General features: G+C 70.6%; 101 protein-coding genes and 3 pseudogenes (2 of these 104 cut by a window edge). 58 read left to right on the top strand and 46 right to left on the bottom strand.

Annotation, left to right across the window (positions count from 1 at the left end; all coding sequences use genetic code 11):
- Together NGB36_RS09055 and NGB36_RS09050 are read left to right on the top strand one after the other, a co-directional pair.
- Positions 1-202 carry the 3' portion of an alpha/beta fold hydrolase gene (locus NGB36_RS09055; protein WP_255919628.1) on the top strand. It extends 422 nt beyond the left edge of the window, so 202 of the gene's 624 nt are visible here — the last part of the coding sequence; its start codon lies off the left edge, out of view; the stop codon is at positions 200-202.
- Entirely contained in the window at positions 202-510 is a 309-nt protein-coding gene (locus NGB36_RS09050) for an alpha/beta fold hydrolase (RefSeq protein ID WP_255919627.1), read from the top strand. Before NGB36_RS09055 ends, NGB36_RS09050 begins: the two co-directional genes overlap by 1 nt.
- Here NGB36_RS09050 and NGB36_RS09045 read toward each other — a convergent pair.
- Positions 491-2,428: pseudogene (locus NGB36_RS09045) on the bottom strand (FtsK/SpoIIIE domain-containing protein); the annotation flags it as partial. The gene NGB36_RS09050 and the pseudogene NGB36_RS09045 overlap by 20 nt on opposite strands.
- A gap of 44 nt (positions 2,429-2,472) precedes the next feature.
- On the opposite strand from NGB36_RS09045, the gene NGB36_RS09040 reads away from it, so the two are divergent.
- Both NGB36_RS09040 and NGB36_RS09035 read left to right on the top strand, forming a co-directional pair.
- Positions 2,473-2,817 carry a hypothetical protein gene (locus NGB36_RS09040; RefSeq protein WP_255919658.1) on the top strand — a complete coding sequence of 115 codons (345 nt, stop codon included), beginning with the start codon at positions 2,473-2,475 and terminating at the stop codon, positions 2,815-2,817.
- Positions 2,818-3,189: 372 nt separating this feature from the next.
- Positions 3,190-5,349, top strand: coding sequence for a protein kinase domain-containing protein (locus tag NGB36_RS09035; protein WP_255919626.1), 2,160 nt, complete (start codon positions 3,190-3,192; stop codon positions 5,347-5,349).
- Between the two features lie 195 nt (positions 5,350-5,544).
- Here the strand turns inward: NGB36_RS09035 and NGB36_RS09030 are convergent, their stop codons facing one another.
- The 3 genes from NGB36_RS09030 to NGB36_RS09020 all read right to left on the bottom strand — a co-directional run bounded on the left by NGB36_RS09030 (position 5,545) and on the right by NGB36_RS09020 (position 7,756).
- Positions 5,545-6,507, bottom strand: a complete 963-nt coding sequence (locus NGB36_RS09030; protein ID WP_308288822.1) for a hypothetical protein — start codon at positions 6,505-6,507, stop codon at positions 5,545-5,547.
- Between the two features lie 59 nt (positions 6,508-6,566).
- Positions 6,567-7,214 (bottom strand): hypothetical protein, encoded by a 648-nt coding sequence (locus NGB36_RS09025; RefSeq protein WP_255919624.1) that lies wholly within the window; start codon positions 7,212-7,214, stop codon positions 6,567-6,569.
- 218 nt (positions 7,215-7,432) lie between these two features.
- Positions 7,433-7,756, bottom strand: a complete 324-nt coding sequence (locus NGB36_RS09020) for a hypothetical protein (protein WP_255919623.1) — start codon at positions 7,754-7,756, stop codon at positions 7,433-7,435.
- Between the two features lie 410 nt (positions 7,757-8,166).
- Here NGB36_RS09020 and NGB36_RS09015 point away from each other — a divergent pair, with 410 nt between their 5' ends.
- Genes NGB36_RS09015 through NGB36_RS08970 form a run of 10 tightly spaced genes read left to right on the top strand, consistent with a single transcriptional unit; the run spans position 8,167 to position 17,779 of the window.
- Complete coding sequence (locus NGB36_RS09015; protein WP_255919622.1) at positions 8,167-8,955, top strand: hypothetical protein; 789 nt, start codon at positions 8,167-8,169, stop codon at positions 8,953-8,955.
- Position 8,956: 1 nt separating this feature from the next.
- Complete coding sequence (locus NGB36_RS09010; protein WP_255919621.1) at positions 8,957-9,844, top strand: hypothetical protein; 888 nt, start codon at positions 8,957-8,959, stop codon at positions 9,842-9,844.
- Complete coding sequence (locus NGB36_RS09005) at positions 9,841-11,145, top strand: TadA family conjugal transfer-associated ATPase (RefSeq protein ID WP_255919620.1); 1,305 nt, start codon at positions 9,841-9,843, stop codon at positions 11,143-11,145. Before NGB36_RS09010 ends, NGB36_RS09005 begins: the two co-directional genes overlap by 4 nt.
- Before the next feature lie 2 nt (positions 11,146-11,147).
- The gene (locus NGB36_RS09000) at positions 11,148-12,095 is read left to right on the top strand and encodes a type II secretion system F family protein (RefSeq protein ID WP_255919655.1); all 948 of its coding nucleotides are present in this window, start codon (positions 11,148-11,150) and stop codon (positions 12,093-12,095) included.
- Positions 12,092-13,000, top strand: a complete 909-nt coding sequence (locus NGB36_RS08995) for a type II secretion system F family protein (protein WP_255919619.1) — start codon at positions 12,092-12,094, stop codon at positions 12,998-13,000. The genes NGB36_RS09000 and NGB36_RS08995 overlap by 4 nt, the downstream gene beginning before the upstream one ends.
- 39 nt (positions 13,001-13,039) lie before the next feature.
- Positions 13,040-13,315 (top strand): hypothetical protein, encoded by a 276-nt coding sequence (locus NGB36_RS08990; protein ID WP_255919618.1) that lies wholly within the window; start codon positions 13,040-13,042, stop codon positions 13,313-13,315.
- A 16-nt stretch (positions 13,316-13,331) separates the two neighbouring features.
- On the top strand, positions 13,332-13,790 hold the full coding sequence (locus tag NGB36_RS08985; protein ID WP_255919617.1) for a TadE family protein: 459 nt from the start codon (positions 13,332-13,334) through the stop codon (positions 13,788-13,790).
- 7 nt (positions 13,791-13,797) lie between these two features.
- Positions 13,798-14,223, top strand: coding sequence for a TadE/TadG family type IV pilus assembly protein (locus tag NGB36_RS08980; RefSeq protein WP_255919616.1), 426 nt, complete (start codon positions 13,798-13,800; stop codon positions 14,221-14,223).
- Positions 14,220-14,678 (top strand): TadE/TadG family type IV pilus assembly protein, encoded by a 459-nt coding sequence (locus tag NGB36_RS08975; protein ID WP_255919615.1) that lies wholly within the window; start codon positions 14,220-14,222, stop codon positions 14,676-14,678. Before NGB36_RS08980 ends, NGB36_RS08975 begins: the two co-directional genes overlap by 4 nt.
- Positions 14,679-14,710: 32 nt before the next feature.
- Complete coding sequence (locus tag NGB36_RS08970) at positions 14,711-17,779, top strand: BTAD domain-containing putative transcriptional regulator (protein WP_255919614.1); 3,069 nt, start codon at positions 14,711-14,713, stop codon at positions 17,777-17,779.
- A gap of 59 nt (positions 17,780-17,838) precedes the next feature.
- Here the strand turns inward: NGB36_RS08970 and mptB are convergent, their stop codons facing one another.
- Both mptB and NGB36_RS08960 read right to left on the bottom strand, forming a co-directional pair.
- Positions 17,839-19,368: a polyprenol phosphomannose-dependent alpha 1,6 mannosyltransferase MptB gene (mptB, locus tag NGB36_RS08965; protein ID WP_255919613.1), complete on the bottom strand. Its 1,530-nt coding sequence runs from the start codon at positions 19,366-19,368 to the stop codon at positions 17,839-17,841.
- A 225-nt stretch (positions 19,369-19,593) separates the two neighbouring features.
- Complete coding sequence (locus NGB36_RS08960; protein ID WP_372509394.1) at positions 19,594-20,313, bottom strand: bifunctional DNA primase/polymerase; 720 nt, start codon at positions 20,311-20,313, stop codon at positions 19,594-19,596.
- A gap of 287 nt (positions 20,314-20,600) precedes the next feature.
- Here NGB36_RS08960 and NGB36_RS08955 point away from each other — a divergent pair, with 287 nt between their 5' ends.
- Positions 20,601-21,983, top strand: a complete 1,383-nt coding sequence (locus NGB36_RS08955) for an NsdA family TPR-like regulatory protein (RefSeq protein WP_255919612.1) — start codon at positions 20,601-20,603, stop codon at positions 21,981-21,983.
- A 265-nt stretch (positions 21,984-22,248) separates the two neighbouring features.
- Positions 22,249-23,736 carry a hypothetical protein gene (locus NGB36_RS08950; RefSeq protein ID WP_255919611.1) on the top strand — a complete coding sequence of 496 codons (1,488 nt, stop codon included), beginning with the start codon at positions 22,249-22,251 and terminating at the stop codon, positions 23,734-23,736.
- Positions 23,737-23,775: 39 nt separating this feature from the next.
- Here NGB36_RS08950 and NGB36_RS08945 read toward each other — a convergent pair whose 3' ends face one another.
- Complete coding sequence (locus tag NGB36_RS08945) at positions 23,776-25,020, bottom strand: ABC transporter substrate-binding protein (RefSeq protein WP_255919610.1); 1,245 nt, start codon at positions 25,018-25,020, stop codon at positions 23,776-23,778.
- A 169-nt stretch (positions 25,021-25,189) separates the two neighbouring features.
- On the opposite strand from NGB36_RS08945, the gene NGB36_RS08940 reads away from it, so the two are divergent.
- Together NGB36_RS08940 and purU are read left to right on the top strand one after the other, a co-directional pair.
- Positions 25,190-25,690 carry an SCO4402 family protein gene (locus tag NGB36_RS08940; RefSeq protein WP_255919609.1) on the top strand — a complete coding sequence of 167 codons (501 nt, stop codon included), beginning with the start codon at positions 25,190-25,192 and terminating at the stop codon, positions 25,688-25,690.
- Positions 25,691-25,798: 108 nt separating this feature from the next.
- The gene (gene purU / locus NGB36_RS08935; protein ID WP_255919608.1) at positions 25,799-26,686 is read left to right on the top strand and encodes a formyltetrahydrofolate deformylase; all 888 of its coding nucleotides are present in this window, start codon (positions 25,799-25,801) and stop codon (positions 26,684-26,686) included.
- 119 nt (positions 26,687-26,805) lie between these two features.
- Here purU and NGB36_RS08930 read toward each other — a convergent pair whose 3' ends face one another.
- Together NGB36_RS08930 and NGB36_RS08925 are read right to left on the bottom strand one after the other, a co-directional pair.
- Entirely contained in the window at positions 26,806-28,077 is a 1,272-nt protein-coding gene (locus NGB36_RS08930) for a maleylpyruvate isomerase N-terminal domain-containing protein (protein WP_255919607.1), read from the bottom strand.
- A gap of 8 nt (positions 28,078-28,085) precedes the next feature.
- Positions 28,086-28,673 (bottom strand): sigma-70 family RNA polymerase sigma factor, encoded by a 588-nt coding sequence (locus NGB36_RS08925; RefSeq protein WP_255919606.1) that lies wholly within the window; start codon positions 28,671-28,673, stop codon positions 28,086-28,088.
- Between the two features lie 291 nt (positions 28,674-28,964).
- Here NGB36_RS08925 and NGB36_RS08920 point away from each other — a divergent pair, with 291 nt between their 5' ends.
- The 3 genes from NGB36_RS08920 (at position 28,965) to NGB36_RS08910 (ending at position 31,269) form a co-directional block, all read left to right on the top strand.
- Positions 28,965-29,339, top strand: coding sequence for an STAS domain-containing protein (locus NGB36_RS08920; protein WP_255919605.1), 375 nt, complete (start codon positions 28,965-28,967; stop codon positions 29,337-29,339).
- A 120-nt stretch (positions 29,340-29,459) separates the two neighbouring features.
- Positions 29,460-30,653, top strand: a complete 1,194-nt coding sequence (gene tuf / locus NGB36_RS08915) for an elongation factor Tu (RefSeq protein ID WP_255919604.1) — start codon at positions 29,460-29,462, stop codon at positions 30,651-30,653.
- 100 nt (positions 30,654-30,753) lie between these two features.
- Positions 30,754-31,269, top strand: a complete 516-nt coding sequence (locus NGB36_RS08910) for an O-acetyl-ADP-ribose deacetylase (RefSeq protein WP_255919603.1) — start codon at positions 30,754-30,756, stop codon at positions 31,267-31,269.
- Here the strand turns inward: NGB36_RS08910 and NGB36_RS08905 are convergent.
- Positions 31,233-32,840: a class I adenylate-forming enzyme family protein gene (locus NGB36_RS08905; protein ID WP_255919602.1), complete on the bottom strand. Its 1,608-nt coding sequence runs from the start codon at positions 32,838-32,840 to the stop codon at positions 31,233-31,235. The two genes, NGB36_RS08910 and NGB36_RS08905, sit on opposite strands and share 37 nt — an antisense overlap.
- A gap of 100 nt (positions 32,841-32,940) precedes the next feature.
- Here NGB36_RS08905 and NGB36_RS08900 point away from each other — a divergent pair, with 100 nt between their 5' ends.
- From NGB36_RS08900 to NGB36_RS08880, 5 genes are all read left to right on the top strand, one after another.
- Positions 32,941-34,131 carry an amidohydrolase family protein gene (locus NGB36_RS08900; protein WP_255919601.1) on the top strand — a complete coding sequence of 397 codons (1,191 nt, stop codon included), beginning with the start codon at positions 32,941-32,943 and terminating at the stop codon, positions 34,129-34,131.
- The gene (locus NGB36_RS08895) at positions 34,121-35,053 is read left to right on the top strand and encodes an SDR family oxidoreductase (RefSeq protein ID WP_255919600.1); all 933 of its coding nucleotides are present in this window, start codon (positions 34,121-34,123) and stop codon (positions 35,051-35,053) included. Before NGB36_RS08900 ends, NGB36_RS08895 begins: the two co-directional genes overlap by 11 nt.
- A 3-nt stretch (positions 35,054-35,056) precedes the next feature.
- A complete protein-coding gene (locus tag NGB36_RS08890; RefSeq protein WP_255919599.1) occupies positions 35,057-36,217 on the top strand; it encodes an acyl-CoA dehydrogenase family protein in 1,161 nt (386 codons plus the stop codon).
- 3 nt (positions 36,218-36,220) lie between these two features.
- Positions 36,221-37,237, top strand: coding sequence for an acyl-CoA dehydrogenase family protein (locus NGB36_RS08885; protein WP_255919598.1), 1,017 nt, complete (start codon positions 36,221-36,223; stop codon positions 37,235-37,237).
- Positions 37,238-37,683: 446 nt separating this feature from the next.
- Positions 37,684-38,175 carry an ATP-binding protein gene (locus NGB36_RS08880; protein ID WP_255919597.1) on the top strand — a complete coding sequence of 164 codons (492 nt, stop codon included), beginning with the start codon at positions 37,684-37,686 and terminating at the stop codon, positions 38,173-38,175.
- A 216-nt stretch (positions 38,176-38,391) separates the two neighbouring features.
- Here the strand turns inward: NGB36_RS08880 and NGB36_RS08875 are convergent, their stop codons facing one another.
- On the bottom strand, positions 38,392-39,318 hold the full coding sequence (locus NGB36_RS08875; RefSeq protein WP_255919596.1) for a cyclase family protein: 927 nt from the start codon (positions 39,316-39,318) through the stop codon (positions 38,392-38,394).
- Positions 39,319-39,395: 77 nt separating this feature from the next.
- Between NGB36_RS08875 and NGB36_RS08870 the strand changes: the two genes are divergently transcribed.
- From NGB36_RS08870 to NGB36_RS08850, 5 genes are read left to right on the top strand one after another with little or no spacing between them, the layout of a single operon-like run.
- Positions 39,396-40,319: an SDR family oxidoreductase gene (locus NGB36_RS08870; RefSeq protein ID WP_255919595.1), complete on the top strand. Its 924-nt coding sequence runs from the start codon at positions 39,396-39,398 to the stop codon at positions 40,317-40,319.
- A gap of 14 nt (positions 40,320-40,333) precedes the next feature.
- Positions 40,334-41,470, top strand: a complete 1,137-nt coding sequence (locus tag NGB36_RS08865) for an acyl-CoA dehydrogenase family protein (protein ID WP_255919594.1) — start codon at positions 40,334-40,336, stop codon at positions 41,468-41,470.
- Positions 41,471-41,511: 41 nt separating this feature from the next.
- The gene (locus NGB36_RS08860) at positions 41,512-42,300 is read left to right on the top strand and encodes an SDR family oxidoreductase (RefSeq protein WP_255919653.1); all 789 of its coding nucleotides are present in this window, start codon (positions 41,512-41,514) and stop codon (positions 42,298-42,300) included.
- A gap of 13 nt (positions 42,301-42,313) precedes the next feature.
- Complete coding sequence (locus NGB36_RS08855; protein ID WP_255919593.1) at positions 42,314-43,777, top strand: aldehyde dehydrogenase family protein; 1,464 nt, start codon at positions 42,314-42,316, stop codon at positions 43,775-43,777.
- A gap of 14 nt (positions 43,778-43,791) precedes the next feature.
- Entirely contained in the window at positions 43,792-44,859 is a 1,068-nt protein-coding gene (locus NGB36_RS08850; protein ID WP_255919592.1) for a Zn-dependent alcohol dehydrogenase, read from the top strand.
- Between the two features lie 44 nt (positions 44,860-44,903).
- Here the strand turns inward: NGB36_RS08850 and NGB36_RS33715 are convergent, their stop codons facing one another.
- Positions 44,904-45,185, bottom strand: coding sequence for a hypothetical protein (locus NGB36_RS33715; RefSeq protein ID WP_372509396.1), 282 nt, complete (start codon positions 45,183-45,185; stop codon positions 44,904-44,906).
- On the opposite strand from NGB36_RS33715, the pseudogene NGB36_RS08845 reads away from it, so the two are divergent.
- Positions 45,076-46,312, top strand: a pseudogene (locus NGB36_RS08845) (MFS transporter). The gene NGB36_RS33715 and the pseudogene NGB36_RS08845 overlap by 110 nt on opposite strands.
- Positions 46,313-46,328: 16 nt before the next feature.
- Here the strand turns inward: NGB36_RS08845 and NGB36_RS08840 are convergent.
- The 3 genes from NGB36_RS08840 to NGB36_RS08830 all read right to left on the bottom strand — a co-directional run bounded on the left by NGB36_RS08840 (position 46,329) and on the right by NGB36_RS08830 (position 50,143).
- Positions 46,329-46,970, bottom strand: coding sequence for a flavin reductase family protein (locus NGB36_RS08840; protein WP_255919591.1), 642 nt, complete (start codon positions 46,968-46,970; stop codon positions 46,329-46,331).
- A 64-nt stretch (positions 46,971-47,034) separates the two neighbouring features.
- Entirely contained in the window at positions 47,035-47,883 is an 849-nt protein-coding gene (locus NGB36_RS08835) for an enoyl-CoA hydratase/isomerase family protein (protein WP_255919590.1), read from the bottom strand.
- A 46-nt stretch (positions 47,884-47,929) separates the two neighbouring features.
- Positions 47,930-50,143 carry an acetate--CoA ligase family protein gene (locus NGB36_RS08830; RefSeq protein ID WP_255919589.1) on the bottom strand — a complete coding sequence of 738 codons (2,214 nt, stop codon included), beginning with the start codon at positions 50,141-50,143 and terminating at the stop codon, positions 47,930-47,932.
- A 426-nt stretch (positions 50,144-50,569) separates the two neighbouring features.
- Here NGB36_RS08830 and NGB36_RS08825 point away from each other — a divergent pair, with 426 nt between their 5' ends.
- On the top strand, positions 50,570-51,019 hold the full coding sequence (locus NGB36_RS08825) for a DoxX family membrane protein (RefSeq protein ID WP_255919588.1): 450 nt from the start codon (positions 50,570-50,572) through the stop codon (positions 51,017-51,019).
- Between the two features lie 36 nt (positions 51,020-51,055).
- Entirely contained in the window at positions 51,056-51,466 is a 411-nt protein-coding gene (locus NGB36_RS08820; protein WP_255919587.1) for a Zn-ribbon domain-containing OB-fold protein, read from the top strand.
- Positions 51,467-51,472: 6 nt separating this feature from the next.
- On the opposite strand, the gene NGB36_RS08815 is transcribed toward NGB36_RS08820, so the two are convergent.
- Positions 51,473-52,654, bottom strand: coding sequence for a thiolase C-terminal domain-containing protein (locus NGB36_RS08815; protein ID WP_255919586.1), 1,182 nt, complete (start codon positions 52,652-52,654; stop codon positions 51,473-51,475).
- 32 nt (positions 52,655-52,686) lie between these two features.
- Positions 52,687-52,944 (bottom strand): hypothetical protein, encoded by a 258-nt coding sequence (locus NGB36_RS08810; protein WP_255919585.1) that lies wholly within the window; start codon positions 52,942-52,944, stop codon positions 52,687-52,689.
- Between the two features lie 132 nt (positions 52,945-53,076).
- Between NGB36_RS08810 and NGB36_RS08805 the strand changes: the two genes are divergently transcribed.
- Both NGB36_RS08805 and NGB36_RS08800 read left to right on the top strand, forming a co-directional pair.
- Positions 53,077-54,462, top strand: a complete 1,386-nt coding sequence (locus NGB36_RS08805; RefSeq protein ID WP_255919584.1) for an acyl-CoA dehydrogenase family protein — start codon at positions 53,077-53,079, stop codon at positions 54,460-54,462.
- The gene (locus NGB36_RS08800) at positions 54,459-54,941 is read left to right on the top strand and encodes a nitroreductase/quinone reductase family protein (RefSeq protein WP_255919583.1); all 483 of its coding nucleotides are present in this window, start codon (positions 54,459-54,461) and stop codon (positions 54,939-54,941) included. Before NGB36_RS08805 ends, NGB36_RS08800 begins: the two co-directional genes overlap by 4 nt.
- 238 nt (positions 54,942-55,179) lie before the next feature.
- On the opposite strand, the gene NGB36_RS08795 is transcribed toward NGB36_RS08800, so the two are convergent.
- Positions 55,180-55,827 carry a TetR family transcriptional regulator gene (locus tag NGB36_RS08795; protein ID WP_255919582.1) on the bottom strand — a complete coding sequence of 216 codons (648 nt, stop codon included), beginning with the start codon at positions 55,825-55,827 and terminating at the stop codon, positions 55,180-55,182.
- 4 nt (positions 55,828-55,831) lie between these two features.
- Positions 55,832-56,731: an SDR family oxidoreductase gene (locus NGB36_RS08790; protein WP_308288821.1), complete on the bottom strand. Its 900-nt coding sequence runs from the start codon at positions 56,729-56,731 to the stop codon at positions 55,832-55,834.
- A gap of 67 nt (positions 56,732-56,798) precedes the next feature.
- Here NGB36_RS08790 and NGB36_RS08785 point away from each other — a divergent pair, with 67 nt between their 5' ends.
- Genes NGB36_RS08785 through kbpA form a run of 5 tightly spaced genes read left to right on the top strand, consistent with a single transcriptional unit; the run spans position 56,799 to position 61,261 of the window.
- A complete protein-coding gene (locus NGB36_RS08785) occupies positions 56,799-57,548 on the top strand; it encodes an enoyl-CoA hydratase family protein (RefSeq protein ID WP_255919581.1) in 750 nt (249 codons plus the stop codon).
- 49 nt (positions 57,549-57,597) lie between these two features.
- Positions 57,598-58,455 (top strand): CoA transferase subunit A, encoded by an 858-nt coding sequence (locus NGB36_RS08780; RefSeq protein ID WP_255919651.1) that lies wholly within the window; start codon positions 57,598-57,600, stop codon positions 58,453-58,455.
- Complete coding sequence (locus NGB36_RS08775; protein WP_255919650.1) at positions 58,455-59,267, top strand: CoA-transferase subunit beta; 813 nt, start codon at positions 58,455-58,457, stop codon at positions 59,265-59,267. Before NGB36_RS08780 ends, NGB36_RS08775 begins: the two co-directional genes overlap by 1 nt.
- Positions 59,268-59,269: 2 nt before the next feature.
- Positions 59,270-60,406 carry an NAD(P)H-dependent flavin oxidoreductase gene (locus NGB36_RS08770; RefSeq protein ID WP_255919649.1) on the top strand — a complete coding sequence of 379 codons (1,137 nt, stop codon included), beginning with the start codon at positions 59,270-59,272 and terminating at the stop codon, positions 60,404-60,406.
- A gap of 60 nt (positions 60,407-60,466) precedes the next feature.
- A complete protein-coding gene (gene kbpA / locus NGB36_RS08765; RefSeq protein WP_255919580.1) occupies positions 60,467-61,261 on the top strand; it encodes an AfsK-binding protein KbpA in 795 nt (264 codons plus the stop codon).
- Positions 61,262-61,291: 30 nt separating this feature from the next.
- Here kbpA and NGB36_RS08760 read toward each other — a convergent pair whose 3' ends face one another.
- Positions 61,292-62,443: an acetyl-CoA C-acetyltransferase gene (locus tag NGB36_RS08760; RefSeq protein WP_255919579.1), complete on the bottom strand. Its 1,152-nt coding sequence runs from the start codon at positions 62,441-62,443 to the stop codon at positions 61,292-61,294.
- Positions 62,444-62,510: 67 nt separating this feature from the next.
- Here NGB36_RS08760 and NGB36_RS08755 point away from each other — a divergent pair, with 67 nt between their 5' ends.
- The 3 genes from NGB36_RS08755 to afsK all read left to right on the top strand — a co-directional run bounded on the left by NGB36_RS08755 (position 62,511) and on the right by afsK (position 67,264).
- On the top strand, positions 62,511-63,692 hold the full coding sequence (locus NGB36_RS08755; RefSeq protein ID WP_255919578.1) for an acyl-CoA dehydrogenase family protein: 1,182 nt from the start codon (positions 62,511-62,513) through the stop codon (positions 63,690-63,692).
- Complete coding sequence (locus NGB36_RS08750; protein ID WP_255919577.1) at positions 63,689-64,726, top strand: acyl-CoA dehydrogenase family protein; 1,038 nt, start codon at positions 63,689-63,691, stop codon at positions 64,724-64,726. The genes NGB36_RS08755 and NGB36_RS08750 overlap by 4 nt, the downstream gene beginning before the upstream one ends.
- A gap of 147 nt (positions 64,727-64,873) precedes the next feature.
- Positions 64,874-67,264 (top strand): serine/threonine-protein kinase, encoded by a 2,391-nt coding sequence (gene afsK / locus NGB36_RS08745; RefSeq protein ID WP_255919576.1) that lies wholly within the window; start codon positions 64,874-64,876, stop codon positions 67,262-67,264.
- 65 nt (positions 67,265-67,329) lie between these two features.
- Here afsK and NGB36_RS08740 read toward each other — a convergent pair whose 3' ends face one another.
- Genes NGB36_RS08740 through NGB36_RS08730 form a run of 3 tightly spaced genes read right to left on the bottom strand, consistent with a single transcriptional unit; the run spans position 67,330 to position 69,714 of the window.
- Positions 67,330-68,106 (bottom strand): enoyl-CoA hydratase/isomerase family protein, encoded by a 777-nt coding sequence (locus NGB36_RS08740; RefSeq protein ID WP_255919575.1) that lies wholly within the window; start codon positions 68,104-68,106, stop codon positions 67,330-67,332.
- On the bottom strand, positions 68,103-68,561 hold the full coding sequence (locus NGB36_RS08735) for a Zn-ribbon domain-containing OB-fold protein (RefSeq protein ID WP_255919574.1): 459 nt from the start codon (positions 68,559-68,561) through the stop codon (positions 68,103-68,105). The genes NGB36_RS08740 and NGB36_RS08735 overlap by 4 nt, the downstream gene beginning before the upstream one ends.
- A 1-nt stretch (position 68,562) precedes the next feature.
- Positions 68,563-69,714 (bottom strand): lipid-transfer protein, encoded by a 1,152-nt coding sequence (locus tag NGB36_RS08730; RefSeq protein ID WP_255919573.1) that lies wholly within the window; start codon positions 69,712-69,714, stop codon positions 68,563-68,565.
- Positions 69,715-69,815: 101 nt separating this feature from the next.
- Between NGB36_RS08730 and NGB36_RS08725 the strand changes: the two genes are divergently transcribed.
- Positions 69,816-71,429, top strand: coding sequence for a FadD3 family acyl-CoA ligase (locus NGB36_RS08725; protein ID WP_255919572.1), 1,614 nt, complete (start codon positions 69,816-69,818; stop codon positions 71,427-71,429).
- A gap of 76 nt (positions 71,430-71,505) precedes the next feature.
- Here the strand turns inward: NGB36_RS08725 and NGB36_RS08720 are convergent, their stop codons facing one another.
- From NGB36_RS08720 to afsR, 3 genes are all read right to left on the bottom strand, one after another.
- The gene (locus tag NGB36_RS08720) at positions 71,506-71,655 is read right to left on the bottom strand and encodes a hypothetical protein (RefSeq protein ID WP_255919571.1); all 150 of its coding nucleotides are present in this window, start codon (positions 71,653-71,655) and stop codon (positions 71,506-71,508) included.
- A 132-nt stretch (positions 71,656-71,787) separates the two neighbouring features.
- On the bottom strand, positions 71,788-71,982 hold the full coding sequence (locus tag NGB36_RS08715; protein WP_255919570.1) for a hypothetical protein: 195 nt from the start codon (positions 71,980-71,982) through the stop codon (positions 71,788-71,790).
- 156 nt (positions 71,983-72,138) lie between these two features.
- The gene (afsR, locus tag NGB36_RS08710; RefSeq protein WP_255919569.1) at positions 72,139-75,075 is read right to left on the bottom strand and encodes an SARP-family global regulator AfsR; all 2,937 of its coding nucleotides are present in this window, start codon (positions 75,073-75,075) and stop codon (positions 72,139-72,141) included.
- A gap of 332 nt (positions 75,076-75,407) precedes the next feature.
- Here afsR and NGB36_RS08705 point away from each other — a divergent pair, with 332 nt between their 5' ends.
- The 8 genes from NGB36_RS08705 to NGB36_RS08670 all read left to right on the top strand — a co-directional run bounded on the left by NGB36_RS08705 (position 75,408) and on the right by NGB36_RS08670 (position 86,349).
- Positions 75,408-76,148: an AMP-binding protein gene (locus NGB36_RS08705; RefSeq protein WP_255919568.1), complete on the top strand. Its 741-nt coding sequence runs from the start codon at positions 75,408-75,410 to the stop codon at positions 76,146-76,148.
- A gap of 88 nt (positions 76,149-76,236) precedes the next feature.
- Complete coding sequence (locus tag NGB36_RS08700; protein WP_255919567.1) at positions 76,237-77,460, top strand: amidohydrolase family protein; 1,224 nt, start codon at positions 76,237-76,239, stop codon at positions 77,458-77,460.
- 13 nt (positions 77,461-77,473) lie between these two features.
- On the top strand, positions 77,474-78,409 hold the full coding sequence (locus tag NGB36_RS08695) for a TIGR03619 family F420-dependent LLM class oxidoreductase (RefSeq protein ID WP_255919566.1): 936 nt from the start codon (positions 77,474-77,476) through the stop codon (positions 78,407-78,409).
- 29 nt (positions 78,410-78,438) lie between these two features.
- Positions 78,439-79,236, top strand: coding sequence for an SDR family NAD(P)-dependent oxidoreductase (locus NGB36_RS08690; protein ID WP_255919565.1), 798 nt, complete (start codon positions 78,439-78,441; stop codon positions 79,234-79,236).
- Between the two features lie 114 nt (positions 79,237-79,350).
- The gene (locus tag NGB36_RS08685) at positions 79,351-80,478 is read left to right on the top strand and encodes an LLM class flavin-dependent oxidoreductase (protein WP_255919564.1); all 1,128 of its coding nucleotides are present in this window, start codon (positions 79,351-79,353) and stop codon (positions 80,476-80,478) included.
- Positions 80,479-80,627: 149 nt separating this feature from the next.
- Positions 80,628-82,358, top strand: a complete 1,731-nt coding sequence (locus NGB36_RS08680) for an N-acyl-D-amino-acid deacylase family protein (RefSeq protein ID WP_255919563.1) — start codon at positions 80,628-80,630, stop codon at positions 82,356-82,358.
- A gap of 149 nt (positions 82,359-82,507) precedes the next feature.
- Positions 82,508-85,129, top strand: coding sequence for a bifunctional FO biosynthesis protein CofGH (locus NGB36_RS08675; RefSeq protein WP_255919562.1), 2,622 nt, complete (start codon positions 82,508-82,510; stop codon positions 85,127-85,129).
- Between the two features lie 116 nt (positions 85,130-85,245).
- Positions 85,246-86,349: an ADP-ribosylglycohydrolase family protein gene (locus tag NGB36_RS08670; protein WP_255919561.1), complete on the top strand. Its 1,104-nt coding sequence runs from the start codon at positions 85,246-85,248 to the stop codon at positions 86,347-86,349.
- A 204-nt stretch (positions 86,350-86,553) separates the two neighbouring features.
- Here NGB36_RS08670 and NGB36_RS08665 read toward each other — a convergent pair whose 3' ends face one another.
- The 5 genes from NGB36_RS08665 to NGB36_RS08645 all read right to left on the bottom strand — a co-directional run bounded on the left by NGB36_RS08665 (position 86,554) and on the right by NGB36_RS08645 (position 91,838).
- The gene (locus NGB36_RS08665) at positions 86,554-87,975 is read right to left on the bottom strand and encodes a sugar porter family MFS transporter (protein WP_255919560.1); all 1,422 of its coding nucleotides are present in this window, start codon (positions 87,973-87,975) and stop codon (positions 86,554-86,556) included.
- 185 nt (positions 87,976-88,160) lie between these two features.
- A complete protein-coding gene (locus NGB36_RS08660; RefSeq protein WP_255919559.1) occupies positions 88,161-89,363 on the bottom strand; it encodes an aminotransferase-like domain-containing protein in 1,203 nt (400 codons plus the stop codon).
- A gap of 187 nt (positions 89,364-89,550) precedes the next feature.
- Entirely contained in the window at positions 89,551-89,760 is a 210-nt protein-coding gene (locus NGB36_RS08655; RefSeq protein ID WP_255919558.1) for a DUF397 domain-containing protein, read from the bottom strand.
- Positions 89,761-89,972: 212 nt separating this feature from the next.
- Positions 89,973-90,830: a helix-turn-helix domain-containing protein gene (locus NGB36_RS08650; RefSeq protein WP_255919557.1), complete on the bottom strand. Its 858-nt coding sequence runs from the start codon at positions 90,828-90,830 to the stop codon at positions 89,973-89,975.
- Positions 90,831-91,127: 297 nt separating this feature from the next.
- Positions 91,128-91,838: a GOLPH3/VPS74 family protein gene (locus NGB36_RS08645; protein WP_255919556.1), complete on the bottom strand. Its 711-nt coding sequence runs from the start codon at positions 91,836-91,838 to the stop codon at positions 91,128-91,130.
- 242 nt (positions 91,839-92,080) lie between these two features.
- Here NGB36_RS08645 and NGB36_RS33375 point away from each other — a divergent pair, with 242 nt between their 5' ends.
- On the top strand, positions 92,081-94,519 hold the full coding sequence (locus tag NGB36_RS33375) for a D-alanyl-D-alanine carboxypeptidase (protein WP_255919555.1): 2,439 nt from the start codon (positions 92,081-92,083) through the stop codon (positions 94,517-94,519).
- A 67-nt stretch (positions 94,520-94,586) separates the two neighbouring features.
- Here the strand turns inward: NGB36_RS33375 and pgi are convergent, their stop codons facing one another.
- From pgi to NGB36_RS08620, 4 genes are all read right to left on the bottom strand, one after another.
- Positions 94,587-96,227 (bottom strand): glucose-6-phosphate isomerase, encoded by a 1,641-nt coding sequence (gene pgi, locus NGB36_RS08635; RefSeq protein ID WP_255919554.1) that lies wholly within the window; start codon positions 96,225-96,227, stop codon positions 94,587-94,589.
- 91 nt (positions 96,228-96,318) lie between these two features.
- A complete protein-coding gene (locus NGB36_RS08630; protein ID WP_255919553.1) occupies positions 96,319-98,607 on the bottom strand; it encodes a heavy metal translocating P-type ATPase in 2,289 nt (762 codons plus the stop codon).
- A gap of 47 nt (positions 98,608-98,654) precedes the next feature.
- Positions 98,655-99,716 carry a lysylphosphatidylglycerol synthase transmembrane domain-containing protein gene (locus NGB36_RS08625; RefSeq protein ID WP_255919552.1) on the bottom strand — a complete coding sequence of 354 codons (1,062 nt, stop codon included), beginning with the start codon at positions 99,714-99,716 and terminating at the stop codon, positions 98,655-98,657.
- Positions 99,717-99,718: 2 nt separating this feature from the next.
- Positions 99,719-100,729: a zinc-binding alcohol dehydrogenase family protein gene (locus tag NGB36_RS08620; protein WP_255919648.1), complete on the bottom strand. Its 1,011-nt coding sequence runs from the start codon at positions 100,727-100,729 to the stop codon at positions 99,719-99,721.
- Positions 100,730-100,975: 246 nt separating this feature from the next.
- Between NGB36_RS08620 and NGB36_RS08615 the strand changes: the two genes are divergently transcribed.
- On the top strand, positions 100,976-103,462 hold the full coding sequence (locus NGB36_RS08615; RefSeq protein ID WP_372509395.1) for a SpoIIE family protein phosphatase: 2,487 nt from the start codon (positions 100,976-100,978) through the stop codon (positions 103,460-103,462).
- A 19-nt stretch (positions 103,463-103,481) separates the two neighbouring features.
- Here NGB36_RS08615 and NGB36_RS08610 read toward each other — a convergent pair whose 3' ends face one another.
- The gene (locus tag NGB36_RS08610) at positions 103,482-104,225 is read right to left on the bottom strand and encodes a type 1 glutamine amidotransferase domain-containing protein (protein WP_255919550.1); all 744 of its coding nucleotides are present in this window, start codon (positions 104,223-104,225) and stop codon (positions 103,482-103,484) included.
- A 407-nt stretch (positions 104,226-104,632) separates the two neighbouring features.
- On the opposite strand from NGB36_RS08610, the gene NGB36_RS08605 reads away from it, so the two are divergent.
- Positions 104,633-104,950 (top strand): DUF8825 domain-containing protein, encoded by a 318-nt coding sequence (locus tag NGB36_RS08605; protein WP_255919549.1) that lies wholly within the window; start codon positions 104,633-104,635, stop codon positions 104,948-104,950.
- A gap of 33 nt (positions 104,951-104,983) precedes the next feature.
- Here the strand turns inward: NGB36_RS08605 and NGB36_RS08600 are convergent, their stop codons facing one another.
- From NGB36_RS08600 to NGB36_RS08575, 6 genes are all read right to left on the bottom strand, one after another.
- Complete coding sequence (locus NGB36_RS08600; RefSeq protein ID WP_255919548.1) at positions 104,984-105,229, bottom strand: SRPBCC domain-containing protein; 246 nt, start codon at positions 105,227-105,229, stop codon at positions 104,984-104,986.
- Between the two features lie 76 nt (positions 105,230-105,305).
- Positions 105,306-105,848 carry a DUF1990 domain-containing protein gene (locus NGB36_RS08595; protein ID WP_255919547.1) on the bottom strand — a complete coding sequence of 181 codons (543 nt, stop codon included), beginning with the start codon at positions 105,846-105,848 and terminating at the stop codon, positions 105,306-105,308.
- Between the two features lie 130 nt (positions 105,849-105,978).
- Positions 105,979-106,899 carry an NADP-dependent oxidoreductase gene (locus NGB36_RS08590; protein ID WP_255919546.1) on the bottom strand — a complete coding sequence of 307 codons (921 nt, stop codon included), beginning with the start codon at positions 106,897-106,899 and terminating at the stop codon, positions 105,979-105,981.
- Positions 106,900-106,989: 90 nt separating this feature from the next.
- On the bottom strand, positions 106,990-107,541 hold the full coding sequence (locus NGB36_RS08585; RefSeq protein ID WP_255919545.1) for a GNAT family N-acetyltransferase: 552 nt from the start codon (positions 107,539-107,541) through the stop codon (positions 106,990-106,992).
- 125 nt (positions 107,542-107,666) lie between these two features.
- A complete protein-coding gene (locus NGB36_RS08580) occupies positions 107,667-108,764 on the bottom strand; it encodes an alpha/beta hydrolase (RefSeq protein ID WP_255919544.1) in 1,098 nt (365 codons plus the stop codon).
- 158 nt (positions 108,765-108,922) lie between these two features.
- Positions 108,923-109,582 (bottom strand): TetR/AcrR family transcriptional regulator, encoded by a 660-nt coding sequence (locus NGB36_RS08575; protein ID WP_255919543.1) that lies wholly within the window; start codon positions 109,580-109,582, stop codon positions 108,923-108,925.
- Between the two features lie 115 nt (positions 109,583-109,697).
- On the opposite strand from NGB36_RS08575, the gene NGB36_RS33710 reads away from it, so the two are divergent.
- Positions 109,698-110,234, top strand: coding sequence for an ATP-binding protein (locus tag NGB36_RS33710; RefSeq protein ID WP_372509393.1), 537 nt, complete (start codon positions 109,698-109,700; stop codon positions 110,232-110,234).
- 248 nt (positions 110,235-110,482) lie between these two features.
- Positions 110,483-112,285 carry a carbohydrate binding domain-containing protein gene (locus tag NGB36_RS08565; protein WP_255919541.1) on the top strand — a complete coding sequence of 601 codons (1,803 nt, stop codon included), beginning with the start codon at positions 110,483-110,485 and terminating at the stop codon, positions 112,283-112,285.
- A gap of 46 nt (positions 112,286-112,331) precedes the next feature.
- Here the strand turns inward: NGB36_RS08565 and NGB36_RS08560 are convergent.
- The 4 genes and pseudogenes from NGB36_RS08560 to NGB36_RS08545 form a co-directional block, all read right to left on the bottom strand.
- Positions 112,332-112,750, bottom strand: a pseudogene (locus NGB36_RS08560) (MFS transporter); the annotation flags it as partial.
- Positions 112,751-112,802: 52 nt separating this feature from the next.
- On the bottom strand, positions 112,803-112,958 hold the full coding sequence (locus tag NGB36_RS08555) for a hypothetical protein (RefSeq protein WP_255919657.1): 156 nt from the start codon (positions 112,956-112,958) through the stop codon (positions 112,803-112,805).
- 215 nt (positions 112,959-113,173) lie between these two features.
- Complete coding sequence (locus NGB36_RS08550) at positions 113,174-113,890, bottom strand: maltokinase N-terminal cap-like domain-containing protein (RefSeq protein WP_255919540.1); 717 nt, start codon at positions 113,888-113,890, stop codon at positions 113,174-113,176.
- A 29-nt stretch (positions 113,891-113,919) separates the two neighbouring features.
- Positions 113,920-114,322 carry the 3' portion of an MBL fold metallo-hydrolase gene (locus NGB36_RS08545; RefSeq protein WP_255919539.1) on the bottom strand. 383 nt of this gene lie beyond the right edge of the window, so only the last 403 of its 786 coding nucleotides appear in the window; the start codon falls outside the window, past its right edge — the gene reads right to left on this strand; it ends in the stop codon at positions 113,920-113,922.

Genomic DNA, 114,322 nt, shown 5'->3' with positions numbered 1-114,322 from the left:
GCTCGCCGCCCGCCGCCCCGATCTCGTGCGCGCCCTCGTCATCTGCGACATGCGTGCCTCCGCACTCGGCGAGGCGAGGAGTGGTTCGCATCCTGGCCGCTGCCGTTCGCGACCCTCGCCGACGTCGGCAAGTGGTTCGGGTCCGACGATCCGACGCTGGAGCGCCCGCGTCCCGCCCGTGGCGCATTCTTCGCCGAGGTGATGGAGGAGCGCGACGACGGCTGGTGGCCGTTGTTCTCCTTCGCCCACATGCTCAGCTCCCGTGAGCCGTGGATCCCGGACGCGCATTGGGAGGAGTTGGCGCACGTCCGCTGCCCGACGCTGGTCGTCAGGGGCTGGGACGGCGAACTCGGCCGCGCCGAGGCCCAGGAGATGGTCCGCGTCCTGCCGCACGGCAGCTACGCCGAGATCGCGGACGCAGGCCATCACGTCCCCTGGGACCAGCCGGCCGCCTGGCAGTCCGCGGTGGACTCCTTCCTGGCGGAGGTCCTCACGCCATCGGCACCGTGACCGTGAGCAGTTCGCCGTCGCCGAGGTGAAGCAGCGCGCGGCCCGGCGTGGGACCGCTGCCCACCGCGCTGCGCGGCAGCCGCACGCCGATCAGGTCGCCGCTCATCGTCGATTGAGGAGACAGCACCATCCCGCGCCGCGCCCGCTTGGCGTCGACCTGCCAGCCGGCGAAGCCGGAGCAGATGTCCTCCTCGTCCCCGGCGAACACCAGCGCATGCGCCGATTCGCTGCCGCGCGCGATGATCTCGCGCAGTACGGGCGAGGCATCGCAGTCGCGCAGCAGCTCCGCGTCGTCGACGATGACGGCCACGGGCTCGCCGCCCGCCCTCTCCAGCGCCTCGGTCAGCCCGTCGGCCGGGATGTCCTCGCCGGTGAACAGCCGCAGCACGTCGTGGTGTTCGGCGAGCCTCCGCAGCGGTGACGGCCTCGGCGCGGCCACCACCAGGCGCGTGCCCTGGGCGAAAAGGGAGCGGGCGAGCGTCAGCAGGGCCGTCGAGCGCCCGGACTTCGACGGTCCGCCGATCACGAAGGCGGGCAGCCCGTCCGCCAGGTCCGGCCCGTACGCGGTGAGTTCGTCGCCACCGACGCCGGCAAGGCCCCACAGCCGCGACGCTCCCGCCGGCCCCTGCGGATCGCGCATCCGCCACGCATCCTCGAAGCTCAGCCGTGACGGCAGCACATCGACGCGGAACGGCCGTTGTTCGCGCGACAGCGACGCGTCCCGCTCTCTTGCCCGCTCCCCGATCGAGGTGAGGGCGGCGGCCTGCGCCTGCCCGCCCGGATCCGTGTCCAGCAGTGCGATCTGCACCTCGATGCCGGTCTCGTTGCGGTACGCCCGCCCGGCCGGGATCTCATCCGGCAACTTGCGCGGATTGATCCCGATCATCGAGGCGTCCGAACGGTCGGCCAGTCGAAAGGCGATCTTGTCCTCCGTCAGCGCGGAGATCCGGCCCGTCAGCAGGGTGCGGTCCCCTGTGATCACCAGGTGCACGCCGACGCTCGCGCCCTCCCGCACCATCGCGAACAGATTGTCCGTCAGCTGCCCGCCGTCCACCTCGCCGAGCCCCGCCAGCCAGCTCTCCCACCGGTCGAGCACCACCACGATGTGCGGCAGTCGGTCGCCGGGCGCAGCTGATGCCCGCTGCTCCCCGATGTCCGCACACCCGTCGGCCGCAAGCAGTTCGTGACGCCGTGTCATCTCTTGTGTCAGGCGCGCGATCAACCGGACCGCGCGCTCCGTCTGCGCCCGGGAGACCACCGCGCCGCAATGCGGCAGCCGCGTCAGCGCGGCCAGCGCGCCGTTACCGCAGTCGATCCCGTACAGGTGCACATCAGCGGTGCTGTGCGTGAGCGCGAGTGAGCCGGCGATGGTGCGTAGCAACTGCGAGCGGCCCGAACGCGGTGCGCCCGCGGCCAGCAGATGACCGAAGGCCGCGAAATCGATCGCCGCGGTGCGCCGTGCCTGCTGTGCCGGCAGGTCCTCGACACCGTACGGCGCCACGGGCATCCCGCCCGGCTCCGCCGGCTGCTCCAGCTCCTCCAGCTCCTCCAGCTCGTCCAGCACCAGCGTCTCGGGCAGCGGCGGCAGCCACGGGCTGTGCTGTGCGGGCACGGCGAGCCGGTCGTTCGCTGCCCGCACGGCCTCCACTAGCACCATCAAGTCGGTGATCTCGTCGTCGCCCTGGGACGCCTGCGCGTTCGCCGGGCGGCGCGCCTGTGGGCGCCCGAGCCCCTGCCAGTCGACCGGTGCGGACCACGGCGGGCGCGGGGGGCCGGCCGTGGCCGTCCCGGGATGCCGCCCGCCGACGCGCCCCGCCTGGAACGGTACGAGGGAGGCGTGCCCGAGCCGTACATACGCCCGGCCGGGTGTGGACTTGGCGATGCGCCCGGCGTCGGGTGCGTCGATCACGTCCGAGGAGCGCGGCGTTCGGCGGCGCGTAACGGCAGAGTTCGAGCAGCGAGTTGCCCAGCGCCAGCTGGGTTCCGAGCCGCCAGTCCGTGGTCCGGGTGCCGATGGTGACCCGGCAGCTCCCGTCCATCCCGATGGCGACGGCGGCGGCCCGCTCGGCCATCTCCGGGTCGTCGATGCGGATCCGTACCGTCGCACCGCGGCCGATCTCCACCCGTCCGACGCCGAGCCGGTGCACCGCCCCGGCATCCGGCCCGCCGACGACCCTGATCTCCACCGCCCCCGTGGGCTCTCCGCCCAGGCAGCCGGCCGGATCGTGGAGACTGACGACGGCGCCCTCGCGCAGCGGCGAGTCGGTGACGGTACGGGACGGATCGACGGCGAACCCGTCGACGTAGACGGTCGGCGTCCTCGGTGCGCCCTGCTGCTGCGCGCCGTGCTCCCGCAGCGCGATGACCCGCCCGTCGTCGCCCCCGACCTGCCGTTCGAGCTCCTTTGCGAGCTCCCCGACAGCCGTCTCCGCCTCCGCCTCGACCACCACATCGGCCCGGTCACCGCCGAACGGGTCGACGACGGTCAAGGTCAGGCGCACGATCGTCCTCCGTGGTCAGGGAAGGGGTCCATACGGACGGCGCTACGGACGATATCCGCCACGCCCGGCAGGAGGACACCGCGTTCGAGCGGCCCGTTAAGCTTCGGGTTCGACCGGCGCCGAACGGGCGCGAACGGGCGTATGCCGTACGTCGAACGCTGGACGGGGGTGGCTGCGGGTGCAGCCTTTGGGGTCGGGCGATCCGCAGGTCCTCGGTGGTTACCGGATGCTCGGACGGCTCGGGGCGGGCGGCATGGGCCGCGTCTATCTCGCGCGCAGCCCGGGCGGTCGTACGGTCGCGGTGAAGGTGGTACGCGCGGAGCTCGCCGAGGACGCGGAGTTCCGGCGGCGTTTCCGCCACGAGGTGGAGATCGCGCGAGCGGTCTCGGGCCCGTACACCGCACCGGTCGTCGACGCCGACACGGAGGGTCCGCTGCCGTGGCTGGCCACGGCGTACGTACTCGGGCCCGGCCTCGACGACGTCATCGCGCAGCATGGCCCGCTGCCGGAGGAGAGCGTGTGGGCGCTGGCCGGCGGCCTGGCGGAGGCGCTGCGGGGAATTCACGGAGCGGGCCTTGTGCACCGCGACCTGAAGCCGTCGAACGTGCTGCTCACGGCGGACGGGCCGCGCGTCATCGACTTCGGCATCGCGCGGGCCATCGACGGCGAACGGCTCACCAGCACGGGCGTCGTCGTCGGCTCGCCCGGCTTCATGTCGCCGGAACAGGCGATGGGACGGGTCGTCGGACCGGAGGGTGACGTCTTCTCGCTCGGCGTGGTGCTGGCGTACTCGTCGTCCGGCGAGATGCCCTTCGGTGCGGGCGCCCCTGCCGCGTTGCTCTACCAAGTCGTTCACGAGGAACCGGACTTGAGCGCCGTCCCCGCGGCGCTTCAGGCACCGATCGCCGAATGCCTCGCCAAGGACCCGGGCAAGCGGCCCACACCGCAGCAGATCGCCGAGGGCGTCGCCGGCCGCGGGCTGTCGGTGCTGCGGGGCGGCTGGCTGCCGGGACCGGTCGCCTCCACCATCGCCCAGCACGCCTCGCGCATCCTCGACCTGGACACGGCCCCGCTGATGGCGGCGCCCCCGTCCCCGTCGGTACCGCCGGTCCACGCGCGCGTGCCCACGCCTGCGCCGGTGCCTGCGCCCGAGCCCGTAACGGCGCCGCGCACCGTGGCACCCACGGCCCCCTCCCGCCGCCGCTTCCTCACCATCGCCGCAGCGGCCGGTGTGGTGACGCTCGGCGGCGCGGGAGCGGCCGTGGCGTTCGTCCAGGGCGATGGGCACGGCGACAAGCCATCGCATCAGCCCACGCCCCTGTGGACCTACGACGGCGAGGACACGGACAACCAGATCGTCTGGGCCGCCGGGCAGTCGGTGATCCTGCCGACCCGTGACGTGACCGCGCTGTCGCTGACGACCGGCAAGCAGGTGTGGACCGGTCAGGGACGAATCGGCGGTCCGCAGAACGGCCGACGGAAGGCATACCCGATGTTCGCGGGTGCGAACACGCTGGTAGGAACAGGAACAACCGGGAACGTCATCGCTCTCGACCCCACATCGGGTGCCCAACAATGGCAGTGGCCGCGCCCTTCGCCTCTGACCAGCATCGACGCGTTCGTCGCTGTCGACACCGACGCCGTCTACGCCTTCGCAACGGCCAACCGCCGCCCCGTCCTGCTGAGCATCGACACCACGCGCCAGCGCGAGCGCTGGCGCATCCCGGTCAGCGGAAAGACCCCGGTGGGGGGCGCGTTCGGCACGGTGAGCGGCCGCTACCTCGCCTCCACGGACGATGCGACCAACGCCCTGACCGTCCGCGACACGGCTGACGGCCGGGAGTTGTGGTCCGTTCCCTTCGCGAGCAAGGGCAACACCATCCTCCCGGCGATCGCCGACGGCACGGTCTTCGTCACGGACGAGGCGATCACGGCCTACGACCTCGCCACGGGCCACCAGAAATGGTCGTCGCCGGGCGGCGGTTCCTTCCTCTCTGCCCCGTCGGTCCGCGACGGCGTGGTCTACGTCGGCGACAACACCACGGGCGTGCGCGCCCTGTCCGCCTCCGACGGCCGCCAGCTGTGGACCACCCATCTCGCAGGCGCCGGCAACGGCAACGACCTCGTGGTCACGGACAACGCCGTGTACGCGGCAAGCAACACAGTCACGGACGGCATCTACGCCCTGAACCGGTCGACCGGCACGGTGACGTGGAACTTCCGCCCGCCGAAGCCGGCCGCTCCGCCGACGGACGTCTGGCAACTGACGAACGCCACCGGCCGCATCATCGCAACCCTGGGCGGCCATGTCTTTGCGCTGCCGGCCGTGTCAGCGTGAGCAAAGAAAAGAGAGGCATGCCGTGCCTGGCATCCTGTCCGAGAACGCCACGCGACGCCGGCACTCTGCCACGCGGTATGAGCAAGGAGGCCTGGCAGCGTGCGCGGGCCACTCGATCAAGCGGAGAAACCCCGTGGACTCCGGTGGACATCCGAGGGCTCGATATGCCCCATCGGCATGCGCCGGACTGAAGGATCACCGCACGACGGTCTGAACCTCCTGAACACTGACGGGCGTTGTCGTGCCGAAGGTCCCATCAGGCAGAGTGCCGCCGGCATTGCCCGTTCCGGTCCAGCGGATCCTCCAGGTGATGGTGGCCCTCAGCTGATACGGCCCGGAGCTCGTCGTCGCCCGCAGGTACGTGAGCCCGCACGGCGGAACGTTGTTCCCGTCGGAGGAGGTGTACGGGGTGCCGATGCTCCCGTCCGCGTTGATCGGGCAGTCGCCGGAGGCGGGGTAAACATTGGCGTCCTGCGTGCCGGGATCGATGTGCAGCGCGACGGGAGTCGCGGTGGTCGTGGCAGAGATGTTGAGCGCGGGCAGTGACGCGGTCACGGAGACGGGCTTGAAGGTGGCCTTGTCTAGCCAGGCCCAGGTGTTGAGGTTGACGGTCTGTATGCCAGCCGGATTCATGTCGATCGCGCGGTTGGGCACAAGTACTTTCGCGTAGGCAAGCTCCGCAAGAACCTGAGGGCTGATGACGTTCTGGATCGGGGGCGGCGATTGACCGTTGTCAACCCAGAAGGGCTGTTCTGTACATGAGAAGGCATTCGGATCGGTCAGCCGGTCGGGATTGGGGATGGCCGTCCACCAGTAGCCATGCCCCGCCTTGTCCAGGTTGAAGTTCGTGTACGGATGGCCGTTCACGTAGCGGTCACGTTGCTGGTTGACCCATTGGTACCCGACGGACGGCTCGCTCCAGATGGCTTCACTCTCCTGCTGGAACTGTTGCGGCGTATAGGTCGGGGCGTACCAGCACGCAGGGGGCGTCCAGGTGGTCGTCGGGGACAGGCCCCCGACGGCGGGTCCGCTGCCGTTCTTGGACGTGTCGTACCGAATGCCTGCGGCGGTCGCGGATATCTGGCCACTGCTCGCATTGCCAGAAGGCCCGCTCGGGAACTGTGTCTGACCACCCGGAGGCCAGTCCGCGTAGGCCAACGAAGGCTGCACCGCCAGGGCGATCGCGCTGGCGGTGAGTGCAATGGCACGTATCCGCATCATGGCTGGCACTTTGCGGCCCCCCGCTGTGACGTCATCTGTTCGGCAACCCAGATGCCTTCGCTGTTCCTCTTCACGGAACCGGCGTAGTACACGTAGCTATTCTTCGTCACCGGCGTGACGTCGACTTTGCCAGTCTTGAGGTCTTTGCCGTACGCCTTGCTCTCGTCCTCGCAGTAGCTGATCGTCGCCCAGCCGCCGCTGCCGATCGTCACTTCACGATCGTAGTAGCGCGCGGTGCCGGTGGAGCGCATGCCTGCGTCGACGAAGGTCTTGATCCAGTTGTACGTGTCCGCACCTGCTGTCCCCTCCGAGTAGAACTGATATGCCTTGTCGTTGGGGTTGCTGCGTGCGATGGCTTGGTGGGTGGCTTCGATGAACTGCTCGTTGTCATAGAGCACGGCGTCCTTGGTGGGATCGCCGGTCTTGTCGCCTTCGAAGCGAAGATGGAGATCGCTCGGCAGCGTGATCTGCGGCCGCGGAACAGAGCTCGACGCCGACGGTGCCGCTGACGACGGAGCAGCGCTCTGCGCTCCCTTGATCGGCCCGGAACTCTGGTTGCTGCCGCTGCCGCTGCCACATCCGGTCAGCAGCAGGCCGGCCGCCGTGACGAGCGTTGCCGCAGTGGTCAGGGTGCGGGTGGTCACGTGCGTATCTCCCGTTGTCTGTGAGGCACAAGCGCCCATACGCTACGGGTTCTTGGGCGAGTTGAGGTCGATCGTGACCACATTGCAAAGATCGCACACACCGGCAGTGAGCGTGCCGATTCAGGTATGCGGCGAATCGAGCAGGCACTCTACGGTCATTCAGAGGTGAACAATCTGAGTCGGTGCTTGTCTCTAACCGTGCCGGAGGGGTCCACGCGTCAGCATCGCTGGGGGTCATTCGTCCGCGATGGAGTTGCATCGGTGGGGAGTCCCGGATGGACCAGCCACGCCAAGGGGCACGGCGCCGCTGCCGGGAAGAGCGACTCCAGCTCCGGCGACTTCTTCTCCGTGACCGGGTTTGCGTTGTGGCTGGGCGCCGTGACGCTGCCGTTGCGGCGGGCGACGGAGTGCGGGCCGTTGGCCGGGCGTGCGGAGGGTGAGGAGAGCGATGGCGTGATCGGGCGGTCGGTCGGGGAGCTGGTGTGGGTGAGGGGCTGGCGTATTCCGTCGATCGCCGATGCGTTCGTCAGGCGCCGTGGCAACGGGCCGCATCTCGTGCTTCTCGACGCGGACGGATGCCGGGTCGGAGTCGTCAGCCAGGTCGGGAGAATTAGAAGGATTTGGCGGAGTTCTGTCGTTGGATGTTGGATCGGGATTCCGTTCGCCGCGTACGACATTGGGTACGGCTACATCCGCGGCCGACGGCCACGCGTTCTCGATTCTTCGCTTTTCCCGCGGCGCGGGCGTGAGATCCGATGGCCTGCCAAGTGATCACGGCTGCGTGCGCCGGGCGCGTCAGTCGTGAGGCTGCTGTTATCGGATGCGCCTTGAGGGGCTTTCTGCGCCGCTGATACCGTCGGATGGCTTGACGGTCGGGGAGGGGCTGTCAGGGGGACCTGTGACGTCAGTGAGCCAGTGAGCGACCAGCTTCGGGGATCTTCGGGGATATTGCGTGAGGACCAAGGAACGCACCGGTGCCGGCGGAGGTGCCAACCGGCCTGTCGCCACGGCGGGTCAGGGGCAGGGCTATGGTCAGGGCGTCGGTGAGCGGCTTCCGGTCGCTCCGCGGGAGCGCAAGCCCGCGTTGGCCGCACTCGCCGTGCTGCTGATTCTCGTGGGGGCGCTCGGTTCGACGGTGCTGGTGCTGCGCGCCGGCAACAAGATTCAGGCCATCAAGATCATCGCGCCGGTCGCCCAGGGGCAGTCCATTCCCTCCTCCGCGATCACCGAGGTCGACGTCGCATCCGGTACGGGAATCAACTATGTGCCGTGGTCGCAGCGGAACGAGCTCTCCGGTTTTCGTGCGGCCACCACTCTCGTGCCCGGTACGGCGCTTGTCGGCGAGATGCTGACGCAGCAGAGCGGGCTCGCCTCCGGGAAGGTGCTGGTCGGGCTGTCACTCAAGGACGGGCAGTATCCGCCGGGGTTGAAGGCGGGGGACACGGTGGCGGCCTATCTGGTGAGCACGAGCGGAAGCACAGACTCCGGCGCCGCCTCGGGCTCCTCTTCCGGGCCTGGTTCAGGGAAGACGTCCTCATCGAGCACCGCCGGCGGCGGGAATCTACTGGCCGCGAGCGCGACCGTGCAGTCCGCGACCCCCAGCACCGACAGCAACGGCGTGAGCAGCGGAAATCTGCCGGTGACGCTTGTGGTCGACCAGAGCGATGCGCCGGCGCTCGCTCAAGCGGCCTCCGCCGGGCAGGTGGCGCTCGTCGTGGTCCCGAGCGGCAGCGGCAGCTGACATGGCGCTGATCGCTTTTGCCGCCGACAAGGGCTCGCCGGGTGTGACCACTGCGGCCGTGGCGTTGGCCGCGGTGTGGCCGCGCCGCGCGCTGTTCGCAGAGGTGGACCCAGCCGGCGGAGACCTGGTCTATCGCAGTGCTGCCGCGCACGGTGGTGCGCTCGACCCCAACACCGGCATGCTCTCGCTCGCCGCGACGGCCCGGCGCGGGCTGGTCGCCGAGCAGGTCTGGGACCACGCGCAGCCCATCGCGGGCGGACTGGATGTGCTGGTGGGGCTGGGGGGTGCCGAACAGGCCGCCGGCCTTGGCGGGTTGTGGCCGACGCTGGGGCGGGCCTTCGCCGCGCTTGCCGACTCGCCGCAGGGCGGCGCCGACGTGATCGCGGACTGCGGGCGGATCGGGGCGGACGGTCCCGTGCAAGAACTGCTGCCGCACGCCTCGCTGGTGCTGTTGCTGGCGCGGACGGAGCCGGAGCATCTCGCCCGGGTACGGGACCGGGCGGCGGCCCTGTCCGCGAAGCTGCACGGCGCGCACCGGGGCGCCGCCCAGCTCGGCTTTCCGCCGATCGGTGTGCTGCTCGTCGCCGAGCCGGGGCGCGGCGAGAAGATCGCGGGGCAGGTCAACACGATGCTCATCGCGGCGCAGATCGGCGCGCAGGTGGTGGGGACGCTCGCCTACGACCCGGCCGGGGCCGAGCAGTTGGCGGGGCGGCGGCGCGGTCATGTCGGCAAGTCGCTTCTCGTGCGCTCGGCGCGCCAGGTCGCCGGTGACGTCTTCCACCGGTTCAACCTTGCCACGTCGTACCAGGCCACGGCGGGTCAGGCCACGGCGGGTCAGTCCGCGTCGCACCCGTCCACGTCGTACCCGTATGGACAGGGCCCGGCATGAGCGCGGTCGACCATCAGCTCGTCAAGCGGTTCCGGCAGGAGGCGGGCGACCGCATCGCCGAGCAGCGGCGCCTGGATCAGGTGTCCGGTCTGCCGCCGATGTCCGCTGAGGACGAGCGGCAGTTCGCGCGCGCCGTGATCGCGCAGATCCTGGAGGAGTACGCGCGCACCGAGATCACGGTGGGCCGCACGCCGCCGAGCGCGGAGGCGGAGGAGGCGTATGCGGCGGCCGTGCACGCCGCGTTGTTCGGGGTGGGGCGGTTGCAGCCGCTGCTGGACGACGCCGAGGTCGAGAACATCGACATCAACGGCTGTGACCAGGTCTTCGTGGGGTACGCGGACGGGCGTGAGGTGCGCGGGGAGCCGGTCGCGGAGAGCGATGAGGAGCTCGTCGAGCTGATACAGGTGCTCGGCGCGTATTCGGGGCTGTCGTCGCGGCCGTTCGACTCCGCCAATCCGCAGCTCGACCTGCGGCTGCCGGACGGTTCGCGTCTGTCGGCGGTGATGGACGTGACGAGGCGTCCTGCGCTGTCGATCCGCCGTGCCCGGCTCGGCAAGGTCTTCCTCGCCGATCTGATCGGCAACGCGACGCTGACGCAGGAGCTGGGGAGTTTCCTGGCCGCGGCGGTGGCGGCACGTAAGAACATCATGATCGCGGGGGCGACCAATGCGGGGAAGACGACGCTGCTGCGGGCGCTGGCCAACGAGATCGGGCCGTCGGAGCGGCTGATCACGGTGGAGCGGGCGCTGGAGCTCGGGCTGGACCAGTTCCCCGAACTTCACCCGAACGTGGTGGCGTTCGAGGAGCGGCTGCCCAACTCCGAGGGACACGGCGCGATCACTATGGCGGAGCTGGTGCGCCGATCGCTGCGCATGAACCCGTCACGGGTGATCGTGGGTGAGGTGCTCGGCGACGAGATCGTCACCATGCTCAATGCGATGTCGCAGGGCAACGACGGTTCGCTGTCGACGATCCACGCCAACAGCTCCTCCGAGGTCTTCAACCGCATCTCCACCTATGCGCTGCAGGCGGCCGAGCGGCTGCCGATCGAGGCCTCCCAGATGCTGGTGGCGGGCGCGATCGACTTCGTCGTGTTCATCGAGCGGCGCAACGACTTCGCCCGCGGCGGCACGCTGCGCCGCGTGGTCACCTCCGTGCGGGAGGTCAACGGCGTGGACGGGCGGGTGCTGTCGTCCGAGGTGTTCGCGGAGGGCCCGGACGGGCGGCCGCATGCGCATGCGCCGGTCGCGTGCCTGGATGAGCTCCTCGCGCACGGCTATCAGCCACCAGGGGCGTGGTGAGCATGGGCTCGATGGGCTCGTTGAATATGGGCGGGGTGTTCTCGCTTCCCGTGCTGTACGGGCTTGTGTGCGGCGCTGTCGCGGGCGGCGGGATCGCGCTGCTCGTGGTGGCGGTGCGCGGCCTGCCGGCCAAGGCGAACGGCGACCGCCCGGGCGGATCGCGGCGGGATCCGGCCGAGCTGCTGCGCTTTCTGACGCGGCGCGGGTCGCTCGCCGTGGGTGCGGGCCTGCTCGTGCTGCTGCTGACCCGGTGGCCGATCGCCGGGATCGCGGCGGGGGTGCTGGTCTTCGCATGGGACCGGCTCTTCGGCGGCGCGGCCGAGGAGCGGGCAGCGATGCGGCGGGTGGAGGCGCTGGCGGCGTGGACGGAGTCGCTGCGGGACACGATCGCGGGGGCGGTCGGCTTGGAGCAGGCGATTCCGGCGTCCGCGCGCGCCGCGGCCCCGGCGCTGCGCCCGCACCTGGACGGCCTCGTCGACCGGCTGCGCTCCCGTACCCCGCTGCCGGATGCGCTGCACCAGCTCGCCGACGACCTGGACGACCCGTCCGCGGACATCGTCGTCGCGGCGCTCATCCTCAACGCCCGGCTGCGGGGGCCGGGGCTGCGGGAGGTGCTGGGCGCGCTGGCGAAGTCGGCGCGCGAGGAGGTCGACATGCGGCAGCGGGTGATGGCGCAGCGCGCGAGCACACGGCGCAGTGTGCAGATCGTGATCGGGGTGTCGGTGGCGTTCGTGCTGGGGCTGGCCGTCTTCAACCGCGACTTCGTCGCCCCGTACGGGACGGCCATCGGGCAGCTGGTACTGGCGTGCGTGTGCGCGCTGTTCGCGGCCGGGTTCTGGTGGCTGCGGAAGCTGTCGCGGATCGAGACGCCGGACCGGTTCCTGCGGCGGGACGAGATGCCCGGCGCGGGGGCGCCCGGGCAGCAGCAGTGGGGGGTGCCGGTGCGATGACGCTGGCCGTACTGGCCGGGGCCGCATTCGGCCTCGGGCTCTTCGTCCTGGTACGCGCGCTGATGCCGAGCCGGCGCGGCGCGGTGGCGCAGGTGGCGCGCATCGACGCGCTGCGCGCCGCCCGGCCCGCGGGCGGCATCGGCGGGACGCCTGTACAGCGTGAGCCCGGTGTACGGTCCCGCATCGGGCAGCGCGTCGCCGAGTTCTATGTGCAGCAGGGATGGCAGCAGCGGTCGCTGCGTGCGGATCTGGCGGTGCTGCAGCGCAGTTGGGAGGGGTTCCTCGCAACGAAGGTGCTGCTGGCTGCGGTCGGGGTCTTCTTCGGGCCGTTCGTCTTCGCCGTCGCGTGGACGATCGGCATGGGCAGCAGTCCCGTCATCCCCGTCTGGCTCGCGGTGCTGTGCGCCGTCGTCTTCTTCCTTCTGCCCGATGTCGAGGTGCGCAGGGACGCCGCGGCGAAGCGGCGCGACCTGCGACGCGTCGTCGGCGCGTACCTCGACCTGGTGGCGATGAACCTCGCGGGAGGCCGAGGGCTGCCCGAGGCGCTGATGGCGGCGGCCGAGGTGAGCGACGGATGGGCGCTGCGGCGGATCCGCACCTGCCTGGCCGACGCCCGCATCACCGGGACCAGCCAGTGGGAGGCGCTCGGGCAGCTCGGCGAGGAGCTGGGCATCGAGGAGCTGAAGGATCTGTCGGCTTCGCTGGCGCTCGTCGCGGATGACGGAGCGAAGGTACGGGAATCGCTCGGATCGCGAGCGGAGACGATGCGGCACCGCGAACTCGCCGAGATCGAGGGCAGCGCGGGCGAGAAATCGCAGTCGATGCTCGTTGCCCAGTTGTTGCTCTGCGCGGGCTTTCTGGTCTTCCTGATCTTCCCGGCCGCGATGCGCGTCTTTTCGGTCTGAGACCCGGACAACCATTACTTCGAGAGGACTTGCCACATCATGCAGACGCTGAACAGGCTGAAGGGTCTGAAGAGCCGCAACGACTTCGCCGACCCGGCCGTCACCTTCCTGGTGACGTTTCTGCAGGGTCGTGTGCAGCGGGCGCGCAGCAGGGAGTTGGACCGCGGCGCGTCCGCGGTCGAGTGGGTGATCATCTCTGCGGTGGTGGTGGCGATCGTCGGCGTGGTCGCCGCGATCATCAACTCCGCGTTGAGCCAGGGCGCGAACAAGGTCGGCAACTGCATCAAGGGTGCCACCGCAAGCAGCACCTGCTGATTGCCCGAACCTGTCCGTGATTCGACGCCTCGCCGCTCTGATCCGCCGCCGGCTGAACGCCGCCCGCGGCGACTCCGGTGTGTCCGATTCCGGCATGACCGCGATCGAGTTCGTGTTCCTGACGCCCGTCCTGTTCTTCATGATCTTCGCGACGGTGCAGTTCGCCCTGTACTTCTTCGCCGACCATGTGGCCCAGGCCGCGGCGCAGGCCGGCGCGCGCAAGGCACGCGCCGAGGCGGACGCGAACCCCGCGGGTTGGCAGGGTGAGGCGAGCTCCACCGCCGACAGCTACATTCAGCAGCTCGGACCGCAACTGCTCGAAGGAGTGAACGTCCAGCCCGTGTCACCGGCCGCGCACCAGGTCGGCATACGCATCACCGCGCGCGTCCCGTCGGTGTTCCCGGGGCTCGACTTGACCGTCGACACGCTGTCGCAGGGGCCGGTCGAACGCTTCGTACCGGACGGGGGCGGGTGAGGTGCCGATGAGGCTCACGACGCTTACGACCATGGTGCGCGAGGGTGACGAGGGCTTGTCGACGATCGAGGTCGTCGTCCTCGCGCCTGTGCTGATGCTCTTCGTCCTCGTGCTCGTCGGCTTCGGGCTGATCGTCGACGCGCGTGGCGCGATCGACGGCGCGGCGCGCGACGCGGCCCGCGCGGGTTCGTTGGAACGTGACGAGGCGAGCGCGATGGGGCAGGCCCAGGCCGCGGCCGATGCAGATCTGGCCAGCACATGCAGCGGACCGGTCAGCGTACGGCAGATGAGCGCCGGATTCCAGGCGGGCGGGCTGTTCACGGTCGAGGTCAGCTGCCAGGTGCGCGGCCTCGCCATGCTTGGACTCGACATCGGCACGCAGATCACCGGCCGCTCGACGGCGCCCCTCGACCCGTACCGGAGAGTGTCATGAGGGCAGTGAGGGCGTGGTGCGCGCAGGTGGTGGTGCGGCTGCGCCACGACGAGCGGGGTTCCGGCGCCGCTGCCGTGATCATTTTCGCCGTGGTGTTCATGGGGCTTGCAGCGTTCGTCATCGACGGAGGACTGTCGATCTCGCAGCGTGAGCGCGCAGCCGACATCGCCGAGCAGGCAGCCCGTTACGCCGCAGAGGACGTACAGCAAGGCGCCCTGCGCGACAACGGCACCGTCGTCATCAACGCCGCCGACTGCACCGCCCGCGTACGGCAGTTCGCGCAGCAGTCGGGGCTTTCGGGTGCCGATGTCGCCGCCTCCGGATGCACGGCCGCCACCGCACAGCAGGTCCAGGTCGAGGTCCAGCTCACCTACCGTCCTGTCCTCACCGGCCTGTTCTACGACGCCCCCATCCAGGTCCACGGCAGCGCGAACGCCGAACCCCTCACCGGCTGAACCACGTACCGAGAGAAGGCAGAGGCACGACCATGGCACGCACCACCGCCAGTGGGCGACCCGGACACGGACCCGGACACGGACCCGGACAACCGATCGGACCGGCCGGGTCCGCCGGCGCCCGTCCGCGGCGTACCACGGGCGACTTCCTGCGTGCCGCAGCTGCGTTCCTTGCCCTCGTCGTGCTCGTCGTCGGCGTGCCCGGCGCGCTCGTCTACTTCATTGGCTGGCCGCTGCCGCACTCCGTACCCTCGCTCGACACCCTCAAGGATCCGATCACCTCCACAACGTTCGTCGATGTGCTGGCGGTGGTGGTGTGGCTTGCCTGGGCGCAGTTCACCGCCTGCGTGCTGGTCGAGGCCAAGGCCGCGGTCTCGGGCGTCGGGGTTCCGTCCCGTATCCCCGGCGCGGGACCGAGCCAGCTGCTCGCACGTCAACTCGTCGCAGCACTGCTGCTCGTGGGAGCGACCGCGGCGAGCCTCACGCCCGGTCTGTCCTCCCTCGGGGGCGGTTTGGAGCATCAGGGCCCGGCCCGGCCCGGTTCCGTTGCCGCCGCCCAGCAACTCCCCGGTCAGCAGCAGCACATGCGACAGCGGGCCCCGGCATCGCCTGCAGCCGATGTGCAGCAGCACCACACTGATCACAACGTAACAGGCACCACCGACATCGCGGCTGACTCCGCACAGGCCGGGCAGTCCACGAAGTTCTACCGGATCCAGCCGCCCGAGGGCCGTCACCACGACTCGCTCTGGGAGATCGCCCAGCGGCACCTCGGCGACGGACGCCGCTACAAGGAGATCTTCGAGCTCAACAAGGACCGCGTACAGCCGGACGGTTCACGGTTGTCGCAGGCGAGTCTGATCCGGCCCGGCTGGATCCTGGAGATGCCGGGCGACGCACGCGGCGGCGACCTCGTCGAGGCATCGGCGCCTGTCCCGGTCCCCGCGCCGACGCCGGCTCCAACGCCGGCGCCGGCGCCGCAGCACGATGTCCAGCACGGCACGCAGCAGACGCCGGACGCGCAGGAACAGCAGCAGGCCGGGACGCCTCAGGCGGGGACGCCTCAGACCCAGACGCCTCAGACCCAGACGTCGCAAGGCGAGACGTCCCAAGGCCAGACACACGAGGCGCAGGAACAGGCGACGCAGGGGGCCCCGGCCGCGACGACTGCCGCACCCGACAGCGGCGGTGCCGCCTCCCACAGCGTTCAGGACGCTGGCCTGCCCGACGCCCTCGTCGCCGCGCCGCTGCTCGCCGCGGGTCTGCTCGCCGCCCTCGGCCGTCGCCGCCGCACCGCGCTGCTGCAGGCGGCCGCGGCCGGCCTGCGTATGCCGTCGGTGCGCGCTCCGCGTCCCGGCGCCGAGGCCGACACCCAGGACGCGCTGCTCGTCGGCGCCGACCCGCGTGCCGTCGCCTTCCTCGACCGCGCGTTGCGATCGCTGTCCGCCCGACTGGCCGCCCTGGGCCGCAGGTTGCCCACCGTCTATGCGGCCTGGCTCGCCGAGGACGCCCTCCACCTGCAACTCGCCTGGCCGGACGGCGAACCGCCCGCGCCCTGGCGCATCGGCCAGGACCAGACGTTCTGGCGGCTCGACCGCACCGCGCTGCCCGTGGACGCCGAGCTGAGCCCGGTCGCCCCCTACCCCGGGCTCGCCACACTCGGCACGCTCGACGGCTCGCGGCTGCTGCTCAACCTGGAGGCGGTTCCCGGCCTCGTCACGCTCTCCGGCGGGCCCGCCGACCGTGAGACGGTGCTCGCCTCCCTTGCCGCAGAACTCGCCACCAACGGCTGGTCGGACCGGATGACCGTCACCCTCGTCGGTTTCGGCGAACCGCTCGGCGCGCTCGCGCCCACACGGGTACGGATCCTCCCCGATCTCGGCGAACTCCTCGAAGCCATGGAGGACGAGACCACTCAGCGGCGCGGAGCCCTTGGCACGGCCGGGCACAACAGTGTGCTGACCGGGCGCGCGGGCCAGGCGCAGCACACCCAGTGGGCCCCGCACCTCGTGCTCCTCGCCGCCGACCCGACGCCCGAGCAGGCCGAACGGCTTGCCGCGCTCGCCGCCGACTCGGGCCTGCTGGGCATCGGCTACCTCATCGCCACTTCGCGCCCCGAACTCCCGGGTGCAGCATGGCAGTTGGAGGCCACGCCGGACGGGCGGCTGCTCGCCCCGCTGCTCGGCCTCGACCTGGAAGCACAGCGCCTTCCCCAAACGCAGTACGAGGCCGTACTGCGGCTCTTCGCCGACGCCGGCGGTCCCGATGGCGCTCCCGAGCCCGGCTCGACGGCGCCGCCGTTCCTCGTCGACCTCAGCGATCAGGGACGCCCGGCGGTCTACGCACGCCTGATGGGACCGTTCGAGGTCATGGGCGTGGATGCGCTCGACGCCGACCGCAGCGTCCTCGCGCACGAGGCCCTCGCCCTGCTGCTCCTGCACCGCGACGGCGTGCATCCGCGCGTGCTCGCCTCCGCGCTGTGGCCGCGCGGCGCCACCGACGACGTGCGCGACGCGGTGATCGAGCGGGTCGGGAGCTGGCTCGGCACGGACCCCGACGGCACCCCGCGGCTGCGGACGGGTGAGGACGGCCGCCTGTCGCTGTCCACTTCCGTCGTCTCCGACTGGGACGTCCTGCAGACCCTCCGCCACGACGCCGAGGACGGCCGCGGCCGCCGCGACGCCGCCGCCCGACGCCGCCTGCTGGGCGACGCCCTCGCGCTGGCCCGCGGGCCGCTGCTCGCGGACCGCCCGGCGGGCCGATACGGATGGCTGGCCCACGAGATCGTCGAGGCCCAACTCCCGCTGCTGGTCAGCGAAGTCGCCATCGCGCTCTGCGACGAGCACCGTGCGACGGGCAACGCCGAGGCTGCGGTGAACGCCATCCAGGCCGCAATGCGGGTCACCCCCGGCGACGAACGGCTGTGGGTCGCCTTGCTGCGCGCCGTGCACGCCACCGGTGACGAGGCCCGGCTCCGGTCGACGGCAGCGGAACTGGCGGACCGCGCCAGAACCCACCACGGACCGCGCGGCCTCCCACCCCGCACGCGGGCGCTGCTGGACGAACTCCTCCCGAGCTGGCGCGCCCAGACCGGTGCCTAGCCCGGCGGCGGCCGGCGGGCGTGGCGGACGCCGAGGGGTGGGGTTACGAGCCCGAGGGTTCAGGAACGGAGTTGTGCGGTCGTACGCCGCAGTCGCAGCGCGGCGGCCACCAACGCGATGCCGGCCAGCGCGTACTGGACGATCTCGGGGTCGAGTCCGTTGCCCGAGGGAAGGACGAGAAAGGCCAGTCCCGCCGAGGCCACCTTCAGCACGTCGCCGGTCGTACGGTCCCAGCCCGTGGCCGCGATCGGGATCAGGCCCCACAGCATGTACCACGGCTGCACGACGGGCGCGAGAGCCACGAGAGCCAGCAGGCTCAGGCCCAGTGCGTACTCGGGGTGGTGCGCAGGACGCCGAGGTGCGCCGTCGGCCGCGCACTCCGGAGCATGCTTCGGCACGCGCCGCACGAACCGTTCCCCGAACCGCCCTGCGAGCCGGGGTACGGGACCGCGCGCCATGCGCCCGCCCCCGCCCGACGGTGTTCCGCTTCCGGCGCTGCGCAGGACGCGCCACGCCCACACCGCGACGACGGCAAGCGCGCCCCCCATCCCCAACTCCTGCACCACCGTGAGGGTCTCGTCGGGACCGGCCATGCCCGACACCTTGGCCAGTACCACGAACGGCTGCGCGAAGTCCGTCGTGATGGACATCGGCGTGCGGATCGCGATCGGCGCGTGCTGGGTAACCAGCCACCCGTAGCCGGTCCTGGCGAGCGCCGTGGTGACGATGACCGTCGCCGCCGCCACTGCGGCCACCCACAGACAGCGGCCTGCGCGCCCGGGCACGGTACGCCACAGCGCGGGCAGGAAGAGCAGCCCGACCCCGGCCGGCCACTTGACCAGCATCGCCAGTGCGACGAACACCGTGCCCAGCACGGGTCTGTCCCGTCGCGTCAGGACGAAACCGGCCATCATCAGGCCGATCATCAGGGCGTCGTTGTGCACCCCCGCAACCAGGTGGATCAGCACCAGCGGGTTGAGCACCCCGAGCCACAGCGCGCCCGCCTCCGCGACGCCGGTGAAGCCCGCAAGACGCCGTACGGCCCACGCGATCAGTCCGATCCCGGCGAGCGCGGCTGCCCGCATGCCGAGCACGCCGGCGATCACGTTGGTGCCGGCGCCCCGTGCCACGAGCTTGGCGACACTCATGAACACCGGCCCGTACGGGGAGGGGGTCCACCGCCACACATGGGCCACGTTGTGCGCCAGCACCCCGCCGAGCGCCGCCGGCCCGTAGCGGTAGACATCGAGGCCGCGCAGCGCCATCGCCCCCTGGGCGACGTAGCTGTAGACGTCGCTGCTGTACAGCGGCGGGCCCACGCACAGCGGAACCGTCCACCAGGCCAGCGTGACCAGCACGTCACGTCCCTCGACCCGTGTACCGCGCGCGATGAGCGAGCCCAGCCGCCACCAGGCCCCGACCAGCAGGACGAGGCCGCCGTACGCGAGCGCGAGACCCAGCTGCGCAAACTGCGGGCCGCGCCACAGCCACAATCCGGAGGGGTCGTGTGCCGGGAGCGCCCCCGCCCCGAGCGCGCCCGTCGTCAGCGCGACCGCCCCTGCTGCGCCCAGGAGGCGGCACCATGACACCGACCGCGCTCTGGTGCCGACCGGGAATCGCCCCGACCTGGCAGACGTGGCAGCTGTCAGGGCAGACACGTTCGCATACATGATTGCGCACTGTAGTCGAACAAATGCAAATAGTTGCCATTCGGCGCGGTTGCGACAGATGTGTGACCTTGCGTCACATCCCGTGGACGCCATCGCCCGTACGGGTGATCCCCGGCGTGCGGCGGCCACGGAGCGGTCGAGCGGCTACCGGCCGCGCCGGGCCGCCGCCTCGCGGCCGCAGGCATAGGCGAGGGGGCTCAGCAGCTCCTCGGCGTCGGGGAGCCAGCGGTTCATCTCGGTCGGATGGCGCGCCCACTGCACACACCCGGGCACGCACCCGGCGCCGGTCATGCGGGTCGGCGGGGCCACCACGTAGTCGCCCTCGCCCCGCACCGTCAGGTCGAGGGCGTACGGCGGCCAGCCCAACCGCCGCAGCAGATCCGGGACCTTGACGGCCGCGCCGGGCAGCACGAAGAAGGCGAGGCGCCGGGTCGGCGTGCACAGCACGGGACCGAGCGGGAGCTCCATCCGTTCCATCCGCGCCAGCGCCAGGCATCCGGCGACCTCGGGCACGTCGATCACGTCGAAGGTGCGGCCGGTGGGCAGCAGGACGGATGCACGCGGCTCGTTCCGCCACATCCGGCGGACGGCGACGGCGCTGCCGCTCGCCTGGCCGGGCCAGTCGGCGCGGGACGGGTGAGCGCCGGGCTCTGCGCATACCGGGTCGCCGCACGAGCAGTGCACGGCCCCGTCGTCGCCCTCCTCCAGCCAGGTGCCGGGGAGCACGTCCCAGTGCCGCTCCTCCGCGTAGCGCAGGGCCGCCTCGCGCAGCTGCTCGGTCGGTGCGGACGGTGGGGTGGACGCGGACGGCGTGGGCACGGCGAGGCGCGGCGAGGATGCGATGGTGTCTTCCACGCGAATCACAACTCCCCTTGTCAGTAAGGGTTACGGGCGGCCATGACGCGACACGCGGGGCGCACGGAAGCAGGACGGGGGCGCGTGGGAGGGGGCGGGGTCGGCGGCGGGTAGGACCCCTTCGGTCCGTCCGGCGGAGCAGGTGGGAAACAGTCGGAAGATACCTGAACAATTCATGAATCAGTCGGGTATCGGCGGCATACAGACCGAGCCGTGGTGGGCAGAGATCTCGCGTAGGGATCTTGCAGGGGTGCCGGGGGCCGTCCAGGGCGCCCGGCGGAATGAGGGGGACGACGATGGCCGCGCGACCGCTCGTGGCGCGACAGCCGAACGAACGGCTGCAGGTACTCATCCAGGAAGCAGGGTGTTCCAACGCCGGACTTGCCCGCAGGGTCAACGTCTGCGGCGCCGAACACGGCCTCGACCTGCGGTACGACAAGACGTCGGTGGCCCGCTGGCTGGGCGGGCAGCAGCCGCGCGGCAGGGCTCCCGCGATCATCGCCGAGGCACTGGGCCGCAAGCTCGGCCGTACCGTGACGATCGACGAGATCGGCATGGCCAACGGCAAGCATCTGGCGTCCGGTGTCGGCCTGCACTTCGCACCGACCGTGCTGGGCGCCGTGGAGCAGGCCTGCGAGTTGTGGCGCAGTGACGCCGGCCGCCGCGACTTCCTCACCGGTTCGACGGTCGCCGCCTCCGCGCTCGTCGAGCCCAGCCGCGACTGGCTGATCACCGGTCCGGACACCGCGGTCTCCCGCAACGGCGGGCCGCGTGTGGGCACCTGCGACGTCGAGGCGGTGCGGGCGACGACGCAGGCGCTGGTCGAACTCGATCACCGCTTCGGCAGCGGCCACGTCAGACCGGTGGTCGTGCATTACCTCAACAGTGTGGTTTCCGGGCTGCTCGCCGGTTCCTACCGGGAGGCGACCGGCCGCCAACTCTTCGCCGCCGTCGCCCGGTTGACCGAGCTGGCCGGCTACATGGCCGTCGACACCGGCCAGCCGGGCCTCGCCCAGCGCTACTACATCCAGGCGCTGCGCCTCGCCCAGGCCGCGGGCGACCGCGGTTACGGCGGCTATGTGCTCGCCGCCGGAATGAGCCACCTCGCCGCCTCGCTCGGCAATCCGCGGGAGATCGCGCAGTTGGCCCGGGCCGCGCAGGAGGGTGCGCGCGGCCACGCCACGCCCACCGCGCAGGCGATGTTCTATGCGGCGGAGGCGCGCGGCCACGCGCTGCTGGGCGACGCGCGGACGACGAGCGTGGTCGCGGGCAAGGCCGTCGAGGCGCTGGAACGTGCCACGCCGGGCGACGACCCCGACTGGATCGCCCATTTCGACCAGGCTTATCTCGCGGACGAGTTGGCGCACTGCCACCGCGACCTGGGGCAGGCCGGGCCCGCGGCGCGGCGGGCGGAGGAGGCGCTGGCGGGGCATCCGCCGACGCGGGCACGGCGGCGGGCGATCGGCCTGCTGCTGCTCGCCACCGCCCAGTTGCAGGCGCGTGAGGTCGACGAGGCCTGTCACACGGCGACGCAGGCGGTGACGCTGCTGGGTGGCCTGCGGTCCAGCCGTGGCGCAGAGTATCTGGACGACTTCAGGCGCCGCCTCGAACCGTTCGGCCAGGAGACGTCGGTGAGGGAGTTCGACGCGCGGCTGGAGGAGGTCGGTGCGGCGGCGTAGCTCACACCGGACGACGCTCCTGGGAAGGTTCTCCGGGATCCGTACGCCGAATTGTTACGGGACCGACACACCGGCCCCGCAAGGTGCCTCAACCCATGGCGAATCGCGCGCGATTCCGGCCATGCGGACCGGCGTCAGCCTGCTACTGCCGGGTCACTCCCACGGGTGCGTGGTGGTGACGTTATTTGACCCGGTAGCGTGAGCCGACGTTCCGTAGGCCCGGCCGGGGGCGGGCACATTACGCAGCAGGCAGGAGTTTCCGGTGATGCAGAGCGGACGGGGAGACCAGGCGTCGGACGGCACGTACCGGCCACTGCCGATTCCGCGTGAGCCGCAGACTCCGGCGGTGCCCGAGGCCCGCGAGGGCGTTGTGCTGCCCGCGCACGGCGAGCAGTGGGACGGGCCGACTCAGGTCGTCCAGCCCGCGGTGGGGCAGCCGTGGGGCCCGTCGGCACAGTCGGCTGATGCACCACAGCCGCAGCAGCCCGCGGCGCACCCGCAGATGGCGCACCCGCATGCGCAGGCAGACGGTGAGGCGACGCAGCTGATCGCGCCCTATGGGCAGGTGCACGACCAGGGGTACGGCGCGGGGCACGGCTCCGACGCCGAGAAGACCCAGCTCATCTCGCCCTACCAGCAGCAGGCGCAGCAGCCTGTGGAGCACACGCAGCAGCTGCGCCCTCCCGCGCGCATGCCGCTCCCGCCCGAGCAGGAGTTCCGCGCTCCCGTCCCGCCGCTGCCCGAGCAGCCGCCTGCGCCGCCGCCGAGCCCGCCGATGCCGCAGGCCGCTCCGTACGCGATCCGCCCGGGTGCGCCCGGCGACCACCCGTCCGTACCACTGGGGCACCAGCAGGAGACCGCCGTCCTGGGCAGGGCGGCTGCGACGCAGCAGCTGCCCCGGATCGACGAGGCGTGGCAGTCGCAGTCGCAGTCGCAGTCGCCGTCGCCGTCGCCTGAGCAGGGCCTGCAGCAGTCGCAGCCGCAGCCGCAGGACGACTACGACTTTCTCTACCGCAGGAACGACGAAGCGGTGGCGCCGCCGACACGTACGATGCCGCCCGTCCCGCCGTCCTACGGCGGCCCGTCGCAGCCCCGGCAGCAGCCTCATCCGCAGCTCCCGCGCAAGAAGCTCTCGACGCGCGCCGTCGTCGGCATCGCCGTCGCCGCCTGCGCGGTCGTCGGTCTCACCGCCGGTGCCCTGTTCGGCGCCGGGGGCAACGGCTCGGACCAGCAGAAGGCGGGTTCCGCCGCGTCCGCCACCACCAAGGCCTCGTCGGGTGCCGGTGCCAACGCCGCCGCGGCCCAACAGGCCCAGTCGCTGGACGCGCTGCTCGGTCAGAGCGGCAGCAGCCGCACCACCGTGATCAACGCCGTCCAGTCCATCAAGGACTGTGGCAATCTCGCCGCCGCGGCGGCCGACCTGCGCGGTGCTGCCGGCCAGCGCGACGCCCTCGTCTCGCAGCTGTCCCAGCTCTCCCTCGATCAGCTGCCCAGTCACTCCGAGTTGGTGAGCCAACTGACCATGGCGTGGAAGTCATCGGCCGCCGCCGACCAGCACTACGCGCAGTGGGCCGACCAGATGGCCAGGGACAAGAACGGCTGCCGCAAGGGCCACTCCTCGCCGACCCCGCAGATGCAGCAGGGCAACGCGTCGAGCGGCGAGGCCACCTATGCCAAGCAGCAGGCAGCGGCGCTGTGGAACCCGATCGCCCGGCAGTACGGCCTCACCCAGCGCCAGTACTCGCAGCTCTAGCGGCCGGCGACCGGGCCGCCGCCGTCGGCGGCCCGGTCGTCAGTCGTGCGCGCGCTCCAGCGTGCTGCTCATGTTGACGAAGCCGCCCCGGCCCACCGCCGTGAGTTCGCCGTCCCGTACGATCTGATATGTCACGGTTGCATTTACCATGCGCGGATAGTTCTGCACGGCGAGCAGGTCCCCGTACTGCCATCCGAGCGGCGGGGTCAGCCCGCCCGTCGAGATGCCGTGCGCCTGGTCGAGAGCGTGCTGCACGGTCGATGCCGTGACCGGGCCGTCGCCGAGCGAGCGGACGACGGTGGCGAAGGCGGTGTAGGCGATCCATGTCGTCTCGGCGCCCGGGTCGGCGACGTCGAGGTTGGTGTCCCCGAAGGCGTACTTGTCGACGGCGTCGCGCATCGCGTTCCAGCGCGGATCGCCCGGCGGCGGATACCAACCGGTTGCGTAGGAGCCCTCCATCGGACCGTCCGCGCCTCCCATCGCGTCGAGCATCGGCTGGTCGACGCTGCCGAGCACGGACGCGGTGCGTATCTGCGGCCCGAAGTCGAGCCGCCGGAAGTCGTCGAAGAACGTTCCGGTGTTGCCGCCCAGCACCGCGGTGACGCACTGGCCGGGCTCACCCGAGCCCACCGCGGTCTGGGCAGCGCCGCTGTAGTCGGTGGCGGCCTCGGGGACCCTGACGTCCTGCGCGGGGGTGGAGTTGCCGCCGTAGGCGAGTCCGGCGTCGAGGAACTCGGGGAAGCTGTCGCCCGCCTCGGTGTCGGGCCGTACGAGGGAGACCTTGCGGCAGCCACTGGCGAGCTGACGTCCGTTGCCGGCGAGCAGCGCGGGCGCCCCGCCGTTGACGGGGTAGGAGAGCGGGCTGGTGAACTCCTCCTGCGTGATCCCGTAGCCGCCGAGGTACGGGATGCCGGCGTCCTCCAGCGTGGGCATGAAACTTTCGCCGTACTGGCTGTAGGACCCGATGACGGCGACGGCGTGCGCCTCCACGGCCTGCTGCGCACAATTCTCGGCCTGCACGCTGTCGTTGTGCTCGTTGCAGGTGAGGACCTGCAGGGAGCGACCGTTGATGCCGCCCTGGGCATTGACCATGCGCGCGTATGCCTCGGCCATCGCAGGCATACCAGGCATATTGGTCGCGTCGGTTCCCTCGGGGGCCCAGGTCATGACCACGATGGGGTCCTGGGAGCCGGACGTTCCCGGGATCACGCCGCATCCGCTGAGCAGGAAGGCGGCTGCCGCCGCCAAGACACCGACGCGGCGTGTTGCGGTCGTTGCGGTCATGGATACGTAGGTTTGTGCCCTGCTACCAACGGGGCAGTGCTGCTCGTGCAACGCGAAGTGACGGCACGGTGAACAGCGGGCGCATCGCTGTGAAGCCCCTACGGGCGGCGGGCGGGGCGGCATGTGCCCATGGCGTGTTCGATCGTGGCTTCATCTGAACGTACGATCGATGACCGTGCAAGGTTCGGAGAAGTCTTCCCGGCGAGGTGCCCGCTCCTCCACGATGGGGCGTATGCCGCTCAACGACATGCCCTGGTGGCGCTGGCGCAGCAATGTGCGCTCCGCGCTGCACATGATCAGCGATCCCGTCTTCCAGCAGGAGTGCTGGCTGGCGGGGCGTCCCGGGTACGGGGACGTCACCGATGCCGTCTACCGGCTGGTCGAGGACACCTGGCTCGACAACTGGTCGGCCGAGAAGTACGTCGGGACGATATTCCGGGACGCTCACGAGGCGACGCTGGTCGATGCGGCGGTGCTGCGTGTGCTGCGGATCCTGCACCAGGTGGGCGCTGACGCACCCGTGCAGGCGTACCTGGAGAACCCGGACTGGCCGGATGCGGTACGCGCGGCACGCGAGGCGCACGTCGTCCTGGCCACCAACGACCAGGACGACCCGGACGCACCGCCGCGCTCGCTCGACGTGCTCGCCATTTACACCCGGTCCGTCTAGGACCCGGTCCGTCTCGGGGTCGGTCCGTCCGGACGCGGTCCGTCTCAGGGTCGGTCCGTCTGGCGGACGGGTGGCGAGGGCCGGTGGTCGGTGTGCGACGCTATTGCGGTGAACGACTCGCAGCCCGCCAAGCCCGCACGCTCCGATCACGACCAGTACCTGCTGACGCTGTCCTGCCCCGACAAGCGGGGCATCGTGCACGCCGTCTCCAGCTATCTGTTCATGACCGGCTGCAACATCGTCGACAGCCAGCAGTTCGGCGACCAGGACACTGGCCTGTTCTTCATGCGGGTCCACTTCTCGGCGGAGCCGCCGGTCACCGCAGACAAGCTGCGGGCGAGCTTCGCCGCCGTCGCGGACAGCTTCGGGATGGACTGGCAGATCCACTCGGCCGATCAGAAGATGCGCATTCTGATCATGGTCAGCAAGTTCGGGCACTGTCTGAACGATCTCCTCTTCCGCAGCCGGATCGGGGCGCTGCCGGTCGAGATCGCCGCGGTGGTCTCGAACCACACGGACTTCGAGGAGCTGGTCGGCTCCTACGGCATCCCGTTCCACCACATTCCCGTCACCAAGGACGCCAAGCCACAGGCCGAGGCCGAGCTGCTGGATATCGTGGAGGCGGAGGGCGTCGAGCTGGTCGTGCTCGCCCGCTACATGCAGGTGATCTCCGACGATCTGTGCAAGAAACTAGCGGGCCGGATCATCAACATCCACCACTCCTTCCTGCCGAGCTTCAAGGGAGCCAAGCCCTACCACCAGGCGCATGCGCGCGGTGTGAAGCTGATCGGCGCGACGGCGCACTACGTCACCGCCGACCTCGACGAGGGCCCGATCATCGAGCAGGAGGTCGAGCGCGTGGGGCACGAGGCCACCCCGGAACAGCTGGTGGCGGTCGGCCGGGACGTCGAGTGCCAGGCGCTGGCGCGTGCGGTGAAGTGGCACAGCGAGCACCGCGTCCTGCTCAACGGCACCCGCACGGTCGTCTTCGCCTGACGCCCGTGGCATGGCACCCCCGGGCCTGACGGCCACGTCCGTCCGTCACAGCTGCGTGCTTCACATCGCGCCTGTCTCATCCGCGCCTGTCTCATCCGCGCCTGTCTCATCCGCGCCTGTCACATCCGGGACATGCTCGCAGTGGCGCAGAGCACGTCGCGGATCGCCTCCCGCTCGCCGTCCTGGCCTGCCGCCAGGTCCTCCGGATGCCGGTGACCCGCGGCCAGCTGGCAGAACTCGATGCCCTCCAGGGCGACATGCGCCACCTCGGTGTCCGGTGAGGCGATCGCCGCGGGCGAGTCGAGCGGGATGTACCAGTGGCCTCCGCCCTGCCCCTCCACCTCCAGATGGAGCGTGCGGCCCGGCGTGCCCGCCTCCGTCAACCAGCCCGGCGACGAGGCGAGTCCCGCTCTTCTGCGCTCGGCCAGGACGGCCGGCAGCTGGCGGGCGGCCAGGTCGATGATCCGGTTCAAGTGCCGCGGCGCGGGCGGCTCGTACGGGTAGTCCAGTGCCGTGGCGACGTCCTCGGCGTGGATCCAGCACTCGAAGGCGCGGTCGATCAGCGCGTCGCGGATCGGCAGGACGAGCCCGGTGAAGTCGACGGGCAGGCCGCCGCTGCTCGTCCCCGCGAACGACAGTGTGCGCACGATGCCGCGGGTCTGGGCGCGCCAGGAGCTCCGTATGAGTGCGTGCGAATGGTGGCCGCACCGGTCGGCGGCTTCGTCGGTACGGCCGGCAATGGTGCGCGGTGCGTCGGGGCCGAGCGGATCGTCGAGGCCGATCGCCATGGCGACCAGGCCGTCGATCGAGCCGAGATGGGCGAGCACCCCGCTGAGCGTGAGCTGCCGCTGCCCGCCCGACCACGTCAGCCGGACCGGCATCTCCCATTCCGGATCGCCGAGATCACCGAGGAAGGCGTCGAGCCGCGCGGTCTCGGCATCGTACGGGCCCGCCCACTCGGGGACGGGGATGCGCGCCGGCCGTCGGCCGAGACAGCCTTCCAGCACCCTGGCCCGCAGCAGCGGGTCGAGGTCGAGCGAGTCCTCCCGGTGGAGCAGCCCCACCGCGTCGCGCAGCCGCAACGCCTCCTCCGCACAGGAGGCGCAGTGGGTGAGGTGGTCTTCGACGGCGGCACTTTCCTCGGCGGAGCAGGCGGACAACGCCCAGGCCCCGAGGAGGGACTTGAGGGTGTCGTGGTCGAAGTGGTAGGCGGGCAGGGCAGGATCCGCGACGAGCCGGGGCTGCGGCTCCAGCTCCGGTTCAAGGGCAGGCACAGGCTGGGACTCGGGCATGGACGGCATGTCGTCCGCCGCATCGCGCGGCTGCGGTACGCGAGGCAAGGGCATGCCGTGCGGCGGGGTGTCCCCGTCGCCCAGCGGCTCGTTGCCCATCGGGCCGTTCACAACACACCGCCGGAAGAGCCGGACGGGGGCGAGGGCGAGGACTGCGGCGGTTGCATTGCGGTGGAGAGCATCTGCAGCCCGAGGCGGAGCCGGCGGCGTGTCTCGTTCTCCGTGAGGCCGAGTTCCGCGGCGGTCCGCCGGTAGTCGCGCCGCTGGAAATAGGCGAGTTCGAGCGTGGCGCGTATTGAGGACGGCATGGACGTGCGAATGAAGTCCGCGCGTGCGGCCGTGTTCGCCTCACGGACTCTCGCCTCGAGCTGGGCCGCGGACCGTTCGCCGCCGATCCGTACGCGCTCGGCCTCGGAGCGGCGCAGCCGGTGGACGGCCTGACGCTGGGTGAGGCTGGCGATCCACGAACGCATGTTGCCGTCCTTGGGATCGAACGCATCCGGGTTCTCCCAGATGTAACCGAAGACCTCACGGGTGATCTGGTCAGCCGCGTCCTCGTCCGCCATGACACGGTGCGCGATGCTGTGGACGAGCGAGGCGAAACGGTCGTACAACTCGCCGAGCGCCGCCTCCTCGCCGCGGGCGAGGCGCTGCTGCATCTTGCGGTCCCAGCGCGGTGGTGCGGGTGTCGCCATCCGGCCGCCCCCTCTCGGCTCGCGCGTCCTGCCCTGCGGTCCGTGCGTGGACCCTTCCGTGCCCTCCGCCTCGAATGTATCCGCCGCCTCCGACAACGTACGCCCCTTTGCCGCAACGAGCTTCGAGAACTCACCGAAACCGATCGATTGATTACGCATCGTGCACAGAACAGACCGCGGGAGTCGACGTGTTATGCGGGTGTGACAGTGGGATGGCGGGGAAGGGATTGCCGCTGGGCATAGGGTCAGTGGGGGCACGGGAAGACCCTGCTGACGAAGGGCAGCGAGCCAGTGGCGTTGAGCGTGAAGGCCGAGGAGCGGGACGGCTGGACGATCCTGCAGGTGTCGGGTGAGCTGGACCTGGTGTCCTCCCCCGGAGTGCGCCAGCACGTGCACGACGCCGTCGCGGACGGGCGGCGCAGCGTCGTGCTCGACCTGTCCGACGTGAGGTTCTGCGACTCCAGCGGGGTCGGCGTGCTGATCGCCGCCCGACGACTGATGCGCTCGTGTGCGGGTCGGCTGCGGCTGATTCTGCCGGCCCAGGGCGCGGTGGACGGCTCCCACGTCAACCGGGTCCTCGCGGCGCTCGGCGTACGACGCCTCTTCGACGTCTACTCCGACCAGAGCGCGGCCGTCGACGAGGCGGCACGGCCCCTCACGGCATAGCGGCATGCGGCACAGCGCGCGCTGATGTCCCGGCCTCGCTGCTCGGTGCTCCGTGACAACATATCGTTACGGAAGGTTACTCACTGCGACAGTGGGTCGCGGGCCGACAGGAGGAATGCAGTGGCCAAGGCGAAGTTCGAGCGGACAAAACCGCACGTCAATATCGGCACCATCGGTCACATCGACCACGGTAAGACGACGCTCACTGCGGCGATCACCAAGGTGCTGCACGACGCGCACCCCGATCTCAACCCGTTTACGCCGTTCGAGGACATCGACAAGGCCCCCGAAGAGCGGCAACGCGGTATCACGATCTCCATCGCGCACGTCGAGTACCAGACGGAGAACCGTCACTACGCGCATGTCGACTGTCCGGGGCACGCCGACTACGTCAAGAACATGATCACCGGCGCCGCCCAGATGGACGGAGCCATCCTCGTGGTCGCGGCCACCGACGGCCCGATGCCGCAGACCAAGGAGCACGTGCTCCTCGCCCGCCAGGTCGGAGTGCCGGCGATCGTCGTCGCCCTGAACAAGGCCGACATGGTCGACGACGAGGAGATCATGGAACTTGTCGAGATGGAGGTCCGCGAACTCCTCTCGGCGTACGAGTTTCCCGGCGACGACCTGCCGGTGGTCAGGGTCTCCGCGCTGAAGGCGCTGGAGGGCGACCCGGAGTGGGCCCAGTCCGTGGTGAAGCTGATGGAGGCCGTCGACGAGTACATCCCGGAACCGGAGCGGGACATCGACAAGCCGTTCCTGATGCCGATCGAGGACGTCTTCACCATCACCGGCCGTGGCACCGTCGTGACCGGCCGCATCGAACGCGGTGTGCTGAAGGTCAACGACGCGGTGGACATCGTCGGAATCCACCCGGAGAAGATCAGCACCACCGTCACGGGCATCGAGATGTTCCGCAAGCTGCTCGATGAGGGCCGGGCGGGTGAGAACGTCGGTCTGCTGCTGCGCGGCATCAAGCGTGAGGATGTCGAGCGCGGCCAGGTCGTCATCAAGCCGGGCACCGTGACCCCGCACACGGAGTTCGAGGGGCAGGCGTACATCCTGTCGAAGGACGAGGGCGGACGCCACACCCCGTTCTTCAACAACTACCGCCCGCAGTTCTACTTCCGGACCACCGACGTGACGGGCGTCGTCACTCTTCCGGAGGGCACCGAAATGGTGATGCCGGGCGACAACACCACGATGCTGGTGCAGCTGATCCAACCGATCGCCATGGAGGAGGGCCTGAAATTCGCGATCCGCGAGGGCGGCCGGACCGTCGGCGCAGGCCAGGTCACCAGGATCATCAAATAGCAGATCGTCTCGCAGATCGTCGAGGGAACGGCGCGCCGCGCGGTGCGCCCCCGGGCGACGCACCCGGCCGGATGCGTCGCCCGGGTGGGAGAATCCGGCCATGGTCTCCCTCGTTCTTATGCGCGGTGACATCACCGAGCAGGCCGTCGACGCCGTCGTGAATGCCGCGAATTCCTCGCTGCTCGGCGGCGGCGGGGTCGACGGCGCGATTCACCGCAGGGGCGGTCCGGAGATTCTGGCGGAATGCCGCGAGCTGCGGGCCTCGCGCTACGGGAAAGGGCTGCCGACGGGGCAAGCGGTGGCCACGACCGCCGGGCGGCTGCCTGCGCGTTGGGTGATCCACACGGTGGGGCCTGTGTGGTCGGCGAGCGAGGACCGCTCGGAGCTGCTGGCCTCCTGTTATCGCGAATCGCTGCGTGTGGCCGATGAACTGGGGGCGCGGGCGGTGGCGTTTCCGGCGATCTCCACGGGCGTCTACCGGTGGCCGCTCGACGACGGCGCCCGGATCGCGGTCGCGGCTGTGCGTGCCGCGGCCACCAAGGTCTCCGAGGTGCGTTTCGTCCTCTTCGACGAGAACGCCTATTCCGCCTTCCTCGCCGCGTCGCGGTCGCCATAGCGGTGGTCGCCGTAGCGCTCGCGCAGTTTGTACTTGAGGACCTTGCGCAGTGTGTCCCCACGCGGCAGGGCGTCGACGATCTCCAGTTGTTCGGGGAGTTTGTGGACGGACAGTCCGCGGGAGCGCAAGTATGCGGTGGCCTCGGCGAGGGTGAGCGGGGCGGCGCCCGGTGGCTGTTCCACGATGGCGCAGACGCGCTCACCGCGCTGGTGGTCCGGCAGGCCGATGACGGCGACGTCGCCGACCGCCGGGTGGGCGTAGAGGAGATCCTCGATCTCCTTGGCGGAGATGTTCTCGCCCTTGCGGATGATGATGTCCTTCAGGCGGCCGGTGAGGACGAGGTGGCCCTCGTGGGTGAGATGGCCCAGGTCGCCGGTGCGGAAGAAGCCGTCCTCGTCGAAGGCCTCGGCGGTCTGGGCCGGGTCGAGGTAGCCGTGGCACACGGCCTCGCCGCGCAGCCGCACCTCGCCGTCGGCGCCGGGCGGCAGGGGTTTGCCGTCGGGGTCGGTGATGCGTATCTCCATGGCGGCGGGCGGGGGGCCTTCGGTGGTGGCGAGCTGCTCCGGAGTGTCAGTGGGGCGCCCTATGGTGATCATCGGGGCTTCGGTCATGCCGTAGCCGTGGGTGAGTTGGCAGCCGAGCTCACGCACGACGTCGTAGTACACCTCGGGCGGCTTGGGGGCGCCGCCGCCCGCGAGGAGACGGAGGGAGGGGATCAGCTGTGTCCCGGGCGGTAGTTTGCGCTGCTCGGCGAGGAAGAGCGTGTAGAAGGCGGTGGAGCCGCCGGCCAGGGTGACGCCGTGGCGGCGGTAGGCGTCCAGCGCGTCCTCCATGGCGAAGTGCTCGAACAGCAGCGCAGGGAAGCCGTAGAGCAGCAGCATCACCAGATAGTCGGGGCCGCCTATGTGGGCGTAGGGGAAGGCGATGGAGCCGACGTCGTGCGAGCGCATGCGCAGGGCGTGGGCGAGGCACGAGCCGCCTGCGATCAGGCTGCGGTCGGTGTGCAGCACGCCCTTCGGGGTGGAGGTGGTTCCGGAAGTCCAGTAGATCCAGCGGACTTCGGTGCCGTCTGAGGGCGCGGAGGGCAGGACGGACGGATCGCCGTCGGGCAGCGGGTGCCGGGGCGTGCCGTCGACGATCAAAGCCGCGGGCGGCCGGGGAAGCCCGCGGGCCAGCCGGTCGGCCATGGCCGTGAAGTCGAAGCCGCGCCACTCGCCGGGTATGACGAGGTGGGCGGCGCCGGTCTCGCGCAGGGCGTGGCCGACCTCGCGGTCGCGGTAGAGGGGGATCACTGGCGTCTGGACGGCGCCGAGGCGTGCGAGGGCGGCGGAGAGCAGCACTGTCTCGATCCGGGTGGGCAGTTGCCAGCAGACCCGGCTGCCCGGGTGCACCCCGATGCCGTACAGCCCGGCGGCGACGCGTTCGGCGCGGTCGTGCAGTTCGCCGAAGGTGAGGTGACGGTCGGCGGTGTCGAGGAGCACGGCCGCGTCGGGGGTGAGGGCGGCGCGGCGTGCGATGAGCTCCCACAGGGTGCGTGACGCGGCGAGGTCGTTGGGGGTCGTGGTGTCCATGGCCGCCTTTCGTTCGCGCGGACTCCGGCTTCACCTGACGCAGTGTCAGGTATACCGTAGTTCTGATGGAGTATCAGCTATCGGCCGCGGGGAGAACCGGATGGAACTGCCGCGCATCGTCAGCGTCGACGACCATGTGATCGAGCCCGCGCACCTCTTCGAGACCTGGCTGCCGGCGAAGTACCGCGACCGCGGACCCAAGCCGCTCACCGCGGGCATCGGCGAACTCGCCTACGTGGGCGGGAAGTACCAGATCACCATGGACCCGGACGGCCCGCCGACCGACTGGTGGATCTACGAGGACCTGAAGTTCCCGTACAAGCGCAACATCGCCGCCGTCGGCTTCGACCGGGACGAGATGACGCTGGAAGGCATCACACGGGAGCAGATGCGACGCGGCTGCTGGGACCCGGCGGCCCGGCTCGCCGACATGGACCTCAACCATGTCGAGGCGTCGCTGTGCTTCCCCACCTTCCCGCGTTTTTGCGGCCAGACCTTCGCGGAGGCGAAGGACAAGGAGGTCGCGCTCGCCTGCGTCCGTGCCTACAACGACTGGATGGTGGAGGAGTGGTGCGGGGACAGCGGCGGCCGGCTGATCCCGCTCTGCCTGATCCCGCTGTGGGACGTCGAACTGGCCGTCGCCGAGATCCGGCGGAACGCGGCGCGCGGCGTGCGGGCGGTCACCTTCAGCGAGATCCCGACGTACCTGGGGTTGCCGAGTATCCACAGCGGGTACTGGGATCCGTTCTTCGCGGTGTGCGAGGGGACGGGCACGGTCGTCAACATGCACATCGGCTCCTCCTCACAGATGCCCGCCGCCTCCCCCGACGCACCCCCTGCCGTCCAGGCGTCGCTCAGCTTCAACAACGCGATGGCGTCGATGATGGACTTCCTCTTCAGCGGGGTCCTGGTGCGCTTCCCGCGGCTGAAGCTCGCCTACAGCGAAGGGCAGATGGGCTGGATCCCGTACGCGCTCGAACGCGCCGACGACGTGTGGGAGGAGCACCGGGCCTGGGGCGGGGTGCGCGACATCGTTCCGGAACCGCCGTCCACCTACTACTACCGGCAGATCTTCTGCTGCTTCTTCCGCGACAAGCACGGGGTCGCCTCGCTCGATGCGGTGGGCCGGGACAACGCGACGTTCGAGACCGACTACCCGCACGTCGACTCAACCTTCCCGCACACCAAGGAGATCGCTCTCGACCATGTGAAGGGTCTCGACGACGAGACGGTCCACAAGCTGATGCGCGGCAACGCCATCCGGATGCTGGAGCTGGACCTTGACCGGTGAGCGCAGCAGTGAGCAGCGGGGCCTGTGCACGCGGCGAGTCGTCGCGGTCACCGGCGCGGGCGCCGGCATCGGACGCGAGCACGCGCTCGCCTTCGCCGCGGCGGGCGCCCGGGTCGTGGTCGGCGACGTGGCGGCGCGTGACGCCGCGGAGGTCGTCGAGGAGATACGCGAGCACGGTGGCGAGGCCGTCACGCATACCGAGCCCATCGACACCTGGTCTGGTGCGGCCTCGCTCGTCCGCACCGCCCTCGACGCGTTCGGACGACTCGACGTCCTCGTCAACAACGCCGGAATCCTGCGCGACCGCATGCTCGTCTCGATGGACGAGGACGAGTGGGACGCGGTCGTCCGCGTGCACCTCAAGGGGCACTTCGCGCCGCTGCGCCACGCCGCGGCGTACTGGCGCGGGCAGGCCAAGGCGGGGCGGTCCGTCGACGCCCGCGTGATCAACACCACCTCGGGCGCAGGGCTGATGGGCAGTGTCGGGCAGGGGAACTACGCGGCGGCAAAGGCCGGGATCGTCGGCCTGACGCTGGTCGCCGCGGAGGAGCTGGGGCGGTACGGGGTCACTGTCAACGCGATCGCGCCGGCGGCCCGTACCCGTATGACCGTTGCGACGATGCCGGAGCTCGTGGCCAAGCCGGAATCGGGTTTCGACCACTACCACCCGGGAAATGTGGCGCCCCTCGTCGTATGGCTCGGCAGCGCCGAGTCGTCCGCGGTCACCGGGCGCGTCTTCGAGGTCGAGGGCGGCAGGATCTCGCTCGCCGACGGCTGGCGCCACGGACCGGCTGCGGACGCAGGGCGCCGATGGCGTCCGGAGGAGCTCGGCGCGGTCGTGGGCAAGTTGACCGACCAGGCGCCCGCTCCAGAACCCGTCTACGGAGCGCGGCCTTCGGGCCCCGGCGGACCCACGGGGTGAGTCATGGACCTGGACTGCAGTGAGGAGGAGGAAGCGTTCCGAGCCGGGTTGCGCGCCTGGCTCGGCGAGGTGCTGCCCAAGCTCCCGCCACCGCCGGACCCGTCCGACTGGCCGGGCCGCCGGGCCTATGACTGTGCCTGGCAGCGCATGCTCTATGACGCCGGATACGCCGGTCTGCACTGGCCCGCCGATGCGGGCGGGCGCGGTGCCACCCCGACCCAGCACCTGATCTTCCTGGAGGAGACCGAGCGCGCGGGCGCGCCGTACGTGGGCGCCAACTTCGTCGGCCTGCTGCACGCCGGGCCCACCATCGCCGCCGAGGGCACCGAGGAGCAGCGGCGCCGCTGGCTGCCGCCGATCCTGCGCGGGGAGGAGGTGTGGTGCCAGGGGTTCAGCGAGCCCGAGGCCGGCTCCGATCTCGCGGCGCTGCGCACGGCGGCGGTGCGCGACGGCGACGCCTACGTCGTCACCGGATCGAAGATCTGGACATCGCACGCCGAAGTCGCCGACTGGTGCGAGCTGCTGGTGCGCACCGATCCGCGAGCGCCCAGGCACCGGGGCATCAGCTGGCTGGCGATGCGGATGGACGCACCGGGCGTCACCGTGCGCCCGCTGCGCACGGTGGCGGGCTCCGAGGAGTTCGCCGAGGTATTCCTCGACGAGGTGCGGGTGCCGGTGGCCCATCGGGTGGGGGAGGAGAACGACGGGTGGCGCGTCACCATGGTGACCCTCTCCTTCGAGCGCGGTACGGCGTTCGTGGGGGAAGTCGTCGCGTGCCGGCGCACGCTGGGGCACATCGCGGCGGCCGCCAGGGCCAACGGCAGATGGCACGATCCGGTCCTGCGGCGCAGACTCGGGCGGCTTGCGGCGGAGTTCTCCGTCCTGTGGCGGCTCACGCAGTGGAATGTGAGCGAGGCGCAGCGGTCGGGTCCGGGGGCGGTGCCGGGGCCCGGCGGCTCGGTGTTCAAGCTGCGCTATTCGCACGCGCGGCAGGAGCTGTACGAGGCGGCGGCGGAGGTGCTCGGCGGGGGCGCGCTGGACGCGGACGAGGAGTGGACCAACGCCCGGCTCTCGTCGCTGTCGTACACCATCGCCGCCGGGACGTCGCAGATCCAGAAGAACATCGTCGCCGAGCGCATCCTCGGCCTGCCGAAAGGGCCGTGACGGATGGATTTCCAACTCACGGATGATCAGCGGGCGTTGCGGGCCGGGGTGCGTGAGCTGCTGGCGGGCCGCTTTCCGCGGGAGCGGCTGCGGGAGGCGGTGGACAGGGCCCGCGTGGTCGACCGGGGCCTGTGGCGCGAGCTCGGCGCGGCGGGGTTCTTCAGCCTGCGGATGCCTGAGGATGCGGGCGGGGCGGGGCTCGGGACGGCCGAGGCGGTGCTCGTCTTCGAGGAGGCGGGGCGCGTCCTGCTGCCCGGGCCTCTCGTGGCCACTCACCTCGCGGCGGGGCACGTGGAGGGGGCGGCGGAGGGCGAGGCGGTGGTGGCCGTAGCCGAGCCCGGCGTGGGCGGGACTGCGATGGTCGAGTATCTGGCGCAGGCGGACGCGCTCCTGGTCGGTACGGAGGAGGGCGTCCGGCTCCGTGTACTCGCCGCGGACGCCGCGGACGTCGCGGATGCTGCGTCCGCGGCGGCGCAGTGGGCGGTACGGCCGGTGCGGTCCGTGGATCCGTTGACGCCGCTGCACCGGGTGGCGGTCGGCGAGGCAGGCGCGCTCGGCCCGACTGGCGGCGGCCCGATTGCCGGCGTACTGGGCCTGCCTGTCGGGCGCTTCCGGCGGGAGGCCACGCTGCTCACGGCGGCCGAGCAGTGCGGCAGCGCCGCCCGTACCGTCGAGATGGCCGTTGAATACGCGGGCGTACGCCATCAGTTCGGCCAAGCAATCGGGACATTTCAGGCGGTCAAGCATCTATGTGCGGACATGTTGGTGCGTGCCGAAATGGGCCGGACCGCCGTCTACGCCGCCGCGGTCACGGGCGACCCGCAGGAGGCCGCGGCCGCCAAGCTGCTCGCCGACGAGGCGGCGGTGCGCAATGCCCGTGACTGCCTGCAGGTGTTCGGCGGCATGGGCTTCACGTGGGAGGCGGATGTGCATCTGCATCTGAAGCGGGCGTGGGTGCGCGTCGAGCGGTTCATGGGGGCGCGTGAAGCGGAGGAAGCTCTGGCTGCAGGGCTGTCATAATGGCCCGAATCGTGCGTGCGGTCAGCGGGTCCTCCAAGGCGTGGATGGAAATGCCTGATTTGCGAGGAATAAAGCGTGACCGAGCGTTGATATCGGGTTGTGTCCTACGTGTGACTCGTCACGGCACGGAGTCGAGGCCTGCCTCGGGTACGCTCCTTCGGGTGCGAGTGGTTCAAGGGCGCAAGCAGTGTGCCGGTGCTCACGTGGCAGCCGGTCCGCTCGTCTGCGCGGACCGGGGACGTGCTTCGAGCTGCGCGTTCCGCGCCTCCACTCCCCGTGGTGAGCGCGGCACAGTATGCAGCACGCATACCTCGTTGCGCTGGAATATGCCTGAAGCGCTTGTTGCGGTGACTGTACGTCAATCATGCTGTTTTCCGTCGGTGTCACAATCCGTGATGCCACGGAGGCGCGAGGCGATGTGTCCGCCGGTTCGGAGCGTGTGAGCGGTGCAGGTGCTTCAGGTGCAGTTGGAAGTCCTTCCTGACCCGGCCGAGGTCAGCCGGGCCCGGAGATGGGCCCGGTCCCGGCTCGCCGGTTCGGGGATAGGGGCCGACGAACCGCTGGCCGAGACGCTGCTCCTGCTGATCTCCGAACTGGTCACCAACGCCGTGGTGCACACCGGTTGTCCGGCCGTGCTGCGAATGCTCTTTCCCGGCGCCGAGACGTCGGAGGCGGGGCCGGTGCCGGGCGGCGCCGGAACGGTACGGGTCGAGGTCGCCGACAGCAGCGACCGGCCGCCGTCGCCGCGCCATGCGCGCGGCGACGACACCGGCGGGCGCGGCCTGGAGCTGGTCGATGGACTCGCCGACCGCTGGGGGTGGCAGCGCGAGGGGAGCGGTAAGCACATCTGGTGCGAGGTGGACCGCTCCAAGTCACAGGGTGCGCCGCTGATGGGCGGCATGTTGGACAAAACGCGCCAAATCTCGCTGAGGTGTTGACGTACCGTATCCGTTTGCTCACTCTAGGGAGTGGGGATCCGTTGTGAGGGGACGGCGAGGAGGCTTCTGGGGAGCCTTCTCGGCGACATGGCGGGTCACCGTCCGGCTGCCTGACCAGGGCCAGAGCGCCGGAGCCGGGTGGCGGTACGCGGTGCCGAGCTCGGGGTGTGCATGGGCGCACCGCCACCCTTGGCTTCTGGGGGTCGCGTTGCGGTGCTACTTGACCGCGACGGGCGCGACGGGGCTGCCGGTCGCGCCGGTGAACGGCTCGGGGGTCGCGCTGAGCAGGAATGCGTACTTCCCGTCGTCCGCGCATGCGGCGGCGAGCTCCTCGAGGTTCCAGTTCTGACCTTGTGGCATGCCCATCTCGACGAGGTGGAGGGCGTGCACCGGCATCCACAGGTTCTCGATCTCCGGCGGGAAGATCTCGAAGGTGAGGGTGTCGTTGGCGACGGCGGCGACATTGCGGGTGTGGAACCACTCGGGCGCGCGGATCGAAAGTCCCGGTGAGGGGTAGCCGTACGAGTGCTTGTCGCCGGCGAGGTAATGCCGCATCTGCCCGGTCCGCACCAGGACGATGTCGCCGGGGCGTATCCGTGTGCTCGCCAACTCCTCGGCGGCGTCGAGGTCGTCGGGGCCGATCGCGTGGTCGACGGGGAGGCGGTCGGCGCCGAGCGCGCGGGCCACGTCGAGGAGCACTCCGCGCGAGAGCACGTTTGTGATCTTCTCCATTCCGCTGAACTCGGAGCCGCCGTGGGCGGTGATGGAGTCCGCGGGGCGGCCGTTGTAGATACGGCCGGAGTGCGATGCGTGGGTGAGACCGTCCCAGTGGGTGGCTGCCTGCAGCGCCGTGGTGACGATGTCGTCACTGGTGGCGACGGTGCCGGAGCCGAACATCTCGAGGTTGACGGCGACCATGGTGTGCAAGGGGTTGACGCGACCGGGGATCACGCCCGTCTGGATGCCATCCTGCTGGAGGGGGAGGGCGAGCGGGAAGCGGCGGCCGGTGCGCACCGCGGCCGCGGCGGACCGCACGGCCTCGTCGGTGATGAGGTTGAGCGTTCCGATCTCGTCGGAGGCGCCCCAGCGCCCCCAGTTGTTGACTCGCTTGGCGATGTCGTGGAACTCCTGCGGTAGTGGCATCGCTTCCTCCCTCGCTTACCGGCGCCCCCGGGGCTAGAATCTAACGGTCCGTCAGAAACCGATGGAAGGGGCGGGACGTGACCGACTTCCTGGCCGGCAAGGTCATCGCGATCACGGGTGCCGGGCGCGGCATAGGCCGGGCCGTCGCGCTCGCCTGCGCGGCGGAGGGCGCGAAGGTCGTGGTCGGCGACTACGGCGTCTCGGTCGACGGCGGGGATCCGAGCAGCGAGATCGCGGCCGGTGTGGTCAAGGAGATCGAGGCGGCGGGCGGGGAAGCCGTCGCCGTGGCCGACGACGTGTCCACCATGGCGGGCGGAGCCAGGCTCGTGCACGCCGCCACGGAGGCGTACGGGTGCATCGACGGCGTGGTGTGCGTCGCCGGCATCCTGCGCGAACGCATGCTGTTCAACATGACCGAGGAGGAGTGGGACCCGGTCATCGCAACGCACCTGAAGGGCACCTTCACCGTCTTCCGTGCGGCATCCGCGGTCATGCGCAAACAATGCTCGGGGACGCTGATCGGATTCACCAGCGGCAACCACCAGGGCAGTGTCTCGCAGGCCAACTACTCCTCAGCCAAGGGCGGGATCATCTCCCTGGTGCGCAGCGCCGCCCTCGGCCTGCACAAGTACGGGGTCACGGCGAACTGCGTCGCGCCCGTCGCCCGTACCCGCATGTCGGCGAACGTGCCGATGGAGCTGAAGGAGATCGGCGAGCCGGAGGACGTCGCCGCACTCGTCGCCTATCTGCTGAGCGACCGGGCACGGGGGATCACGGGGCAGGTGTACACCGTCGCCGGGCCCAAGATCGCGGTGTGGGCCCAGCCGCGCGAGCTGCGCGCCGCATACGGGGAGGGGCCGTGGACGCCTGAACGGATCGCCGACTTCCTGCCCGGAACCGTCGGGGTCGATCCGATGCCGATGCTCGAACAACTGGAGGCCATGCGCCACGCGGCAGTCGCCGGCGCCCGTCCCAACGCGTCCGACGCGGTGCAGGGCTGAGGGTGAGGTCCGCGATGGATTTCGCATTCGGACCCGAGGACGAGGCCTTCCGCGCGGAGGCGCGGGCATGGCTCACCGAGCACGCGTCCGACGCCTGCGACGCCCGCGCATGGGAACGGGAGTTGGGCGCAGCCGGGTGGATAGGCCTCGGCTGGGACGCCGACTATGGCAACCGGAAGGCCTCCCTCGTCCAACAGGTCATCTGGGGCGAGGAGTACACGCGCGCCGGAGCACCGACGCGCGCTGGGCACATCGGCGAGAACCTGCTCGCGCCGACCCTCCTCGCGCACGGCACCGGCCCCCAGTGCGACCGCTTCCTGCCGCCCATCGCGCGCGGTGACGAGCTGTGGTGCCAGGGCTACAGCGAGCCCGGCGCCGGCTCCGACCTCGCCGGTGTGCGCACGGCGGCGGCACGCGACGGCGACGTCTACCGCATCACCGGCCAGAAGATCTGGACGTCACTCGCCCTGGACGCCGACTGGTGCTTTGTCCTCGCCCGCACCGATCCGGAATCAATACGTCACCAAGGGCTCTCCTTCCTGCTCGTCCCCATGGACCAGCCGGGCCGGATCCAGATCCGCCCGATCCGCCAGATGACGGGGACGAGCGATTTCAACGAGGTCTTCTTCGACGGCGCACGCGCCCGCGTCGAGCACCGCGTCGGCCCTGAGGGCGCAGGCTGGCGTGTCGCCATGTCCCTCCTCGGCTTCGAGCGCGGCGTCTCCACGCTGGTCCAACAGGTCGGCTTCGAACGGGAACTGGCGGAGATCATCGAGCTGGCCACCGCAAGCGGAGCCTGCACCGATCCCGTCGTACGGGCGGCGCTGACCCACCAGTGGGCGCAGCTGCGGACGATGCGCTGGAACGCCCTGCGCACCCTCGGCACCGACGACCCCGCAGCGCCGAGCATGTCCAAACTGCTGTGGGCAGCCTGGCACCAGCGGTTGGGCGAACTCGCCATGGCCGTCCGCGGCCCCGCTGCCACGGCCGGTCCGAAGCGCTGGTCCCCCGAGGATCCCTACGCCCTCGACGAGCTTCAGCACCGCTTCCTGTTCTCCCGGGCCGACACGATCTACGGCGGCTCCAACGAGATCCAGCGCACGATCATTGCGGAACGCGTCCTCGGGCTCCCGAAGGAGCCTCGCGGATGACCGGCGACGACCAGCACACCGAGCGGCGCCCTGGCAGGCACATGGGAAGTGCTGGGGACGGGCCCGCCTACGAACCGGCTCACGGCCTCCTCGCAGGACGGACCGTCCTGGTGACCGCCGCTGCGGGCACCGGGATCGGCTTCGCCACCGCCAAGCGCTGCGCCGAGGAGGGCGCCACCGTAGCCATCAGCGACCGCCATGAGCGACGTCTCGCCGAATGCACCGAGGAGCTCACCGCCACCACGGGCGTCAAGGCCGTCGCCGTTCCGTGCGACGTGACCGTCGAGGACGACGTGCGGCGGCTGTTCACCGCCGTCACCGCCGAACTCGGCGGCATCGACGTGCTGGTCAACAACGCCGGCCTCGGCGGCACCGCCGAGCTCGTCGACATGACCGACGAACAGTGGCACCGCGTCCTCGACGTCACACTCGGCGGCACCTTCCGATGCACACGCGCCGCCCTGCGGCACATGCGGCAGCGCCGCACGGGTGTGATCGTCAACAACGCATCCGTCCTGGGCTGGCGTGCCCAGACCGGACAGGCCCACTACGCCGCCGCCAAAGCCGGCGTCATGGCGCTGACACGCTGCGCCGCCATCGAGGCCGCCCCGTACGGCATCCGTGTCAACGCCGTCGCACCATCCCTCGCCATGCACCCCCATCTCGCCAAGGTGACCAGCGACGAGACGCTCGTCGAACTCACTTCCCGCGAAGCCTTCGGCCGGGCCGCGGAGCCGTGGGAGGTCGCGAACGTCATCGTCTTCCTCGCCAGCGGTTACAGCTCCTACATGACCGGTGAAGTCGTATCGGTCTCCTCCCAACACCCGTGAAGGGCACAGTCGAATGAAGCGGTACGGGCACTGGATCGACGGCCGGTGGCAGCACCCGGCCCAGGGGCACTACCCGGTCATCAACCCGGCCACCGAGGAGGTCGTCGGGCATGCCCCCGAGGCGAGCCCCGATGACGTGGACGCCGCCGTACGGGCTGCCCGCGCCGCGTACGAGGACTGGAGCAGGACCAGCCCGGCACAGCGCGCCGCCCTGCTCAACCAGGTCGCGGAGCTGCTGACGGAGCGCAGCGCGGATCTCGTACCGTTGCTGCAGGCAGAGACCGGAGCGACGATGCGGGTGGCCGGCACCATGCAGCTCCCCACTGCCGCCGAGCGGTTCCGCCGGTATGCGCGCGGGGCCACGGAGACGGACACCATCCCCCTCGCGCCCGTTCCCGTGAAGGCCTCGCCCCTCGCGCCCGGCGGCCTGATCGGCGCGGCCGCCGTGCGACGCCCTGTAGGCGTCGTCGGTTGCATCACCTCCTACAACTTCCCCATCGTGAATCTGGCGGGCAAGCTCGCCCCGGCGTTGGCGACGGGCAACACCGTGGTCGCCAAGCCGGCGCCTCAGGACCCGCTGACCTGCCTCCTCCTCGGTGAGATCCTCAAGGAGGCGGGTCTGCCGGACGGCGTGTTCAACGTGGTGACCGGATCCGGTGCGACCGCGGGCGAGGCCCTCGTCGCACACCCCGGCGTCGACATGATCAGTTTCACTGGCTCCTCCTCGGTTGGTAAGGCGATAGCGCAGGCGGCCGGGCGGACAATGAAACGCACCCTGATGGAACTGGGCGGCAAGGGTGCGGCCATCGTCCTCGAGGACCTGCCGGATGCGGCGCTCAACTCGGCTGTCAGCGCTGTCGGTTCGACATGGGCATTCCACAGTGGGCAGATCTGCACGGCGCCGACCCGTGTGCTCGTGCATCGCGCGCTGTACGAGAAGGTCGTCGACTCCCTTTCACAGTACGCGCGGGCACTGACAATCGGTGACCCTGTGGACAAGTCCACCGTCGTGGGCCCGCTGATCAGCGCTGCCCAACGCGACCGGGTCGAGGCGTACATCGCATCCGCCCGCGAACAGGGCGCCCGCATCGTCACAGGTGGCGTCCGCCCCGACCTGAAGCCCGGCTTCTATGTCGCGCCCACGCTCGTCAGCGACGCAAGCCCCGGCATGGGCGTCGCCCAGGAGGAGATCTTCGGGCCCGTCGTCGTCGCGCTCTCCTTCGACACCGAAGAGGAGGCCGTCGAGATCACCAACGGCACGCCGTACGGCCTTTACGACTACGTCTTCTCCGGCGACGCCGGCCGCGCCTGGAATCTTGCCGGACGGCTGCGCAGCGGGAACGTCGGCATCAACACCGTGCAGCGGCATCCGGAAACCCCCTTCGGCGGCTTCAAGGACAGCGGCGTCGGACGCGACGGCGGTTCCTTCGGCCTGCACGCGTACAGCGAACTCCAGTCCGTCGTCTGGCCTTCCTGAGGGGGCAGTGAGACATGAGAGGCGTCATCTTCGACGGCAAGCAGACGCACGTCGTCGACGACCTGGACGTGCGTCAACCCGGACCGGGCGAGGTCCGCGTGCGCATCCAGGCCGCCGGCCTGTGCCACAGCGACCTGTCCGTCGTCGACGGAACGATTCCCTTCCCGGTCCCCGTCGTTCTCGGCCACGAGGGAGCGGGCATCGTCGAGTCGGCCGGCGCCGGCGTGACCCATGTGGCTCCCGGCGACCACGTTGCCCTGTCCACCCTCGCCAACTGCGGAACATGCGCCGACTGCGATCGTGGCCGCCCCACCATGTGCCGCAAAGCCATCGGCCGCCCCGGACAACCGTTCACGCGTGCGGGTGAAACGCTCTACTCGTTCGCCTCCAACTCCGCCTTCGCGGAACGTACGATCGTCAAGGCGGTGCAAGCGGTCCCCATCCCCAGCGACATACCTTTCACGTCCGCCGCGCTCATTGGCTGCGGAGTCGTGACCGGCGTCGGCGCGGTGCTCAACCGTGCCCGCGTCGAGCGCGGTGATTCCGTCGTGGTCATCGGCGCGGGCGGTATCGGCCTCAACGTCATCCAGGGCGCACGGATCGCCGGCGCGCTGCGGATCGTTGCCGTCGACGCCAACCCGGCGAAGGAAGCGGCGGCGCGCCTGTTCGGCGCCACCGACTTCGTCGATGCGTCCGCGGTCGACGACGCCGTGTCCGCCGTCCGCCGACTGCTGCCGCACGGCGCCGATCATTCGTTCGAGTGCGTCGGGCGTGTCACGCTGATACGCCAGGCCATCGACCTGCTCGACCGGCACGGCCAGGCGGTGCTGCTCGGCGTGCCGCCGGCCACGGCCGAGGCGTCCTTTCTCGTCTCGGCGATGTATCTCGACAAGTCGATACTCGGTTGCCGTTACGGGTCCTCGCGGCCGCAGCACGACATCGCGCTCTATGCGCAGCTGTACCGCGAGGGACGCCTTCTCCTCGACGAACTGGTCACCAAGGCCTATCCGGTCGAGGATTTCGACAAGGCCGCCGAGGACACCCTCCACGGCCGGGTAGCGCGATCCGTCCTGACGTTCTGAGGGACCGCCTACTCCCCGGGCAGTCGGACTTCGTGGCCCGATCCTTACGTATCCTGGCCTTCGGGCCACTCGTTCCGGCCAAACGGCTCACACAGGATGGTCGGCGTGACGCAGACATCCCCAGAGCCGACAGGCACCGAGAACACTGTCCGCGCCCGGACCGCCGTGCGGCGCTCGCGCATCCACCGCGCCTGGTGGATCGCGGTCGTCGTTTTTCTGACGCTCGTCGGCGCCGCCGGATTCCGCGCGGTGCCCAGCGTGATGATCGACCCACTGCACAAGGAATTCGGCTGGTCGGACGCCACCATCAGCTCAGCCGTCTCCATCAACCTGGTGCTCTACGGGCTGACCTCGCCCTTCGCCGCCGCACTGATGGATCGTTTCGGCATCCGCAAAGTGGTCACCTGCGCACTGCTGCTCGTCAGCGCCGGAAGCGGCCTGACCGTCTTCATGGAGGGCAAGCTGGCAACTCCTGCTGTGCTGGGGTGTCCTGGTCGGCCTCGGCACCGGATCGATGGCGCTGGCCTTTGTGGGGACCATCACCAGTCGCTGGTTCGTGGGGCGGCGCGGCCTCGTCTCGGGCGTGCTGACGGCGGGCGGTGCGGCCGGCCAACTGGTCTTCCTGCCCCTCGTCTCCGCGATCATCAGCGGTCACGGCTGGCGCACCGCCTCCCTCGTGGTCTCCTTCGCGGCTCTCGCCGTCGTACCGCTCGTGGTGTGGATGCTGCGCGACCGCCCGCAGGACATCGGCCTGCAGCCGTACGGGGCCGATCCGGCCCGCCCCGTGCCCGTACCGCCCCGGCAGTCGGGCGCGGCCGTGCGGGCCGTGCGGGCTCTGCTGAGCGCCGCGCGGACCAAGCCGTTCTGGCTGCTCGCCGGCACCTTCGCCATCTGCGGGGCCTCGACGAACGGCCTGGTCGGCACGCACTTCGTCCCGGCCGCGTGTGACCACGGCATGCCGCAGACGACGGCTGCGAGCCTGCTCGCCGTCATCGGTGTCTTCGACATCGCGGGCACGATCGCGTCGGGCTGGTTCACCGACCGCTTCGACACGCGCCGACTGCTCGCCGTCTACTACGCGCTGCGCGGCCTGTCGCTGATCTTTCTGCCGATGCTCTTCGCCGCCACCGTGCAACCGCCGATGCTGTTCTTCATCATCTTCTACGGCCTCGACTGGGTGGCCACCGTGCCGCCGACGCTCGCGCTGTGCCGGGCGCACTTCGGCGAGGACGGGCCCATCGTCTTCGGCTGGGTGCTCGCCTCCCACCAGGTCGGTGCGGCGCTCGTCGCCTTCCTGGCGGGCGTGGTGCGCGACACCTTCGGAAGTTACGACCTCGCCTGGTACTGCTCGGGAGCACTGTGCGCCGTAGCGGCGTTGATGGCTCTGGTGATCCGTCGGCGAGGGGCAGGGCCTGGGACCGTAGGGATCGCGGCGCCTGCAGCCGCGGCCTGAGAGGCGGCTTGTTCGCTCACGGGGTGAACCGCCCGAAGCGGCCCCGGTGGAAGAGCAATGGGGCGGGCTCGGACGGCGCTTCCACTGTGTCTGTCGTGCCCAGGGCGTCCACGCGGCCGACGACGATCAGGTGGTCGCCGCCGGTGTGGACGGCGTGGATGGTGCAGTCGACCCACGCCAGGACGCCCGCCAGGCGCGGCGCGCCGCTTGCGGGGGCGGGGCTCCACGCGACGCCTGCGAACTTATCCGGATTGTCCGCGCCGCTCACGGCGAAGGAACGGCACAACTCGCCCTGGTCGGCGCCGAGGATGTTGACGCAGAAGACTCCGGCCTGCGCTATCCGCGGCCAGCTGGTCGAGGTGCGGGCCACCATGAAGGCGACGAGCGGCGGCTCCAGGGAGAGGGATGCAAAGGACTGGCAGGCGAAGCCCGCCGGAGGCGTGTGCGAGTCGGCGGCGGGTGCGGTGATAATCGTGACGCCGCTTGCGAAGTGGCCGAGCACGCGCCGGAACTCACCCGTGTCGAGCGGCGCGCGTTCGTTCTCGCGCACCGCGCGCAGCTCCGGCGGAGGCAGTGCTTCCACGGGGGCAGCGGAGGTCGCCGCGCCGACCGACCGGAGGTAGCGGACGGCGGCGACCGCCATCTCTGCATGTCCCATCACGCATCCATTTAAACTGACGATACGTCAGGTAGGAAGGGTGTGGAGGCGGGCAATTCCGAGGTCACCGGCCCCGGAAACGCGGGGCGCGGCGCTCCATGAAGCTGCGGACCCCTTCCTGTGCGTCCGCCGTGGTCATATTGACCTCCTGGGCGGCGGATTCGGCGGTGAAGGCGGCAGCTCGCCCGCCGTCGAGAGATGAGTTGATCAGCTGCTTCGTCAGTGCCAGCGCGCGTGTGGGGCTGCAGGCGAGACGTTCGGCCCACGTACGGGTGGTTTTTTCCAGATCGCCGATGGGGACGACACGGTTCACCAGGCCAAGGCGTTCGGCCGCCGGGGCGGGGAGGTCGTCGCCGAAGAACATCAGTTCCTTCGTGCGCTGGGGGCCGATCAGGCGCGGCAGCAGATACGTTCCGCCGCCGTCGGGGACAAGACCGCGGCGGACGAACACCTCGATGAACCGTGCGCTGTCCGCCGCGAGGACCAGATCGCAGGCGAAGGCGAGGTGCGCCCCGATTCCGGCCGCCGTCCCGTTGACCGCCGCGATCACCGGCTTCTCGCAGTCCTGGACGGCAGCGATGAGGCGCTGAGCACCGAGGCGGATCGTACGGGCCACATCACCCGCGACACGCGCCTCCTGTGACGCGGCCCCGCCGCTCAGGTCGGCTCCCGCGCAGAAGGCGCGGCCCCTCGCGGCGATCACGACGGCGCGGATCCCCGGGTCTGCGGATGCCTCGTCCAGCAGCGTTATCACGCGTTCCCGCTGCGCCCAGGTGAGCGCGTTGAGGGCCTCCGGGCGGTTCAGCGTGATCCACGAGACGGCGTTGTCAGTGGCGTGGAGTACAAGTGAATCAAGGGAATTCCCCAGCGGGACCGGGGAGTTCGAGGGGGCACTGGAGGGGGAGTCGGCCATGGATGTCCTTCGGAGGGTCGTGCTCGCGGTGGCCCGCGGGCTCGGCTCAGCGGCACACCGCCAGCGCGTCGAGCGCGACGGCGCCCTGCCCGCGTGGAAGCACCATCAGGGGGTTGACGTCGAGTTCGGTGAGGTCGTCGCCGAGCTCCATCGCCATACGCTGTACACGCAGCACGACATCGACCAGGGCGTCGGTATCGGCCGGAGGTGCTCCTCGCACGCCGTCGAGCAGCGCGCGCCCGCGCAGTTCGCCGAGCATGCACCGCACCTCGCCCTCGCCGAACGGAGGGACACGGACGGCCGTGTCCCGCAGCACCTCGACGAGGACGCCGCCGAGGCCGAGGGTGACGGTCGGGCCGAAGACGGGGTCGTGCGTGACGCCCACGAACATCTCCATGCCCTGTTCGACCATCTGGCAGACAAGGACGCCGTCGAGGTCGATGTCCTCGTACCGAGCGATGTCGGTGAGCTCGCGATAGGCGTCCCGCACCTGGCTCGCAGAGGTCAGGTTCAACTTGACGAGTCCGAGTTCGGTCTTGTGGGCGAGTTGCGGGCCCGATGCCTTCATCGCGACCGGGTACCCGACCAGGCCCGCCGCGCGTACGGCGCCGGCCGCGCTGTTGACCAGTTGCTCGCGGGGCACCCTGATCCCGTAGGCCCGCAGCATCTGCTTGGCGGCGTGTTCACTCAGCCGCCCGGCGGGGCGCGTCAGGGCGCGGGCCTTTCGAGCGGACGGGGAAGGCGTGCGCGGAGCGTCGTCGAAGGGGGAGCGGTAGGAGGTGACGAAGCGGTGGTGGTCCAGATAGGCCTTGACGGCCGTGATGCAGTTGCGGAAGGTGCGGAAGGTCGCGATCCGGGAGGAGCCGAGCAGGGTGGTGCGATAGGCGTCCTCGGTTCCCACGGGCGAACCCCACACGACGCACACGAGCTTGTCCGTTTCCTCGGCCGCGTCTGCCAGGTCCTGCGCGAGCTTGTCGCTCATCGGCGGGAAGGGGCCGGTGATCGGGCAGACCAGCACGCCGACGGAGGGATCGGCGAGGATCGCGTCGATGATCTTGCGGCCGCGCCAGTCGCCGACGGGGTGACCCCCGTTGTCCACCGGATTGACGACGTTGAGATAGGGGGGTATCCACTGGTGCAGCTCGTCCTGGGTCGACTGCGGCAGCTCCGGGAGGCGGAGCCCTGCGGTGGCTGCGAGGTCGGCGAAGTGCGCTCCCGTGCCGCCGGAGATCGAGTAGACGACGACACCGTCGGCTTGCGGGGGGCGGGCCCTGGCAAGCAGAGCCGCCGTGTCCTGCAGTTCGTCGAGTCCGTCGACCCGGATCACGCCGAACTGCCGGAAGGCTGCGTCGGCGACCGCGTCCGAGCCGGTGAGCTTGCCGGTGTGCGAGGCGGCCGTGCGCGCCCCCGTCTCGGTCCTGCCGACCTTGACGGCCACGATCGGTACCTTTTTACGAGCCGCTCGGTCGGCGGCGAGAGTGAACGAGCGGCCGTCGCGGAGCCCTTCCACATATGCGGCGATCGCGCCGACCTCGGGTTGCTCGGCAAAGTAGTTGACGAAGTCCGCCGTCTCCAGGTCGGCCTCATTGCCGGTCGGGGCCCAGTGGCTCAGGCGGATGCCGAGCTCCTGGAGCGTGAAGACGGGACGGCCCTGGTGGCCTGACTGGGTGATCAGGGCGATGGCGGGACCGTCGAGGTCGTCGCGGAACTTCTCGAAGGCGTTGAGGTTGGTGTTCGGGCCCAGCAGCCGCAGGCCCGACCGGGAGACCGCGTCGGTGAGCCGTTCCTGGGCGGCGGCGCCGTCCGCACCGGTCTCGGCGAATCCGGAGGCGAAGACGACCGCGAACTTGGTTTTGGACTCAGCGAGTTCCTCGATCACCGGAAGGGGGTCGGATACCAGAACGACGGCGAGATCGACAGGATGCGGGAGGTCTGCGACACGAGGGCGGCAGGGGATGGCGAAGACGCTCTCGCGTCCGGGATTGACGGGGAAGAGCCGGGCACCGACGCGCTCGGACCAGGCGAGGAGCTGCCGCGTGATGCCGGTGTTCGGCCTCCCCTCGCTGTCGGATGCGCCGATGACGGCCACCGACTCCGGCCGGAAGAACCGGTCGAGGTCGGGAACGGGGGAGTGCAGCGGACGGCCGCCCACGTCGAAGTCGGTCGAGTGGCGCACGGCCGGGCCGCACCGCTCGCTGCAGGCAACGGCTCGGGCCGCACGTGGGTCGGTGCTGAGGGTTCCGTGTGTCGATCCAAGCATGGTCCTCGTCCGCTCCTGATGGTCCTCGGAGAGAAGAACTGACGCTCAGTCAGATTCTAAGACTGACGCGCAGTCAGGAACAGGGGTTGGCATGAAAGGCCCTGCGGCGGTGAAGGTCTCGGGAGATGCGGGGCGATCGAGGGCGGGTCGGTCGGCGGAGGGGGGTGGGCCGGCCGACCCGCCGGTCAGGGCTCCGACGCCTCGCGCCGAAGCCGCATGGCCTCGCGCCCTCCCCCGGCTGTCCGGTGTTCGCCCATGAAGCATGTGTCGCATCCATCAATATCCTCAAGGGCGCGCCGGGTATCGCCGTCGACCGCTTGTGAATGGTTTTGACCAGAAGTCGTCGGATCCGCCCCGAGGTCTTGCGGTGCAGCGTCCGGCTCGGCTGAACTGACATACCGTCAGCCAGAAACAGGGAGGCCCGCTATGCATACGACATGGCTCACCGGAGCGCAGTGGCTTGCCGTCCTGCGGATAGGCCTCGGGCTGTGGTGGCTGGAGAGCTGGCGGCACAAGGACAAGAAGGCCTGGTTCGAGCGGGGCTCGGGGATAGCGTGGGCCGCCGATGTGGCGGCCAAACACCGGTGGCCCGTTGTGCAGAACGGTTTCGCGGCGGTAGTGGCGCCACGTCCCAAGGTGATGGCCTACGTCGTCGCCTACGCCGAACTCGCCCTCGGCCTTGGCCTGACCCTTGGCTTGCTGACGCCCATCGCCCTGGTCGGCGGCCTCGTGCTGAACCTTCTCTATCTCGTCCTCATGATCCACGACTGGGCCGAGCAGGGGCAGAACGGAATGATGGCGCTGATATCGCTGGTCGCCCTTTTCGCCATGAGCTGGCAGACATGGTCACTCGATGCCGCCTTCGGGCTCTTCTGAATCGGACCTGCGACGCTCCCCCTGGAGGAATCCGCCATGCCCACTGCGCGCTTCGACCTGCCCGACATCGACGCGTTCACCCGTCCGTACTGGGACGCCGCCGCCGACGGCCGTCTGCTGATACGCCGCTGTGGTGCCTGCGGTGCCGCGCATCACTACCCCCGCGAATTCTGTCCGCGGTGCTGGAGCGAGGACGTCGCGTGGGAGGAGGCGAGCGGCCGGGCAGCGCTCTACACCTGGTCGGTGGTCCACCTGAACGACCTGGCGCCGCATCGCGACCGCGTCCCCTACGTGGCCGCCGTCGTCGACCTCGACGAGGGGCCGCGCATGATGACCGAGATCGTCGATTGCGCCGGGAGCGACCTTCGGGTGGGTATGCCCCTGCGGGTGCTTTTCCGCGCCGAGGCCGGTGCCCCGGCCGTCCCCGTTTTCCGTCCCACGGACTGACCGCGTTCAGCCGCGGCCGAGGACGAGCGTGCCGGAGGAGCAGAACCATCCGCCCGTTCCGGAGGCCACGGCAAGCTCGGGCGTGCGACCGCCGGCCGTATGCACCTGGTGCTCGCCGGCGTCGCCGCGCAGTTGCCGCACCGCCTCCACGATCAGGAACAGCCCCCGCATGCCCGGATGGCAGGCCGAGAGCCCGCCGCCGTCGGTGTTGACCGGCAGCTCGCCGTCCGCCAGCAGTCTGCCCTTCTCCACGAACGCGCCGCCCTCGCCCTTCTCGCAAAAGCCCAGGTCCTCCAGGGTCACCAAGGTCATGTAGGTGAAGGCGTCGTAGATCTCGGCGATGTCGACGTCGCTGGGCCGCACCCAGGCCCGCTCGAAGGCGAGACGCCCCGAGACCGCCGCAGGCGAGACGGTGAAGTCGTCCCACTCCGACATCGCGGCATGGGAGAGATGCTCACCCGCGCCCAGGATCCACACGGGCGTCGTGGCTGCGTCCGGTACGTACTCCTCCGCGGCGAGCAGCACGGCGCAGCCGCCGTCGGAACGGATGCAGCAGTGGAGCTTGGTGAACGGGTCTGCGATCAATGGGCCGGACAGCACGTCGTCAACAGTGATGGGGGTGCGGTACATCGCCTCGGGATTGCGGGCCGCGTTGGCACGTGCCTGGACGGCCACCTCGGCGAGCTGTTCGAGCGTCGTGCCGTACTCGTGCATGTGGCGGCGGGCGGCCATCGCGTACTTGGCGACCAGGGTGTGCCCATACGGCACCTCGAACTGGAGCGGTCCGCGCGAGCCGAACGAGAGGTTCGCGGTGCGGCGCCCGGCCTTTAGATCGGCACGTGCGGTCGAGCCGTAGACGAGCAGCACGGCGTTGGCGCGCCCGGCGGCGATCGCGTCCGCCGCGTGGGCGGCCATGACCTCCCACGTCGCACCGCCGACCGACGTCGATTCCACCCATGTGGGGCGCAGGCCGAGGTATTCGGCGACCTCCACGGGCGCCAGGGTGCCCAGACCAGCCGAACCGAAGCCGTCGATGACCGATCGGTCCAGCCCCGAGTCGGCAAGCGCGCGGCGCGCCGCCTGGGCGTGCAGGGCGTAGGGCGTGGCCTCGTCGACCCGACCGCAGTCGGCGAGGGCCACGCCGACGACGGCCACCTTGCGCGGGGCGGTGCGTATGGCGTTCGGCATGAATCTGACGGTACATCAGTTTGTCGAGGTGTTCACCTGCGTCTCGGTGTCGCCCCGCGCTTCTTGCGTAGCAGCCCGAGCGCGCCCAGTGCCTGGATCAGCGAGATGACCGTGAGCAGTGCGATCAGGCCCCGCCGCGGCGCCGATCCGTCGCCCCAGAACTGCCAGCTGATCCAAAGCGCCGTCAGTGCCGACCACAGTCCCACCGTCCAGCGCAACTGCGTCGCCGAGCTGTCCTCGCCCGGCGACAACCAGCGCACCGCCGCACTTCTGGGCTTCTTCTCTTCCATGGGTCGATGATGCACCGAACCGTGCGTGGCTCTGTGCTTGCGGGTCCCCTCTCCCTAAGATGACGATCCGTCAGGTATGCAAGCGCATGACATATCTGTGTGGCCGGATCTGTGGTCGTGAGGAGCCCGCCGATGGATGCCAGGTTCACCGAGGAGCAGAGCGCCATACGGCGCACCCTGCGCGAACTGCTGCACAAGCACTGCGGGCCCGACGAGGTCAAGGCCGCGCCCCGCACCTCCGCCGGCTACGACGAGCCTCTCTGGCGACGGCTCTCCGAACACCTCGGCCTGCCGGGTCTCGCCCTGCCGGCACGTTACGGAGGCGTCGGCTGCGGACCGACCGAACTTGCCCTCGCCTGCGAAGAGACCGGCCGGGCCCTGCTGCCCTCCCCGCTGCTGGCGACCGCGGTGCTCGCCGCCCCCCTGATCGCCGCTCTCGGCTTCGACGAGCAGCGCGCCGCCCTGCTGCCGCGCATCGCCTCCGGCGAGCTGACGGCGGCACTGGCCGTCCCCGGGCCCCTCGGAGCCGCCCTCGGCCTCACCGATGCCAACGACGGCGACTGGTCGGGCGGCGGCCGAGCCGGGGGCATACAGGCTCGCCGGACGGGACCGCTCGCTGCCGCCGGCGGCACCGGCGGCACCGGCGGCACCGGCGGCACCGGCGGCACCGGCGGCACCGACGACGCCGATGGCGCGTGCACCGCCGGATGGCGGCTGTACGGGGAGGCAGACGGCGTGCTCGACGGCCACAGCGCCGGGGTCCTGCTTGTCGCCGCGCACTGCGGAGGTTACGCGCGCAGCCACACGCGCCTCTTCCTGGTGGAGCCGGACGCGCCCGGCATTGTCCGTACCAGGCTGACCACCCTCGACGAGACCCGGCCGCAGGCGCGCATCGAGCTGCGCGACGTCCCGGCGATGCCGCTCGGCGACGACGCGCAGCAGCCCGGCGACCTCGCAGCGCAGTTGCTTCGCACGGGTGAGTTCGCCGCCGCCGTACTGGCCGCAGAAGCGGTCGGTGCCGCGGACTTCTCCTTGTCGAGTACGGTCGAGTACGTGCAGGTCAGAGAGCAGTTCGGACGCCCGGTCGGCTCGTTCCAGGCGGTCAAGCACCGTCTCGCGGATCTCTACGTGCAGGTGCAGGCTGCGCGTTCCGCCGCCTATTACGCCGCCTGGGCTGCCGGCCAGGGCAGCCCAGGCGGCGACGGCCGCGAGGGCGAGGGCCACGACGGCGGCGGCCACCGGGACCGGCGGGACGAGATCGCCGTGGCGGGCCCGCTCGCGCTCGCACAGGCGCTGGAAGCGCTGCGTTCCGCCGCCGCCGAATCCGTTCAACTGCACGGCGGCATCGGCTTCACCTGGGAGCATCACGCGCATCTGTACGTCAAGCGCGCTGCCTGCGACGACCTGCTCTTCGGCCCTGCGCACCGGCTGCGGGCGCAGGCCGCGCACCGCACCGGACTCTTCTCCGGCGCCGTTCGACCCCGGTCGGCCCGGACGACGGCAGGAGCGGTGGCGTGACGGCGTCGGAGCGCGGCAGGCTGCTGGTCCAGAGGGTCTCCTCGACCCGTGCCTTCACGAAGGTCGCCCCGCATGTCGTCCCGGCGATGGACAAGGCGGTGCACCGGCTGACCGGCGGCAAGGTGATGTTGAGCAGTCAGATGCTGCCGAGTGTGGTGCTGACCGCGACGGGCGCGAGGAGTGGGCGCCCGCGCCGCACACCGCTCGCCTGCATGCCGGAGGACGGTGGAACGTTCGTACTGGTGGGGAGCAACTTCGGCCGCACCGATCACCCGGCGTGGACGGCCAACCTGATCAAGAATCCGCAGGCACGGATCAGCTGGAGGGGGCGTGACGTCCCTGTAACGGCCACACTTCTGACAGGGCGCGAGCGTGCGCAGACATGGGAGTCGGTGCTCCGCTTCTGGCCCCCGTATGCCGCCTACGCCGCACGCGTCGACCGCGAGATCCGTCTCTTCCGGCTCGTACCGCGCGACTAGGTGTGCCGTCAGGTGTCCCGCTATCCCGTTCGCAACAGCAAACGCGGGCGGCGAACCGGCAACCTCCCCCGAGGGCCGGCCGACGCCCGCGTCGATGCGTGGCAGGACGAGACAAATGTTGGCGATATGGGCTATTGAACGATCGACTATCGACTCACGAAAGATCGACTCACGAAAGATCGACTCAAAGATCGACACATGAAAGATCGGCTCATGACGACAAGTTGCGTCGTGAGCGCTACTTGGTCGGCTTCTTCCCGGTGACGCCCAGGTGCACGAGCAGCGCCAGGTTCGGCTTCAGCTCCGCCTGCTTGACGCCCCAGGACTGGAAGCCCTTCTGATGGGCGGCCACCGCGGCGAGCATCGCGACCAGCGAACCGGCCACGGCCGCGGGGCTGACCCACTTGTCGACCCTTCCCTTGTCCTGGAGCTCCTTGATCGAGTCCGTCAGGGAATTGGTGACGGCATTGAGGATCTTCATGCGGATCCGGTAGAACCGCTTGTCCCCTTCTGCCGCACCGAGATCGATGACGCGAAGGATCGCGTCGTTTTTTCGCCAGAAGGAAAGGAAACCCTCGACCAGGTCCTCGGCAGCGGCCCAGGCGGGCTTTCCCACCCAGTTGCGGCCGGCGACAAGATCGGTCAGGGTCGCGCCTTCCTTGGCCATCTCTTCGGCGAGCTCGAGGACTGCGCCCTCGACATCGGGGAAGTACTGGTAGAACGTTGCGGGGGAGGTTCCCGCCATCCGGGCGACGTCGATGACCTTGACGTCCCGGTACGGCGATGTGCTGAGCATCTCGCTGAGGCATTCGAGCAGCTTCTGCCGCGTCGCCTGCCCGCGACGCCCGGCCACACGGCCGTCGACGGTGCGAACTTGTCCTGTCATGCCGTCAGTTTACCTTCGGGTGATCGGCGCGCGATTTGGCTGCCTGCAAATGGGGAGGGCGCTCTCCTCCACCATGAACCTGCAGGTCAGCGCCGGTTATGTAGCGTGCGCCGGGAGAGGCTAGGAAGAGTACGGGATCTGCGATCTCGTCGGGGGTTGCGAGCCGGCCCATCGGAATGGCTCCGGCGAGCGCCCGCTGTGCGGCATCGTCGCCGTAGTGCGCCGACGCCTCGGGCCCTTCGGGGCGGACCAGGCCGACGACGACGCAGTTCACCCGAACCCTGGGCGCCCATTCTGCCGCGAGCGAGCGGGTGAGCGAGGACAGTCCGGCCTTGGCGGCGCCGTATGCGGCGGTACCCGGCGAGGGCCGCTCACCGCTCACGCTGCCGATGTTGACGATCACTCCCCCCTCGGGGCGGCGCTGCATCATCGCGTTCGCCGCCTGCGCGCAGTACAGCGGCGCGAGCAGATTGAGCTCGATGATCGCGCGGGAGAAGCGCGGGGAGGCGGTGGCGGCCTCCGCGCAGGGGGAGCCCCCGGCGTTGTTGACCAGCACGTCCAGGCGTCCGTACGTGGCGTCGAGCCGTTCGAAGAGGGCGCCGACGGCATCGGGGTCACGGACGTCGCAGGGGAAGAAGGTGATCCCGCCCGGCAGCGCCCCTGCCGCGCACGTCGTGCTCGTCGCGCCTGGCGCCCGCGTCGTGCTCGTCGCGCCTGGCGCCCGCGTCGTGCTCGCCGCGCCCGTCGCGCCCGTCGTGGCGGATCCGGCGGTCCCTCCCGGTGCGGTGCGGCCGCAGACGGCGACCTGCGCCCCCGCGTCGCGCAGCCGCCGCGCGATGGCGCGCCCGATGCCGCGTGTGCCGCCGGTCACGAGAGCCACTCGGCCTTCCAGGTCGTAGGTCACGTGGGCTATCGTGCCAGAGAAACTGACACAACGTCAGATAGTCGGAGCAGGCTGGACGGGAGGGCTGATGGCGATACGCACGGGCCGTCACGGACCGCACATCGCGGAGATCGTGCTCGATGCCCCGCCGGTCAACGCCCTCGACGTGAAGGGGTGGTTCGAGCTCGCCGACGCCCTCACCGCGCAGGGCTCGGACCCGGCCACCAGGGCCGTGGTGCTGCGCGCCGAAGGCCGCGGATTCTGCGCCGGAGTCGACATCAAGCAGATGCAGTCCACATCGGGGTTCGAGGCACTGCTCGGCGCGAACTCCGGGTGTGCGGCGGCCTTCGCGGCCGTCTACGACTGCCCGGTACCGGTGATCGCGGCCGTGCACGGCTACTGTCTCGGCGGAGGAGTCGGCCTCGTCGGCAACGCAGACATCGTTGTCGCCGCCGACGACGCATACGTCGGTCTTCCCGAGGTCGACCGCGGTGCGCTCGGCGCCGCCACCCACCTCGCCCGCCTCGTGCCGCAGCACCGGATGCGGCACATGGTTTACACGGCCGAGAGCGCGACCGCCGCCGAGCTGCACGCCTACGGCTCGGTGTTCGCCGTCGTCGACCGCGCCGAACTGCGGGACGCCGCATTGGAGATCGCCGACCGGATCGCGGCGAAGGACCCGGCCGTCATCCGCGCCGCGAAGCAGTCGCTCAACGGCATCGACCCGGTCGACGTCAAGCGCTCCTACCGCTACGAGCAGGGCTTCACCTTCGAACTCAACCTCACCGGCGTCAGCGACCGGCTGCGCGACGGCTTCGTACGAGGAGACGGGGACTGAGGGGGACTGAGGGGGACTGAGGAGAACTGAGGTGTCTCACGTGAGGCAAGTGACGGACAAACGCATGACTGCCGACGAGGCCGTCGCGCAGATCGCGGACGGCATGACGGTCGGCATCGGCGGCTGGGGCTCGCGCCGCAAGCCGATGGCGCTGGTACGGGCGCTGCTGCGATCGCCCGTCAAGGAGCTCACGATCGTCTCCTACGGAGGCCCTGACGTCGGCCTGCTCTGCGCCGCCGGCAAGGCGCGCAAGGTCGTCTACGGGTTTGTCTCGCTCGACTCGATCCCGTTGGAACCGCACTTCCGGGCCGCGCGCGAGTCCGGGGCGGTCGAGGCGCTCGAACTCGACGAGGGCATGTTCCTCGCCGGACTGCGCGCTGCCGCGCTGCGGCTGCCCTTCATGCCCGTGCGCGCCGGGATCGGCTCCGACGTGCTGCGCAATGCGCCCGCCCTGCGCACGATAGCCGATCCCTACGGCAGCGGGGACGAGGTGGTGGCGATGCCGCCGCTCGGACTCGACGTCGCGCTGGTGCACGCCAATCTTGCGGACCGGCGCGGCAACGCCGCGCTGACCGGCCCCGATCCGTATTTCGACGACCTGTTCTGCCAGGCGGCGAAGGCGGCCTACGTCTCGGCGGAGCGCATCGTGCCCACCTGCGACCTGCTCGACGAGGCCGGCTGTGTGCACGCGCTGACGATCCACCGCCATCTGACGGCCGGGGTCGTCGAGGCGCCGTACGGCGCGCATTTCACGGAATGCCTGCCGCAGTACGGGCGGGACGAGACGTTCCAGCGGGCGTACGCACAGGCCGCGGCTGATCCGGAGCGGTGGGCGGCGTTCACGGAACGTTTCCTCGGAGCTCCGGACGAGCCCGCTTACCAGCGAGCCGTGGAGGATGCCAAGTGATCACCAACCACTCGCGAGCCGCCACCCGAGGCGTCACCCGACCCGCCACCCGCGCCGCCACCCGCGCCGAGGTCTGCGTCGCCGCGTGCGCGGACGCATGGCGCGGCGACGGCGAGATCATCGCCAGCCCGATGGGCACCATCCCCACCCTCGGTGCCCGCCTCGCCCGTGCCACCGGTGAACCGGATCTCGTCCTCACCGACGGGCTCGCCTACGTCGTCGACGGGGACGTTCCGCTCGGGACGTCTTCCGAAGCGCTGACCGTCGAGGGCTGGCTGCCGTATCGGACCGTGCTCGATGCCCTCGCCGGCGGACGGCGCCATGTGATGATGGGCCCGGTCCAGATCGACGCCTACGGCAACGCCAACATCTCCTGCATCGGCGACTGGAACCGTCCCGCGCGCCAACTGCTCGGCGCCCGTGGCGCACCCGGCAACTCCGTCAACCACGCGACGAGCTACTGGGTGTCCCGGCATGCGCCCCGCGTCTTCACCGAGCGCGTCGATGTCGTCTGCGGGGTCGGCAACGACCGTGCCGCGGCTCTGCCGGGACCCGCCGCGCGCTTTCACGATCTGCGGCGCGTCGTCACCAATCTGTGTGTCTTCGACTTCGACACCCTTGACGGCAGGATGCGGCTCGCCTGCGTCCATCCGGGGGTGACGGTGGACGACGTCCTCGCCGCCACCGGCTTCGAGCCTCTCGTCGACGCCGCCGAGGTCCCCACGACCCGGACCCCGGACGCCGCTGAGCTGCACCTCATCCGCGAGGTGCTCGACCCGGCGTCACTGCGCGATCGTGAGGTGACGGCTTGACGATCCGCACTCGGCTGACGGAGCTCGTCGGTGTCGAGCACCCGATCGTCCAGACTGCGATGGGATACGTCGCCTACCCCCGCCTGGTCGCGGCGACTGCGCGCGCCGGGGCGCTGGGGATCCTCGCCTCGGCCACCATGACCTACGAGGAGCTGGAGCGGGCGATCGGCGAGGTCAGGGCGGCGGCGCCGGGCCTGCCGTTCGGCGTCAACCTGCGTGCGGACGCGCCCGATGCCGCGCGGCGCATCGACCTGATGGGACGGGAGGACGTGCGTGTGGCCTCGTTCGCGCAGGCGCCGCGCGGCGAGCTGATCCGTCGGGCGCAGGATCTGGGGATGGTCGTCGTTCCGTCGATCGGCGCGCGGCGGCACGCGGAGAAGGTGGCCGCCTGGGGCGTCGACGCGGTCGTCGTGCAGGGCGGCGAGGGCGGCGGCCACACCGGTGCGGTGCCGACGACGCTGCTGTTGCCGCAGGTCGTCGACGCCCTTGACGGCTCGGGTGTGGCAGTGGTCGCGGCCGGGGGGTTCTTCGACGGGCGCGGGCTCGCCGCCGCTCTCGCCTACGGTGCGGACGGCATCGCCATGGGGACGCGTTTCCTGCTCACCTCGGACGCTCCCGTGCCGCGCGTCGTCCAGGACCGCTATCTCGCGGCGGACGTGACGGGGACGAGGGTCACTCGCGAGGTGGACGGCGTGCCGCACCGGGTGCTGGACACCGGCTTCGTGCGGTCGCTGGAGCGCGGTGGCCAGCTGCGGCGCTATGTCAGGGCGCTGGGCAATGCACTGCGGTTCGCCCGGCTGTCGGGTATGCCGCTGGGCGCGATGGTGCGTGAGGGGCGCACGATGCGCCGTGCGCGCGGGTTGACGTGGCCGCAGGTGATGATGGCGGCGAACACGCCGGTGCTGCTGCGGGCGGCGATGGTCGAGGGCCGTGTCGACCTGGGGGTGATGGCATCCGGGCAGGTGGCGGGGGTGATCGAGGATCTGCCGTCGTGTGTCGAGCTGGTGGAGCGGATCGTGGCGCAGGCGGAGGAGCGGATGGCGCCCTGGGGCCGCGCGGCGGCGGGCCGTGCAGAAGAGCCTGCAGCGGACCCGAGTTATCCACAGCAGGGTTATCCACAGGGCGGGCGGGTGTCTTGATCGAGGGCTAGCGTGGCTTCGTGAACATCCCTTCGAAAGGGAACGGGAGGAACGAGGGCCATGGCCGCATTCGCTGAGGGCGTCCCCTGCTGGGCGGACGCATTCATCCCCGATATGGGGGCGGGCAAGCGCTTCTATGGTGAGTTGTTCGGCTGGACGTTCCAGGACGACGAGGGCGACCGCAACGCATTCACCATCGCGGTGCTCGACGGCAAGCCGGTCGCGGCGCTGCTTCCCAAGACCGACGGCCGCATGCCGACGGTGTGGAACATCTATCTCGCGTCCCCGGACGCGGCCGCGAGTGCGGAGAAGGTACGTCAGGCCGGCGGGCAGGTCATCGTCGGGCCGGGACAGGTCGGGGAGCACGGCACGATGCTGATGGCCGCCGATCCGGGCGGCGCGGTCTTCGGCGTCTGGCAGGCGGGGACACAGCCCGGCTTCGGGCAGAAGGGCGAGCCGGGTTCGTACGCGTGGACCGAGCTGCTCACCCGGGACAGCGCGCGTGTCGATCCTTTCTACCGAGCCGTGTTCGGCTACGAGGGCAAGCAGATAGGTGAGGCCGGCGGCGATTTCGACTATGAGGTGTGGTCGGTGCAGGACGAGCCGGGCATACCGCAGCTCGGCCGCATGCAGATGGGTCCTCAGTTTCCGGCCGAGCTTCCCTCGCACTTCCAGCTGTTCTTCGGGGTCGACGACTGCGACGCCGCCGTGGCGGCGGTCGGGAAGCTGGGCGGCAGGGTGAACCGCGAGCCGATGGACAGCCCGTACGGCCGGAACGCGGCCGTCATCGACGACCAGGGCGCCGCATTCGTCGTCATCGACATGTCCAGGAAGGTGGGTGAGCCGCCTGCGTGATGTCAGCTGCTGTCGTCCGATGGCCGCCGTTCAGAGGCGTTCGATAATGGTGACGTTGGCCTGGCCCCCGCCCTCGCACATGGTCTGGAGGCCGAAGCGACCGCCGGTGCGCTCCAGTTGGTGCAGCAGCGTAGTCATCAGCCGCGCGCCCGTCGCGCCCAGTGGATGGCCGAGTGCGATAGCCCCGCCGCACGGGTTGACCTTGGCGGGGTCCGCGCCGGTCTCCTGCAACCAGGCCAACACCACCGGCGCGAAGGCCTCGTTGATCTCAATGGCGTCGAAGTCGTCGATCGACATGCCGGTCCTCGCGAGCGCGCGTTCGGTCGCCGGGATCGGGCCGGTGAGCATCAGGACGGGGTCCGAGCCACACACCGACAGGTGGTGGATGCGGGCGCGAGGGGTGAGGTGGTTTTCCCTGACGGCTCGTTCGGACGCCAGCAGCAGCGCTGCCGCGCCGTCGGAGATCTGCGAGGAGACGGCTGCCGTCAGCCTCCCGCCGGGGGCGAGCGGTTTGAGCTCGGCCATCTTCTGCAGTGTGGTGTCCCGGCGGGGCCCCTCGTCGACGGCGAGCTCAGCCAGCGGCGCGGTCTCGGCCCCGAACCATCCGTTGTCGATCGCGTGCAGTGCCCGTTCGTGGCTGGTCAGCGCGAACTGCTCCATGCGCTCACGCGAGATGTCCCACTGGTGCGCGATCATCTCGGCGCCGTTGAACTGGGTGATCGGCTGGTCGCCGTAGCGCTTGCGCCAGCCGTCCGACCCGGAGAAAGGATCGTCGAACCCGTATTCCTTCCCGACCCGGAACGCGGCGGCGATGGGGATCCGCGACATGTTCTGTACCCCGCCCGCGACCACCAGGTCGCTGGTGCCCGACATGACCGCCTGGGCGGCGAAGTGCACGGCCTGCTGCGACGAGCCGCACTGCCGGTCGATCGTGACGCCGGGCACGTGCTCGGGCAGCCCCGCGGCCAGCCAGCAGGTGCGCGCGATGTCGCCCGCCTGGCCTCCGATGGTGTCCAGGCAGCCGAAGATCACGTCCTCGACGGCTGCCGGGTCGGCTCCGCTGCGCTGGACCAGGGCGGTCAGGACGTGTGCGCCCAGGTCTGCGGGGTGGACGGACGCCAGCGAACCGTTCTTGCGGCCGACCGGGGTGCGTACCGCTTCGACGATGTAGGCCTCGGCCATGAGGGGGTGCTCCAATCGTATGGACCGGCTCTTATATCTGACGCTCTGTCAGATTATGCTAGCGCGGGTGACGGACCTTGCCTTCACTGTTGCCGAAGAAGACTTCCGGTGCGAGATACGCGAATGGCTCGCGGCTCATGTTCCCCGTGAGCCCCTGCCGTCCATGGACACCGCAGAGGGGTTCCGTGCCCACCAGGAGTGGGAACGCGAGCTGTACGACGCGGGCTGGGCTGTGGTGGGTTGGCCCGCACGGTACGGCGGACGGGACGCCTCGCTCTTCGAGTGGCTGATCTTCGAGGAGGAGTACTGGCGTTCCGGCGCTCCCGGCCGGGTGGGACAAAACGGGATCTTCCTCTTCGCGCCCACCCTCTTCGAGTATGGAACGGAAGAGCAGAAGAACCGCATCCTTCCGCCGATGGCCCGCGGTGAGCAGATATGGGTCCAGGGCTGGTCCGAGCCCGGCGCGGGATCGGATCTCGCGGCGCTGCGTTCCCGCGCCGTGCGCGACGAGCGGCGGGGCGGCTGGGTGCTCAGCGGCCAGAAGACGTGGAGCTCACGCGGCGCCTTCGGGCACCGCCTCTTCGGGCTCTTCCGCACCGACCCGGCGGCCGGACGCCATCGGGGCCTGACCTACCTCATGGCCGACCTCGCGGCGGACGGCGTCAGCGTACGGCCGATCCGCCAGCTCGACGGCGAGCCGGGATTCGCCGAGGTCTTCCTCGACGACGTCTTCGTCCCCGACGCCGATGTGCTGGGCGAGCCGGGTCAGGGCTGGAACGTCGCGATGTCGACGACGGGCAGCGAACGCGGGCTGAGCCTGCGCAGCCCGGGGCGCTTCCTCGCCGCCGCCGACCGACTGGTCGCGCTCTACGGGCAGGTACGGGCCGGCACGACACCGGGCCGCCGCACGCCGGACACATACCGGGACGCCGTCGCCGACGCGTGGATGCGCGCCGAGGCATACCGGCTGTACGTCTTCCAGACGGTGACCCGGCTGCAGGAGGGCGGGGTGGTCGTCGGCGCGGAGTCCAGCCTCAACAAGGTCTTCTGGTCCGAGCTCGACGCAGACCTGCACACCACCGCGCAACGCCTCCTCGGCCCCCATGCCGAGACCGGCGGCCCCTGGCTGGACGGGTATCTCTTCGCCCTCGCCGGGCCGATCTATGCAGGGACCAACGAGATCCAGCGCAATGTGATCGCGGAGCGGCTGCTCGGCATGGAGCGGGAACCGAAGGGGGGCCGGCGATGAGGCTCGGTCACGACAGGGATCAGCAGCTGTTCGCCGCGTCGGTGCGTGCGCTGCTCGGGCGCGAGTGCATGCCGGAGCACGCGCGCGCCGGGTTCTCGCCGAAGCGGTGGGAGGCGCTCGCCGGGATCGGCGTCCCCGGGCTCCTGGTGCCCGGGCAGTACGGCGGTCTCGGCCTCGGCGCCGGGGAGCTGGCGGCCGTCGCGGAGGAGGCCGGACGCGCCTGCGCGCCCGAGCCGGTGATCGAGGCGGCGGTTGCGGCCGCGCTCCTGACCCACGCCGCCGACGGCAAGGACACCGGACGTGCGGCGGACTGGCTGCGGGCGCTCGCCGACGGCGGCGCGACCGCGGCCGTCGCACTCTGCCCCGCGGCGCCGGTGGCCCACGCCGTCCACGCGGACTTCGTACTGGTCGCGCGGGACGATGCGCTGTACGGCATGCCGGCCGCCGCAGCGCGGATCGTCCCGGTCGGCGGGGTGGACCCCGGCCGTGCGCTCGGCCGGATCGACACCGTCGTACGTGCCCCCGGCGCCGCGCTCCTGCTCGCCACGGGGCAGGGGGCAGCGCTCGCCGAGGCGGCCCGGCTCGGCGCGATCGCGGCCGCTGCGGATCTGCTGGGCTCGGCCCGCGCGATGCTCGACCTGACGGTCCAGTACGCGGGCCGGCGTGAGCAGTTCGGCCGCTCCATAGGGACGTACCAGGCCGTGAAGCACAAGCTCGCCGATGTGCTGACGGCGATCGAGTTCGCGCGTCCGACGGTGCTGCGCGCCGCGCACTCCTACGATCACGCGCTCCCCTCCGCCGCCCGCGACGCCGCCATGGCCAAGGTTTTCGCCTCCGACGCCGCCGATCTCGCCGCCCGGGCCTGCCTCCAGGTGCATGGCGCGATCGGATATACCGAGGAGTGCGACCTGTCGCTGTGGCTGCGCCGGGTGTGGGCCCTGTCGTCCGCCTGGGGTGACGCGGCTCACCACCGCGCGGCCGTCGCCGACGACCTCCTCGGGCCGGATCCGGCCCCCGCCTGCCCTCCACGCTGAGGTCCGCGCCACGCACAAAATCGGCCCGGGTTCGCAACCGGGGCGCTTCCCAGGAAGAATCAGGGACCGTGCCCCGGACGGTTGACGGTGGGACGGCCCGAGGGGCTGCGACAATTCCGGGGGATACGGGGAGGTGGCAGGGCAGTGGTGGAGCAGCTGACGCAGTACGACCCGAGGCGGATCGGACCCTTTGAGGTCCTCGGACGGCTCGGCTCCGGAGGCATGGGCCTGGTCTATCTCGCCCGCTCGGCGTCCGGCCGACGCGTGGCGATCAAGACGGTGCGTGCCGAACTCGCCGAGGACCAGCTGTTCCGGGTGCGCTTCACCCGCGAGGTGGAGGCGGCACGGGCGGTCAGCGGGTTCTACACGGCGGCGGTGGTCGACGCCGACCCGCGGGCGGCGGTGCCCTGGCTGGCCACCGCCTACGTACCGGCGCCCTCGCTCGAGGAGATAGTCAACGAATCCGGGCCGCTGCCCGCCCAGGCGGTGCGCTGGCTGGCCGCCGGTGTGGCCGAGGCGCTGCAGTCCATTCACGGCGCGGGCCTCGTCCACCGCGACCTGAAGCCGTCGAACGTCCTGGTCGTCGAGGACGGTCCACGCGTGATCGACTTCGGGATCGCCTCCGGGGTGTCCAATACGCGGCTGACGATGACGAATGTCGCCGTCGGCACGCCCGCGTACATGTCGCCCGAGCAGGCGCGCGACTCGCGCAGCGTGACAGGGGCGAGCGACGTCTTCTCGCTCGGCTCGACCCTCGTCTTCGCCGCGACCGGGCATGCGCCGTTCCACGGCGGCAACCCCGTCGAGACCGTCTTCATGCTGCTGCGTGAGGGTCCCGATCTGTCCGGGCTGCCCGACGAGCTGCGGCCGCTCATCGAGTCGTGCATGCGGATGGAGGCCGACCAGCGGCCCAGCCCGGAAGAGCTGCAGACGCAGCTCGCGCCGCACCTGTTCGCCGCCGGCGGTGACGACAGCGGTACGGCGTCGGCGTGGCTGCCCGCCAACGCGGTCGCCGTCATCGAGCAGCGCAGCGGCCGGCGCGCGTCGGCTGCCGCTGCCGCCGCTGCCATGGCTGCGCCCGCGGCACCGCCGATGCCCACGCAGCCGCCGCCCGTGCCGGATGAGCGCGGGCCCGTGCAGATGGCCGGGTCGGTGCCGATCGGGCCGGGTCCGAGGGCCGCGGACGGCAAGGACCCGCGCGGCGCCCAGGCCGCCGCTGCCGCGCCCGGCGTCGCCTGGACCGCCCGCGGCCGCGGCGCGCCGGCCGAGTACGGCCCCGCGCAGCAGCAACCGCCCCAGCAACAGCCGCCGCAGCCCCGGCAGCGCCCGCCCGCGGAGCCGGCCCACCAGGTCCAGCAGGCCCAGCTGGCCCAGTCGGCTCCGGCCACCCAGCATGCCGACGTGGCGGGCGCCGGCGCGGACGCACGCTGGCGGCCGTGGCGCTTCCGCATGTCCAACGACGTCTGGGGCACGCCCGTCGTCCACGTGGGCCGGCTGTATGTCACGTCGTTCGAGGTGCATGCGCTCGACGTGGCGTCCGGGCAGCGGCAGTTCAAGACCCGCGACGTGGCGTGGACGATGACCGTCGCCGACGGCCGCATCCACGCCTCCGACGGCCCGGGCCTGTACGCGCTCGACGCGGCCGACGGCGCCGACCACTGGCGCGTCGCCGTCGACGGGTGGGTGTACGCACTGCAGGTGGCCGACGGAGCCGTCGTGACCGGAACCCGCGGCGGAGGCGTTCAGACCTGGGACGCGGCCACCGGCGAACTGCGCTGGGAACGAACCGGCGCGCAGGCCGACTTCGAGACCCCTGAGTCCGGTCCCGCCCTGATCGACGGCACGGTCTACTTCCGTGGTGGCGGCCGCCTGTACGCCGTCGACGCGCACACGGGCGCCGAGCGGTGGGCGTACCCGCTGGGCGAGGGCGAGGCGATGGGCAGCGTCCCGGTCCCTCCGGTGCCGGGCGCCGACGGCTGCGTGTACGTCACAGCGGGCAGCCGCGTGCTGGCGCTCGACGCGGCGACCGGCTCCGAGCGCTGGCGCTTCGACGCGCCCGCCGTGATCTTCGGTCCGCCCGCGCATGCGGCGGGCGGGGTGTACACGTGCGACTACCTGGGGACGGTGTACGCGCTCGACTCGCTCTCGGGCGTGGAGCGCTGGCGGGTGGCCACCGAGGCGCGGCAGTCCGTAGAACCGGTGGTCGTCACGGGCGGCCTGGTGCATCTGGGCAGCGGAGCCGCCCTGTACACGCTGGACGCGGCTGCCGGCACACCGAAGTGGCGCTTCGCGGCCCAGGGCGACATCGTCGGCTCGCCGGTGGTGGCCGACGGGCGGGTGCACTTCGGCTCGACCGACCACTGCCTCTACACCCTCGATGCGGTCACCGGGCAGTTGCGCTGGAAGCTGGAGACGGGCGGCGAGATCACCGGATCGCCGGTGGTCCGGGACGGGGTCGTGTACGCGTGCAGCAAGGACCGCTGCGTGTACGCGCTGGACGCGGCCAAAGGCACGGGAGGGTCGGCGCGCCGGCCGTGAGCCGGGCGTGACTCAGGTCTGAGTCAGGCCTGAGTCAGGCGCGCCGGTCGCAGCTCAACGTCGGCTCAGCGCACGCGGAACTCACGCCCCCGGTCGGCGAACAGCTCCGCCTGCCGGGCGGGCGCCGCGTTGCCCAACGCGATCAGGTGGGGCGCGTAGGCCAGTGCCTGCGCCCGTGCCGCCTCGCGCGCGGACCACACCGCCCGTACCGTGCCCTGCACGGCCTCCGTCGGGCAGGCGGCGATCACGGAGGCCGCGCGCAGCGCCGCGTCCAGCAGCTCAGGACCCGGCACCACCTCGGAGACCAGCCCGGTCTCGTAGGCGCGCCGCGCGCCGACCCGTTCCGCCGTGCCCATCAGCGCCATGCGCATCACCTCGCCGTACGGCATGCGCTGCGCCATGCCGATGGACTCGTACGCGCTCACCATCCCGTACGTCGTATGCGGGTCGAAGAAGGTGGCGTGCTCGGCGGCGATGATGAACTCGCACTCCCCGAGCAGGTAGAAGGCTCCGCCGCACGCCATTCCGTTGACCGCGGCGATCACCGGCTTCCACAGGTCGGCGGATTTCGGTCCGATGGCGATCAACGGGTCGTCGATCGCGTACGGGGAGGGCGGCTGCGGCACATCGGCCGATCTGTCAAGGCCGGTGCAGAACGCCTTGTCGCCCGAGCCGGTGAGGACGATGACGCGGACCTCGTCCGACATCCGGAACCTCCGCCAGACGGCGGTGAGTTCACCGGCGGTGGCCGGGTCGATCGCGCCGAGCCGCTCGGGGCGGCCCAGCCTGACCACCGCGATGCCGTCCTTCCCCCGCACATCGACGTCCACCCCGGTCGTCACGGCCGCTCCAGCAGCCAGCGCGGCACGGTGACGCCGTCCGCACTGCCCATGCGGTGAAAGCAGACCTTCACCGCGGCGCCGATGCGCAACCGCGCCCGATCGACCGAGTCGAGCGGCGCGTCGGGGCGCGCGACCAGATTGCCGACGAGCCGGATGCCCGGCGCCTCGGCGAGCTCGACGACGATCGCGTTGTACGGGGCCTGTTCCGCGTATGCGGGCAGCAGCGGCGGATGTGCGATCACGAACGACCAGATCCGGCCGCGTCCGGACATCCTGCGCCACTCGCTCTCGAACGACCGGCAGTACGGGCAGCAGGGCCGTGGTGGGAAGCGCAGCCGTTTGCACCCGGAGCACGCCTGGATACGCAGCTCACCGCGTGCGGCGTACTCCCAGAAGGGCGCGCCGTCGTCGTCCGTGACGGGGGTCAGCAACGTCGCAGTCGCAGCAGCAGTCATCTCAACTCCTCAGCAGCAGAGCGGAGGTGGGCACGCCCTCACCCGCGGTGACCAGGCAGGTCGCGGCGTCCGGCACCTGCGCGGTGGAGGTGCCGCGCAGCTGCTTGACGCCCTCGGTGATCAGGTTGAAGCCGTGGACGTAGGCCTCTGAGAGCCCCCCGCCGGAGGTGTTGAGCGGCAGCCGTCCGCCCAGCTCCAGCGCGCCGCCCTCGGTGAACGCCGCGCCCTCGCCGCGCCCGCAGAAGCCGTAGCCTTCGAGGGAGAGCGGGATCAGCGGGGTGAAGGCGTCGTAGATCTGCGCGACGTCGATATCCTGCGGTCCGAAGTCGGCGGTCTTCCACAGGTGGCGGGCCGCGGTCCAGGCCGGCCCCGACAGCGGGTCGTCGGCCCAGTAGTTGACCATGCCGTGGTGCTGCGCGGGCAGCCCCTGCGCGGTGGCGTGGACGTAGACGGGGCGGCGCCGGCAGTCGCGTGCACGTTCCGCCGAGGTGATCACGCAGGCCAGCGCGCCGTCCGTCTCGAGGCAGTTGTCGAAGAGGCAGAGCGGCTCGCTGATCCAGCGGGCGGTCATGTACATCTCGCGGGTGAGCGGGCGCTCGTACATCATCGCCGCCGGGTTCTGGTTGGCCCGGTTGCGGCAGGCGAGCGCGACATTGAAGAAGTGGTCGCGGGTGGCGCCGTATTCGTGCATGTAGCGGCGGGCGAGCATGCCGATCTCGTCGGTGGGGCGGAGCAGCCCGAACGGCCTGGTCCACTGCGCGGGGGTCGGCAGCTGCACTTGCGTGTCGGTCCAGGGGCGCTTGCCGGAGCCGCGTTTGCGGGAGCGCCACGCGACGCCGACGCTCGCCTGGCCGGTGGCGATCGCGGCCGCGAGGTGGCCGACGGTCGCGCACGAGCCTCCGCCCCCGTACCCGACCTTGGAGAAGAAGGTGACGTCACCTGCGCCGATCGACTTGGCGATCTCGACCTCGTCGGTCTCCTCCATGGTGTAGGAGGCGAAGGCGTCGACTTCCGATGCGTCGATGCCGGCGTCGTCGAGTGCGGCCAGGATCGCCCGGCAGGCGAGGGTCTTCTCCGGCTCGTCGAGTCGTTTTGCGAACGGAGTCTGGCCTATGCCGACGATCGCGGTAGCGTCCTTGACCAATGCCCCCACCGCCCACCTCCATGGCGCTTCATCATTGCTGACAGCGCGTCAGGCTACCGCTAATCTGACAGATAGTCAGCTATCTGGGCGGAGGCGGCGGAGGCGGGACCATGCGTGGTGACCTGGAGTTCGGGACCATCCCCCGGCTGGTACGGGAGGCTGCGCGGCGGTACGGGATGCGCGAGGCTGTCGTCGACGGCCGTACCCGGATCAGCTACGCCGAGCTCGGCGAGCGCGTCGAGCGCGCGGCGGCGGCCTGCATCGCCGCGGGGCTGCAGAGTGGTGACCGGGTCGCCGTCTGGGCGCCCAACACCCTCGACTGGGTGGTGGCCGCGCTGGGCGCGGTGTCGGCCGGGGGCGTCCTGGTACCCCTCAACACCCGCATCAAGGGGGCCGAGGCGGCCTATGTGCTGCAGCGGACGCGGGCCGCCATGCTCTTCGTGACCGGCACCTTCCTGGGCACGTCGTACGTCGCGTCGCTGCGGCGCGCGGCGGGAACGGACAGCGGGAGAGGCGTCGGGAGGGGCAGCGGACCGGGCCCGTTGCCGGGGCTCCCGCATCTGCGCGAGGTGGTGGTGCTCGCCGACGATGCCCCGGAGGACTTCCGCTCCTGGACGGAGTTCCTTAGCAGCGGACAGCGGGTGTCGCCGGACGTGGTACGCGAACGGGCGGACGCCGTACGCCCGTCGGTGCCCTCCGACATCACCTTCACCTCCGGCACCACGGGCCATCCCAAGGGCGCGGTCATCAGCCATGAGCAGACGTTGCGCGTCTACGGAGTGTGGAGCGAACTGGCCGGGCTCACGGAGGGCGACCGTTATCTGATCGTCAACCCCTTCTTTCACACCTTCGGCTACAAGGCCGGCATCATCGCCTGCCTGATGCGCGGGGCCACGATGGTCCCGCAACCGGTCTTCAATGTGGAGACGGCGCTCGCCAACATCGCGGCAGAGCGCATCAGCGTGCTGCCGGGCCCGCCGACGCTGCACCAGTCGATCCTCGACCACCCGTCGCGTGGAGCCCATGACCTGTCGGCCCTGCGTCTGGTGGTGACCGGAGCGTCGGTCGTCCCCCTCGAACTCGTCGAACGCCTCCGCACCGAGCTGAAGATCGCCACGGTGCTCACGGCGTACGGCCTGACGGAGGCGTCCGGCACGGTGACGATGTGCCGCAGCGGTGACCCCGCCGAGGCCATCGCGACGACGAGCGGCCGTGCGATCCCGGACACGCAGGTACGGATCGCGGAGTCGGGCGAGGTGCTGGTGCGCGGCTATCACGTGATGTCGGGGTACTTCGAGGAGCCGGAGGAGACCGCGAAGGCGATCGATGCCGACGGCTGGCTGCACACGGGCGACGTCGGGAAGCTGGACGCCGACGGCAATCTGCGCATCACCGACCGCATCAAGGACGTGTTCATCGTCGGGGGTTTCAATGCCTACCCGGCGGAGATAGAACGGATCCTCGCCGCCCACCCCGACGTGCTCGACGCGGCGGTGATCGGCGTCCCGGACGCGCGTCTCGGCGAGGTCGCCAAGGCGTACGTGGTCCGCCGCGCGGATGCCGCGCTCACCGCGGACGACCTGATCGCGTGGTCCCGCCGTGAGATGGCCAACTACAAGGTGCCGCGCACGGTGGAGTTCGTACGGGAACTCCCGCGCAACGCGAGCGGCAAGGTGCTCAAGCGCGAGCTGAGGTCACGCGGGACTGCCGACCGGCAGCCTTAGTGTGCGCCGGGCATGAGGATGGGGTGGCGGCGACCCCCCTGTCCGCCGCCACCCCGGCTGATGGGCGCGGGGCGGTTCAGCCGCCGCCCCAGTTGGCCGGCCGCACCGTGGTCGGCTGTGAGGCGGTCGGGCTGTCCGCGCTCGCGTTCGTCACGGGCAGTATCAGCACCGCCAAGGCTGCGACGAGGCCGACCGCCACGACGGCGGCCCTGTGCATCGCAGTCATGTCTGCTCCATTCCCCTGATGGGCGATTGATCGTCGATCGCCATGAAAACGCCGGCCACGGCGCCCCCTCCACGCCATGGCCGGCTCTGAGTGGTCCCCCGTACCCCCGTTGCCCTCAACGGGCGGATCCGATCAGCCGCCTGCCCAGTTGTCGGGCTTGACGATCGGCCTCTCGACCTGCGGCAGGAGCTCGTCCTCCTCCTCGCCACCAACCAGCGGCCGCTGCTCGGGAGCCTTCGGCTCCTCGAACTCCCCCGAACCGATGCCCGAGCCGAGGTTCCGGCGTGGGCCCGGACCCGTTCCTGTGTTTGGAAGGTCTGTGGCCATTGGATTCTCCCGTTGGGTGTTGTGTGGTGGTGGCTTGACGCCCGCCTGGTGGCGACCCCCGTGCGTCACCAGGCGGGCAGCTGTTGACGTGATGGAATCGTGGCAGCGAGAGATAAGCAACCGATAAACGCATGCGCTGACGTTGCTGACCTGGATTTATACAGCAACGGTTGGTGCCGACGGGTCGCTCAGCAGGCTTCGGACCGCGTCGGCTTCCGGCGAGTCCAGAGCGGCGTAGATGGTCAGCGCGTCGTGCCAGCAGGCTTGTGCCCGGTCAGATTGGCCGATTCCCGTCAGGGCATGGCCGAGAACAATCAGTACTTCGGCCTTGCGCAACTCGCTTGCGTTGTCGTTCAGAAGCACGAGCGCCTGATCGGCGTGTGCTGCTGCCTGCCGGTGCCTCCCCACCGTGAGGTGGGCATCTGCCATGCGGAAGAGCGTCAGGCCCTCCCACAGATGTTGCCGTGCCCCGCGGAACTCGGTCAGGGCCTCGGAGAGGTGGGCCAGGGCCTCTTCGGTGCGGTCGGCGGCGGTCAGGGCAACCGCCAACTGGTACTGACACGTGGCACGGCGGAATCCCGTGATGTCGAGATCGTGATAGAGAGCCAGCCCTTCCTCGGCAGCGGCTACCGCCACTTCGACGTCGCCGAGTTCGATACGGGCGCGGGAGAGGTTGCCGAGCACGGCCGCTTCACCGTTGTGGTTCCCGTCTTCGCGGAAGGCTTCCAGCGCGTGCTGGTAGTACGCCACCGCCTCCTCGTAGCGGCTCTGGTCCCGGGCGATCAGTCCCCGGAGGTTCGGCGCGTAGCTGCAGGTGAGCGGATCCTCCACGGACAGGCCCAGCAGGTGGGCGCGCCGCGCTTCGGCATCAGCCTCCTCCAGGCGCCCACGAGTCCAGTTGAGCAGCCTGCCGAGCAGCACCCGTGCACGCCCTTCGACGAGCGGCTCGCCGCGGACCGCTGCCGCCTCGATCAATGCCAGCAGCGCCAGCTCGTACTGGCGAACGTGGATGCCGGATTCCATCAGATTCTGGGAGGCAAAGAGCAGATCGATTGCTCGCCGCAGCGGTGCGACGCGTCCGTTCGTCGCTGTTTGCTGCACGGCTGCCAGCATGCACGCCGCTTCGGCGAAGAGCCACTCCAAGCCGCCTGCTTGAGTGTCGAACGTCAGCCCCGCATGTGTCGTGCGCGCCATATGGTCCAGCGCTCGGTCCCCGGGATTCTCCAGCTCGTACAGGGAGACCGCCGACGCCAGGTAGAAGTCCAGCAGCCGCGAGAGCGCCGCCTCACGGCTTTCGCGTGTCTCGTCGCGTGCGGCGCACTCGCGCGCGTACAGGCGCAGCAGGTCGTGGAAGCGGTAGCGGGCGGGCGCCGCCGATTCCAGGAGGCTGATGTCGACCAGTGCCTCCAGCAGCGACTCCGCCTCGTAAGGGTCCATGCCGAGGACGGCGGCTGCCGCGTCCAGGGAAAAGTCGGGCCCGTCGGGCAGTGACAACAGACGAAAGGCACGGGCCTGTTCAGGGGCAAGTTGGCCGTAGCCCAGCTCGAACGTGGCCTTGACCGCCAGGTCACCCGCCTTGAGCTCGTCCAGCCGGCGGCGCTCGTCGCTCAGTTTGCGGGCGAGGAAGGAGACCGTCCATGTGCGGCGGGTGGCCAGCCGCGAGGCGGCGATGCGGATGGCGAGCGGGAGGAATCCGCAGGCGGCGACGGTATCGAGGGCGGCCTGACGTTCCGCGAGCACCCGCTCCCTGCCGACGATCTTGGTGAAGAGCTGGAGCGCCTCCTCGGGGCTCATCACGTCGAGGTCGACCAGGTGGGCGCCGGCCAGGCCGACCATGCGCACCCGGCTGGTGATCAGGGCGGCGCTGCCGGGCGTGCCCGGCAGCAGCGGGCGGACCTGGGCGGCGTCGCGTGCGTTGTCCAAGAGGGCGAGGACGCGCCGGCCGTCGAGCACGGAGCGGTAGAGCGCCGCGCGGTCCTCCAGGCCGTCGGGTATCGCCGAGTCCGGGGTGCCGAGCGCCCGCAGGAAGGAGGCGAGGACGGACTCGGGCTCGGCCGGGCGTGCGTCCTGGCCCTGCAGGTCGACGTACAACTGGCCGTCGGGGAAGGCGTCCCGGGCGGCGTGCGCGACGTGCACGGCGAGCGTCGTCTTGCCGACGCCGCCGATGCCGGCCACCGCGGACAGGGCCATGACGCCGCTGCGCGCGTCGGCGAGCTCCTCGACGAGCTCCGTGACGAATGCTGCGCGTCCGGTGAAGTCGCTAACGGCAGCAGGGAGTTGGGCGGGACGGACGGGCGCCGGGGCGGGCGCCGCCGCCCCCGTGTTCGCAGGCGCTGCGAGCTCCGGATCCGCCTCCAGGATGCGCTGGTGCATCTCGGCGAGCTCGGCGCACGGATCGACGCCGAGTTCGTCGGCGAGCAGCCGCCTGGTGTCGGCGTAGACGCCGAGCGCTTCTGCCTGCCGTCCGCCGCGGTAGAGGGCGAGCATCAGCAGCACGCGCAGCCGCTCGCGCAGCGGGTGCTCCGCGGACAGGGCGGTCAGTTCGGAGACGGCGTCGCCGTGGCCGCCGAGGTCGAGGTCCAGCGCGAACCTGGCTTCGAGCAGCGACAGCCGCCACTCGGCGAGCCGGGTGCGCTGGGTGTCGGCGTATGGTCCGGGCAGCCCGGCGAGCGGTTCGCCGTCCCACAGCTCCAGCGCGGCGATGAGCAGCTCGCGCGCCCGGGCGAAGTCGCCCGCCGCGCGCGCCTTGTCGGCCTCGACCGCATACCGCTCGGCGCTGTCGGAGTCGAGCGAGCCGGGCGCGATGCGCAGGGCGTAGCCGCCGGATTCGGAGACGAGCGTCTCGGCGCCGAGGATCTTGCGCAGCCGGAAGGCGTAGGTGCGCAGGGCGGCGAGCGCGCTGTCCGGGGGCTCCTCGCCCCACAGCGCGTCGATGAGCTCGTCGGCGGTCGCGGTGCGGCCGCCGCGCAGCAGGAGTGCGGCGAGCAGGGCACGCTGCTGGGGCGAGCCCGCAGGCAGCGGCTCGTCGCCGCGCCATGCCCGTACCGGGCCGAGCAGCGCGAAGCGCAGTGCCGGCGCCGTTCCGCCATCCATGGTGGACTCCCATTCCGCACGGGGCGCGATGGCCGTATATCGATCGTTCATCGCCCGCCGGGACCATCTCCGGGTGTGGTGTGTACAGCCGCGTGACGGCCAGTTTGCCTTGTCGTGCCGGGCCAGGTCACGTCCTCATGGATGGTTGTGCGCCAATCAATGGAGAATGTGCGGAATTTGGCATTCCGACTGTGTGGCCAGTGGGGAAGAGGAGTGACGGACCTGTCATGTGCCCAAGGGGCGTCGGGAGGGGGTCCCCCCGTGGAGCAGGGGGAGGGTCCCCCCGCGGTGCAGGGGGAGGACGGGATCCGGTGCGCGCGGGGATGAAGCCGATGAGTGCGGCCCTGATGCCGGGCCGGATGCTGCGCAGGCGTGCGGCGGAGGTACCCGGAGCGGTGCCGTACGGTGCGCTGCCCGGGGTGCCGCTCGCGCAGACCGCATCCTGCTGCTACGCCGAACTCGACCGTCGGGCACGGGCGGTGGCCGCCCGGCTCGGTGGTGCGCTGCCGCCGGGCAGCCGCGTGCTGCTCGCCTACCGCCAGGGGCCGGACCTGGCGGGCGCGCTCTACGGCTGTCTGTACGCCGGGATGGTCGCTGTGCCGTACCTGCTGGCAGGCGCGCAGGCGGGCGGGGTCGCGGTCGCCGTCGAACGGGTGGCTCCGGCAGCGGTGCTGACCTCGGCCGACGGCTGGTCGCCGTTGCCGGTGAACCGGGACCGCGTCCCGGTGCTCGAAGCGGACGGCGAGATGGTCGGCGGCCGCTCGGTCTGGAAACTCGCCGAGTGGTGGCGGCCGGTGGGGGTGCTGCGGGACGCGGACGCGTACCGGCGCTTCGTGCCGGGTGCCCCCGGCGACCGGATGGGCGGCCGCCTCGAGCCCGCGTTCACCCACGGGGATCTACTCGGCGTCCTGCGGGAGTTGGCGGATGCGTCGCGGCTCGGCGCGGGCGAGGAGGAGCTGGGCTGGATCGCGTCGGTCCAGGGGGTCGACGACGCGGTGTGGCGGCTGCTGCTCCCGGTCCACGAGGGCCGCGGGGTCCGGGTGTCGGCCCGGCCACCGGAACCCTGGGCGTAAGCGCGCGTCCCACGGGACGTATGCGGTCGGCGCAAGTGCGCGGCTCACACTTACTGACGATCCGTCAGATCCGGCGTAGCGTATCCGTATGGAACCCTTCCCGGAGATCATCTCGGTGGATGACCACACGGTCGAGCCGCCCGACGTCTGGCGGGACAGGCTCCCGTCCGCCTACCACGACACCGCCCCCCGCATCGTCCGCGCACCGCTGAAGGAGATGACCTTCGTCGGCGGGAAGTTCGCCCCGCGCATGGGCGCGCCCGGAGACGACGGGCCTATCGCCGACTGGTGGGTGTACGAGGACCTGCACCGACCCCTCACCAGGCTGGATACCGCCGTCGGCTACAGCCGTGACGAGGTGCGCCTCGAAGCCATCACCTATGAGCAGATGCGCCCGGGCTCGCACTCCGTGCCCGAGCGGCTCGCCGACATGGACGTCAACCACGTCCAGTCCGCCCTCTGCTTCCCCACCTTCCCTCGCTTCTGCGGACAGACCTTCACCGAGGCCAAGGACCACGACCTCGCGCTGCTCTGCCTGCGCGCCTACAACGACTGGATGGTCGAGGAGTGGTGCGGCCCGCAGGCGCACGGCCGGCTCATACCCCTCACCCTGATCCCGCTGTGGGACGCCGAGCTCGCCGCCGCCGAGGTGCGCCGCAACGCCGAACGCGGCGTGCGCGCCGTCTGCTTCAGCGAGATCCCGCCCCACCTCGGACTGCCGTCCATCCATACCGACGCCTGGGACCCGTTCCTGCGCGCCTGCGCCGAGACCGGCACCGTCATCGCCATGCACATCGGCTCCTCCAGCCGGATGCCGTCCACCTCCGCCGACGCACCGCCCGCCGTCGGCTCCACCATCACCTTCGCCAACTGTTGCTTCTCGATGGTCGACTGGCTGATGTCCGGCAAGTTCGACCGTTTTCCCGAGCTGAAGATCATGTATGCCGAGGGGCAGATCGGCTGGATTCCCTACATCCTGGAGCGCGCCGACGTGGTCTGGGAGGAGAACCGCGGCTGGGGCGGTGTCGCGGACAAGGTGCTCCGCCCGCCGTCCGAGCTGTTCGCCGACCACGTCTACGGCTGCTTCTTCGACGACGCCCACGGCCTGCGCAACCTCGACGCGATCGGCGTCGGCAACGTGCTCTACGAGACCGACTACCCGCACTCCGACTCCACCTGGCCGAAGTCCCGTGAGGTCGGCGAGGCGCAGATGGCGCACTTGCCGGCGAACGCCGTCGAGCGCATCGTGCGCGGCAACGCCATCGAGCTGCTGGGGCTCACCCCCGAGGGGCTGTGGCCCGGCCGAGGATGAGGAGGCGGCGCAGATGCGGATTCTGCCGGAGGGACGGCTGGTCTACGGGATGCAGCTGCCCGTACAGTCGCTGAGCACGATCTACGCCGAGCCGTGGGAGACCGAGGCCGCTCCCGCCGATCTGCTTCGGGTGGCCCGCGCGGCCGACCGGCTCGGGTTCTTCTACGTCGCATGCTGCGACCATGTCGCCATCCCGCGACGGCTCTCGGACGCGATGAGCACCACGTGGTACGACCCGGTCGCCACCCTGGCCTACATTGCGGCGGCCACCAGCAGGGTGCGGCTGCTGAGCCATGTGGCGGTGGCGGGGCTGCGCCATCCGCTGCTCACCGCCAAGCAGTACGCGACGCTCGACCACCTCAGTGGAGGCCGGCTGATCCTCGGTGTCGGCGCAGGGCATGTCCGGGAGGAGTTTGCCGTGCTCGGAGCCGACTTCGAGCGGCGCGGCGCCGTGCTCGACGAGACCATCGACGCGCTGCGGGCGGCGCTGGGACCGGAGGAGTTCCCGGAGTTCGCAGGGGACCGTTTCGCCTTCCACGACCTGGGGCAACGGCCGCGGCCGGCACAGTCGTCGGGGCCGCCGGTCTGGGTGGGCGGCTCGTCGCCCGCCGCGGTGCGCCGCGCGGCCGAGCGCGGCGACGGCTGGCTGCCGCAGGGCGATCCGCGCGAGCAGCTGCCGCGGCAGATCGGCAGGCTGCAAACGCTGCGCGGCGACGGCCCCACGCTCGACATCGGCGCGATCGCCGAACCGCTGTACGTGGGGGAGCCCTCCTGGCCGGTAGGGCGCCGCACGCTCACCGGCAAGGGCGAGGCGATCGCCGCCTCCCTGCGCGAGTACGCGGCGATGGGCGTCGGCCAGATCCAGGTCCGCTTCCGCAGCCGTGACCTCGGCGAACTGATCGACCAGATGGAGGCGTTCGCCTCCGACGTGGCCCCGCACCTGGACTGAAGGCTCTACCGAAGGAGTGATCGACGGACATGGGCAAACTGGATGGACGCGCCGTGCTCGTCACGGGCGCGGCGCGCGGCCAGGGTGAGCAGGAGGCGCGCCTGTTCGTGGCGGAGGGCGCGAAGGTCGCGCTCGCCGACGTCCTTGACGAGCAGGGGGAGGCGCTGGCGCGTGAGCTGGCCAAGGAGGCGGGCGATGAGCGGGTGCGCTACGTCCATCTCGACGTGGGCCGGGAGACCGACTGGGCGGCCGCACTCGACACGGTCCAGGGCGCTTTCGGGAGGCTCGACGGGCTGGTCAACAACGCGGGCATCCTGCGCTTCAACGAGCTGTCGAGCACCCCGCTGGAGGAGTACCAGCAGGTCGTCCAGGTCAACCAGATCGGTGCATTCCTGGGCATGCGGGCGGTGATCCCGGCGCTGGAGGCGGCGGGCGGCGGCACGATCGTCAACACCGCCTCTTACACCGCCCTGACCGGTATGACCTTCCTGACCTCGTACGCCGCGACGAAGGCGGCGATCGTCGGGATGACGCGGGTTGCGGCGATGGAGCTGGCGCCGAAGAAGATACGCGTCAACGCGATGTGCCCGGGCGCGGTCGACACCCCGATGACCAACCCCGCGCAGCTGGATCCGGATGCCGACCCGCAGGAGGTGTCGGCGGCCGTGGACGAGCTGTACGCGAAGCTGGTGCCGCTCGGCCGGATAGGGCGCCCGGAGGAGGTGGCGCGGCTCGCGCTCTTCCTCACCTCGGACGACTCCTCGTACATCACCGGGCAGCCGTTCGTGATCGACGGCGGATGGCTGGCCGGTGTCTCAGTTTTCTGATGCCCAGTCAGCTACTGGCGCTGCAGCTCTTGACCCTGTGGCCCGGCGCTGCCAGAGTCGCCGGTGAGACGGATCTGACGTAGCGTCAGAAATTCGGAGTAGGGCGGTGAACCCTTGGAATTCGGGATCTTCGTACAGGGATATGTGCCCGCGAGCCGGGCGAAGGCCGACCCCGAGGCCGAGCACCACGCACTGCTGGAGGAGACCGAGTACGTCATCCAGGCCGACCGCTCCGGATTCAAGTACGCCTGGATCACCGAGCACCACTTCCTGGAGGAGTACTCACACCTCTCCGCCAACGACGTCTATATCGGCTACCTGACCCACGCGACCGAACGGATCCACCTCGGCTCCGGCATCTTCAACCCACTGCCGCAGGTCAACCACCCCGCAAAGGTCGCCGAGCGGGTCGCCATGCTCGACCACCTTTCCGGCGGACGGTTCGAATTCGGCACCGGGCGCGGCGCAGGAAGCCACGAGATCCTGGGCTTCATCCCCGGGATCGACGACATGAACCACACCAAGGCGATCTGGGAGGAGACGATCGCCGAATTCCCCAAGATGTGGCTGCAGGACACCTACGAGGGCTTCCAGGGGACGTTCTGGTCGCTGCCGCCGCGCAAGGTGCTGCCGAAGCCGTACGGGGGCACCCATCCGGCGATGTGGTATGCGGCCGGCTCCCCGTCCTCGTACGAGATGGCCGCACGCAAGGGGCTCGGGGTGCTCGGCTTCAGCGTGCAGAAGGTATCCGACATGCAGTGGGTCCTCGACTCCTACAAGACCGCCATCCGGGAGGCCGAGCCGGTCGGCGCCTACGTCAACGACAACGTGATGGTGACGTCGACGGCGATCTGCGCGGAGACCTCGAAGAAGGCACGGCAGATCGCGGCGGCCGGAGGCCTCAACTACCTGCAGTCGCTGCTCTTCCGCTACCACGACACCTTCCCGCGGCCGGAGGTCATACCGCAGTGGCCGGAGCTGCTGCCCGAGTACACCGAGGAGATCATCGACCTGATGGTCGCCGAGGAGCTGCTGATCTGCGGTGACCCCGACGAGGTGCTCACCCAGTGCAAGCGGTGGGAGGCCGCTGGCGCCGACCAGTTGGTCTTCGGTATGCCGATCGGGATTCCGTACGACGACACCATGACGACGATCAAGCTGATCGGCGAGCACGTCATCCCGAAGATAGACACCGATCCGGTCCACCGCACGACGCGGCTGCGGCGCGCGGCCGGCGCCTGAGACGTACGCCGTTCCGAGCCGGGCGGCGTCTTCCCGGGCCGCCGCCCCGGACCCCGGCCCGGACCCGCCCCTCGCAGCGGCCGTCGGGTCCGGCCGGGGACCACCCCAGCACGCCGAGGCAGAACAAGGGACCAAGGGGAAACCATACGATGCTCGACCACCTCATCAAGGGCGCGACCGTGGTGGACGGCACGGGCGCACCTTCGTACACCGCGGACATCGGACTGCGTGCCGGCCGGATCGCCTCCGTTGCCGCGCCCGGCACCACCGACGAGCCGGCGCGCAGCAGCGAGGACGTGACCGGTCTCGTCCTCACCCCGGGCTTCGTCGACCCGCACACCCACTACGACGCTCAGCTGTTCTGGGATCCCTTCGCCACCCCCTCGATGAACCACGGCGTGACCACTGTCGCCGGCGGCAACTGCGGCTTCACGCTCGCACCGCTCAAGCCCGAGGACGCCGACTACACCCGCCGGATGATGTCCAAGGTCGAAGGGATGTCGCTGAAGGCGCTGGAGGACGGCGTCGACTGGAACTGGACCAGCTTCGGCTCCTACCTCGACGCGCTGGAGGGCCGGATCGCGGTCAATGCGGGTTTCATGGTGGGCCACTGCGCCCTGCGCCGCCACGTCATGGGCTCCGACGCGGTCGGCGGCCAGCCCACTGCGGCCCAGCTGGAGCAGATGCTGCGCCTCTTCCACGAGTCGATGGAAGCCGGCGGCTGGGGCCTGTCCACCACCCAGTCCGCGACCCACTCCGACGGCGACGGCAAGCCCGTCGCCTCGCGCCACGCGGCACGCGACGAACTGCTCGCCCTCAGCCGCGCCGTGGGAGAACACGACGGCACACAGATCGAGGCCATCGTCGCCGGCTGCCTCGACAAGTTCAGCGACGAGGAGATCGACCTGTTCGCCGAGATGAGCGCGGCGGCGGGACGGCCCCTAAACTGGAACGTACTGACGATCGACGCGGCCGTTCCCGACCGCGTACCACGCCAGTTGAGCGCCTCCGAACGGGCCCGCAAGGCCGGCGGCCGCGTCGTCGCCCTGACGATGCCGATCCTCACCCCCATGAACATGTCGCTCGGCACCTTCTGCGCGCTCAACCTCATCCCCGGCTGGGGCGAGATCCTCGGCCTGCCGGTCGACGCGCGCATCGAGAAGCTGCGCGACCCCGCCGTGCGGGAGGAGATGCTGCGGCGCGCCAACAGTCCCGAGGCGGGCGTCTTCCGGCGCCTGGCCACCTTCGGCCGCTACGTCATCGGCGACACCTACTCCGAGGCCAACTCCGGCCTCACCGGCCGCCGTGTGCAGGACGTCGCAGCCGAGCGCGGACAGGAGCCCTTCGCGACGCTCGTCGACATCTGCGCCAACGACCGGCTGCGGACGGTGCTGTGGCCCATGCCCACCGACAACGACCCGGACAGCTGGGAGCTGCGCCGCCGCACCTGGGAACACGAGGACGTCATGCTCGGCGGCTCGGACGCAGGCGCCCACCTGGACCGCATGTGCGGCGCTCCGTACACCACCCGCTTCCTCGGCGACTGCCTGCGCGGACGCCGGCTGGTGGGTCTGGAGCGTGCGGTGCAGATGCTGACGGACGACCCTGCGCGGCTGTTCGGACTGCGCGAGCGGGGCCGCATCGCCGAGGGCCACCACGCCGACCTGGTGCTCTTCGACCCCGAGCGCATCGACGCGGGACCGGCCACTCTAGTCCACGACCTGCCGGGCGACAGCCCCCGGCTGGACTCCAAGGCACTGGGTGTGGTGAGCGTTCGGGTGGGCGGCGTCGAGACGCTGCGGGACGACGCCGTGACGGGCGCCATCCCGGGCACGGTGCTCCGCTCGGGGCGCGACACGCGGACGGTGGCGACGGGGTGAGGGCGGAGCACGACTCCGCGTCGGCCTCGCCCCGAGTGCCGCTGTAACCGGCCTGTGTTCGCTTCTCCGCCCTCCCTCTGCCCACGGCGGGAGGTGCCCCCTCCGCCCGCTCGCGTGCGACGCTCACTGCCACTTCGTATCCTCATTAAATGACGAATGATCTGCCGCGGCCCCAGGAAGAGCCTCCGGGCGCGAATGCGATGCGCCGTGCGTTGAGCCGGGCGCGCAGCGGCGTCGCGCTGGACGCGGCGGAGGCCGCCGTGCTGCTGGCGGCGCGCGGCGATGACCTGGACGAGCTCACGGCCGTCGCCGCGCGCATCCGCGACGCGGGACTGGAAGCCTTGGGCCGATCGGGGGTCATCACCTATTCGCGCAGCGTCTTCGTCCCGCTCACCCGGCTCTGCCGCGACAAGTGCCACTACTGCACCTTCGCGACCGTGCCCGGCAAGCTGCGCCGCGAGGGCCGGGCGGGGGCACCTCCCGGACGAAGTCTGGGGGCGTACCTCTCGCCGGACGAGGTGCTTCAGATCGCCCGGCGCGGCGCCGAACTCGGCTGCAAGGAGGTGCTGTTCACCCTCGGCGACCGGCCGGAGGCGCGCTGGCCCGAGGCGCGCGAGTGGTTGGACGCGCACGGCTACGACGACACCATCGCCTACGTACGGGCGATGGCGATCCGCGTGCTGGAGGAGACGGGGGTGCTGCCGCACCTCAACCCCGGTGTCCTGTCCTGGACGGAGCTGCAGCGGCTCAAGCCCGTCGCCGCGTCGATGGGAATGATGCTGGAGACCACGGCGACGCGGCTGTGGTCCGAGCCGGGAGGGCCGCACTACGGCTCACCCGACAAGGAGCCGGCGGTGCGGCTGCGTGTCCTGGAGGACGCGGGCCGCTCCAACGTGCCGTTCACCACAGGCATTCTGATCGGCATCGGCGAGACCCGAGCCGAGCGCGCCGAATCGCTCTTCGCGATACGGAAGGTGGCCCGGCAATACCACAGCGTCCAGGAGGTCATCGTCCAGAACTTCCGCGCCAAGCCGGACACCGCCATGCGCGGCATGCCCGATGCGGAGCTGGACGACCTGGTGGCGACCATCGCCGTCGCGCGGCTCATCCTCGGCCCCTCGGCGCGCATCCAGGCGCCGCCGAACCTCGTCGACGGCGAGTTCGCGCGGATGATCGCCGCCGGGATCGACGACTGGGGCGGGGTCTCGCCGCTCACGCCGGACCACGTCAACCCCGAGCGCCCGTGGCCGCACATCGATCAGATCGCCGCAAGTGCCGCCGAGTCGGGTTTCGCTCTGAGCGAACGCCTTCCCGTCTACCCGGAGTTCGTCCAGCGCGGGGAGCCGTGGCTCGATCCGCGGGTGCTGCCGCATGTCCGCGCGCTCGCCGACCCGCGCACCGGCCTCGCCGACGAAAGCGTCCGCCCGTCGGGGCTGCCCTGGCAGGAGCCCGAAGAGGCGTTCGCGGAAAGCGGCCGCACGGACCTGCACACCACCATCGACACCATCGGCCGTACCACGGACCGGCGTGACGACTTCGACGACGTCTACGGCGACTGGGAGGCGCTGCGCGAACAGGCCGCCCCCGGCCTCGTCCCGGAGCGGATAGACGGCGACGTCCAGGCGGCTCTCGCCACCGCCGCCGACGACCCCACCCGGCTCACCGATGCCGAGGCGCTCACCCTGCTGCACGCCGACGGACCGGCCCTCGACGCGCTGTGCCGCATCGCCGACGACGTACGGCGCGCGGCGGTCGGCGACGACGTGACCTATATCGTCACCCGCAACATCAACTTCACCAACGTCTGTTACACGGGCTGCCGCTTCTGCGCCTTCGCGCAGCGCCGCACCGATGCCGACGCCTACACCCTCTCCCTCGGACAGGTCGCCGACCGCGCCCAGCAGGCCTGGGACGTCGGCGCAACCGAGGTGTGCATGCAGGGCGGGATCCACCCCGACCTGCCCGGCACCGCGTACTTCGACATCGCTCGGGCGGTCAAGGAGCGCGTGCCCGGCATGCATGTGCACGCCTTCTCGCCGATGGAGGTCGCCAACGGCGCCACGCGCACGGGCATGTCGATCCGCGACTGGCTGCAGGCGGCCAAGGAAGCGGGCCTGGACACCATCCCGGGCACGGCGGCCGAGATCCTCGACGACGAGGTGCGCTGGGTGCTCACCAAGGGCAAGCTGCCGGCCGCCACCTGGATCGAGGTGATCAAGACCGCGCACGAGCTGGGCATCCGCTCCTCGTCCACGATGATGTACGGACATGTGGACCAGCCGCGGCACTGGCTCGGCCATTTGCGCCTGCTCGCCCGGATCCAGCAGGAGACCGGCGGCTTCACCGAATTCGTCACCCTGCCCTTCATCCACACCAATGCGCCCGTCTATCTGGCGGGAATCGCCCGGCCCGGCCCGACGCGGCGCGACAACCGAGCGGTCACCGCAATGGCCCGGCTGCTCCTCCACCCGCACATCCCCAATATCCAGACAAGCTGGGTGAAACTGGGTACGGAGGGTGCGGCCGAGATGCTTCGGTCGGGAGCCAACGACGTCGGCGGCACCCTGATGGAGGAGACCATCTCGCGCATGGCGGGCTCCAGTTACGGCTCGTACCGCTCCATACGCGACCTGGTGGCGATCGCCGAAGCGGCCGGCCGCCCGGCCCGCCAGCGCGACACCGTCTACGGACAGGTGCCGGCCGAACGCCTGGTCGCGGGGCGCGCCTCCGACGGCCACCTGCCGGAGCTGCTCCCGATCGTCGGCGACTGACCTGCGACCGGCCTGCGCCTGATCTGCGCCTGACCTGCGCCTGACCTGCGCCGAAGGCGGTCGATCAGAGGGTCGATTACAGTGCTTGGCCGAAGTGCGAGGGAGGGGAGCAGGAGATGACCCAGATATGGGGACGGGCACAGCAGCAGGATTTCCGCAGCCGGGTGCGTGGCTGCCTGCTCGGCGGCGCCATCGGGGACGCGCTGGGCGCGGGCATCGAATTCGATTCGCTGGAGAACATCCGGCGCAACCACGGTGAGCAGGGGGTCACCGACTACGTACCGGCGTTCGGGCGGCGCGGGGCGATCACCGACGACACCCAGATGACCATGTTCACCGTCGAAGGGCTGGTCCGCGCCCACATACGGCGTGACTCCGGCGCGTGGCACCCGCCGACCGACGTGCATCGCGCCTACCTGCGGTGGGCCGCCACCCAGGCGGACTGGGGGCCGGACGAGCGCAAACAGGACGCCGGCTGGCTGGCCCGCGAGGAGTGGCTGTACTCGCAGCGCGCACCGGGACGCGCCTGCCTCTCCGGCCTCGGCGACGAGCGCATGGGCACCCTCGCCGACCCGAAGAACCCCGGCTCGAAGGGGTGCGGCACGGTGATGCGCTCGGCGCCCTTCGGCCTTCTGGTGGGATGGGAGCCGCAGCTGGTCTTCCAGCTCGCCGTCGAGTGCGCCGCCCAGACCCACGGTCACCCCACCGGCTACCTCGCGGCCGGCGCCTTCGCGGTGATCGTGCATGCCGTCGCCCAGGGCGACCCGCTCGACGCGGCCGTGCAGCGGGCGCTCGCGCAGCTCTCGGCCCACCAGGGCCACGAGGAGACCACGGAAGCACTGCAGAGGGCGCTGGGCGCGGTGCGCCAGGGCCTGCCCACCGCGGAGCGCGTCGAATCCCTCGGCCAGGGCTGGACGGCGGAAGAGGCGCTGGCCATCGGTGTCTACTGCGCGCTCGTCGCCGAGGACGTCCGGCACGGGCTGCTGCTTGCCGTCAACCACTCGGGCGACAGCGACTCGACCGGCTCGATCTGCGGCAACCTGCTCGGCGTCCAGCACGGGGAGACGGCGCTGCCGCCCGCATGGGTGGTGGAGCTGGAGGGGCGCGCGGCGATTCTGGAGCTCGCGGACGATTTCGCGATGGAGATGACGCAGGGCACCGCGCTGCACGGCCCCGGCGCGTCATCGGCAGCGTGGCTGGCGCGCTACCCCAACGCGTAGCGCCCGCGCAGCGCCGTCTCAGTCGTCGTCAGTCGTCGTCAGCCGCCGTCAGTCGTCGAGGAAGCGCTGGACCGCCTTGGTGAGCTCCTCGGGGGCGGTGACCCAGGGAAGTGGGCTCCCGGCACCGATGCGCTGCGTGCGCCGGGGAAGAGCGCGGCGAACGGCCGCCTGGTCGGCGGTGGGGAGGTCGCCGGGCCCCGGGCGCTACGGGGCCGGTGTCTCCGGGACCTCCTGGTCGCGGTGCTGGTCGCGGTGCTGGTCGCGGTGCTGGGAGGGGATCGCCGCGCAGCGGCCGTCGCTCGCGCCGCGCAGGTCCAGCTCGATCTGCTCCAGGCTGCGGCCCTTCGTCTCCAGTACGCGCCGTCGCACCAGCACAAACAGCACCACGCTGATGGCCGCAAAGATCCAGGCCGAGTAGGCCAGTCCGAGGTTGGAGTCCATCACCGGGAAGATGAACGTGATGGCGAAGGTCGCCGACCACAGGGCAACGCTGCCCACGCCCATGCCCACGCCACGGACCTTCAGCGGGAAGATTTCAGCCATCATCACCCAGACCACCGCACCCCAGCCCAGCTCGTAGCCGGCCAGGTAGACGATGAGCAGGACGAGGGTGATGATGCCGACCGCGGTGTGGCTGTGGAGGGAGAGCACCACGACGCCCAGCAGGAACAGGGTCGCTGCCATGAACACATTCCCCAGGAGCAGCAGCGGCTTGCGGCCCCTTCGGTCGATCGTGAAGATCACCCATGCGGTGAACGCGACCTTGGTCGCGCCGAGCACGATCGAGGCCAGCAGCGACGAGGACTTCCCGAACCCGAGGTCGGTGAACATCGTGGGCGCGTACAGGTTGATCGCGTTGACGCCGGAGAGCTGCTGGCCGATGGCAAGGATGAGCGCGACGATCAGCGCGGGGCGCACCCAGGCAGCCGCCAGATCGCGCAATCGGCCCTGTTGCTCGCTGTCCAACCGGATGACCTCGCGGATGTTGTCCAGCTCTGGATCGATCTCGGCGGCCTCGTGTGTGCTGCGCAGCACGGCACGAGCCTCGTCCTCGCGGCCGGCCTTCACCAGCCAACGGGGGGTCTCCGGCATGAACATCATGCCGACGAGCAACACCAGCGCCGGAATCAGCGCGGCGGCGAACATGGCACGCCAGTTCGCCGGGCCGCTCAGCGCCCAGTCGACGACGTAGGCGACGAGGACGCCGCTGACGATCATCAGCTGATTGAGCGTCGACAGCGCACCGCGCACCTTCGTGGGGGCCAGTTCCGACAGGTACGTCGGCACGGTTGCGGATGAGGTGCCGACCGCGATGCCCACCACGGTACGGGCGATGACCAACACGGTGAAATTCGGGGCGAAGGAGCATCCGATGGTGCCCAGCGCGAAGATCGACGCCGCGAGCATGATCGTGACACGCCGACCGAGCCGGTCGGTCAGCTTTCCTGCCATCGCTGCGCCGAACACGGCGCCGAAGGCGAGGCAGCCGCCCACGACACCTTGAGCGAGTGAACTCAGGGCCCAGATCTTCTTGATGAACAGCAGCACTCCGGAGATCACGCCGAGGTCGTAGCCGAAGAGGATCCCGCCGAGTGCGCCGAAGAAGTACAGAGTGCCTTTGCTCACCTGCCGTGGCGCCGGCGCCGGCGCCATTGCCGTTTCTCGCACGCTGAATCGCCTCTATTCATCGTCGCCGCATGGCACTTGACGGGCCGTTGGATGATCACCTGGAGAAGGTGTGCCAACGGTCACATGGCACCGGCGTTCGAACAAGACAAACGGAGGTAACGATTCAGAAACCTGATCGCTGTTCATATATGAGGACAGAGGCATCTGAGGGCGGTGGCGAGACGGTGCAATCCCTCCCGGATCTCGTCAGGCGTGTGCGTACAGAAGGACAGCCGCATCGCCGCCATGTCGGGCTCCCCGGCGAAGAACGGCGCACCGGGCACATACGCGACATCGTGCTCAACGGCCGTGCGCAGCGCCGCCGTCGCGTCGTACCCGCGCGGCAGCCGCGCCCACACGAACATCCCGCCCTGCGGCACGTTCCACTCGCTGCCTGCCGGCAGCGCAGCGGGCAACCCCGCGAGCAGCGCGTCGCGCCGCTCGCGGTAGGCGGAGGTCACCCGCCGCAGATGCGCGTCGAGATCGGCCTGCGCGAGGTAACGCGCCGCAGCGGCCTGGTCGACGGTCGAGGTGTGCAGGTCCGCGGCCTGCTTGGTGATCACGCAGGCCCGTCGCAGCGCCGCCGGTGCATGCAGCCAGCCGAGGCGCAGTCCCGGCGCCATGGTCTTGGAGAAGCTGCCGAGCAGCACGGTGCGGTCCGCCGCCTCCGGGTGCGACGCGATCCACGGCACCGGCTCGCCCTCGTACCGCAGTTCGCCGTACGGGTCGTCCTCGACGATCCACAGCCCGCGCCGCTCCGCAATCCGCGCGATCGCCGCGCGCCGCTCGGACGACAGCGTGCGCCCGGTGGGGTTGGAGAACGTCGGCACGAGATAGAGGAGTTTGGGACGCTTGCGCGCCACCGCCTCGTCCAGCGCCGCCGGATCGATCCCGTCCTCGTCGCACGCCACCGGCACGACCCGTGCGCCTGCGAAGCCGAAGCACTGCAACGACGCCAGATAGCCCGGGTCCTCGACCAGTACCACGTCGCCGGGTTCCAGCAGGGCGCCCGCGACCAGCGTCAGCGCCTGCTGCGATCCGGTCGTCACCAGCAGGTCGTCGGCGTGCGTCGGCAGACCGCGGTCGCCCAGCCGCCGGGCGACGGCGCGGCGCAGCTCCGGGTCGCCCTCGGTCGTCGAGTACTGCAAGGCACGCTCCGGCGCATCGGCGAGCACGTCCGCATACGCCTGGCGCAGGCCCGCCGAATCGAACAGCTCCGGCGCAGGCAGCCCGCCCGCGAATGAGATCACCTCGGGCCGCGCGGTCAGCGCCAGGATCTCGCGTACCGGCGAGGCGGCGACGGAAGCGGCACGGGCGGCGAGGGCGGGAACGTCGGCTCTGTTCATGACCGCACCCTACGGAGAGTGGATGCAGTGTCCACTTATTTTCTGGGGGCATGTTCCACGGACTGGGGGCCCCGTGCCCGCGCACCAGAGAGCCCCCTCGGCCAGGACGGCGGGCCAGTCGAGAGGGCTCTTGACGGTGTTGCTGAGTGTATTGCCGTGTGTGGTGCCGTTGTGAGTACCGCTGAGGTCAGTCCAGGTCGTGGGCGCCGGACTCGACATCGGCCACAAAGGCCGTCCACGACTCGGGGGAGAAGGCGAGCGAAGGGCCGCCCGGGTTCTTGGAGTCGCGCACGGCGAGGGTACGAGGGGCGGGAGACGCCACCTCCACGCAGGCGCCGTTCCCCGCGGAGCGGGAGGATTTGATCCACGCGTGGGTGCTGCCGAGCTTGATTGCCATGATTGCTCCGGTGTGTGCAAGTGGCGTCTTTGCGCCACGTGGTGAAGACGAGATCGACGCTACTCGTCAACATCGCTGGGCAGAGAGCCTGTTCACTCGACCGGATGGCATATTCCCTGTGGGTCTTCCGCGTTCATGTGGCGCAGGTGTACTCTGCCGCCTTTCGGTGACCGCTGTGCGGTCAGCCCGCCTGTCCCGGCCCTGTCCCGGCTCTATCCCGCGTATTCTTCGGCGACGTCGCTGATGAACTGCCGGGTCTGCTCCGCGCTCAGCGCCTGGGCCCGCAGATGCTCGTACATCACGCTGTAGGTGTGCACGTCGGTGTCCTTCTCCAGGTACAGGTCGCTGGTGACCCCCTCGAGGTAGACGACGCTCGCGTCGGTCGCGTCCGAGAATTCCAGAATCGCGAACTGCCCGCTCAGCCCCGGGTGCGCGCCCGAGTCGAAGGGCAGCAGCTGCACCGTCACATGGGGCAGCGTGCTCAGGTGCACGAGGTGTTCCAGCTGCTCCCGCATGATCTCGTGGTTGCCGACGATGCGCCGCAGCGCCGCCTCGTCGATGACGGCCCACAGCCGCAGCGGACTGTCCGGGTCGTTGACTCGGTCCTGGCGGCGCAACCTGACGTGCACGCGCTTCTCGACCTGCTCGGGCGTGGCTTCCGGCAGGTTGCCGGCGATCACCGCCTCCGCGTAGTTCTTGGTCTGCAGCAGCCCGGGCACGATCTGCGACTCGTACACGCGCAGCGAGGCCGCATCCGTCTCCAGGCCGATGTAGACGCTGTACGGGACGTCGCCGAACGCGTGCCACCAGCCCTGCTGGCGGGACTCCTTGGCCATCTGCATCAGGGAGTCGACGATCCGGTGGTCCTCGACGCCGTAGACGCCGCACAAATCGCGGACGTCACGCTGGCTGATGCTGCGCCGGCCGTTCTCGAGACGACTGATCTTGGACTGGGAGACCAGCAGCCGGGCGGCGACCTCCTCGGCCGTCATGCCCTTCTGCTCGCGCAGTTTGCGTAGTTCCGAGCCCAAACGGCGTCGCCTGACGGTGGGATTGACACTGGACGCCATGAGAGATGCACCTCCGGCTCGAACTGCTCTTGTACTACCGGTCAGCAGCCTGCCACTTGCGGTCATCGTCTCGCTGGGAAATCGGCGACGGCGGGGGTAGGGCGAGGGGTAATGGTGGACGGATGTGCGCACGCCGTGGACCGCGACACGCCGGAAACGACGCGGCGCGCGGAACGGCGAGCCGGCCCATGCCGGCCCACCGGCCCGCGCGCCGTGGCGGCTCCCGTACCGATCGACGATCTGTGGGGACGGGGGTGGGTGCGTCGTTCTCTCGTTCTGTTGCGCTGTCGCGTGCCGTCAGTGCACGCCGGCGCGGGCCATCCTGCGGCTTGGCCCCGCGGCCCGGGCCTGCCGGTCCTGTCCGGGTGCCCGCCGCGGCTGGACCGCCACGCCGTTCTGGACGTCCATGACGGCGTGCGCCACCAGTCCGCCCATGGGGTCATACCTGATCAGGTCCCTCAGACGCGACCGCGAGGACCGGCCCTCGTTACCCGGGTACAGGTGCTTGCCCAGGCCCACGGCGTGGGCGAGCGCGGCGAGCGCCGCGGTCCGCGGGTCCGGCGGCACGCCGGTGCGGATCGCGCTGTCGAGACGGGCCCTGATCTCCCGGCTGACCGCGCTGTCGGTCGCCTGATAGCGAGTCGTCGGCAACACGCCGCACATCTGGCCCGGTACGGCGTGCACCATGTCGCACCGTTCGAGATGCGCGAGATACGTCTGACGCAACCCCAGCCGCGGACCGCCTATCCATGCGACAGCGCGTACCGGGCTGCCACGGCGGCGCAGCAGCTCCAGGGCGCTGTCCAGCGTCGGATCTCCTGTCGGCCGCGGATGCACCACGGCGATACGATCCCCGTCTGGGGCTATTCGTCCGGCCAGGGCCAGCTCCACTAGCTGCGCCCCGGCGAGACCGAGATCGAGCGACTGCGGCTGCGCCGTGGTCCCGGTCGCCGGGTCCAGGGCGAGCAGCAATAGCTCCTCCGGAATTGTTCTGCGGCTCCTGCCCATCCATGCCTCCCCGCGTGGATGAATGACAGGGTGACGCCTCTCACACCGTTGTGTCGAGAGTGCCTTTGCCTTATCGGCGGGAACCGGCAGGTATGTCGTTCTCGTCTACACGAGGGGTGGCGGTGGCGCAGAGGACGCCCCGGCGGGTCCCGCGTGGCAGGCACAGGTGGGCGAAGGACACTGGGTACGGGCAAGCGGGGCGCCGCGCGAGGCGCCCCGTCGAATGTGTACGGGAGGTACGGGTGGCGGGCAAATCCCCCGGCAGGGCGGAGCAGGAAAAGTCGTCGGGGGAGACGGCGAAGGCGAAGGATCCGCGGCTGGCCGTGAGCCGAGAGACGAAGGCGCCCCAGGGGGCGCGGGGGGCGGACGAGGCGCGCAACGGCAAGGGCCGGGGCGGCGGCGCCGACGATGCGCCGACGGGCTCGCGGGCGACGCGGCAGATCCGGATCCCCGGGGACCCCGGCGGCCACGTGAAGCGGGTCGCGCCTCCCGAGAAGGAGCGCGGACACCCGGTGGACCACTCGGATGAATCTACGCCGAACGGCGGAACGGACGTAGACACTTCGCCGACCGAATCTACGTCCAAGACGTCGCCCGAACGGCCGTCGAACGACGTGGCGACCACCCGGAAACCCGTCGACGCGACGCGTACGGAGCAGGCGCCGCCTGATGCTGCGTCGGGCGACTCGAAGAACGCTCGGCCCGCGCCCGCGCCCGCGCCGGCGCCCGATTCAGATGCGGATGACGCTGCCGCGGCTGAGGACGCGTCCGAGGAGGAGTCCGAGGACGCTGCCGCGGAGGCGGCCGAGCCGCAGGACGGCGCTGCAGCGGAGGTCGATGCCGAGCAGCCGGGCGACGAGGAGTCGTCTGCCGCGAAGGGGGATGACCCGAAGGGGGATGACGCGAAGGCGGCTGCGGAGTCGCCGGACGGCGACGCGGCCGAGTCGGGCGCCTCCAAGGGCGATGCTGCGGAGTCGTCCGCGGCCAAGGACGATGCGGACGAGTCCGGCGACGTGGTGTCGTCCGCCGTCTCGGAGGGCGGTGCCGAGTCGGGCGCGCGCGAGGGCGACCCCGAGGAGTCGCCTGCCGTCTCGGAGGGCGGTGCGGAGTCGGGCGTGCGCGAGGGCGATGCTGCGGAGTCGGACGGGCCCGAGGGCGACGCCGACGAGTCGTCCGCCGTCTCGGAGGTCGATGCAGAGTCGGGCGCCTCCAAGGGCGACGCTGCGGAGTCGTCCGCGGAGAAGGACGGCGCCGCGGGCGCCGCGCCCGCCGCGTCGACGGCGAAGATTGCCGCCGCCGGCGGGGCGTCGCCCGCCGTGAAGGCGCCGGCGGCCAAGGCCAAGGCAAAGGCCGCGGCGGCGGAAAGCCCGTTGGAGAAGACGAAGCAGCAGCCGTTGCCTCCGTTGCCCGGGGAGCCGCTGAAGCTGCTCGCGGAGCTCACCAATACGCCGCCCCCGCCGGAGACCCTTGTCCGGACCGTCGTGCGGCGGGTCAAGATCTGGACGCCGCTCGTCGTCCTGCTCGCGATCATCTTCTGCGTCGTGCAGGCCGTGCGCCCGCTGCCCAGCCCGAAGCTGGCGCTGACCAGCGCCTCTTCGTACACCTTCCCGGGGGCCGCGCCCTCCGTTCCCTGGCCGAGTGAGGGGCAGGCCGCGCTGGAGGTCAAGGGCCTCGGCAGCATGGGGACGTACGGGCAGCAGAAGCCCTTGCCGATCGCGAGCGTGGCCAAGGTGATGACTGCGTACATCATCCTGCGTGACCACCCCATCACCTCGGGCCAGGGCCCGAAGATCGCCGTGGATCAGCAGGCGGTCAACGACTTCAGCCTCGGAACGCAGGGTGAGTCCGTCGTCAAGGTCACCGCGGGAGAGCAGATCAGCGAGTTCGAGGCACTCGAGGACATCATGATCGCGTCTGCCAACAACGTGGCGCGGTTGCTGGCGCGTTGGGATGCCGGATCGGAGGCGGCGTTCGTCCAGAAGATGAACACGACCGCCAAGGAGCTCGGCATGGGCAACACCACCTACACCGATCCGAGCGGTCTCGATGCGACCACCGTCAGCACCGCTTCGGACCAGTTGAAGCTGGCGCAGAAGGCGATGGGCGACGCGACGTTCCGGCGGGTCGTCGACCAGCCGAACTTCAAGACGGCGAGCGGTGATTCGTACAACAACTGGAACCACCTCGTCGGCACCAACAACGTGATCGGCGTCAAGACCGGTACCAGCACTGCCGCGGGCGGCAACCTCGTCTTCGCGGCGACCAAGAGCGTCGGCGGCACCACGCAGCTGGTGCTCGGTGTCGTGCTCGGCCAGTACAAGCCATCGATCCTCGACACCGTCACCGCCGCCGGCCTTCAACTCGTCGTCTCGGCACAGCAGTCGTTGACCGCGGACCAGATCATCAAGAAGGGCGACGTCGTCGGCTATGTGGACGACGGTCTCGGCGGCAGGACCCCGGTCGTGGCGACGCAGAACGTCCAAGCCATCGGCTGGGCGGGCAACAAGGTCACCGTCGCGTTGGACGCCTCGCCGTCCGGGATCCCGCACTCGGCGAAGGCCGGCACCACGGTGGGCACGCTCACCGTCGGCGGCGGTCCGGGCCAGGTGAAGGTTCCCGTCGCGCTGCAGTCGGACCTCACGGCACCGTCCTTCGGCGCCAAGCTGACCCGGCTCGGCTGACATTCCGGTGGCCGGGCCCGCGCTCCCCGCGCGCGCCCGGCCACCGGGTCACTTGACGCCTTAACGCCTAACGCCCGCGCATCGCGCGGTACGCAGCGACCAGGCCGGCCGTCGAGCTGTCGAGACCGGGCACCTCGGCGCCCTCCGTCAGCGCGGGCTCGATCCGCTTGGCCAGCACCTTGCCGAGTTCGACGCCCCACTGGTCGAAGGAGTCGATGTCCCAGATCGCGCCCTGCACGAAGACCTTGTGCTCGTAGAGCGCGATCAGCTGGCCGAGCACCGACGGGGTGAGCTCGCGCGCCAGGATCGTGGTGGTCGGGCGGTTGCCGCGGAAGGTGCGGTGCGGCACCTGCTCGGCCGGCACGCCCTCGGCGGCGACCTCCTCAGCGGTCTTGCCGAAGGCGAGCGCCTGGCCCTGCGCGAAGAGGTTCGCCATCAGCAGGTCGTGGTGGCCGGCCAGCTCAGGGCTCAGGTCCGCCACCGGCTGTGCGAAACCGATCAGATCGGCCGGGATCATCTTCGTGCCCTGGTGGAGCAACTGGTAGTAGGCGTGCTGGCCGTTGGTGCCGGGCGTGCCCCAGACCACCGGTCCGGTCTGCCAGGTCACCGGACGTCCCGACCGGTCGACCGACTTGCCGTTGGACTCCATGTCCAGCTGCTGCAGATACGCGGTGAAGCGCGACAGGTAGTGCGAGTACGGGAGCACCGCGTGCGTCTGCGCGTCGAAGAACGCCCCGTACCAGACCCCCAGCAGCCCCAGCAGCAACGGTGCGTTGGATTCGGGCGGCGCAGTCCGGAAGTGTTCGTCGACGAGGCGGAAACCGTCGAGCATCTCGCGGAAACGGTCGGGACCGATCGCGATCATCAGTGACAGCCCGATCGCCGAGTCGTAGGAGTAGCGGCCGCCGACCCAGTCCCAGAACTCGAACATGTTCTCGACGTCGATGCCGAATTCGGCGACCTTCTCGGCGTTGGTCGACAGCGCCACGAAGTGCTTGGCGACCGCCGCCTCGTCCCCGCCGAGCCCGTCGAGCAGCCAGGTGCGGGCCGAGGTCGCGTTGGTGATGGTCTCGATGGTGGTGAAGGTCTTCGACGCGATGATGAAGAGCGTCTCGGCCGGGTCCAGGTCGCGTACGGCCTCGTGCAGATCCGCGCCGTCGACGTTGGAGACGAAACGGAACTGCAGCTCGCGGTCGGTGTACGAGCGCAGCACCTCGTACGCCATCGCCGGGCCCAGATCCGAGCCGCCGATGCCGATGTTGACGACGGTGCGGATCCGCTTGCCGGTGTGCCCGGTCCACGCGCCGGAGCGGATCCGGTTGGAGAAGTCCGCCATCTTGTCGAGCACGGCGTGCACCGCGGGAACGACGTTCTCGCCGTCCACCTCGATCACCGCGTCGCGCGGCGCCCGCAGCGCCGTGTGCAGTACCGCGCGCTTCTCCGTGACGTTGATCTTCTCGCCGCGGAACATCGCGTCCCGCAGCCGTGCCACGCCACGTACCTCGGCCAGCTCTCGCAGCAGTTCGAGCGTGTCGTCGGTGATCAGGTGCTTGGAGTAGTCGATGCGCAGGTCGCCGACGTCGAGGACGTACCGGCTGCCGCGCGCGGCGTCGCCCGCGAAGAGCTCCCGCAGATGCACCTCCCCGAGGCTTTCGCGGTGCTTGCCGAGCGCTTCCCACTGCGGCAGCTGGTCAAGCCGTTCGGACATCGTTCGCTCCTCGTCGCTGTGTTGCATGTGTCGCCTGCGCGCAACCCTACGACGGGCCCCCGACTGCTTCGAGTCGACGCCGCTGACGCAGTCAGCCGTTCATCGAACGGAAGCGTCGCAGCCGCAGGCTGTTTCCGACGACGAAGATCGAGGAGCACGCCATCGCCGCGCCCGCGATCATCGGGTTGAGCAGTCCGGCAGCCGCCAGCGGCAGTGCCGCGACGTTGTAGCCGAAGGCCCAGAAGAGGTTGCCCCTGATGGTGCCGAGGGTGCTGCGGGCGAGCCTGATCGCGTCGGCCGCGACACGCAGGTCGCCGCGCACCAGCGTCAGGTCACCCGCCTCGATGGCGGCGTCCGTGCCCGTGCCCATGGCGAGGCCCAGCTCCGCCCGGGCGAGCGCGGCCGCGTCGTTGACGCCGTCGCCGACCATCGCCACCGACCTGCCCTCGGCCTGCAGCCGCTTGATGACCGCGACCTTGTCCTGGGGCAGCACCTCGGCGATGACGTCCCCTTCGTCGATGCCGACCTCCGCGGCGACCGCCTTCGCTGCGATCGCGTTGTCGCCGGTAAGCAGCACAGGGGTCAGGCCGAGCGAGCGCAGCGCCATTACCGCCTCGGCGCTCGTCGGCTTGACGGCGTCGCCGACGGCGAGCACCGCGCGCGCCCGTCCGTCCCAGGCGACCACGACGGCGGTGTGCCCCTCGGCCTCGGCCTGCGCCTTCGCGTCGGCCAGTGCGGCGGGGAACACAGCCGGCCCGTGGTCGCGCAGCAGTGCCTCGCGCCCGACGAGGACCGTGCGACCGTCGACGACGCCTGTCACGCCGAGACCGGCGTGGGCAGCGAACTCCGTGGAGGCCGGGAGCTCGCCGACCTGCTCCTCGGCGGCCCTGGCGACGGCACGGGCGACGGGGTGCTCGGAGGCGTGTTCAAGGGCGCCGGCGAGCCGCAGCGCCTCCTTCTCGTCCTCCCCCTCCGCCGCGTGCACCGCCGACAGCGTCATCACACCCGTCGTCACGGTGCCGGTCTTGTCCAGCACCACGGTGTCGATGCTCCTCGTCGACTCCAGAACCTCGGGCCCTTTGATGAGAATGCCGAGCTGGGCGCCCCGGCCGGTGCCCACCAGCAGCGCGGTCGGCGTGGCCAGACCGAGGGCGCACGGGCAGGCGATGATCAGTACGGCGACGGCGGCGGTAAAGGCCGCCGTCGCGCCCGCGCCGGCGAGCAGCCAGAAGCCCAGGGTGGCGAGGGCGAGCACGATGACGACGGGCACGAAGACCGCGGAGATCCGGTCGGCGAGCCGCTGCGCGGCCGCCTTCCCGCTCTGCGCCTCCTTCACCAGCTGGGCCATCCGGGCGAGTTGGGTGTCGGCGCCGACCCGGGTCGCCTCGACGACGAGGCGTCCGCCCGCGTTGACCGTGGCGCCCGTGACGCCGTCGCCCGGGACCACGTCCACAGGCACCGACTCACCGGTGAGCATCGAGGCGTCCACGGCGGAGGTGCCCTCGCGCACCACGCCGTCAGTGGCGATCTTCTCACCGGGACGAACGACGAAGACGTCGCCGACCGCCAACTCGGCGACCGGCACGCGCACTTCACGCCCCCCGCGGAGCACGGCAACATCCTTTGCGCCGAGGTGGAGCAGCGCCCGGAGCGCGGCGCCCGCCCTGCGCTTGGCGCGCGCCTCGAAGTACCGCCCGGCGAGGATGAACGCCGTCACCCCGGCTGCGGCCTCCAGGTAGATCGAGCCGCTGCCGCCGCCTCGCGAGACGGCGAACGTGAAGTGGTCCTTCATCCCCGGTGTCCCGGCGGTCCCGAAGAACAGCGCCCACACCGACCAGCCGAACGCGGCGAGCGTGCCCATCGAGATCAGGGTGTCCATGGTGGCGGCGCGGTGGCGCAGATTGGTCCAGGCGGCCCGGTGGAAGGGCCATCCCGCGTACGCCACGACGGGTGCGGCGAGCGCCAGCGACAGCCACTGCCAGTAGCGGAACTGCAGCGCGGGCACCATGGCCAACGCGATCACGGGAACCGAGAGGACGGCGGCGGTGAGCAGACGCTGCCTCAGGGCCGCGAGCTCGTGGTCACCCCCGGTGCCGGCCTCCGCCCGCGCCTCATCGGGCGCGGGCGGGGGAGCCGGCAGCGCTGCCGTGTAGCCGGTGGCCCGGACGGTCGCGATCAGATCGGCGACCTCGACCCCCGGACCGTAGGAGACGCTCGCCTTCTCGGTCGCGTAGTTGACGGTCGCGCTGACGCCGTCCATCCGGTTGAGCTTCTTCTGGATGCGGGCAGCACACGAGGCGCAGGTCATGCCGCCGATCTCCAGCTCGACCCGGTCGGGCCCGTCGAGCCGCTCGGTAGGTGCCGAAGGTGCCGTCGTCATGCGGTCCTCGCTCTCGCTCCTGTTCTCCAGGCGCCAACGATATACCCCTATGGGGTATTCCCCATCCAGGGCCGGGCGCCACGCAGCGTCAGGCCGAACCAGCACGCCCAGCCGATCGGCTGCAGCGCCCAGTAGCTGAGGATCCGGTACAGCAGCGTGGCTGCGATCGCCTGCTCGCCGCGCAGCCCGTACAGCACGAGCAGCGCCGTCAGGCTCGCCTCCACGATGCCGAGGCTGCCTGGGGTGAGCCGCAGGCTGCCGCCCACCTGCGTCAACGCATACGCCACGAGCAGACCTCGCCACGGTACGCCGATGCCCAGCGCCCACAGGCAGGCGGCGAGGCACGCCGCGTCGCACAGCCAGTTCAGCAGGGCGAGGCCGTACGGCTGCAGCCACGGCCGCACGCCCGGCTCGACGCTGCGCGCCTGCCGCACCAGGCGGGCCAGCGCGTCCTCCACGCTCCAGGCGTGCCGGGACCGTACGCCGATGCGTCGCCACAGACGCCAGGCCGCACGCCGCGCCGGCCGGAACCGGGATGACCCGGCCATCAGCGCCGTACCCACCAGCAGCAGTCCGGCCAGTGCCAGCATCACGGGACGCAGGCTCGCCCCCGGCCCCGACGACCCGGCCGCCACCGCACCCGCCAGCAGCAGGGTGAACAGACTGATCACCGACAGCGCCCCGGCGACCACCAGCACCGCGGCCGCCAGCACCTGCGCCACGCCGCGCCTGCGCAACTGCCGGTAGTACCACGCGGACGAGAACGCCGCCCCGCCCGGCAGGACGCCGGCAACGGCGTTGGCCGCCACCGTCAGCGCCACCATCAGGCGCAGCCGCGCCGCCGCCTGCCCTGCCCGCAGCAGCCACCGCTCCATCGCCGCCAGGCCCACCAGCGACGCCGCCTCGAAGCCGATCGCGACCGCGAGCCGGGCCACGTCCACCCGCGCGATGAGCCGGGAGGCGTTCACGAACTCGGCGCGCCGGGTCAGGGCGGTCACCACGGCGGCGACGATGACGACGAGTGCCCCGAGCCACCAGGCGCGGCCGGGCCGTGAGAACCGTGGGAGGGGCCGCTCATCGCTGTCGTCGCCGTTCTGCTGCCCCGGCATGCTCAGTCGGTCATCAGGACGGCCACCCCGTTGACGCGGTCCGCCGCGAGGTCGGCCAGCGCCTGGTCGGCGCGGCTCATCGGGTAGCGCTGCACCTGCACGCGCGGGCGCAGCCGGGCCGCCTCGGCCAGGTAGGCGCGGCCGTCGTCGCGTGTGTTGGCGGTCACGCTGCGCAGCGTACGTTCCTGGAACAGGTGGTCCTCGTAGCGCAGGACGGGGATGTCGCTCAGGTGGATGCCCGCGACCGACAGCGTGCCGCCCCGGTCGAGCGCGGCGAGCGCGACCGGCACGAGGTCGCCGACCGGCGCGAAGAGGATCGCTGCGTCCAGCGGTTCCGGAGGGGCGTCGTACGCGCCCCGCGCGGAGGCCGCGCCGAGATCGAGCGCGAGCCGCTGCGCCTCCTCGGCCCGGGTGAGCACGTGCACGGTGGCACCCTGTGCGATGGCGAGCTGCGCGGTCAGATGCGCGGAGGCCCCGAAGCCGTAGATGCCGAGGCGCCCGCCGGGCGGCAGCTCGGCCCGGCGCAGCGCACGGTAGCCGATGATCCCCGCACAGAGCAGGGGTGCGAGCTCCTCGTCGGGCCGGTCGTCGTCCGGCAGCCGGTAAGCGAAACGGGCGTCCGCCACCGTGTAGTCGGCGTAGCCGCCGTCGAGATCCCACCCGGTGTAGCGCGAGTGGGGGCAGAGGTTCTCGTCGCCCCTGCGGCAGTACCGGCACTGGCCGCACGTCCCCGCCAGCCATGCGACGCCGACCCGGTCGCCGACCGCGAACCCCTGAGATTCCGCCCCCGCGCCCGCCTCCGCTACCCGCCCGACGACCTCGTGTCCGGGTGTGCACCGCGGCCGGTGTGGCTGGAGATCCCCCTCGGCCAGATGGAGGTCGGTACGGCACACGCCACAGGCGCGCACATCGATCAGCAGCTCGCCGGGCCCCGGCTGCGGCCGGTCGCGCCGTACCTTGCGCAACGGGCCGGAGCCGGCCGGGCCCGGGCGCTCCACGACCCACGCGGCCATCGTCCCGGCGCGGCCGCTGTCGGCGGGGGCGGTGTCGGCGGGCATCGCGGCTCCTTCGCATCGGCCGTCCCTGTGCGCGTCACTCATTCCAATTCTCTGCCTTCTCCTTCTCTGCCGTCTCCGCCGCGCCCGGCGCACCCGCATGGAGGCCTGCCATGGGCCGTAGAGTGGTGATAACCGCCAATACATGATTAAAAGCGCACGGACTGGGGATAGCGTGCGCAGACGGAGTGGCTGGCTGTGGGGATACCTGTGGGAGAGAACCTCACCGGACCGCGAGCATCATTCGACGTGGCGGAGGCCGCCACACTGCTTCTCGACGACCGCGGAATCGTTAGGAACTGGACGAAGGACGCTGAGCGCGTGCTCGGCCACCAGGCCGCGGACGTCCTCGGCACATGCGTCGCCACCCTGCTTGCCCCCGACGACGCGGCGAGGATGCCGGACCTGGCGCAGCGATGCCGCAAGGACGCCGGCTGGGCCGGTGTCCTGAAGGCGGTGCGCTGCGACGGCCGCAAGGCGACGCTCGGCGTACGCGTCGTCCCGATGCCGGACAGCGCCGGCCGCCCGTGCTGGCTCGTCCTCGCCGTCGACATGACGGGCTCTCCGGGCTGGGCAATGGGCCGCAGCTTCCCCGAACGCATGCTCGCCCAATCGGCCATCGGCATGGCCGTGGTCGACACCGATCTGCGCTACGTGTGGTCCAACGCGGCACTGGAGCGGTTCGGCGGCGGTCCGCGTGCGGCGCGGCTCGGACGGCGCTTGGGCGAGATCCAGCCCGGCCTCAACGCCAAGGTGATCGAGGAACAGATGCGCCGGGTGCTCGACACCGGCGAGACCGTCGCCGATTACGAACACATCGGCCGCCCCCGTTCCGACCCGGACCGAGAACGCGCCCATTCGATGTCGTTCACCCGGCTGGAGGACGACGCCGGCAACGCCCTCGGCGTCTTCTACACGGTCGTCGACATCACCGACCGCTACCGCTCCCGCCACCGCCTCGCCCTCCTCGACCGGGCCAGCGCCACCATCGGCCGCTCCCTCGACGTGCTGCAGACCGCTCAGGACCTCGCCGACGTGGCCGTGCCCGACCTCGCGGACTGCGTCGCCGTCGACCTGCTCGACACGGTGTTCAGCGGCGCCGAGCCCTGCCCACTGCGGCTCGACGCCACCGACACGGTGGTACTGCGCCGGGCAGGCCAGCGTTCGGTCCGCGAGGCCGCCCCCGAGGAGGTGGTCGAGATCGGGCACCCGGCCTCGTACCACAGGGGATCGCCGCCGATCCGCGCCCTGGAGAGCGGAACGTCCTGGCGTGTGGAGCGGCTCGACCCGCTCGCCGTGGAATGGGCCACCGACATCCCCCGCGGCCGTGCCGCGCTCTTCCGTGAACTCGGCCTGCACAGCGCGATGGTGGTGCCGATCTGCGCCCGGGGTGCCACACTCGGGGTGACCACGTTCTACCGCCGAGAATCCCCCGCGGCGTTCGACGAGGACGACGTCAGGCTGGCGGAGGAGTTCGTCGCCCGCGCGGCGGTCTGCATCGACAACGCCCGCCGCTACACCCGCGAACGCGACGCGGCTCTCGCGCTGCAGCGCAGTCTGCTGCCGCACGGCCTGCCGGAGCAGGTGGCCGTCGAGGTGGCGTCCTGCTACCGGCCGGCCGACGAACTGACCGGTGTGGGCGGCGACTGGTTCGACGTGATCCCGCTGTCCGGGGCCCGGGTGGCGCTCGTCGTGGGCGACGTGATCGGGCACGGCATCGACGCCGCCGCCACGATGGGACGGCTGCGCACCGCCGTACAGACCCTCGCCGATCTCGACCTGCGCCCTGACGAACTCCTCGCCCACCTCGACGACCTGGTCGGCCGCTCCTCCCGTGAGGACGACGAGGACACGGCGGCCGCCGACGCCCACGGTGTGGGGGCCAGCTGCCTCTACGTCGTCTACGATCCCGTCACCCGCCAGTGCAGCATGGCGAGCGCCAACCACCCCGCGCCCGCGGTCGTCGCCACCGACGGCACCGTGGACTTCCCCGACCTGCCGCGCGGCCCAGCCCTCGGGGTCGGCGGACTGCCCTTCGAATCAGTGGCGTTCACCCTCGACGAAGGAAGTGTGCTCGCCCTCTACACCGACGGCCTGCTCGCCGGCGACGGCCCGAAGAGCGCCTCGTCCGAAGGCGGGCGGGAGCGTCTGCGCCGGGCCATGGAAGCCCAGGGCGGCTCGCTCGAAGGCCTGTGCAACACAGTCGTCGGCGACCTGGCACCGGCTCACCCCTGCGACGACGTGGCCCTGTTGCTCGCCAGGACCCGCAGTCTGGGCGATGACCGCGTCGCGTCCTGGGAGCTGACGAACGACCCGGCCCAGGTCGCAGGCGCGCGCGAGGTGACGCTGCGGCAGCTGAGCGCCTGGGGCCTGGACGAACTCGCCTTCACCACCGAGCTGGTCGTCAGCGAACTCGTCACCAACGCCATCCGCTACGCCTCGGGGCCGATCCGGGTGCGCCTGATCCACGAGAACACGCTCATCTGCGAGGTCGCCGACGCGAGCAGCACCTCACCCCATCTGCGCCATCCGCGCACCACCGACGAGGGCGGGCGCGGGCTCTTCCTGATCTCCCAGTTCACCCGGCGCTGGGGCACCCGCTACACCCCCGAGGGCAAGGTCATCTGGGCCGAGCAACTGCTCACCCCCAACGGTTCCGAGCCGCTCGCTGCCTTCGGCGACTTGGTCTGACCCGCGCCCACACGGTCGCTCATCCGTTCAGCAGCGCGATGAAGCGGCGGGCGAACAGATAGGCGTCACCGGGCCAACGGGCGGACAGATAGGAGCCGTCCTGGACGGCGAACGCCGGGGTGTCGTCGGTGGCCGTGCCGCGCCGCCGCAGCTCGAACGGCCCGCGCTCGAACTGGGCGGGGTCGTCGAGCGCGGCGACGACCTCGTCCTGGACATACGCCGGATACGTCCGGTAGTAGCGGCCCCGGCGCCACGCGGTGAGGTAATAGGCGCTCCGCTCCATGTACGCGGGCAGGCAGGTGGTGCGCCGGCCGGCGATGACGCTGCGGCCCGTCGCCGGGTCGATGGTGCGGGCGAGCACGAGGACGCCGTGGCAGATCGCGCCGACCGGCCGACCCATCCCCCAGAAACGGGCGACCTTCCCCTGCAGGGCCTGGGAGCCGAGGTACTGCCGCATGCCGGTTGCGTGCCCTCCGGGCAGCAGCAACCCGTCGTACTCCTGCGGCTCGATGACGTCCCAGCCGACGGGACCCAGGAAGGCGGGGTCGGCGGTGAGTTCGCGGTAGAACTCCTTCGGTTCGGCCTCCGCGCCGAGCTGCCCGAACAGCACACCGGTGAGCAGCAACGGGTCCGCCTGCGGCGGCCGTCCGCCGTGCTCGGTCGCGAACACCACATCGTGCCCGGCGTCGCGCAGCAGCCGCCAGGGGACGGCGACCTCGGTGACGTCGAAGTCCCGGTCGGGGAGCGGGAGGAGGATGCGCATGCCCCTCTCTACCATGGGCCGGTGCGGCCCGGCTCTTCGGGGCGTGGCGCCGCGGGGCGGCATGGTGTGGTGCCGGATGCGGCTTTCGTCTCGCGCCTTCGGCGCAAAGAAGCGGGCTACGACGGAGGCGGCGGGGCGGCCGGGCGCCGTACGTCGGCGAGCGCGTGGTGGGTGGTGTGCGCGGCGCCTCCCGGAGCCGGTGCGGGTTGTTTGGCATGTCCGCACCCCCGCCGCGCGGCACCCTCTCGCAGAATGCTTGCTTGTTCCTTGTCGGTGGCAAGGAACGGCACTCGCGTGGGTGACGCCCGGAGCACGCGAGACGAAACCTGCGCACGTCCCGCCGAACCGCCCCGCGGCACGAGGGCGTACGCCACCCGCTGGTATTCGAGCACGTGTACGATTAAGGGGTGGCTGATTTCGACTTCCCCGAAGACCTGCTGGAACTGCAGCGGGCCCTGCGGAACGTCGCCGCCGAGCTCAACGACCTGCTCATGCGTCTGCCGCACCGGGCAATGCCGATGCCCGAGCGGTACGCCGACTTCCGGGGCGTGGAGCACGAGGCATCGCCGGGGTGGACGGAGGAACAGCAGGCGCAGGTCGACGCGTTGCGGCTGCGCCGCAGTGAGCTCGCCGGGGCCGTGCTCGGCCACGAGTTCTGGACGACGCTGAGTGGCCCCGACGTACTCAAGGCGCGCATGCAGCTGAAGCACGTCGACGAGGAGTAGGCCGCCGGACGAGCAGTCACGTCGTCGTCGGCGTCACCGCGAGGCCAGCAGTTCGGCGAGGCGTTCCATCGTCTCCCGTGCGCCGGTCTCCATGCCCGACTTCACCATGGCCTCGCGGTCGTCGACGCTTTGGAAGACGGACCTTCCGGTGACCTTCGTCCGGCCGTCCCCCAGGTCCTCGAAAGTGACCGTCTCCAACAGGACATGACCCGGCGCCGGAGCGCCTTCGTACTCGAAGGTCTGAACCAGTCGTTCGGGCGGTGTGATCTCGTGGTACACGACTGGCGGCGGATCCCGCTGACCGGATCGTCCTGGGTCGACGGCTGGTCGGCGTACGTGCCGCCGGTGCGATGAGTCACTCCCGCGGGCGGGCGAGGCGGCGCAGGACCTGGCCGCACCGCCGCGCATAGAGCTTCTGCAGCACGGGGACGAGCGGCCCGGCCGCGCGGGTGAGGCGGGAGCCCGGGCGGCTGAAGGCGGTGACGGTGAACCACACCCGTCCGTCGTCGGCGAGGTGGACGAGGAAGGACTCCTCACCGCACTCCGGGTGGCCCGGCAGCGTCCCGTACCCGAAGCCCGTCCGCGTGGGATCCTCTGCCGTCCAGATCACCCGGGCGGGCGCCCGCAGACCGATCCCGCCGACGCCGAGAAGGACGGTGACATCGACGCCGGGCGCCGCCCGCTCCTGCGGTGCGGTGAGCCGTACCGGGATGGCGCGATGCATTCGCCACTCCATCACCGCCGCGCCCGCCGCCTCGAAGACGGTGCGCCCGTGGCCGATCAGCGTGCGGTGGCGGAGGTGGTGGTAGCCGGGCGGAAGCCTCTCGCCGCGGGTGGCCCCGACCTCCGCGTACGTCGGACGGACCCCGTGGGGCTCGCGGGGCTCATGGGCGTTCACCGGACCGCCAACCGGTCGGCGGCAGCGGCCAGGCGCCGCCAGGCGAGGAGTCCGCACAACGCGAACCCCAGGGCGTTCCCGACGCCAACGCCGCCACGCACCCCGGAGCCTGGGCACGGCGCGCCTGTGCTCAGGGCTTGAGGACGATCTTGCCGCGGGTGTGCCGCTGCTCCAGTTCCCGGTAGGCGTCGCGGACGTCATCCAGGGGGTAGGCGCGGGCGATCGGGATCTCCAGCACCCCCTGGTCGATGAGGCCGGCGAGCTCTGCCAGTACCTCGGCGCTCGCGGCCTCCGCATTGCCCTCCGTCTTGATCCCGTATTTCTCGGCTCCCGCGAAATCGATGATCGTGTCGACCCGGTCGCGTTCGACTCCGAGATCGAGGGCAAGCTCGATGTACCCGTCGCCGAAGGTGTCGATGAAGGCGTCGACGGTGCCGCTCGTTGCGGCCCGGATCCGGTCCGCAACGCCCTCGCCGTACGCCACCGGAACAGCACCGTGGTCGCGCAGCCATGCATGGTTCCGCTCGCTTGCCAGGCCGATCACTGTCGCACCGGCATGCCGGGCCAGCTGGACGACCAGCGAACCGACGCCGCCCGCGGCCCCGGAGACGACCACGGTGTCGCCGGGGCCGAGCGCAACGGCGCGCACCGCCGCGTACGCCGTCGTACCGGCCACGAACAAGGCACCTGCCTGCTCCCACGGGACGCCCGCGGGCCGGGGGACGAGCTGGTCGGCCGCGACCAGGACGTACTCGGCGTGGCTCGCACGCTCATTGGTGAAGCCGATCACCTCGTCGCCCGGCACGAATCCCTGCACGCCCTCGCCGACACCCTCGACGATCCCCGCGAAGTCGCTGCCCTGGCCCGACGGGAAGGTGGCGGGCCACCTGTCATGCAGGAGCCCTCTGCGGATCATGGCTTCCCCCGGATTGATCCCGGCGGCCACCACCTTGACCACCACCTGCCTGGGCCCGGGCACGGGACGATCGACCTCGACGACCTCCAGCACATCGATGTCGCCGTATTCGGCGAACCGGACTGCCTTGGGCATCACGCCACCCCTCTCGGCCTATTGGCTCATCGATAAGGCCAACAGCCCGGCAGCGCCGGTGATTCCGGGAGAGTGAGCGGCCACACGCCGTTATCGGGGATCACGTGGGGGTCTGTCCGCGTACATCAGCCGCAGCACCCCGTCATTGGCGTCGATGCGCTCGCCGTAGTTGGTGAACCCGAGCCGCTCGGCGACGCGGCGCGACGCGTGATTGTGGTCGAGGATCCAGGCGACGACGGGCTCCTGCGGATCGACTGCCCGCCCGGCCGCGATGGCCGCACGGGACAGCTCGGTCGCGTAGCCCTGCCCCCATGCCGATGGCGTGAACCGGTAGTACAGGTTCCACCCTCCTGCGGCGTGACGCTGCACCCCGCCCACCCCGATGACCGGCTCGTCCGTCGCGTCCGTGCGGCGCCGGACGATCCAGTAGCTCAGTCCGTCGGTGCGCCATCGGGCCGCGGCCCGCTCGATCCACGCGCGGGTCGTGTCGACGGTGGTGTGCCGGTCGCATGGGGAATGCCGGTAGGCGTCGGGGTCGGAGGTGATCGCGAACAGCCCGTACAGGTCGTCGAGCGATACGGCACGCAGCTCGAGGCGCTCGGTCACCACGCGCTCGAACCCGGATCGAAGATCACCACTCATGCCCGCATCGTGCCACGCTCACGGCCGACGACGAGACCGGTTTTCCCCAGGCGGCCGGAGTGTCCTGGTCACGGTGCAACCGGAGAACAGCCCATGCGTGCATGCCACGCACACCGGGGCGAGGTTCAGCCGAATTCGCGTGAGATCCAGGTGAACGAGTCAGGGAGCATGGTGCGCCAGAGCGCGGTCGTGTGGCCGCCGGTGGCGGCGGTGAGGAGTTCGCTGCCGCCGGGGCGCCGGAGGACCGCCAGGAGGGCCTTGGCGGCAGGAACCGTGCCGGGGTCCTGGAGGCTGCCGGCCATCAGCAGGGCGATGTCGGGCTGGTGCCTGTCATCCCTCAGCACGAGATAGGGGTTGTTCTCTCGGGCCAGGGCCGGGGTGCGGGTGACCAGTGACGCGATGGGGGCGTTGTAGCCGGACAGGCTCACGGCGGAGTGGAAGACGTCCGGATGGTGCACGGTGAGGTTGACCGCGCAGTAGGCCCCGGCCGAGTAGCCCATCACCGCCCACTGCCTGGCACCGGTGGCGGCGCGGAAGTTCTGCTTGACCAGCGCGGGGACGTCCTTGGCCAGCCAGGTCGCCGTGAGGCCGACGCCGGGGATGTCGGCGCAGCCGGCGTCGGTGTTCCCGCCGAGGACGTTGAGCGTGGCCGCGACCAGGATCATCGGCTTGGCCCTGCCCTCGTCGATCAGGCGGGTGAGCGGCGTGGTGGCGTCCATCCCGGCGAACCAGGTCTGGGGGCTGCCGGGGGTGCCGGGCAGCAGCTCCACGACCGGGAAGGCCGTGTGGGCGTAGGCGGCCTGGTGGTACTGCGGCGGCAGCCACACATACAGGCTGCCCTTGATCCTGGAGGCGGGGCCGACGGCGTCGGCGCGCAGGATGCCGGGCTTGAAGGTGGTGAAGGTGAGCTTCTCGACGTCCCCGGAGCCTCCGGTTCCCCGGGCACCGCCGTTCTGGGACGTGCTGCTGGCGACGGGGGTGTTGTTCGCGCCGTCACCGAAAAGATCCTGCCAGGTGTCGTAGAACGGCCCCATGGTGTTGTTGATGTAAACCAACGCCACGACAACGGCGGCGACTTGGCTGAATATCGTCGCGCCCAGGCGCCCGGCATAGCGAAGTGGCCGCGGCCCGGGTATTCGATTCCACACCAGGGCGAGCAGCACTGTAGCGAGCACCAGGACCGCGACGGTAAGGACGAAGAAGGGCGTGCCGGTCAGGCTCACGGAGGCGGTTCTTCCTAGGGCGGTCGACGTACAGCGGCATGTAGCGTACCTGACAGGGTTTCCGAGGTCTCCTTCGCGCAGGTGAACGCCTGTCTGATCTTAGGTGACGCGCAGGTCGGGACGGCTGTCTCCAGCCACGGCAGCGTGCCGGTCGCGCGTCAGCGTTCCCGGCCGTCGATCGCGTCGGCGCGGTGCGGGTCCATGTTCCTGAGCGCCGCCACGGCGAAGTGGGTGGTGAAGTCGGCAGCCGTCGCGGGGTCCAGGGAGTCGGTGACGACGGTGTGCCGAGCGCCTTCGACCGTCATACCGACGATGAACGATGCGCACAGCTCCGCGCTGGTGGTCCAGGGCCGCCGCCCGTGACGCTCGGTGAAGTTCCTGATCAGCTGAGTGATCGCGTCCGCGGTCTCCGACATCAGCCGCAGCCGGGCCGCCGAGGCCGTGCCTGTGGTGTGCGGGCCGAAGAGAAGCCGGAACCTGGCCGGGTGGACGGTCGCGTAGTCGAAGAACGCGACCATACCTGCCCGCACCTGCTGCTCCAGCGGGAGCTCGGACGCCGAGGAGTATGCCGTGAACAGCGCGCTCCGGAGTGTGTCGGCCGCCAGCTCGGCGCACCTGGCGAACAGCTCGTCCTTGCTGCCGAAGTGCGCGTAGAGCGTGGGCTTGGTGGAGTGTGCGCGCGCGGCGACGGCGTCCATCGTCGCCGCGTGGAATCCTGCCTCGCTGAACACGGCGGAGGCCGCATCCAGCATGTCCTCGTCGGTCGGCCGCGGCGACCGGCGGCCCCGGTCCGAGGATGTGGATGAGTGATCAACCATGCTGAGCACTTTACTTCCCGGTAAACCGGGTTTATGGTCTTTACGCGCCAGTAAAGCGAGGTAGTGACCGGATTCCTGGTCGGCGTTCCGATCGGGGTCGCAGGGGAGACTTCCTATGCAGCACACCCACCTCACGTGGCCCGCCGAAACCGCGGGATCATGCCCTGTCCCCGCCCTCGATTCCGTGTCCGTGTCCGTTCCCGGTTCTGTCCGCGCTTCCGCTGCCGCTTCGGCTGCCGACTGGAGCCTGAGCGCCGCGGGGCCATGGGACCTTCCCCGGTCGCCGCATGCCTGCCGTGAAGCGCGCACCGCAGTGCGTGACACTCTCGCCGGCTGGGGTCTTGACCACCTGAGCGGCACCGCCGAGCTTCTCGTCAGCGAACTGGTCGCCAATGCGCTGATCCACGCGCGCGGCGCCCTCGGTCTCACCGTCGTGCGCCGCCATGTCGTCTCCTGCCATGTGCGCGACGGAAGCCGGGAGCTGCCGCGCCTGCACGCCGCCCAGCCCGGCGACGAATGCGGCCGTGGACTGTCCCTGGTGGACACGATGGCGAGCGACTGGGGCGTCGACCTCACGCCTTGGGGCAAGGAAGTGTGGTTCGAGCTGTCCGAGGGCCGCAAGGACCAGGGCGCGTTCGACTTCGACGCGTAGCAACGGGTTTCCTTCCAGACGGGCCGTCGCGCTGCCGGCGGCCCGTCGTCCGTGCTCGGCCGCGAATCGGCCGCATATCGTGCGCGAACCATGCCGGGACTCTTGACAGTTGAGATTGGTCTAGTCCAAGCTCGGGGACCCCAGCGGGGGTCCCCGAAGTCGGTTGGATGTCGCCCATGTCCGGGGGCTGGGGATCAGCACAGATCCGTTCGTCCATCTCAGCCGCCTTCTCATGCATGGGAGCGTTCATGAGACGACCCAAGTCCAGACAACTCAAGTCCAGACGACCCAAGTCCAGACGACCCGGATCCGTACGCGCCGCGCTCGTCGCGTTCGCAACCGCCGCCGCATCCGCGGGCCTTGTGGTGTTCGGGGGCGGCGCAGCACAGGCCGACGGGCCGACGCTGCCCGCGCACGTTGCCGCACCGTACTTCGAGGCGTGGACGGGCGACAGCCCGGCGACGCTGGCCTCCGAATCGGGCAACAAATACCTGACGATGGCGTTCCTTCAGACCGCCTCCGCCGGGTCGTGCACCGCCTACTGGAACGGGAGCACGAGCCAGCCGGTCTCCTCTTCGACCTTCGGCAGCGACATCGCCACGATCCAGGCATCGGGCGGCAACGTCATCCCGTCCTTCGGCGGTTACACGGCCGACACCACCGGCACGGACATCGCCGACAGCTGCACGGACGTCAACTCCATCGCGCAAGCCTACGAAAGCCTGGTCACCACGTACGGCGTGACCAGGATCGACCTCGACATCGAGGCCAACTCGCTCACCAGCAACGCCGGGATCGACCGCCGCAACAAAGCGGTGGCGCAGGTGGAGAGCTGGGCGGCGAGCACGGGGCACACCGTGCAGTTCTCGTACACGATGCCGACGACCACCACCGGTCTGAGCTCCGACGGCCTGGCGGTGCTGCAGAACGCGGTGTCGAACGGCGCCCGGGTCGACGTCGTCAACATCATGACGTTCGACTACTACATCGGCACCACTCAGGAGATGGCGACGGACACGGAGACCGCCGCCGGCGGGCTCTACAGTCAGCTGCAGTCCCTGTATCCATCGAAGAATTCGTCGCAGCTGTGGGGCATGATCGGGGTCACCGAGATGCCCGGCATCGACGACTACGGCTCGGCCGAGACCTTCACCCAGGCGGATGCGACCACGGTGGAGAACTGGGCGGTCTCCAAGGGCATCAACACCCTGTCCTTCTGGGCGCTGCAGCGTGACAACGGCGGCTGCCCCGGAACCGGCGGCTCGGATTCGTGCTCCGGCATCTCCCAGCCGACCTGGTACTTCAGCAACGCCTTCGAGCCGTTCACCAGCGGCGGCGGTACAAGCACGAACGACTTCTCGGTGAGCGTGTCCCCGTCGTCCGCCTCCGTCGCCCCCGGCGGTTCGGCCACCGCCACCGTCTCAACGGCGGTGACCTCGGGCTCGGCGCAGACGGTCAGTCTCTCGGCGAGCGGGGCGCCCTCCGGCGTCACCGTGTCGCTCAGTCCGTCGTCGGTCACCGCGGGCGGCTCCTCGACGCTCACCGCCTCGGCGTCGTCCTCGGCGGCCGCGGGCACCTATGCGATCACGGTCAACGGCTCCGCCACCTCAGGAAGCCACTCCGCGACCTACACCCTCACCGTGACCGGCCCGGGCGGGGGCGGCGGCTCCGGCTCGCTCGTCAACGGCACCTTCGAGACCGGCAATCTCAACGGTTGGACCTGCCAGCCCGGTGACCAGGTGGTCACCAGCCCGGTCCACTCCGGCAGCCACGCCCTCGAAGTCGCCCCCACCTCGAGCCAGACCGGCGAATGCGACCAGACGGTGACGCTCAAGCCGAACACGTCCTACACGCTCACCGGCTGGGTGCAGGGCAGCTACGCCTATCTCGGCGTCAGCGGCGCAGCGATCGCGAGCACCTGGACCTCCTCCAGCGGCTGGGCCCAGTTGAGCGTCCCCTTCACCACTGGCTCCTCGGGCACGGTCACCGTGTACGTCCACGGCTGGTACGCCCAAGGGAACATCTACGCGGACGACCTGTCACTCACCTGACCTTCGCCTCGTACACAAGGCACAGGCACACGGGGGGTGCCGTTGATCACGACGGTGCCGTCCGGTGAGGTGTTCCGGAGAACCAGCGCATTCCGGGAGTGGTCGCGCCGATCAGAACGACGGCCACGATGCACAGCAGACCCGCGCTGACCAGGGCTGTGACGCCTGAGGTTGCGTCGGCGACAAGACCGCCGCGCATGTTGCCGATGTCGAGGCCGGCCTGGCCGACCATCTGCTCGGCCGCGCTGACGCGGCCGAGCAGAGCATTCGGGGTGTGCATCTGCACAATCGTGCTCCGGGACACCACGGCAACCGTGTCAGCGGCGCCGGCCAGCACCAGGAAGGCTATCCCGGCCCAGGGATCCGGCGAAAGACCGAACAAGGCCAGCGCCAAACCCCAGCCGCCGATCCGACGAGCATGACCACGCCGAGCGGGGGGAGCCGGGTGAACGTCCCCGAAAGAACCTCCCGCCAGTCCGCCTGGGAGCAGTTCTCCGGCGGGGAATGACCGGGCCGGTCATCGCACGTGAGCTGTGGTCCGCGCGTGACGGGGGGAGGGCGGACGCAGTCCGGCGACGACCAGAAAGGCGGCCAGCAGTACGAGGACCGACACGATGCGGTAACCGGTGGCGACTGCGGAGGTGAACGAGGCCACCATTGGTACCCCCGCCATGAGGCCGACCCCGCACACAGCTGGCTGCGCCGGCTCATTCGCGACACGATCCCCCGGGGACATCCACTGACGTCGGTTGGTTGTCTGCGGTGACGGCGGTCTGCCGGTGGAATGTCGCTGACGGCCGGCTCGGGCACCGGCGGACGGGTCTGGCCGACGCCGTCGTCGCGGCGCATCCGCGGGACACCGGCTGCGAATTGACCGGTATCGACCCGCTACCCGGCTGTGGAGTCCGGCGCGGTGTCGAGAACGACGGCGAACGAACCCCGCACCGTGGTGCCGTCCGGCACATGCCAATCCGCGGTCACACCACCCAGCACCTCTGGCGCACCGGCGGATGGTTCATCCTGGCCCGGCAGCAGGACGCGGTTTACCCTGATGGTCAGTTGCCTGGGACGTCGAGTCGGTGATCCGGTTACGGCGGTGGTGTGCACGACGAGATCGGTGGCGTCCCCTCCGCTGGTCACGGTCATGCGCTCAATCGGTCCCGTGCGGTCGGACTCTGCGACGAAGTAGCCGGTAACGGACGGTTCGGGGGTATTGCTCGTGCTCTGGGCCTGCGGAACGGCCTTGCCGAGGATGAGGGCGAAGAGCTGGGAAACGACGACCGGGTCGTGGGTTCCGTCGTAGATCCACCGCCGTCCCAGCACCCCGTGCTCAGCCGTGCCGATGAGCGCGTGATCGGCGCCGCCAAGTGGTGCCCCGCGGTAGCTGAACGGAACCTGGTAGGTGCGCGACCGGTCTCCCGACTCGTCCGTGACCGCCATGAACTCGATCCCGACCTCGCCTTGCGGGTCGTCGAGCCGGAATCCACCAGCCCTGGTCAGTTCCGGCTTGCTGCCCGTGCCGAGGTACCACGGTTGGGCAGGAAGCCACGAGCCAAGGAGCTCCAGCTTGTTGGGCGTGAGTGTTGTGCGGTGGACAACTGCCATGACCTGGCACCTCTTCCGTCGGTTCGCGTTCATCCTGCCAGCCGCGTGTGCCTGTCGCCGGGCCTGTAGAGCTCCGCCTGTTCCCCCGGCTTCAGCAAGCGCAACCTCTCGGCCACACCCGCCCGTTCGAACGCCTCCGTCAGCGTGGACGGACCCTGCGTGAAGTGTGCCCAGTGCTCGAAGTGGAGCGGGACGACGTGGCGGGCGCCGAGCAGCAGCGCTGCCTCGGCCGCCGCTCGGCTGGACAGGGTGAGATCGTGATCGCCGACGAGTGACGTGCGCGCTGCGCCCGCGAACAGCACCGCGACGTCGACGGGGCCGACGCGGTCCGCGATCGTACGCACCACGTCCAGCGAGGCGTTGTCCCCGCTCACGTACACCGTGGGCAGGCCCTCACCCTGCAGCACGAAGCCCGTCACCTCGCCGACCAGG

Origin of the sequence: Streptomyces humicola (assembly GCF_024436035.1) — a bacterium.
Lineage (GTDB): Bacteria > Actinomycetota > Actinomycetes > Streptomycetales > Streptomycetaceae > Streptantibioticus_B > Streptantibioticus_B humicola.
Note: the sequence above shows the minus strand (reverse complement) of the source record. Positions and strands in the feature narration are given on the sequence as shown.

Excerpts from the sequence above, each read along its gene's own strand:
- NGB36_RS09050 (WP_255919627.1), top strand. The coding sequence starts at position 202 with ATGGAGGAGCGCGACGACGGCTGGTGGCCGTTGTTCTCCTTCGCCCAC.
- NGB36_RS09010 (WP_255919621.1), top strand. The coding sequence starts at position 8,957 with ATGGCGCTGATCGCTTTTGCCGCCGACAAGGGCTCGCCGGGTGTGACC.
- NGB36_RS09005 (WP_255919620.1), top strand. The coding sequence starts at position 9,841 with ATGAGCGCGGTCGACCATCAGCTCGTCAAGCGGTTCCGGCAGGAGGCG.
- NGB36_RS09000 (WP_255919655.1), top strand. The coding sequence starts at position 11,148 with ATGGGCTCGATGGGCTCGTTGAATATGGGCGGGGTGTTCTCGCTTCCC.
- NGB36_RS08995 (WP_255919619.1), top strand. The coding sequence starts at position 12,092 with ATGACGCTGGCCGTACTGGCCGGGGCCGCATTCGGCCTCGGGCTCTTC.
- NGB36_RS08990 (WP_255919618.1), top strand. The coding sequence starts at position 13,040 with ATGCAGACGCTGAACAGGCTGAAGGGTCTGAAGAGCCGCAACGACTTC.
- NGB36_RS08980 (WP_255919616.1), top strand. The coding sequence starts at position 13,798 with ATGAGGCTCACGACGCTTACGACCATGGTGCGCGAGGGTGACGAGGGC.
- NGB36_RS08975 (WP_255919615.1), top strand. The coding sequence starts at position 14,220 with ATGAGGGCAGTGAGGGCGTGGTGCGCGCAGGTGGTGGTGCGGCTGCGC.
- NGB36_RS08970 (WP_255919614.1), top strand. The coding sequence starts at position 14,711 with ATGGCACGCACCACCGCCAGTGGGCGACCCGGACACGGACCCGGACAC.
- NGB36_RS08955 (WP_255919612.1), top strand. The coding sequence starts at position 20,601 with ATGGCCGCGCGACCGCTCGTGGCGCGACAGCCGAACGAACGGCTGCAG.
- NGB36_RS08950 (WP_255919611.1), top strand. The coding sequence starts at position 22,249 with ATGCAGAGCGGACGGGGAGACCAGGCGTCGGACGGCACGTACCGGCCA.
- NGB36_RS08945 (WP_255919610.1), bottom strand. The coding sequence starts at position 25,020 with ATGACCGCAACGACCGCAACACGCCGCGTCGGTGTCTTGGCGGCGGCA.
- NGB36_RS08940 (WP_255919609.1), top strand. The coding sequence starts at position 25,190 with ATGACCGTGCAAGGTTCGGAGAAGTCTTCCCGGCGAGGTGCCCGCTCC.
- NGB36_RS08930 (WP_255919607.1), bottom strand. The coding sequence starts at position 28,077 with ATGGGCAACGAGCCGCTGGGCGACGGGGACACCCCGCCGCACGGCATG.
- NGB36_RS08925 (WP_255919606.1), bottom strand. The coding sequence starts at position 28,673 with ATGGCGACACCCGCACCACCGCGCTGGGACCGCAAGATGCAGCAGCGC.
- NGB36_RS08910 (WP_255919603.1), top strand. The coding sequence starts at position 30,754 with ATGGTCTCCCTCGTTCTTATGCGCGGTGACATCACCGAGCAGGCCGTC.
- NGB36_RS08905 (WP_255919602.1), bottom strand. The coding sequence starts at position 32,840 with ATGGACACCACGACCCCCAACGACCTCGCCGCGTCACGCACCCTGTGG.
- NGB36_RS08900 (WP_255919601.1), top strand. The coding sequence starts at position 32,941 with ATGGAACTGCCGCGCATCGTCAGCGTCGACGACCATGTGATCGAGCCC.
- NGB36_RS08890 (WP_255919599.1), top strand. The coding sequence starts at position 35,057 with ATGGACCTGGACTGCAGTGAGGAGGAGGAAGCGTTCCGAGCCGGGTTG.
- NGB36_RS08885 (WP_255919598.1), top strand. The coding sequence starts at position 36,221 with ATGGATTTCCAACTCACGGATGATCAGCGGGCGTTGCGGGCCGGGGTG.
- NGB36_RS08875 (WP_255919596.1), bottom strand. The coding sequence starts at position 39,318 with ATGCCACTACCGCAGGAGTTCCACGACATCGCCAAGCGAGTCAACAAC.
- NGB36_RS08865 (WP_255919594.1), top strand. The coding sequence starts at position 40,334 with ATGGATTTCGCATTCGGACCCGAGGACGAGGCCTTCCGCGCGGAGGCG.
- NGB36_RS08860 (WP_255919653.1), top strand. The coding sequence starts at position 41,512 with ATGGGAAGTGCTGGGGACGGGCCCGCCTACGAACCGGCTCACGGCCTC.
- NGB36_RS08855 (WP_255919593.1), top strand. The coding sequence starts at position 42,314 with ATGAAGCGGTACGGGCACTGGATCGACGGCCGGTGGCAGCACCCGGCC.
- NGB36_RS08850 (WP_255919592.1), top strand. The coding sequence starts at position 43,792 with ATGAGAGGCGTCATCTTCGACGGCAAGCAGACGCACGTCGTCGACGAC.
- NGB36_RS33715 (WP_372509396.1), bottom strand. The coding sequence starts at position 45,185 with ATGGAGACGGCTGAGCTGATGGTGGCGTCCGACCAGCCGAATTCCTTG.
- NGB36_RS08840 (WP_255919591.1), bottom strand. The coding sequence starts at position 46,970 with ATGGGACATGCAGAGATGGCGGTCGCCGCCGTCCGCTACCTCCGGTCG.
- NGB36_RS08835 (WP_255919590.1), bottom strand. The coding sequence starts at position 47,883 with ATGGCCGACTCCCCCTCCAGTGCCCCCTCGAACTCCCCGGTCCCGCTG.
- NGB36_RS08830 (WP_255919589.1), bottom strand. The coding sequence starts at position 50,143 with ATGCTTGGATCGACACACGGAACCCTCAGCACCGACCCACGTGCGGCC.
- NGB36_RS08825 (WP_255919588.1), top strand. The coding sequence starts at position 50,570 with ATGCATACGACATGGCTCACCGGAGCGCAGTGGCTTGCCGTCCTGCGG.
- NGB36_RS08820 (WP_255919587.1), top strand. The coding sequence starts at position 51,056 with ATGCCCACTGCGCGCTTCGACCTGCCCGACATCGACGCGTTCACCCGT.
- NGB36_RS08815 (WP_255919586.1), bottom strand. The coding sequence starts at position 52,654 with ATGCCGAACGCCATACGCACCGCCCCGCGCAAGGTGGCCGTCGTCGGC.
- NGB36_RS08810 (WP_255919585.1), bottom strand. The coding sequence starts at position 52,944 with ATGGAAGAGAAGAAGCCCAGAAGTGCGGCGGTGCGCTGGTTGTCGCCG.
- NGB36_RS08805 (WP_255919584.1), top strand. The coding sequence starts at position 53,077 with ATGGATGCCAGGTTCACCGAGGAGCAGAGCGCCATACGGCGCACCCTG.
- NGB36_RS08795 (WP_255919582.1), bottom strand. The coding sequence starts at position 55,827 with ATGACAGGACAAGTTCGCACCGTCGACGGCCGTGTGGCCGGGCGTCGC.
- NGB36_RS08785 (WP_255919581.1), top strand. The coding sequence starts at position 56,799 with ATGGCGATACGCACGGGCCGTCACGGACCGCACATCGCGGAGATCGTG.
- kbpA (WP_255919580.1), top strand. The coding sequence starts at position 60,467 with ATGGCCGCATTCGCTGAGGGCGTCCCCTGCTGGGCGGACGCATTCATC.
- NGB36_RS08760 (WP_255919579.1), bottom strand. The coding sequence starts at position 62,443 with ATGGCCGAGGCCTACATCGTCGAAGCGGTACGCACCCCGGTCGGCCGC.
- NGB36_RS08750 (WP_255919577.1), top strand. The coding sequence starts at position 63,689 with ATGAGGCTCGGTCACGACAGGGATCAGCAGCTGTTCGCCGCGTCGGTG.
- NGB36_RS08735 (WP_255919574.1), bottom strand. The coding sequence starts at position 68,561 with ATGACTGCTGCTGCGACTGCGACGTTGCTGACCCCCGTCACGGACGAC.
- NGB36_RS08725 (WP_255919572.1), top strand. The coding sequence starts at position 69,816 with ATGCGTGGTGACCTGGAGTTCGGGACCATCCCCCGGCTGGTACGGGAG.
- NGB36_RS08720 (WP_255919571.1), bottom strand. The coding sequence starts at position 71,655 with ATGACTGCGATGCACAGGGCCGCCGTCGTGGCGGTCGGCCTCGTCGCA.
- NGB36_RS08715 (WP_255919570.1), bottom strand. The coding sequence starts at position 71,982 with ATGGCCACAGACCTTCCAAACACAGGAACGGGTCCGGGCCCACGCCGG.
- afsR (WP_255919569.1), bottom strand. The coding sequence starts at position 75,075 with ATGGATGGCGGAACGGCGCCGGCACTGCGCTTCGCGCTGCTCGGCCCG.
- NGB36_RS08705 (WP_255919568.1), top strand. The coding sequence starts at position 75,408 with ATGAGTGCGGCCCTGATGCCGGGCCGGATGCTGCGCAGGCGTGCGGCG.
- NGB36_RS08700 (WP_255919567.1), top strand. The coding sequence starts at position 76,237 with ATGGAACCCTTCCCGGAGATCATCTCGGTGGATGACCACACGGTCGAG.
- NGB36_RS08695 (WP_255919566.1), top strand. The coding sequence starts at position 77,474 with ATGCGGATTCTGCCGGAGGGACGGCTGGTCTACGGGATGCAGCTGCCC.
- NGB36_RS08690 (WP_255919565.1), top strand. The coding sequence starts at position 78,439 with ATGGGCAAACTGGATGGACGCGCCGTGCTCGTCACGGGCGCGGCGCGC.
- NGB36_RS08680 (WP_255919563.1), top strand. The coding sequence starts at position 80,628 with ATGCTCGACCACCTCATCAAGGGCGCGACCGTGGTGGACGGCACGGGC.
- NGB36_RS08675 (WP_255919562.1), top strand. The coding sequence starts at position 82,508 with ATGACGAATGATCTGCCGCGGCCCCAGGAAGAGCCTCCGGGCGCGAAT.
- NGB36_RS08670 (WP_255919561.1), top strand. The coding sequence starts at position 85,246 with ATGACCCAGATATGGGGACGGGCACAGCAGCAGGATTTCCGCAGCCGG.
- NGB36_RS08660 (WP_255919559.1), bottom strand. The coding sequence starts at position 89,363 with ATGAACAGAGCCGACGTTCCCGCCCTCGCCGCCCGTGCCGCTTCCGTC.
- NGB36_RS08655 (WP_255919558.1), bottom strand. The coding sequence starts at position 89,760 with ATGGCAATCAAGCTCGGCAGCACCCACGCGTGGATCAAATCCTCCCGC.
- NGB36_RS08650 (WP_255919557.1), bottom strand. The coding sequence starts at position 90,830 with ATGGCGTCCAGTGTCAATCCCACCGTCAGGCGACGCCGTTTGGGCTCG.
- NGB36_RS08645 (WP_255919556.1), bottom strand. The coding sequence starts at position 91,838 with ATGGGCAGGAGCCGCAGAACAATTCCGGAGGAGCTATTGCTGCTCGCC.
- pgi (WP_255919554.1), bottom strand. The coding sequence starts at position 96,227 with ATGTCCGAACGGCTTGACCAGCTGCCGCAGTGGGAAGCGCTCGGCAAG.
- NGB36_RS08630 (WP_255919553.1), bottom strand. The coding sequence starts at position 98,607 with ATGACGACGGCACCTTCGGCACCTACCGAGCGGCTCGACGGGCCCGAC.
- NGB36_RS08625 (WP_255919552.1), bottom strand. The coding sequence starts at position 99,716 with ATGCCGGGGCAGCAGAACGGCGACGACAGCGATGAGCGGCCCCTCCCA.
- NGB36_RS08620 (WP_255919648.1), bottom strand. The coding sequence starts at position 100,729 with ATGGCCGCGTGGGTCGTGGAGCGCCCGGGCCCGGCCGGCTCCGGCCCG.
- NGB36_RS08610 (WP_255919550.1), bottom strand. The coding sequence starts at position 104,225 with ATGCGCATCCTCCTCCCGCTCCCCGACCGGGACTTCGACGTCACCGAG.
- NGB36_RS08590 (WP_255919546.1), bottom strand. The coding sequence starts at position 106,899 with ATGCCCAAGGCAGTCCGGTTCGCCGAATACGGCGACATCGATGTGCTG.
- NGB36_RS08585 (WP_255919545.1), bottom strand. The coding sequence starts at position 107,541 with ATGAGTGGTGATCTTCGATCCGGGTTCGAGCGCGTGGTGACCGAGCGC.
- NGB36_RS08575 (WP_255919543.1), bottom strand. The coding sequence starts at position 109,582 with ATGGTTGATCACTCATCCACATCCTCGGACCGGGGCCGCCGGTCGCCG.
- NGB36_RS33710 (WP_372509393.1), top strand. The coding sequence starts at position 109,698 with ATGCAGCACACCCACCTCACGTGGCCCGCCGAAACCGCGGGATCATGC.
- NGB36_RS08565 (WP_255919541.1), top strand. The coding sequence starts at position 110,483 with ATGAGACGACCCAAGTCCAGACAACTCAAGTCCAGACGACCCAAGTCC.
- NGB36_RS08555 (WP_255919657.1), bottom strand. The coding sequence starts at position 112,958 with ATGGCGGGGGTACCAATGGTGGCCTCGTTCACCTCCGCAGTCGCCACC.
- NGB36_RS08550 (WP_255919540.1), bottom strand. The coding sequence starts at position 113,890 with ATGGCAGTTGTCCACCGCACAACACTCACGCCCAACAAGCTGGAGCTC.